This is a genomic window from Mycobacterium sp., assembly GCF_004298145.1.
Taxonomy (GTDB): domain Bacteria; phylum Actinomycetota; class Actinomycetes; order Mycobacteriales; family Mycobacteriaceae; genus Mycobacterium.
Window position 1 is genome coordinate 1 of the sequence record NZ_SCRH01000055.1, and the last position, 115,343, is coordinate 115,343.

Annotated in this window: 88 protein-coding genes, 2 tRNA genes and 1 pseudogene (1 of these 91 running past the window's edge); 25 read left to right on the forward strand and 66 right to left on the reverse strand. The window is 66.8% G+C overall.

Going from position 1 to position 115,343, the window contains the following annotated elements; all coding sequences use genetic code 11:
• Nucleotides 1-210 precede the first annotated feature (210 nt).
• From EPN51_RS29075 to EPN51_RS23855, 3 genes are all read left to right on the forward strand, one after another.
• A complete protein-coding gene (locus EPN51_RS29075; RefSeq protein WP_350494663.1) occupies nucleotides 211-267 on the forward strand; it encodes an Ms4527A family Cys-rich leader peptide in 57 nt (18 codons plus the stop codon).
• Between the two features lie 113 nt (nucleotides 268-380).
• Nucleotides 381-2,048: a nitrite/sulfite reductase gene (locus tag EPN51_RS23850; protein ID WP_293047598.1), complete on the forward strand. Its 1,668-nt coding sequence runs from the start codon at nucleotides 381-383 to the stop codon at nucleotides 2,046-2,048.
• The gene (locus EPN51_RS23855) at nucleotides 2,045-2,788 is read left to right on the forward strand and encodes a phosphoadenylyl-sulfate reductase (protein WP_293047599.1); all 744 of its coding nucleotides are present in this window, start codon (nucleotides 2,045-2,047) and stop codon (nucleotides 2,786-2,788) included. The genes EPN51_RS23850 and EPN51_RS23855 overlap by 4 nt, the downstream gene beginning before the upstream one ends.
• A gap of 220 nt (nucleotides 2,789-3,008) precedes the next feature.
• On the opposite strand, the gene EPN51_RS23860 is transcribed toward EPN51_RS23855, so the two are convergent.
• From EPN51_RS23860 to EPN51_RS23880, 5 genes are all read right to left on the reverse strand, one after another.
• The gene (locus EPN51_RS23860) at nucleotides 3,009-4,100 is read right to left on the reverse strand and encodes a sulfate ABC transporter ATP-binding protein (protein WP_293047601.1); all 1,092 of its coding nucleotides are present in this window, start codon (nucleotides 4,098-4,100) and stop codon (nucleotides 3,009-3,011) included.
• A gap of 1 nt (nucleotide 4,101) precedes the next feature.
• Nucleotides 4,102-4,932, reverse strand: a complete 831-nt coding sequence (cysW, locus tag EPN51_RS23865; protein ID WP_293047603.1) for a sulfate ABC transporter permease subunit CysW — start codon at nucleotides 4,930-4,932, stop codon at nucleotides 4,102-4,104.
• Nucleotides 4,929-5,801 carry a sulfate ABC transporter permease subunit CysT gene (cysT, locus tag EPN51_RS23870; RefSeq protein ID WP_293047605.1) on the reverse strand — a complete coding sequence of 291 codons (873 nt, stop codon included), beginning with the start codon at nucleotides 5,799-5,801 and terminating at the stop codon, nucleotides 4,929-4,931. The genes cysW and cysT overlap by 4 nt, the downstream gene beginning before the upstream one ends.
• Nucleotides 5,798-6,829: a sulfate ABC transporter substrate-binding protein gene (locus EPN51_RS23875; RefSeq protein WP_293047607.1), complete on the reverse strand. Its 1,032-nt coding sequence runs from the start codon at nucleotides 6,827-6,829 to the stop codon at nucleotides 5,798-5,800. Before EPN51_RS23875 ends, cysT begins: the two co-directional genes overlap by 4 nt.
• 336 nt (nucleotides 6,830-7,165) lie before the next feature.
• Nucleotides 7,166-7,369 carry a hypothetical protein gene (locus EPN51_RS23880; RefSeq protein ID WP_293047609.1) on the reverse strand — a complete coding sequence of 68 codons (204 nt, stop codon included), beginning with the start codon at nucleotides 7,367-7,369 and terminating at the stop codon, nucleotides 7,166-7,168.
• 124 nt (nucleotides 7,370-7,493) lie between these two features.
• Here EPN51_RS23880 and EPN51_RS23885 point away from each other — a divergent pair, with 124 nt between their 5' ends.
• Nucleotides 7,494-9,542: a glycoside hydrolase family 15 protein gene (locus EPN51_RS23885; RefSeq protein WP_293047611.1), complete on the forward strand. Its 2,049-nt coding sequence runs from the start codon at nucleotides 7,494-7,496 to the stop codon at nucleotides 9,540-9,542.
• A gap of 152 nt (nucleotides 9,543-9,694) precedes the next feature.
• On the opposite strand, the gene EPN51_RS23890 is transcribed toward EPN51_RS23885, so the two are convergent.
• A complete protein-coding gene (locus tag EPN51_RS23890) occupies nucleotides 9,695-10,453 on the reverse strand; it encodes a sensor domain-containing protein (protein WP_293047612.1) in 759 nt (252 codons plus the stop codon).
• A 2-nt stretch (nucleotides 10,454-10,455) separates the two neighbouring features.
• The gene (gene lepA, locus EPN51_RS23895; protein WP_293047774.1) at nucleotides 10,456-12,342 is read right to left on the reverse strand and encodes a translation elongation factor 4; all 1,887 of its coding nucleotides are present in this window, start codon (nucleotides 12,340-12,342) and stop codon (nucleotides 10,456-10,458) included.
• Between the two features lie 118 nt (nucleotides 12,343-12,460).
• On the opposite strand from lepA, the gene EPN51_RS23900 reads away from it, so the two are divergent.
• Entirely contained in the window at nucleotides 12,461-13,063 is a 603-nt protein-coding gene (locus tag EPN51_RS23900) for a type II toxin-antitoxin system PemK/MazF family toxin (protein WP_293047614.1), read from the forward strand.
• 171 nt (nucleotides 13,064-13,234) lie between these two features.
• Here the strand turns inward: EPN51_RS23900 and EPN51_RS23905 are convergent, their stop codons facing one another.
• Nucleotides 13,235-13,663, reverse strand: coding sequence for a CBS domain-containing protein (locus EPN51_RS23905; protein WP_293047616.1), 429 nt, complete (start codon nucleotides 13,661-13,663; stop codon nucleotides 13,235-13,237).
• Nucleotides 13,664-13,829: 166 nt separating this feature from the next.
• Here EPN51_RS23905 and EPN51_RS23910 point away from each other — a divergent pair, with 166 nt between their 5' ends.
• Nucleotides 13,830-14,672 carry a ribonuclease Z gene (locus EPN51_RS23910; protein ID WP_293047618.1) on the forward strand — a complete coding sequence of 281 codons (843 nt, stop codon included), beginning with the start codon at nucleotides 13,830-13,832 and terminating at the stop codon, nucleotides 14,670-14,672.
• A gap of 12 nt (nucleotides 14,673-14,684) precedes the next feature.
• Here EPN51_RS23910 and EPN51_RS23915 read toward each other — a convergent pair whose 3' ends face one another.
• The 4 genes from EPN51_RS23915 to EPN51_RS23930 are packed head-to-tail and all read right to left on the reverse strand — an operon-like array spanning nucleotide 14,685 to nucleotide 18,904.
• Entirely contained in the window at nucleotides 14,685-15,392 is a 708-nt protein-coding gene (locus tag EPN51_RS23915) for a hypothetical protein (RefSeq protein WP_293047620.1), read from the reverse strand.
• Nucleotides 15,393-15,411: 19 nt separating this feature from the next.
• Nucleotides 15,412-16,251, reverse strand: coding sequence for a transglutaminase family protein (locus tag EPN51_RS23920; protein ID WP_293047622.1), 840 nt, complete (start codon nucleotides 16,249-16,251; stop codon nucleotides 15,412-15,414).
• A complete protein-coding gene (locus tag EPN51_RS23925) occupies nucleotides 16,251-17,228 on the reverse strand; it encodes an alpha-E domain-containing protein (protein ID WP_293047624.1) in 978 nt (325 codons plus the stop codon). Before EPN51_RS23925 ends, EPN51_RS23920 begins: the two co-directional genes overlap by 1 nt.
• Entirely contained in the window at nucleotides 17,228-18,904 is a 1,677-nt protein-coding gene (locus EPN51_RS23930; protein ID WP_293047626.1) for a circularly permuted type 2 ATP-grasp protein, read from the reverse strand. Before EPN51_RS23930 ends, EPN51_RS23925 begins: the two co-directional genes overlap by 1 nt.
• A 144-nt stretch (nucleotides 18,905-19,048) precedes the next feature.
• Between EPN51_RS23930 and rpsT the strand changes: the two genes are divergently transcribed.
• A complete protein-coding gene (gene rpsT / locus EPN51_RS23935) occupies nucleotides 19,049-19,309 on the forward strand; it encodes a 30S ribosomal protein S20 (protein ID WP_293047628.1) in 261 nt (86 codons plus the stop codon).
• Between the two features lie 7 nt (nucleotides 19,310-19,316).
• On the opposite strand, the gene holA is transcribed toward rpsT, so the two are convergent.
• From holA to EPN51_RS23950, 3 genes are read right to left on the reverse strand one after another with little or no spacing between them, the layout of a single operon-like run.
• Nucleotides 19,317-20,267, reverse strand: a complete 951-nt coding sequence (gene holA / locus EPN51_RS23940; RefSeq protein ID WP_293047776.1) for a DNA polymerase III subunit delta — start codon at nucleotides 20,265-20,267, stop codon at nucleotides 19,317-19,319.
• A gap of 30 nt (nucleotides 20,268-20,297) precedes the next feature.
• Nucleotides 20,298-21,803, reverse strand: a complete 1,506-nt coding sequence (locus EPN51_RS23945) for a ComEC/Rec2 family competence protein (protein WP_293047630.1) — start codon at nucleotides 21,801-21,803, stop codon at nucleotides 20,298-20,300.
• Between the two features lie 50 nt (nucleotides 21,804-21,853).
• Nucleotides 21,854-22,711 carry a ComEA family DNA-binding protein gene (locus EPN51_RS23950; RefSeq protein WP_293047632.1) on the reverse strand — a complete coding sequence of 286 codons (858 nt, stop codon included), beginning with the start codon at nucleotides 22,709-22,711 and terminating at the stop codon, nucleotides 21,854-21,856.
• Between the two features lie 201 nt (nucleotides 22,712-22,912).
• Here EPN51_RS23950 and EPN51_RS23955 point away from each other — a divergent pair, with 201 nt between their 5' ends.
• Both EPN51_RS23955 and EPN51_RS23960 read left to right on the forward strand, forming a co-directional pair.
• Nucleotides 22,913-24,073: an acyl-CoA dehydrogenase family protein gene (locus EPN51_RS23955; RefSeq protein WP_293047634.1), complete on the forward strand. Its 1,161-nt coding sequence runs from the start codon at nucleotides 22,913-22,915 to the stop codon at nucleotides 24,071-24,073.
• Nucleotides 24,074-24,080: 7 nt separating this feature from the next.
• Complete coding sequence (locus EPN51_RS23960; protein ID WP_293047636.1) at nucleotides 24,081-25,187, forward strand: acyl-CoA dehydrogenase; 1,107 nt, start codon at nucleotides 24,081-24,083, stop codon at nucleotides 25,185-25,187.
• A gap of 234 nt (nucleotides 25,188-25,421) precedes the next feature.
• On the opposite strand, the gene EPN51_RS23965 is transcribed toward EPN51_RS23960, so the two are convergent.
• On the reverse strand, nucleotides 25,422-36,500 hold the full coding sequence (locus EPN51_RS23965; protein ID WP_293047638.1) for a type I polyketide synthase: 11,079 nt from the start codon (nucleotides 36,498-36,500) through the stop codon (nucleotides 25,422-25,424).
• A 332-nt stretch (nucleotides 36,501-36,832) separates the two neighbouring features.
• Here EPN51_RS23965 and EPN51_RS23970 point away from each other — a divergent pair, with 332 nt between their 5' ends.
• Together EPN51_RS23970 and EPN51_RS23975 are read left to right on the forward strand one after the other, a co-directional pair.
• The gene (locus EPN51_RS23970; protein ID WP_293047639.1) at nucleotides 36,833-38,239 is read left to right on the forward strand and encodes a condensation domain-containing protein; all 1,407 of its coding nucleotides are present in this window, start codon (nucleotides 36,833-36,835) and stop codon (nucleotides 38,237-38,239) included.
• A gap of 123 nt (nucleotides 38,240-38,362) precedes the next feature.
• Complete coding sequence (locus EPN51_RS23975; RefSeq protein ID WP_293047641.1) at nucleotides 38,363-39,436, forward strand: PE-PPE domain-containing protein; 1,074 nt, start codon at nucleotides 38,363-38,365, stop codon at nucleotides 39,434-39,436.
• Nucleotides 39,437-39,473: 37 nt separating this feature from the next.
• Here EPN51_RS23975 and EPN51_RS29080 read toward each other — a convergent pair whose 3' ends face one another.
• Nucleotides 39,474-40,394 carry a ParB/RepB/Spo0J family partition protein gene (locus EPN51_RS29080; protein WP_366509472.1) on the reverse strand — a complete coding sequence of 307 codons (921 nt, stop codon included), beginning with the start codon at nucleotides 40,392-40,394 and terminating at the stop codon, nucleotides 39,474-39,476.
• 280 nt (nucleotides 40,395-40,674) lie between these two features.
• Nucleotides 40,675-40,929 carry a hypothetical protein gene (locus EPN51_RS23980; protein WP_293047643.1) on the reverse strand — a complete coding sequence of 85 codons (255 nt, stop codon included), beginning with the start codon at nucleotides 40,927-40,929 and terminating at the stop codon, nucleotides 40,675-40,677.
• A gap of 265 nt (nucleotides 40,930-41,194) precedes the next feature.
• Between EPN51_RS23980 and EPN51_RS23985 the strand changes: the two genes are divergently transcribed.
• The 3 genes from EPN51_RS23985 to EPN51_RS23995 all read left to right on the forward strand — a co-directional run bounded on the left by EPN51_RS23985 (nucleotide 41,195) and on the right by EPN51_RS23995 (nucleotide 45,763).
• Nucleotides 41,195-42,253: a dihydrodipicolinate reductase gene (locus tag EPN51_RS23985; protein WP_293047645.1), complete on the forward strand. Its 1,059-nt coding sequence runs from the start codon at nucleotides 41,195-41,197 to the stop codon at nucleotides 42,251-42,253.
• 169 nt (nucleotides 42,254-42,422) lie between these two features.
• Nucleotides 42,423-42,887, forward strand: coding sequence for an MmpS family transport accessory protein (locus EPN51_RS23990; RefSeq protein WP_293047647.1), 465 nt, complete (start codon nucleotides 42,423-42,425; stop codon nucleotides 42,885-42,887).
• Nucleotides 42,884-45,763: an MMPL family transporter gene (locus tag EPN51_RS23995; RefSeq protein ID WP_293047649.1), complete on the forward strand. Its 2,880-nt coding sequence runs from the start codon at nucleotides 42,884-42,886 to the stop codon at nucleotides 45,761-45,763. Before EPN51_RS23990 ends, EPN51_RS23995 begins: the two co-directional genes overlap by 4 nt.
• A 24-nt stretch (nucleotides 45,764-45,787) precedes the next feature.
• Here the strand turns inward: EPN51_RS23995 and EPN51_RS24000 are convergent, their stop codons facing one another.
• From EPN51_RS24000 to EPN51_RS24045, 10 genes are all read right to left on the reverse strand, one after another.
• Nucleotides 45,788-46,621: a DegV family protein gene (locus tag EPN51_RS24000; protein ID WP_293047651.1), complete on the reverse strand. Its 834-nt coding sequence runs from the start codon at nucleotides 46,619-46,621 to the stop codon at nucleotides 45,788-45,790.
• 49 nt (nucleotides 46,622-46,670) lie between these two features.
• The gene (gene octT / locus EPN51_RS24005; protein ID WP_293047653.1) at nucleotides 46,671-47,414 is read right to left on the reverse strand and encodes a diglucosylglycerate octanoyltransferase; all 744 of its coding nucleotides are present in this window, start codon (nucleotides 47,412-47,414) and stop codon (nucleotides 46,671-46,673) included.
• Nucleotides 47,404-48,078, reverse strand: a complete 675-nt coding sequence (gene gpgP, locus EPN51_RS24010; RefSeq protein WP_293047654.1) for a glucosyl-3-phosphoglycerate phosphatase — start codon at nucleotides 48,076-48,078, stop codon at nucleotides 47,404-47,406. The genes octT and gpgP overlap by 11 nt, the downstream gene beginning before the upstream one ends.
• Nucleotides 48,075-48,470, reverse strand: coding sequence for a ribosome silencing factor (gene rsfS / locus EPN51_RS24015; RefSeq protein WP_293047656.1), 396 nt, complete (start codon nucleotides 48,468-48,470; stop codon nucleotides 48,075-48,077). Before rsfS ends, gpgP begins: the two co-directional genes overlap by 4 nt.
• Nucleotides 48,467-49,135, reverse strand: a complete 669-nt coding sequence (gene nadD, locus EPN51_RS24020) for a nicotinate-nucleotide adenylyltransferase (protein WP_293047658.1) — start codon at nucleotides 49,133-49,135, stop codon at nucleotides 48,467-48,469. The genes rsfS and nadD overlap by 4 nt, the downstream gene beginning before the upstream one ends.
• 137 nt (nucleotides 49,136-49,272) lie before the next feature.
• A complete protein-coding gene (locus EPN51_RS24025) occupies nucleotides 49,273-50,721 on the reverse strand; it encodes a VWA domain-containing protein (RefSeq protein ID WP_293047660.1) in 1,449 nt (482 codons plus the stop codon).
• 10 nt (nucleotides 50,722-50,731) lie between these two features.
• Nucleotides 50,732-51,607, reverse strand: coding sequence for a MoxR family ATPase (locus EPN51_RS24030; RefSeq protein ID WP_067256418.1), 876 nt, complete (start codon nucleotides 51,605-51,607; stop codon nucleotides 50,732-50,734).
• 34 nt (nucleotides 51,608-51,641) lie between these two features.
• Nucleotides 51,642-52,925, reverse strand: a complete 1,284-nt coding sequence (locus EPN51_RS24035) for a glutamate-5-semialdehyde dehydrogenase (protein ID WP_293047664.1) — start codon at nucleotides 52,923-52,925, stop codon at nucleotides 51,642-51,644.
• Between the two features lie 213 nt (nucleotides 52,926-53,138).
• On the reverse strand, nucleotides 53,139-54,542 hold the full coding sequence (locus EPN51_RS24040; protein ID WP_293047666.1) for a mechanosensitive ion channel family protein: 1,404 nt from the start codon (nucleotides 54,540-54,542) through the stop codon (nucleotides 53,139-53,141).
• The gene (locus EPN51_RS24045) at nucleotides 54,542-56,731 is read right to left on the reverse strand and encodes an adenylate/guanylate cyclase domain-containing protein (RefSeq protein ID WP_293047668.1); all 2,190 of its coding nucleotides are present in this window, start codon (nucleotides 56,729-56,731) and stop codon (nucleotides 54,542-54,544) included. The genes EPN51_RS24040 and EPN51_RS24045 overlap by 1 nt, the downstream gene beginning before the upstream one ends.
• Before the next feature lie 155 nt (nucleotides 56,732-56,886).
• Here EPN51_RS24045 and EPN51_RS24050 point away from each other — a divergent pair, with 155 nt between their 5' ends.
• Nucleotides 56,887-57,765, forward strand: coding sequence for a ribokinase (locus tag EPN51_RS24050; protein WP_293047670.1), 879 nt, complete (start codon nucleotides 56,887-56,889; stop codon nucleotides 57,763-57,765).
• 16 nt (nucleotides 57,766-57,781) lie between these two features.
• On the opposite strand, the gene EPN51_RS24055 is transcribed toward EPN51_RS24050, so the two are convergent.
• Entirely contained in the window at nucleotides 57,782-59,830 is a 2,049-nt protein-coding gene (locus EPN51_RS24055) for an NAD(+) synthase (protein WP_293047672.1), read from the reverse strand.
• A 58-nt stretch (nucleotides 59,831-59,888) separates the two neighbouring features.
• On the opposite strand from EPN51_RS24055, the gene EPN51_RS24060 reads away from it, so the two are divergent.
• Both EPN51_RS24060 and EPN51_RS24065 read left to right on the forward strand, forming a co-directional pair.
• The gene (locus EPN51_RS24060) at nucleotides 59,889-60,434 is read left to right on the forward strand and encodes an isochorismatase family cysteine hydrolase (protein WP_293047674.1); all 546 of its coding nucleotides are present in this window, start codon (nucleotides 59,889-59,891) and stop codon (nucleotides 60,432-60,434) included.
• A 66-nt stretch (nucleotides 60,435-60,500) separates the two neighbouring features.
• Nucleotides 60,501-61,334 carry an NAD-dependent protein deacetylase gene (locus EPN51_RS24065; RefSeq protein ID WP_293047676.1) on the forward strand — a complete coding sequence of 278 codons (834 nt, stop codon included), beginning with the start codon at nucleotides 60,501-60,503 and terminating at the stop codon, nucleotides 61,332-61,334.
• On the opposite strand, the gene EPN51_RS24070 is transcribed toward EPN51_RS24065, so the two are convergent.
• Nucleotides 61,331-62,608 carry a cytochrome P450 gene (locus EPN51_RS24070; protein WP_293047678.1) on the reverse strand — a complete coding sequence of 426 codons (1,278 nt, stop codon included), beginning with the start codon at nucleotides 62,606-62,608 and terminating at the stop codon, nucleotides 61,331-61,333. The two genes, EPN51_RS24065 and EPN51_RS24070, sit on opposite strands and share 4 nt — an antisense overlap.
• Nucleotides 62,609-62,713: 105 nt before the next feature.
• Between EPN51_RS24070 and EPN51_RS24075 the strand changes: the two genes are divergently transcribed.
• A complete protein-coding gene (locus EPN51_RS24075) occupies nucleotides 62,714-63,370 on the forward strand; it encodes a TetR/AcrR family transcriptional regulator (protein WP_293047680.1) in 657 nt (218 codons plus the stop codon).
• Between the two features lie 8 nt (nucleotides 63,371-63,378).
• Here EPN51_RS24075 and proB read toward each other — a convergent pair whose 3' ends face one another.
• The 16 genes from proB to clpX form a co-directional block, all read right to left on the reverse strand.
• Entirely contained in the window at nucleotides 63,379-64,482 is a 1,104-nt protein-coding gene (gene proB, locus EPN51_RS24080) for a glutamate 5-kinase (protein WP_293047683.1), read from the reverse strand.
• Entirely contained in the window at nucleotides 64,479-65,954 is a 1,476-nt protein-coding gene (gene obgE, locus EPN51_RS24085; protein WP_293047686.1) for a GTPase ObgE, read from the reverse strand. The genes proB and obgE overlap by 4 nt, the downstream gene beginning before the upstream one ends.
• Before the next feature lie 88 nt (nucleotides 65,955-66,042).
• The gene (rpmA, locus tag EPN51_RS24090; protein ID WP_064943816.1) at nucleotides 66,043-66,309 is read right to left on the reverse strand and encodes a 50S ribosomal protein L27; all 267 of its coding nucleotides are present in this window, start codon (nucleotides 66,307-66,309) and stop codon (nucleotides 66,043-66,045) included.
• A 13-nt stretch (nucleotides 66,310-66,322) separates the two neighbouring features.
• Complete coding sequence (rplU, locus tag EPN51_RS24095) at nucleotides 66,323-66,634, reverse strand: 50S ribosomal protein L21 (RefSeq protein WP_293047689.1); 312 nt, start codon at nucleotides 66,632-66,634, stop codon at nucleotides 66,323-66,325.
• 215 nt (nucleotides 66,635-66,849) lie between these two features.
• Nucleotides 66,850-69,792, reverse strand: a complete 2,943-nt coding sequence (locus tag EPN51_RS24100) for an Rne/Rng family ribonuclease (protein ID WP_293047690.1) — start codon at nucleotides 69,790-69,792, stop codon at nucleotides 66,850-66,852.
• Nucleotides 69,793-70,135: 343 nt separating this feature from the next.
• Complete coding sequence (gene ndk, locus EPN51_RS24105; RefSeq protein WP_293047693.1) at nucleotides 70,136-70,546, reverse strand: nucleoside-diphosphate kinase; 411 nt, start codon at nucleotides 70,544-70,546, stop codon at nucleotides 70,136-70,138.
• A gap of 52 nt (nucleotides 70,547-70,598) precedes the next feature.
• Complete coding sequence (locus EPN51_RS24110) at nucleotides 70,599-70,985, reverse strand: DUF4233 domain-containing protein (protein WP_293047695.1); 387 nt, start codon at nucleotides 70,983-70,985, stop codon at nucleotides 70,599-70,601.
• The gene (locus EPN51_RS24115) at nucleotides 70,982-72,427 is read right to left on the reverse strand and encodes a folylpolyglutamate synthase/dihydrofolate synthase family protein (RefSeq protein WP_293047697.1); all 1,446 of its coding nucleotides are present in this window, start codon (nucleotides 72,425-72,427) and stop codon (nucleotides 70,982-70,984) included. The genes EPN51_RS24110 and EPN51_RS24115 overlap by 4 nt, the downstream gene beginning before the upstream one ends.
• A complete protein-coding gene (locus EPN51_RS24120) occupies nucleotides 72,424-75,084 on the reverse strand; it encodes a valine--tRNA ligase (RefSeq protein ID WP_293047700.1) in 2,661 nt (886 codons plus the stop codon). The genes EPN51_RS24115 and EPN51_RS24120 overlap by 4 nt, the downstream gene beginning before the upstream one ends.
• A 58-nt stretch (nucleotides 75,085-75,142) precedes the next feature.
• Nucleotides 75,143-76,402: a trans-acting enoyl reductase family protein gene (locus EPN51_RS24125; RefSeq protein ID WP_293047703.1), complete on the reverse strand. Its 1,260-nt coding sequence runs from the start codon at nucleotides 76,400-76,402 to the stop codon at nucleotides 75,143-75,145.
• A gap of 111 nt (nucleotides 76,403-76,513) precedes the next feature.
• Nucleotides 76,514-77,056 (reverse strand): transglycosylase family protein, encoded by a 543-nt coding sequence (locus EPN51_RS24130; RefSeq protein WP_293047705.1) that lies wholly within the window; start codon nucleotides 77,054-77,056, stop codon nucleotides 76,514-76,516.
• A 600-nt stretch (nucleotides 77,057-77,656) separates the two neighbouring features.
• Nucleotides 77,657-77,833, reverse strand: coding sequence for a hypothetical protein (locus tag EPN51_RS24135; protein WP_293047708.1), 177 nt, complete (start codon nucleotides 77,831-77,833; stop codon nucleotides 77,657-77,659).
• A 232-nt stretch (nucleotides 77,834-78,065) separates the two neighbouring features.
• A complete protein-coding gene (gene mobA, locus EPN51_RS24140) occupies nucleotides 78,066-78,659 on the reverse strand; it encodes a molybdenum cofactor guanylyltransferase (protein ID WP_293047779.1) in 594 nt (197 codons plus the stop codon).
• 25 nt (nucleotides 78,660-78,684) lie between these two features.
• Nucleotides 78,685-79,785 (reverse strand): 2-oxoacid:ferredoxin oxidoreductase subunit beta, encoded by a 1,101-nt coding sequence (locus EPN51_RS24145; RefSeq protein WP_293047711.1) that lies wholly within the window; start codon nucleotides 79,783-79,785, stop codon nucleotides 78,685-78,687.
• A 49-nt stretch (nucleotides 79,786-79,834) separates the two neighbouring features.
• A complete protein-coding gene (locus EPN51_RS24150) occupies nucleotides 79,835-81,790 on the reverse strand; it encodes a 2-oxoacid:acceptor oxidoreductase subunit alpha (RefSeq protein ID WP_293047781.1) in 1,956 nt (651 codons plus the stop codon).
• A gap of 357 nt (nucleotides 81,791-82,147) precedes the next feature.
• Complete coding sequence (gene clpX, locus EPN51_RS24155) at nucleotides 82,148-83,428, reverse strand: ATP-dependent Clp protease ATP-binding subunit ClpX (protein WP_293047714.1); 1,281 nt, start codon at nucleotides 83,426-83,428, stop codon at nucleotides 82,148-82,150.
• A 379-nt stretch (nucleotides 83,429-83,807) separates the two neighbouring features.
• Between clpX and mmuM the strand changes: the two genes are divergently transcribed.
• A complete protein-coding gene (gene mmuM, locus EPN51_RS24160) occupies nucleotides 83,808-84,722 on the forward strand; it encodes a homocysteine S-methyltransferase (protein ID WP_293047783.1) in 915 nt (304 codons plus the stop codon).
• Between the two features lie 28 nt (nucleotides 84,723-84,750).
• Here the strand turns inward: mmuM and clpP2 are convergent, their stop codons facing one another.
• The 4 genes from clpP2 to EPN51_RS24180 form a co-directional block, all read right to left on the reverse strand.
• The gene (clpP2, locus tag EPN51_RS24165; protein ID WP_293047717.1) at nucleotides 84,751-85,386 is read right to left on the reverse strand and encodes an ATP-dependent CLP protease proteolytic subunit ClpP2; all 636 of its coding nucleotides are present in this window, start codon (nucleotides 85,384-85,386) and stop codon (nucleotides 84,751-84,753) included.
• A complete protein-coding gene (gene clpP1, locus EPN51_RS24170; RefSeq protein WP_293047785.1) occupies nucleotides 85,383-85,973 on the reverse strand; it encodes an ATP-dependent CLP protease proteolytic subunit ClpP1 in 591 nt (196 codons plus the stop codon). The genes clpP2 and clpP1 overlap by 4 nt, the downstream gene beginning before the upstream one ends.
• Nucleotides 85,974-86,099: 126 nt before the next feature.
• The gene (tig, locus tag EPN51_RS24175) at nucleotides 86,100-87,536 is read right to left on the reverse strand and encodes a trigger factor (protein WP_293047720.1); all 1,437 of its coding nucleotides are present in this window, start codon (nucleotides 87,534-87,536) and stop codon (nucleotides 86,100-86,102) included.
• 68 nt (nucleotides 87,537-87,604) lie between these two features.
• Nucleotides 87,605-87,681: transfer RNA gene (locus EPN51_RS24180), tRNA-Pro, on the reverse strand.
• Nucleotides 87,682-87,828: 147 nt separating this feature from the next.
• On the opposite strand from EPN51_RS24180, the gene EPN51_RS24185 reads away from it, so the two are divergent.
• Together EPN51_RS24185 and EPN51_RS24190 are read left to right on the forward strand one after the other, a co-directional pair.
• Nucleotides 87,829-87,899 (forward strand) — tRNA-Gly (locus EPN51_RS24185).
• Nucleotides 87,900-87,931: 32 nt separating this feature from the next.
• Complete coding sequence (locus EPN51_RS24190; RefSeq protein WP_293047723.1) at nucleotides 87,932-89,122, forward strand: serine hydrolase domain-containing protein; 1,191 nt, start codon at nucleotides 87,932-87,934, stop codon at nucleotides 89,120-89,122.
• A gap of 375 nt (nucleotides 89,123-89,497) precedes the next feature.
• Here EPN51_RS24190 and EPN51_RS24195 read toward each other — a convergent pair whose 3' ends face one another.
• The 3 genes from EPN51_RS24195 to EPN51_RS24205 are packed head-to-tail and all read right to left on the reverse strand — an operon-like array spanning nucleotide 89,498 to nucleotide 91,486.
• Nucleotides 89,498-90,304, reverse strand: a complete 807-nt coding sequence (locus EPN51_RS24195; protein ID WP_293047724.1) for a zinc finger domain-containing protein — start codon at nucleotides 90,302-90,304, stop codon at nucleotides 89,498-89,500.
• Between the two features lie 18 nt (nucleotides 90,305-90,322).
• Nucleotides 90,323-90,802: a ribose-5-phosphate isomerase gene (locus tag EPN51_RS24200; protein ID WP_293047727.1), complete on the reverse strand. Its 480-nt coding sequence runs from the start codon at nucleotides 90,800-90,802 to the stop codon at nucleotides 90,323-90,325.
• A gap of 60 nt (nucleotides 90,803-90,862) precedes the next feature.
• Nucleotides 90,863-91,486: a DsbA family protein gene (locus EPN51_RS24205; protein ID WP_293047728.1), complete on the reverse strand. Its 624-nt coding sequence runs from the start codon at nucleotides 91,484-91,486 to the stop codon at nucleotides 90,863-90,865.
• A 91-nt stretch (nucleotides 91,487-91,577) separates the two neighbouring features.
• On the opposite strand from EPN51_RS24205, the gene pepN reads away from it, so the two are divergent.
• Complete coding sequence (gene pepN / locus EPN51_RS24210; RefSeq protein WP_293047731.1) at nucleotides 91,578-94,172, forward strand: aminopeptidase N; 2,595 nt, start codon at nucleotides 91,578-91,580, stop codon at nucleotides 94,170-94,172.
• A 78-nt stretch (nucleotides 94,173-94,250) separates the two neighbouring features.
• Here pepN and EPN51_RS24215 read toward each other — a convergent pair whose 3' ends face one another.
• From EPN51_RS24215 to EPN51_RS24225, 3 genes are all read right to left on the reverse strand, one after another.
• The gene (locus tag EPN51_RS24215; protein ID WP_293047732.1) at nucleotides 94,251-94,718 is read right to left on the reverse strand and encodes a DUF5130 domain-containing protein; all 468 of its coding nucleotides are present in this window, start codon (nucleotides 94,716-94,718) and stop codon (nucleotides 94,251-94,253) included.
• The gene (locus EPN51_RS24220; RefSeq protein WP_293047787.1) at nucleotides 94,705-94,932 is read right to left on the reverse strand and encodes a hypothetical protein; all 228 of its coding nucleotides are present in this window, start codon (nucleotides 94,930-94,932) and stop codon (nucleotides 94,705-94,707) included. The genes EPN51_RS24215 and EPN51_RS24220 overlap by 14 nt, the downstream gene beginning before the upstream one ends.
• 67 nt (nucleotides 94,933-94,999) lie before the next feature.
• Nucleotides 95,000-95,647 carry an HNH endonuclease gene (locus tag EPN51_RS24225; protein WP_293047734.1) on the reverse strand — a complete coding sequence of 216 codons (648 nt, stop codon included), beginning with the start codon at nucleotides 95,645-95,647 and terminating at the stop codon, nucleotides 95,000-95,002.
• Nucleotides 95,648-95,791: 144 nt separating this feature from the next.
• Between EPN51_RS24225 and EPN51_RS24230 the strand changes: the two genes are divergently transcribed.
• The 3 genes from EPN51_RS24230 (at nucleotide 95,792) to EPN51_RS24240 (ending at nucleotide 98,894) form a co-directional block, all read left to right on the forward strand.
• Entirely contained in the window at nucleotides 95,792-96,187 is a 396-nt protein-coding gene (locus EPN51_RS24230; protein ID WP_293047735.1) for a globin, read from the forward strand.
• 37 nt (nucleotides 96,188-96,224) lie between these two features.
• Nucleotides 96,225-97,790 carry an alpha-amylase family glycosyl hydrolase gene (locus tag EPN51_RS24235; RefSeq protein ID WP_293047737.1) on the forward strand — a complete coding sequence of 522 codons (1,566 nt, stop codon included), beginning with the start codon at nucleotides 96,225-96,227 and terminating at the stop codon, nucleotides 97,788-97,790.
• An 87-nt stretch (nucleotides 97,791-97,877) separates the two neighbouring features.
• Nucleotides 97,878-98,894 carry a pyridine nucleotide-disulfide oxidoreductase gene (locus tag EPN51_RS24240; protein WP_293047789.1) on the forward strand — a complete coding sequence of 339 codons (1,017 nt, stop codon included), beginning with the start codon at nucleotides 97,878-97,880 and terminating at the stop codon, nucleotides 98,892-98,894.
• A 23-nt stretch (nucleotides 98,895-98,917) separates the two neighbouring features.
• On the opposite strand, the gene EPN51_RS24245 is transcribed toward EPN51_RS24240, so the two are convergent.
• The 10 genes and pseudogenes from EPN51_RS24245 to EPN51_RS24290 all read right to left on the reverse strand — a co-directional run.
• Nucleotides 98,918-99,589 carry a hypothetical protein gene (locus EPN51_RS24245; RefSeq protein WP_293047738.1) on the reverse strand — a complete coding sequence of 224 codons (672 nt, stop codon included), beginning with the start codon at nucleotides 99,587-99,589 and terminating at the stop codon, nucleotides 98,918-98,920.
• A complete protein-coding gene (locus EPN51_RS24250) occupies nucleotides 99,577-99,990 on the reverse strand; it encodes a thioesterase family protein (RefSeq protein WP_293047740.1) in 414 nt (137 codons plus the stop codon). Before EPN51_RS24250 ends, EPN51_RS24245 begins: the two co-directional genes overlap by 13 nt.
• Nucleotides 99,987-104,831, reverse strand: coding sequence for an NAD-glutamate dehydrogenase (locus EPN51_RS24255; protein WP_293047742.1), 4,845 nt, complete (start codon nucleotides 104,829-104,831; stop codon nucleotides 99,987-99,989). The genes EPN51_RS24250 and EPN51_RS24255 overlap by 4 nt, the downstream gene beginning before the upstream one ends.
• Nucleotides 104,832-104,909: 78 nt before the next feature.
• Entirely contained in the window at nucleotides 104,910-106,586 is a 1,677-nt protein-coding gene (gene ettA, locus EPN51_RS24260; protein WP_293047743.1) for an energy-dependent translational throttle protein EttA, read from the reverse strand.
• 104 nt (nucleotides 106,587-106,690) lie between these two features.
• A pseudogene (locus tag EPN51_RS24265) lies at nucleotides 106,691-107,146 on the reverse strand (single-stranded DNA-binding protein); the annotation flags it as partial.
• A 240-nt stretch (nucleotides 107,147-107,386) separates the two neighbouring features.
• On the reverse strand, nucleotides 107,387-109,429 hold the full coding sequence (locus tag EPN51_RS24270; RefSeq protein ID WP_293047746.1) for a cytochrome c oxidase assembly protein: 2,043 nt from the start codon (nucleotides 109,427-109,429) through the stop codon (nucleotides 107,387-107,389).
• A gap of 28 nt (nucleotides 109,430-109,457) precedes the next feature.
• Nucleotides 109,458-111,812: a glycerol-3-phosphate 1-O-acyltransferase gene (locus EPN51_RS24275; RefSeq protein ID WP_293047747.1), complete on the reverse strand. Its 2,355-nt coding sequence runs from the start codon at nucleotides 111,810-111,812 to the stop codon at nucleotides 109,458-109,460.
• The gene (locus EPN51_RS24280; RefSeq protein WP_293047749.1) at nucleotides 111,809-113,581 is read right to left on the reverse strand and encodes an HAD-IB family hydrolase/lysophospholipid acyltransferase family protein; all 1,773 of its coding nucleotides are present in this window, start codon (nucleotides 113,579-113,581) and stop codon (nucleotides 111,809-111,811) included. Before EPN51_RS24280 ends, EPN51_RS24275 begins: the two co-directional genes overlap by 4 nt.
• On the reverse strand, nucleotides 113,578-115,047 hold the full coding sequence (locus tag EPN51_RS24285) for a wax ester/triacylglycerol synthase family O-acyltransferase (RefSeq protein ID WP_293047750.1): 1,470 nt from the start codon (nucleotides 115,045-115,047) through the stop codon (nucleotides 113,578-113,580). The genes EPN51_RS24280 and EPN51_RS24285 overlap by 4 nt, the downstream gene beginning before the upstream one ends.
• A gap of 164 nt (nucleotides 115,048-115,211) precedes the next feature.
• Nucleotides 115,212-115,343, reverse strand: partial view of an alpha/beta hydrolase gene (locus EPN51_RS24290; RefSeq protein WP_293047752.1) — the final stretch only. 1,116 nt of this gene lie beyond the right edge of the window; the window shows 132 of its 1,248 coding nt (coding positions 1,117-1,248); its start codon lies off the right edge, out of view; the stop codon is at nucleotides 115,212-115,214.

The window sequence follows — 115,343 nt, forward strand, 5'->3', positions numbered from 1 at the left end:
GGCAACGGAAGACCCCGCGGCCAACGCCCCAACCCCGGGAAACCGTCACCGAAGTCCTGACACACAAACCGTCACCGATGTCCTGATACAGAACTGTCACCCATGTCCTGAGACATCACAACCGAGATTTGACCTGCTCGCGCGGCCCCTCAGCATCCGTGGCACAATGGTGGCGTGACTGTCGACCGGCCCAGCCCGCACATTGTGCTCGTGGCGCGACGGCACATCGATCTCAAGCGCGTCTGCAGCTGTATCTGTCTGCCTTGACTTGGTAGACCCAGTCCCCCTGTGTCTCCAGCTGGCTGACGGTTCCGTGCCGCCCATAAGTGCCGGTGAACTGTGCTGGCCGCGCTGGCGATCTTTTTGAAGGAGAACTTCCGATGACCACCGCCCGCCCCGCAAAGGCCCGTAACGAGGGCCAATGGGCACTGGGGAATCGTGAGCCGCTGAACCCGAACGAAGAAATGAAGCAGGCCGGCGCCCCGCTGGATGTGCGCGAGCGCATCGAGACCATCTACGCCAAGAACGGCTTCGACAGCATCGACAAGAGCGATCTGCGCGGCCGCTTCCGCTGGTGGGGCCTGTACACCCAACGTGAGCAGGGCTACGACGGCAGCTTCACCGGCGACGACAACGCCGAGTTGCTCGAAGCCAGATACTTCATGATGCGGGTGCGTTGCGACGGCGGTGCGCTCTCGGCGGCCGCGCTGCGCACCGTAGGCCAGATCTCCACCGAATTCGCCCGCGACACCGCCGATATCACCGACCGAGAAAACGTGCAGTACCACTGGGTCGAGGTGGAGAACGTCCCCGAAATCTGGCGGCGGCTGGCCGAGGTCGGACTGCAGACCGCCGAGGCCTGCGGCGACTGCCCCCGCGTGATCCTGGGCTCACCGCTGGCCGGTGAGTCGCTCGACGAGGTGCTCGACCCGAGCTGGGCGATCGACGAGATCGCCCGCCGCTACATCGGCCAGCCCGACTTCGCCGACCTGCCGCGTAAGTACAAGACGGCCATCTCGGGTCTGCAAGACGTGGTGCACGAGGTCAATGACATCGCCTTCATCGGCGTCAACCACCCCGAGCATGGTCCCGGGCTGGACCTGTGGGTGGGTGGCGGACTGTCGACCAACCCGATGCTGGCCCAACGGGTCGGCGCCTGGGTGCCGCTCGAAGAAGTGCCCGAGGTGTGGCACGCGGTGACCTCGATCTTCCGCGACTACGGCTACCGACGGCTGCGCTCCAAGGCGCGGATGAAGTTCCTGATCAAGGACTGGGGCATAGACAAGTTCCGCGAGATTCTCGAAACCGAGTACCTCAAGCGTCCGCTGATCGACGGCCCGGCGCCAAAGCCGGTCACGCATCCGATCGACCACGTCGGAGTGCAGCGCCTCAAGAACGGGCTCAACGCGGTGGGCGTCGCCTCGATCGCGGGACGGGTGTCGGGCACCATCCTCACCGCGGTGGCCGACCTCGCCGAGCGGGTCGGCTCGGACCGGATCCGGATGACCCCCTACCAAAAGCTGGTGATCCTCGACGTACCCGACGACAAGCTCGACGAGCTGATCGCCAATCTGGAGGCACTCGGCCTACCGTCACAGCCGTCGCACTGGCGCCGGAATGTGATGGCGTGCACGGGGATTGAATTCTGCAAATTGTCATTCGCCGAAACACGGGTCAAGGCGCAGAGTTTGGTGCCGGAGCTGGAAAGCCGGCTCGCGGATATCAACCTGCAGCTCGATGTTCCGATCACCGTCAACATCAACGGCTGCCCCAATTCGTGCGCACGCATTCAGGTCGCCGATATCGGCTTGAAAGGCCAGATGATCGACGACGGAGAAGGCGGCTCGGTCGAGGGTTTCCAGGTGCACCTGGGCGGCAGCTTGGGCCAAGACAGCGGCTTCGGCCGAAAACTGCGTCAGCACAAGGTCACCAGCGACGAACTCGCTGACTATATCGAACGGCTCGCACGCAACTTCCTGAAATATCGTGGCGAGGGTGAACGTTTCGCACAGTGGGCAATGAGGGCAGACGAGGACGATTTGCGATGAGCGAACGAACAACCAAATTTTCAGAAGCCGAACTGCGTGAGCTTGCCGCCCGTGGCGCGGCCGAGCTCGGGGGCGCCAGCGCCAGCGACGTATTGCGTTGGACCGACGAGACGTTCGGCGGCATCAACGGGCCGCGCGGATGGGCCACCTGCAACTACGTGGTGGCCTCCAGCATGCAGGAGGCCGTGTTGATCGATCTGGCCGCCAAGGTGCGGCCGGGCGTGCCGGTGGTGTTCTTGGACACCGGCTACCACTTCGCGGAGACCCTCGGTACGCGGGACGCGATCGAGTCCGTTTACGACATCCGGGTGCTCAACGTCACTCCCGAGCAGACCGTCGCCGAACAGGACAAACTGTTGGGCAAGGATCTGTTCGCGCGTGATCCCGGCGAGTGCTGCCGGCTGCGCAAGGTCGCTCCGCTGGGCAAGGCGTTGCGTGGATATTCGGCGTGGGTGACCGGGCTGCGCCGGGGTGAAACCGCCGCGCGCGCCAACGCCCCGGTGGTCGGCTTCGACGAGGGCTTCAAGCTGGTGAAGGTCAACCCGATGGTGGCGTGGACCGACGAGGACGTGCAGGACTACATCGAAGAGCACAGCGTGCTGGTCAATCCGCTTATCTACGAAGGCTATTCGTCGATCGGTTGCGCCCCGTGCACGGCCAAGCCGCTGGCGGGCGCCGACCCGCGCAGCGGGCGCTGGCAGGGGCTGTCCAAAACGGAATGCGGGCTGCACGCTTCGTGATGAGTTCAGCACCACCGCCTTTCGCCGTGGTGTCACCCCGCGACACAGCGGCCCCGGACCGATAAACGACTGCCAGAAGCGCTACCGCATTCGTGAACCGTGTCATGGTAGGCACACCGTTACTCATGGGGGCGACGAAGGCCCTCTGTGTTTGGCCTACCCGTCAGAGCGCCAACATGTCTCGCATAGAGTTCGAACGCCGATCACGCTCCCTGAGAAGTCACGCCGACGTCAGCGCGTTCTCATCCTCGTCGGCCTCATCTCCGCCGCGATCAGGGTCCGTCGCATCGGGGGCGATCGGTGGCACCCTGGTGGCACGCACATAGACGGTGTCACCGTCGCGTAACGCCAGCGCCTCGGCGTCGCCTCGGGTGATCTGCGCCGTGAAGAAGCCGCCGGTGGCGGCGCTGGTCAACTCGACCCGCACCTCGAAACCCAGTGCTACCACCCGGTCGACCGTGGCCCGCACCACCCCGATGGACTCCGCAGTACCGTCGCCGCCGGCGATCGCCATGTCGGGGTTGCGACCCACCCGGATGTCGTGCGGTCGCACCAGGGCGCCGTTCAATGTGGACACCGCGCCGAGGAACGACATCACGAACGCGTTCGCCGGGGCGTCATAGACGTCGGTCGGGGATCCGATCTGCTCGATCCGGCCTTGGTTGAGCACCGCGATCCGATCGGCCACATCCAATGCCTCGGCCTGATCGTGGGTGACCAGCACCGTGGTCACGTGCACCTCGTCGTGCAGGCGCCGCAACCACGCCCGTAGATCCTCACGCACCTTGGCGTCCAGCGCGCCGAACGGCTCATCGAGCAGCAGCACCTGCGGGTCGACCGCCAGCGCTCGCGCCAGCGCCATCCGCTGCCGCTGACCACCGGACAGCTGATTGGGATAGCGACCCTGAAAACCGCTCAGCCCCACCACTTCAAGCAGGTTGTCGACCTTGGCTTTGATCTCGGCTTTGGGCCGCTTGCGGACCTTGAGCCCGAAAGCGACGTTGTCGCGGACGGTCAAGTGCTTGAACGCCGCGTAGTGCTGGAAGACGAACCCGATACCGCGGCGCTGCGGTGGCACCCGGGTGACGTCACGACCGTAGATCGTGACGGTTCCGGTGTCGGGTTGATCGAGGCCGGCGATGGCACGCAACAGGGTCGATTTGCCCGAACCACTGGGACCCAACAACGCCGTCAGCGACCCGGTGGGCACGACGAAGTCCACATTGTCCAGTGCGACGAAATCGCCGTAGCATTTATTGGCTTCGCGCACGATGATGGCGAGGTCGCCGCGGCCGGTACCCGCGTCTGTCACGTCATCCTCCTCGTCCGGTCTGTCTCGCCGCTCGTGCGCGGCGGGCGTCGAGAACCACCTGGAAAATCAGCACCAGCACCGCAACCCCCATCAGCAAGGTCGACAGCGCGTAGGCGCCGTACTCGACACCGCGGTTATACCGGTCCGAAACAAGCAATGTCAGTGTTTGCGACTTCCCCGGCAGGTTCGACGACACCACGAGCACCGCACCGTATTCCCCCAGCGTACGTGCGATGGTCAACACGATGCCGTAGGTCAGGCCCCACCGGATGGACGGCAGCGTGATCCGCCAAAACGTCTGCCACCAGCCCGAACCCAGCGTTGCCGCCGCCTCCTCCTGGTCGGTTCCCAGCTCATGCAGCACCGGCTCCACTTCACGCACGACGAACGGCAGGGTGACGAAGATGCTGGCGAGGACGATGCCGGGCAGGCCGAAGATGATCTTGAACCCGAGGTCTTTTTCGACGAACCCCAGCGCACCGCCCGAGCCCCACAACACGACCAACGCCACGCCCACGATGACGGGCGAGACCGCGAACGGCAGATCGATGATCGCCTGGAGCACTCCCTTACCGCGAAACCTGTTGCGCGCGAGCACCAGTGCCGTGGGAATACCGAAAACCACGTTGAGGGGCACCACGATGGCCACCACCAGCAGCGTCAAGTTCAGTGCCGATATCGCCGCCGGGGTGCTCACCCAGGCGTAGAACTCGCCGAACCCGGGCCGAAACGTTCGCCACAGGATCAACGTCACCGGCACGACCAGCAACACGAAGACGTATCCGAGGGCGATGAACCGCAGCGAATAGCGGACCCCCGTGGACGACGTCATTCGGCCAGCTCCTGACGTTTGGCCGCGCGCCCGCCCACGATCCGCAGGATGAGCAGGACCACGAACGAAATCGCCAACAGCACAATGGATATTGCGGCGGCGCCGGTGCGGTCGTCGTTCTCGATCAAGGTTCGTATCCACTGCGACGACACTTCGGTCTTGCCGGGCACAGCGCCACCGATCAGCACCACCGACCCGAACTCGCCGATCGCGCGTGAGAACGCCAGGCCCGCACCGGACAACAACGCGGGCAGCAGCGCCGGCAGCACCACGGAGGTGAAGATCTTCAGGCCGCTGGCGCCCAGCGACGCCGCCGCCTCCTCGGCTTCGCGGTCCACCTCCAGTAACACCGGCTGAACCGCGCGGACCACGAACGGCAGCGTGACGAAGGCCAACGCCACCGCCACACCCCATGCGGTGTGCTGCAGATGAAGACCCACCGGGCTGTTGTTGCCGTATAGCGCCAGCATGACCAGGCTGGCGACGATGGTGGGCAGCGCGAACGGCAGATCGATGATCGCGTCGACGAGTCGCTTCCCGACGAAGTCGTCGCGCACCAGGACCCACGCGATCACCAGACCAAAAATCAGGTTGAGCACGGTCACACCGGCCGAGATCGTCAGGGTCACCCGGAACGACTCCAACGCGGCGTTCGAGGTGACCGCGAGCCAGAACGCGTGCCAGCCACCGCCGGCGGACTGCCAGGCGATCGCCGCCAGCGGCAGCAACACGATCACCGACAGCCACACCGTGGCCACCCCGACCCGCAGGGCGGTGCTCCCAGGGCCGAGCCCGGGGAGCGGCCCTTGTCCGGTGTCGCCGCTGAGCTCGGGCCGGATTGCCAGCGGGTCCGGCGTGATCGCCGTCATCCGGTGGCCTGAGTGTAGATCTTGGTGATGCTGCCGGTGTTCTTGTCGAACAGCTGCGGATCCGCCGCGCTCCAGCCGCCGAGGTCGGCGATGGTCCACAGTTTCGCCGGCACCGGATACTGGGTTCGGAAATCGGCGGCGACGGACGGGTCGACCGGCCGGAAACCGGCTTGCGCCCATACCTTTTGGGCCGCGGCCGTGTATTGGAAGTTCTTGAACGCGACGGCGGCCTGCAGGTGGGGGCTGGTGTTGACGACCGCGACCGGATTATCGATCTTGAAGGTCTGCGGCACGTTAATGTGTTCGACCGGTTTGCCCGCCCGCTCGGTGGCGATGGCCTCGTTTTCGTAGCTGATGAGCACGTCACCGCTGCCCTGGACGAAGACGTCGGTGGCTTCGCGTCCCGATCCGGGACGGAGTTTGACGTGCTCGGTCACCAGCTTCTTGATGAAATCCACTCCGGCCGCGCTGTCGGCGCCCCCTTCGCTCTTGACGGCGTAGGGCGCGAGGAGATTCCACTTGGCCGACCCCGAACTCAGCGGGCTGGGCGTGATGACCTCAATGCCGGGGCGCAGCAGGTCATCCCAATCCTTGATGTTTTTCGGATTGCCCTTCCGCACCACCAGCGTGACCACCGAGCCGAACGGGATTCCCTTGGTGGCGTCGCTGTTCCAGTCCTTGGAGACCTTGCCGGCCTTGACCAATCGAGCGATGTCGGGTTCGACGGAGAAGTTCACGACGTCGGCGGGCTTGCCGTCGACGACACCGCGAGATTGGTCACCGGAAGCCCCGTAGGAGGTCACCACCTGCACGCCCTTGCCCTCATCGGCGGCATTGAACACCGGAATTATCTTGCTCCACCCGGGTTCTGGGACTGAGTAGGCGACCAGCGTGATACTGGTATGCGCATCGGCCAGACCACCGCCGCCGACGGCATCGCTGGCACCGCCGTCGCACCCGGCGAGGATGCCGGCTATCGAAACCAGGGCGAGAACAGGCCGCCGACGCAACGCGGTCCTGATGTCCATTGATGGCCTTCCGCTGCGGAACTTATCGGATCTCGGTCCCGTCTCTGCGGAAAGGCAACTAGAACTTCAGGAGAATTCGAGAACTCCAGAACCAGACCGCGCACGGGTTGGGGAGTCAGCGACAACAATGCACGACGGCATAGCACGCCGGAATGCCAAATGCCACACGCATGGCGGGAAGCCTAACAGGAATCGATGGTGCCGCCACCGCGGCCGGGGCGGAGCGGAGCCGCCCGGCGCCTTACCGGTGCATCGCATGGGTGACCAGCCACGTGCCGATCACCAGCGCCAGCAAGATGAGAAGAACCAGCGTCACGTGCGACCGAGGCATGCGCGTTACCCGGGTGTCTCACCGGCACGGCGGGTACGGCGCATCGACTCGATGCCCTTGCCGAGCAGGCTGTCGAGCACGGCCGCCGTCCCGTAGGCCACCGCCAGCACGATGGGCATCACCACCGTGGCCTGCAGCACGAAAGGCAACCCCGAAAGCCACAGCTCATTGCCGTCCCACCAATTGAGGAACGCGTTCACGGAGCTCACCCTATTCGGCCCCGCCACCGAAAACCAATGCGTGAACTCGGCGCGCACCTCGCGGGTGGTTGCGCGGCACGCCGCCGCGGCGAAACGTTGGACGCAGGGCCGCCGCGCAGTCGATGATGTCCAGATGGTTCTGCATGTTCAGCCCGACGACCAACCGGCCCGACCGGTCGAAGACATGCCCGAGGAAGCGTTTCCATCGGCGGCCGCGACGGCGATGTCTTCGTCCATCGACCTGCGCACACTCGGGCCCCTTGCTCCCAGTGCAGCCCTGCGTAATCCGTTTCCACCGATCGCCGATTACGCGTTCTTGTCGGACTGGGAAACGACCTGCCTGATATCGCCGGCCGGGTCGGTGGAGTGGCTGTGTGTGCCGCGGCCGGACTCGCCGAGCGTGTTCGGGGCGATCCTGGACCGCAGTGCCGGCCATTTCCGGTTGGGCCCCTACGGTGTCTCGGTGCCGTCGGCCCGCCGGTATCTGCCGGGCAGCCTCATCATGGAGACCACCTGGCAGACCCACACCGGGTGGCTGATCGTGCGTGACGCGCTGGTGATGGGCCCCTGGCACGACCTCGACCGACGGTCGCGGACGCATCGCCGCACCCCGATGGACTGGGATGCCGAGCACATCCTGCTGCGCACCGTGCGCTGCGTCAGCGGCACCGTCGAACTGATGATGAGCTGCGAGCCGGCGTTCGACTACCACCGGGTCGGGGCCAGCTGGGAATACTCCGCCACCGCGTACGGCGAGGCCATCGCGCGCGCCACCAAGCAACCCGACGCCCACCCGACGCTGCGACTCACCACCAACCTGCGGATCGGGCTGGAAGGCCGGGAAGCGCGCGCACGCACCCGGATGAAAGAGGGCGACGACGTGTTCGTCGCGCTGAGCTGGACCAAACACCCGGCGCCGCAGACCTACGAAGAGGCCGCCGACAAGATGTGGCAGACCACCGAATGCTGGCGACAGTGGATCAACATCGGTAACTTCCCCGACCACCCGTGGCGGGCATACCTGCAGCGCAGCGCGCTCACACTGAAGGGCTTGACCTACTCGCCCAGCGGCGCGCTGCTGGCGGCCAGCACCACGTCGCTGCCGGAAACACCGCAGGGCGAACGCAACTGGGATTACCGCTACGCCTGGGTGCGCGACTCCACGTTCGCGTTGTGGGGTCTGTACACGCTCGGGCTCGACCGCGAGGCCGACGACTTCTTCGCCTTCATCGCCGATGTCTCGGGGGCCAACAACAACGAGCGGCACCCGCTGCAGGTCATGTACGGGGTGGGCGGCGAACGCAGTCTGGTCGAAGAAGAGCTGCATCACCTGTCCGGCTACGACCAGGCCCGGCCGGTGCGAATCGGCAACGGGGCCTTCGACCAGGTCCAGCACGACATCTGGGGCTCCATCCTCGACTCCTTCTACCTGCACGCCAAGTCGCGCGAGCAGGTCCCGGAGACGTTGTGGCCGGTGCTGAAGAAGCAGGTGGAAGAGGCGATCAAGCACTGGCGTGAGCCCGACCGCGGAATCTGGGAGGTTCGCGGGGAACCGCAGCACTTCACGTCGTCGAAGGTGATGTGCTGGGTGGCGCTCGATCGCGGGGCGAAGCTGGCCGAGCGGCAGGGCGAGAAGAGCTATGCCCAGCAGTGGCGGACCATCGCCGAGGAGATCAAGGCCGACATCCTGCACCACGGCGTGGATTCGCGCGGGGTGTTCACCCAGCGCTACGGCAGCGACGCGCTGGACGCCTCGCTGCTGTTGGTGGTGCTGACGCGGTTCCTACCGCCGGACGATCCGCGGGTGCGCAACACCGTGCTGGCGATCGCCGAGGAACTCACCCAGGAAGGCCTGGTGCTGCGCTACCGGGTCGAGGAGACCGACGACGGGCTGTCCGGTGAGGAGGGCACCTTCACGATCTGCTCGTTCTGGCTGGTGTCGGCGCTGGTCGAGATCGGGGAGGTGCGGCGCGCCAAGCGCCTGTGCGAGCGGTTGCTGTCCTACGCCAGCCCGCTGCACCTTTACGCCGAGGAGATCGAGCCGCGCACCGGCCGGCAGCTGGGCAACTTCCCGCAGGCGTTCACCCACCTGGCGCTGATCAACGCGGTGGTGCACGTGATCCGGGCCGAGGAGGAAGCCGACGGCTCCGGGATGTTCCAGCCCGCCAACGCGCCGATGTAGCCGGCACCGGCGATCGCAAGCGCGGCTGTGGCGATCGCGAGCGCGGCGCAGCCGGGCGAAGCGGGTCGCCACATCAGGTTGAGCCGGGCGAAGCGGGTCGCCACATCAGCACGAGCCGGGCGAAGCGGGTCGCCGCCATCAGGCCCTCGCGGTCAGCTCAGGGCGTTGACCCTGTCCATCACGGCGTGCGCGATGTCGAGTGCGCTGGTGTTGAGGTCGGCTGATCCCGGGTCGGTGGATCGCCGCCCGCCGAAGAAGACCACCTCGACTTCGACCAGGCAGTTCGACCGGATACCGATGGCACGCGCCTGCGGGGTGGGCCGCAGGGCCGGCATATTGGGCAGCACCGAGGTCGCGGTTTTGGTCGCCGCGATGGTGGTAGCGGTGCCACGCACATCGCTGATGACGTTCGTGGTGCTGATCGGGCCGGTCTGTTCCGATGTCGTCATGCCGTTGCACTGTTGCCACTGCTGGGTGAATTGCGCAAACAGCGCCTGTGCCTGCGAGGCCGACGGCAGCGTGACGATGCCCTCCATCACGGTGATCACCTGGGCCGGTTCGCCGTTGTTCCACCACGACTCCGACGCAACGTCTTTGACTTGGGCAGACCGGTACACGCTCTTCTGCAGCATCGCCGTCACGCCCAGGCAACCGGCCTGCGATATCGACCGCCTGATCTGGTAGAGCTTCTCGGGACCGCCGACTTGGGGCGGATCGCGGGACACCAAGGTCTGGCCGAGCATCCGCGAGAGCGTCGCGCCGTCGAGAAGCACGTTGCTCACCGTCGCACCGCTGAGCGGTCGCAGCTTCAGGTTCGGCGCCGGCTTCGCCGTGCCGCCCACGACCGTGCCGCAGCCCGTCACCACCGCGGCGACCGCCGCGAGCATCGCCGCCGCTTTGCATATCCGCATGGCTACTTCTTGCCCTTGTCCCCCGCCGCGTCCGCGGACAACGCCGCGACGAACGCTTCCTGCGGCACGTCGACCCGCCCGATGGTCTTCATCCGCTTCTTGCCTTCCTTCTGTTTTTCCAGAAGTTTGCGCTTGCGGGTGATGTCACCGCCGTAACACTTGGACAGCACGTCCTTCCGGATGGCGCGGATGTTCTCGCGCGCAATGATTTTCGATCCGATCGCCGCCTGGATCGGCACCTCGAACTGCTGGCGCGGGATCAGCTCTTTGAGCTTGGTGGTCATCTTGTTGCCGTAGGCGGAGGCACCGTCCTTGTGCACGATGGCGCTGAACGCGTCGACCGCCTCGCCCTGCAACAAGATGTCGACCTTGACCAGCTGGGCCTCTTGCTCGCCGGCCTCCTCGTAGTCGAGGCTGGCGTAGCCGCGGGTGCGTGACTTCAGGGAGTCGAAGAAGTCGAAGATGATCTCGCCCAACGGCATCGTGTAGCGCAGCTCGACGCGTTCGGGCGACAGGTAGTCCATCCCCCCGAGCTCGCCCCGGCGCGACTGGCACAGTTCCATGATGGTGCCGATGAACTCGCTGGGCGCGATGATGGTGGTCTTCACCACCGGCTCGTACACCGTGCGGACCTTGCCCTCCGGCCAGTCCGATGGGTTGGTCACGACGATTTCGGTGTCGTCCTCTTTGATCACGCGATAGACCACGTTGGGTGAGGTCGAAATCAGATCCAGGTCGAACTCTCGCTCCAGGCGCTCGCGGGTGATCTCCATGTGCAGCAAACCCAGGAAGCCACAACGGAATCCGAAGCCCAGCGCCACCGACGTCTCCGGCTCATAAGTCAGGGCCGCGTCGTTGAGTTGCAGCCTGTCCAAAGCGTCGCGCAGGTCCGGGTAGTCCGAACCGTCCACGGGATACAGACCCGAGTAGACCATCGGCTTGGGTTCGCGGTATCCGGTCAGCGCTTCGGCGGCGCCGCGCCGGGCCGTCGTCACGGTGTCACCCACCTTGGATTGGCGGACGTCCTTGACTCCGGTGATCAGGTAGCCCACCTCGCCCACGCCCAGGCCCTCGCTGGCCTTCGGCTCGGGCGAGACGATGCCGACCTCGAGCAGTTCGTGCGTGGCGCCGGTGGACATCATCGCGATCCGCTCGCGCGGGGTGATTTTTCCGTCCACCACCCGGACGTACGTCACCACGCCGCGGTAGATGTCATAGACCGAGTCGAAGATCATCGCCCGCAGCGGCGCGTCGGCCTTGCCCTGCGGGGGCGGTACCTGGCGCACCACCTCGTCGAGCAGGTCCGCCACGCCCTCACCGGTTTTGCCGGACACCCGCAGCACCTCGTCCGGCTCGCAGCCGATGATGTGGGCGAGCTCACCGGCGTAGCGGTCCGGGTCGGCGGCCGGCAGGTCGATCTTGTTGAGCACCGGGATGACCGTCAGATCGCGGTCCAGCGCCAGGTACAGGTTGGCCAGGGTCTGGGCCTCGATGCCCTGCGCGGCGTCGACCAGCAGCACCGCGCCCTCGCAGGCCTCGAGCGCGCGCGACACCTCGTAGGTGAAGTCGACGTGGCCCGGGGTGTCGATTAGATGCAGGACATAGTCCATTTCGGCGGCTTCGTCTCCCGATACTTTCCAGGGCAGCCGCACGTTCTGCGCCTTGATGGTGATCCCGCGCTCGCGCTCGATGTCCATCCGGTCCAGGTATTGGGCGCGCATCGAGCGCTCATCGACGACACCGGTGAGCTGCAGCATCCGGTCGGCCAGCGTCGACTTGCCGTGATCGATGTGGGCGATGATGCAGAAGTTCCGAATCTGTGCCGGCGCGGTGAAGGTCTTGTCGGCGAAACTGCTGATGGGGATCTCCTGGTCTACTTCAAGCGTGATGGGCGCTGCGCGGCCGCTTTCCGGGCCGGTTCGCGGGCATGTCCAGCGTATCTACGCAGGGTCGTGGAGACCTACTTGGACACAGTCGCGCCCGGTTGCTCGCGTCTATGCTGCGAATATGGCCTCTGCCCGGAAATCGCAGTGGAAGATGTTCCAGCGGTTTGCCGAGAATCTGGTGTTCAACGGGGCCCCACGGCTGGTCCGGCACGTGCAGAATTCCCAGACCGTCCTGCGCGAGCTGCAGCAGGCCGTGCGGATCACCGCGAACGTCATCGCCGCCGCGGCGCCGCCACCGTCCGACGCGACGGCCACCGGACGGCCGGTGACCAGCAGCAGCCTGCCCACCGCGCAGCGGGCCCGCAGGTTGGTGTACGCGCCGAGCCTGGACGGCCGCGCCGACCCCGGCGAGATCGTCTGGACGTGGGTGGTCTACGAGGACGATCCCACCCGGGGCAAGGACCGGCCGGTGCTGGTCGTCGGACGTGACCGCGGCGTCCTGCTGGGGTTGATGGTCTCCAGCCAGGAACGCCATGCTGCGGATCCCGAGTGGGTTGGAATCGGTTCTGGCAGTTGGGATTACGAGGGAAGATCCAGCTGGGTTCGGCTGGACCGCGTGCTCGACGTGCCCGAAGGGGGCATTCGCCGCGAGGGCGCCATTCTGGATCGCGAGATCTTCGATGTGGTGGCGGCCCGACTGCGCGCCGACTACTCCTGGCGCTGATCTCCGCCGCGCGTGTCGGGCAATCCGCCGAGCGTGTAACGACGCCGAGAAGACGGCCTTGAATCCTCGCCCTGAGTGCACTCTCGGCGAGCGGCTTGAGCAGGCCCGCCCAGAGCTAGCCCCGCCCGGCGGCGATGCAGGCCGCACGCGGCCCGAGGAGGAGCCGGGCAGTCAGCCCTGAGTGATGTAGGACTGCAACTGCTGCTGCTCGGCCTCGAGCTCTTCCATCCGGGTCTTCACCACGTCTCCGATGCTGACGATGCCGATCAGCTTTTTCCCGTCCAGCACCGGCACGTGGCGCACCCGGTTCTTGGTCATCAGGACACTGATGGCGTCGACCTCGTCGGTCTTCGTGCACGTGGCCAGCATGCTGGTCATGATCTTGGCCACCGGGCGGGACAGCACGCTGGCCCCGTGGGTGTGCAGCTGGCGTACGATGTCGCGCTCCGACACGATGCCGACGACACCCTCGGCGCCGACCACCACCATGGCGCCGATGTTCTGCTCGGTCAGGCCCGCGAGCAGCTCACGAACCGTCGCGTCCGGGTTGATGGTCACCACCGCCGCGCCCTTGTTCCGCAAGACGTCCGCAATCCGCATGAAGGCCTCCAGCCGGGTTTGTGATCCGCTTCACACCAGGCTACGGCTAACTCGCGCGGCGCAAAAGCCACCAACAGAACCTGCAAACAGATTGTCCACGCGCCGAAGACCGGCCGGATCGGTCGATCGGTCCCCTGGTCACGGGCGGGCCCGGCAAGATAGGGCCATGATCGAGGTCACCCTGCTGGGCACCGGAAGTCCGATCCCAGACCCGAACCGCGCCGGGCCGTCGACCCTGGTGCGGGCCGGCGGTCAGGTGTTCCTGGTGGACTGCGGGCGTGGGGTGCTCCAGCGCGCGGCGGCCATCGGGGTGGGCGCGGCCGGGTTGTCGGCGTTGCTGCTCACCCACCTGCACAGCGATCACGTCGGCGACCTCGGCGACGTCCTCATCACGCGGTGGATCAGCACCTTCACCCCCGATCCCGCGCCGCTGGCCATCATCGGGCCGCCCGGCACCGGCGAACTGGTGGAGGCGACGCTGAAGGCATTCCACCACGACATCGGCTACCGGATCGCCCATCACGCCGATCTGAATGCGCCGCCGGCCGTCGAGGTCCACGAACACACCGAGGGTCCCGTGTGGGACCGCGACGGCGTCTCGATCCGGGTGGCCCCTACCGATCACCGGCCGGTGGCCCCGACCATCGGATTCCGCATCGAATACGAGGCAGCGGCGGTGGTGCTCGCCGGCGACACCGTGCCGTGCGCGAGCCTGGACGAGCTGGCGGCCGGTGCCGGCGCGCTGGTGCACACCGTGATCCGCAAGGACATCGTCGCCACCATCCCCCAGCAGCGGTTCGTCGATATCTGCGACTACCACTCGTCGGTGGAAGAGGCGGCGGCAACCGCGGCCCGCGCGGGCGTGGACACCCTGGTCATGACGCACTACGTGCCGGCCCTGGTGCCCGGCCAGGAAGAACAGTGGCGCGCGTTGGCGGCCCGGGAATTCGATGGGCGCATCGAGCTCGGTGACGACCTGCACCGGGTTCAGGTCGACGCACCCCGCTAACACTGCCGGCGCTCACCCGGCCGACGAATCCCGTTGTGCCGCACGGGTGATGGCGACACCGGCCGCTACCAACCAGGTCAACATCGAGACCCGCGCGATCGGCAATATGACACCCAGCGCGGGCCAGATCAACACCGCCACCGCCGATTCGGCGAGGACGGCCGTCGCCAGGCCGATCCGGGCGACCGGCCCGGGCAGCACTCCCCGGGCCGCCCCGGGTGCCGCCATCGCGGCCACCAGCAGGCCCAACGCCACGATGTGGCCCGGGCCGCCGGTGAGAAAGACCAGCAGGTAGAGCGCTCTGACCAACGCAGTGTCGGCATTGACTTCCGGCCACGACATCGTCCAGCCCAGCAATCCGGCGAGAGCGAGCGCCCCGGCGGCCAAAATGCCGCCGGTGAGCGCGATCGTGGCGGCGGCACTGGCTCCGAGTTGCCTCAACCGCGCGCCGGCCGTCGCCGCGTAGATCGCCAACGGGACCGACGACGCGAATGTCGCGACGGCGATGACGCGCACGGCCGCCGGCTGGGTACGCACGTACGCCGCGACCGCACTCGCCGGGCCGTACGGCAACGGCATGACGCCGCCCATCCCGACTCCGATCGCGATCCCGCCGAACAGCAGCCCGATGCAGAGCAGGGCAAGCGACGTCAGGGGCGGCCCGCCGCGGCCGGGCTGGTTCACCTCGAGCCGAGTCGCGCCGTCGGGTGCATCGTTCATCACGCAACGGTATTCCCCGCTAGGCGAGCCGGGTGACCTCCACGATCACGTCCAGGTCGGTGGCGCCCTCCCCGGAGTAGATGCCTTTCAACGGGGGAACGTCGGCGTAGTCGCGGCCCGCCCCGACGCCGACGTACTGTTCGGTGATCTCGGCGTCGTTGGTGGGGTCATAGCTCCACCACGCGCCCGTCCAGGCCTCGATCCAGGCGTGACTTCGCCCGTCCACGGTGTCCCCGACGACGGCGTCGGGTTTGGGATGTAAGTAGCCCGAGACATAGTGCGCGGGAATTCCCATGCCGCGCAACAACATCAACGACAGGTGCACGAAGTCCTGGCAGACGCCCTTGCCCTCTTTCAGCGCGTCCAGCCCGGACGAGTGCACGCTGGTGGTTCCCGGAAGGTAGTCCAGCTCGTCGCGCACCCAATTTGCCGTGGCGACAACGGCTTCGGCCGGCCCGTGGGTTTTGCTGAGCTTTTTGCCCACCGATGCGACCCGCTTACTGGCCGGGGTGTGCTCGGTCGGGCGGAGCAGGTCGTCGAAGCGATCGATCACCGCATCCGAGTGCAGGTCGCTCCAGCCCACCTCGGTGGTCGGCGCCTCGGCGCGCTCGGTCTCGACGACCGAGGAGGACATCACCGTGAGATCGGTATGCGGCGCGTGCAGGTCGAACGCCGTCACCGCGGTGCCCCAATAGTCGATGTAGCGGTAGGACCGGGTGGCCGGGATGGTTTCGACGCGGTTGAGGATGACGTTCTGCCGGTTGTTCGACCGCGGCGTCAGCCGGGCTTCGTTGTAGGAGGCGGTCACCGGCGACTGGTAGGCGTATCCCGTGGTGTGGACCACCCGCAGCCGCCACATCAGCCGTCCCCTTTCCTGCCGATCAGTCGGGCGTGCTGACCGGCATCCGACCACGCCACCCAGGGGGTGACGTGAAAGTACTGCAGCACCAAGGCTTCTCCGACATCGCGGCAGGTGCGCTGCAGGCCCGCCAACCGGCTTTCCAACGTCTCCAGCAGCACACCGGGCTGGACGAACTCCAATTCGCTGCGGGCCTGCCCGAGCAACCGCTGGGCCTCCGCGGTGGCCCCGATCCGGCTCTGCCGATTGTGGACCAGTTCGTCGAGGTTGTGTTCGGCCAACCGCAGCGAATAGAACACCGAACGCGGAAACAGCCGGTCGAGCAACATGAACTCGACCACTCGGCCCGCATCGAGCACACCGCGGTAGGTGCGCAGGTAGGTGTCGTGCGCACCCGCCGAGCGCAGCAGCGTCACCCACGCCGGGGACGAGGCGCTGTCCCCGACCCGCGACAGCAACAGCCGCACGGTCATGTCGACCCGCTCGATCGCGCGGCCCAACACCATGAAGCGATATCCGTCGTCGCGCGACAGCGTCGAGTCGGCCAGGCCGGCGAACATCGCCGCCCGCCGCTCGATGAACGACAGGAAATCGTGTGGCCCAAGGCGTTTGGCGGCGCGTTCACGTTCGGGTAGGGCGTGGTAGGTGGTGTTGAGGCACTCCCATATCTCGCTGGACGTCACCTCCCGCGCCGACTTCGCGTTTTCCCGTGCCGCGGTGACGGCGTCGACGATCGAGCAGCCACCTGCGGCGTTGGTGCTATAGGCCACCAAGTCGGTCAACGACCACACGTCCAGGTCGTGGTCCGGCGGGTCGATGCCGAGCACCCGCAGCAGCAGGCGCGAAGCCTGATCCGGGTCGACGCTGGAATCCTCGAGCAATTGGTGCAGCGCCACGTCCAGAATTCGCGCGGTGTCGTCGGCGCGCTCGACGTAGCGGCCGATCCAGTAGAGCGACTCGGCGTTACGTGCCAGCATCAGCGCACCGCCCGGTGTTGCTGCTGTTGCTTGAGCTGCTCGCGCCGAGGCTGTTCGGTGGGTTGCGGCTGTTGCGGCGTCAGCCGCGCAGGGTCGTCCAACATGGGGTCGGGCATGGAGGTCGGCAACGAGCGCACCACCTCTGCCGCCTCGAGCTCGTGGTCGCCGGCCGATGCCCGCGACGCCAACACCCAGGTGTCCTTCGAGCCACCGCCCTGGCTGGAGTTGACCACCCGTGACCCCTCGACCAGGGCCACCCGGGTGAGCCCGCCGGGCAACACCCACACGTCGTTGCCGTCGTTGACCGCGAACGGCCGCAGGTCGACGTAGCGGGGCGCGAGGGCACTGCCGACCTGCGTCGGCACGGTCGACAGCTCCATCATCGGCTGGGCGATCCAGCTCCGCGGATCGTCGCGGATCTTCTTGGCGGCGACGGCCAACTCCTTCGGGGAGGCCTCCGGGCCGAACACGATCCCGTAGCCGCCGGATCCCTCGACCGGCTTGAGGACCAGCTCGTCGATCCGGTCGAGCACCTCGTCGCGTTCGTCGTCGAGCCAGCAGCGCAGCGTCTCCACGTTGGCCAGCAGCGGCTTCTCGCCCAGGTAGTACTCGATCATGGTGGGCACGTACGTGTAGACGAGTTTGTCGTCGCCGACGCCGTTGCCGATCGCGCTGGAGATGACGACGTTCCCTGCGCGGGCGGCGTTGACCAAACCCGCCACCCCCAGCACCGAGTGGGCGCGGAACTGCAGCGGGTCCAGGAACGCGTCGTCGATGCGCCGATAGATGACGTCGACCTGGCGCTCCCCCGCGGTGGTGCGCATGTACACCTGGTTGTCGCGGCAGAACAGGTCGCGCCCTTCGACCAGCTCGACCCCCATCTGACGGGCCAGCAGCGAATGCTCGAAATACGCCGAGTTGTAGACGCCCGGGGTCAGCACCACCACCGTGGGGTCGGCCTCGTTGGTGGCCGCGGAGCTGCGCAGCGCCCGCAGCAGGTGGGCGGCGTAATCGTCCACCGAGCGCACGCGATGCGTGGCGAACAGGTTCGGGAAGACGCGCGCCATGGTGCGCCGGTTCTCCATCACGTAGGAGACGCCCGACGGCGAGCGCAGGTTGTCCTCGAGGACCCGGAAATTTCCCTTTTCGTCCCGAATCAAATCGATGCCGGCCACATGGATCCGTACACCGTTGGGCGGGACGATGCCCATCGCCTGGCGGTGAAAATGCTCGCAGGAGGTGACCAAGCGGCGCGGGATCACCCCGTCGTTGAGGATTTCCTGATCGCCGTAGATGTCGTCGAGGTACATCTCGAGCGCCTTGACCCGCTGGGTGATGCCGCGCTCCAGGCGGGTCCACTCGGCCGCGGAGATGACCCGCGGCACCAAGTCCAGCGGAAAGGGCCGCTCCTGCCCCGACAACGAGAAGGTGATGCCCTGGTCGAGGAAGGCGCGGGACAGTGCCTCGGCGCGAGCTTTCAGCTCCGACGCGTCCGACGGCGCGAGCTCGGCATAGATGCCCTTGTAGGGGCCGCGAACGGCGCCCTGGGCGTCGAACATCTCATCGAAGGCCATCTCGTAGGCGTCCGAGGACGTGTTGTATCCGCCGAAAATGCGCTCCGAGCGCGCGGGGCGAAAACCCCGCCTGGTCTCCTCGAGCTGGTTCGTCAGACTCACTGTTCAGATGCTGCCTCAGATCGACGTTCTGGCAGCCCACGTGTTCCCGTTTTGGGAGAAAACGTAACTCACTGATAACCTGGGCAATCGCTGTGGTGATATCCGGCGCCCAACCAAACGTCTGATCGAAGAAGGAACTCGAGCGTGGCCAACATCAAGTCGCAGCAGAAGCGCAACAAGACGAACGAGCGCGCTCGCCTGCGCAACAAGTCGGTGAAGTCGTCGCTGCGCACCGCTGTCCGCGCCTTCCGCGAGGCCGCCGGCGCCGGGGACAAAGACAAGGCCACCGAGTTGCTGGTGTCGACCAACCGCAAGCTGGACAAGGCCGCCAGCAAGGGTGTGATCCACAAGAACCAGGCGGCCAACAAGAAGTCCGCGCTGGCGCAGGCCCTCAACAAGCTCTGAGGCCCCCTCAGTGGCCGCGCTGGGCGGCTAGCTCGGCAACCTTTCTGACCGCGGATTCCAGGGCGTAGTCGGCGTCCACCACCGCCCCCTTGACATTCGCGTTGAGCGTGGCGACAACCTTCATCGCCGTCGCGACCGTGTCGCGCGACCAATGCCGGGCCTGTTTCTGGGCCTTCTGCACCCGCCAGGGCGGCATCCCCAGCTGTGACGCCAGGCGGTACGGATCCCCCGACAGCGGGCCGACGCGGCCGATGGTGTGAATCGCCTCGGCCAGCGCGTCCGCCAGCACCACCAGGGGCTCGCCCCGCATCATCGCCCACCGCAGCGCCTCGGCGGCTCCTTCGATGTCGCCGGCCACCGCCTTGTCGGCGATGTCGAAGCCCTTCACCTCGGCCTTGCCGCTGTGATAGCGGCGCACCGCGGCGGCGTCGATCGCTCCGCCGGTGTCAGCCACCAATTGGGAGCAGGCGGCCGCCAGCTCCCGCAGATCGGAGCCGACCGCGTCCAGCATCGCGGTCACCGTCCCCTCGTCGGCCTTGACCCGCAGCCCGCGGAACTCCTTGCGGACGAAATCGATGCGTTCGCTGAGCTTGGTGACCCGCGCGCACGGGTGCACCTCGGCGCCGAGCGACTGCAGCTCGGTGGCCAGCGCCTTGGCCCGCCCGCCGCCCGAGTGCACGACCACCAGCACGACGCCCGACGGCATATCGGTTGCGGCCGAAACAATCACTGCCACAGCGTCTTTGCCGGCTTCGCCGGCGGCCTCCAGCACAACGATGCGTTCGTCGGCGAACAGCGAGGGGCTCAGCAGCTCGGCGAGCTCGAAGGTACTGACGTCGCCCGCCCGCATCCGGTTGACCGGAACGTCGTCGGTGCCGGCCCGTTTCCGCGCCGACCGCAGCACGTCGGCCACCGCCCGCTCGACCAGCAGTTCCTCGTCTCCCAGGACCAGGTGCAACGGCGAAACCTCGTTCACCCCACGATGGTGTCACGACCGACCGACGAGCCCCGACAGCGACCACGCCATCACCCCCAGCACGGCCGCTGCCGACAGGACGCGGAATCGTCGCCACCGCCACAGCACGACCACCAGCACCGTGGCAGCGCCGACGATCAGCGTGCCGGGCATACCGTCGGGAACCGGCACCGTCGCGCCGGGCATGCCGGCCGCCCAGCGCGCCACACCGCCCACCCACCACAACTCGGGGCCGGTGAAACGAATCAGCAGCCGGGCGGCGGCCGGCCACAGTGTGCAGAGCGCGGCCGCCGCGGTGCCCAGCACCGTGATCGGCGCGATCACGGTCGCCACCACGAGGTTGGCGGCGGCGGCAACCAGGCTGAACCGGCCGGAAATCGCGGCCACCAGAGGGGCGGTGACGATCTGTGCGGCCCAGGCAACGGCAAGCGCGTCGGCCAGCGGCTTGGGACAGCCCCTTCCCGTCAGCCGCCGCGACCAGACGGGAGCGATGACGATCAACGCGGCCGTGGCGAGCACCGACAGCGCGAACCCCACATCGACGGCCAGCTGCGGGGCGGCGGCCAACAACACCAGCACCGTCGCGGCAAGGGCCGGAATGGCTTGCCGCCGACGCGAAGACAGCATTCCCGCCAGCGCGATGGCGCCCGTCACGGCCGCCCGCAACACGCTTGCCGTCGGCTGCACGACGATGACGAAGGCCACCAGGGTCAGGGCGGCAAGCACGACGGCCGTCCGGGGACCGACCAATCGGGCGGCGAACAGCACGGCGGCGCACACGATCGTCACGTTGGCGCCCGACACGGCCATCAGGTGCGTCATGCCGGCCGCGCGAAAGTCGCGGCCCGTTTCGCCTGGCACCGCCGAGGTGTCGCCGAGCACCAGCGCGGGCAGCAGCGCCCCCTGCTCGCCGGGCAATGTGTCACGGACCGCCGCGGAGAATCGACTGCGCACGACGTGCGCGGCCCGTTGCACGGCACCCGCGGCACCCATGGTCGGCCGGCCCGACGCGTTGAGCACCGCGACCGTCAGGTCGCGCCGCGTCGGGCGATTGATGCGCGCGGTGAAGCGCAGCGGCTGGCCCACCATCAGCCCACCGAAATCTGCGGCGCGCGCGAAAACGACGACTCGGCCGGAGATTTGCGCGCCCCGCACGCGTTGCAGGGTGGCCCGAAACATCAATCGGCCGCTGCCCAACGACTGCGCGCTTTCGCTCGGCATGACCGTGACCGGGGCGCTCGTCCCGAATGCCGCGGTGATCGGGTGGCGACCGACCGCATCGGCACGCAGCGCAACGGCGAACCCGTATCCCGCCCCCACCACACCGATCGCCGCGAGCCCGGCGCTGATCGCCCGCAACCGCGCACCTCGGTCGGGACGGTGCAGCGCGTGCCACGCGAGCGCTCCGGAAGCACCGATCAGCACGACGCAGCACCAGGCGAGCGTCCGGCCGATCGGCCACCAGATCCCGCCCGCGGTCACCGCCCAGCAGGTCAGCGCGGCGGGTACCAGGCGCACATCGACGCGCCCCGAGGGCGTTGCACCCAACCCGGAGTGAGGCACCCGGGTCAGACACGGACCAGGGCGCGTAACTTCTCCAGCCGCGCCGGCCCGATGCCCTCGACATCGGCGAGCTGGTCGACGCTGGTGAACTTGCCGTTGGCTTGCCGCCACGCCACGATCGCGGCGGCGGTTACCGGCCCGACACCGGGCAACGCGTCGAGTTCCTGCACCGTCGCGGCGTTGAGATCGACCGCCTCGCCGGGCTTGGGCTTGACCGTCCCGGGCCGCGGCGGCGGCGCTTTCGACGTCGGTGCCGATCCGGAAGCCACCGAACTGCCCAGCGCCGTCGGCTGTCCCACCACCGGAGCCAGACCGACCACGATCTGCTCGCCGTCGCCGAGCGGTCGGGCCATGTTCAGTCCGATGGTGTCCGCTCCGTTCACCGCGCCGCCGGCGGCCTGCAGCGCGTCGGCGATGCGCGCCCCCGGTGCGAGCGTCACGAGGCCAGGGGTGTGCACCAGGCCGACCACGCTCACCACCACCGGGTGGTCCGGTTCGGCGGTCGGGCTGGCCGACGAGCGGGGGCTCGCCGTCGACACCTTCTCCACCGGTGGCAGCTTGGCCGACATCACCGGCGCCGGACGGTCGCGCAGCAACGTGAAAACCGTGACCAGTACCGCCAGCGCCGCCACGATCGCCAACCCGATGGCGCCGGCGCGTCCCGGGTCGGCACGCACTTTCGCCACCCAGCCGCCGTTCTGGGACGAGTCGGGAAGCCACCGGGGCAGCAGCGAATTCTGGTCGTCGTCCGGGGAGTCCTCGTTCGAGGCCGCCCCGGTGCCCTCGGGCTCGGCGAGCGCATCGCTGTCCGGTTCGGCCCGGAGCCGTCGCTGCAGGCGCTCGGCCGAAAATTCTGTTCGCATGGGCCGACCGTAGGTCCGCCAACCGTCGCAACCGCCCCGGCCAACGACGCTTCCGTGCCGATCTGTGGATTAACCCGAGGCTGTGCACAGCGACCGCACGGGATGGGTCAAGATGGAGGTCGAGCGAACGACCAGCATCGCCAGAAATCAGCTCTGGGCGAGGGGGCCGCCACGTTCACCCCGAAACGACAGGAGGCCGCCATGCAACTGGCGCTCACACCGGAGGAAGCCGCGTTCCGCGACGAACTCCGCAACATCTATACGACCAAGATTCCGCAGGAGATGCGCGACCGGGTGCGAGAGGGTTCGGCGGAGGCGAACCGCGACGACATCGTCGCCAGTCACAAGATCCTGCACGAGCACGGTCTGGCGGTACCGAATTGGCCGGTCGAGTGGGGCGGCAAGGACTGGACACCCACCCAGCACCAGATCTGGGCCGACGAGATGCAGCTGGCGTGCGTCCCGGAGCCGCTGAACTTCAACACCAAGATGGTGGGCCCGGTGATCGCCGAGTTCGGTTCCCAGGAGGTCAAACAGCGCTTCCTGCCGCCGACGGCCAGCCTCGACATCTGGTGGTGCCAGGGGTTCTCCGAGCCGGAGGCCGGTTCGGACCTGGCGTCGCTGCGCACCACCGCGGTCCGCGACGGCGACAGCTATGTCGTCAACGGCCAGAAGACCTGGACGACGCTCGGCCAGTATGCGGACTGGATCTTCTGCCTGGTGCGCACCGACCCGCAGGCGCCCAAGCGTCAGGCCGGCATCTCTTTTCTGCTGTTCGACATGCAGACCCCGGGCATCACCCTGCGGCCCATCAAGACGATCGACGGCGGCCACGAGGTCAACGAGGTTTTCTTCGAGGACGTCCGCGTGCCCGCCAACCAGCTTGTCGGAGAAGAAAATAAGGGCTGGACCTACGCGAAATTCCTGCTGGGCAACGAGCGCACCGGCATCGCCGGCGTGGGCCGGACCAAGGTGCGCCTCGCCGAGGTGAAGAAGCACGCCGCGGCAACCGGGATGCTCGAAGATCCGTTGTTCGCGGCGCGGCTGGCCGAGGCCGAAAACGAACTGCTCGCACTGGAACTCACGCAGTCTCGGGTGGTCACCGACTCCGCGAACGGACAGCCCAACCCCGCGTCGTCGGTGCTCAAGCTACGCGGCAGCCAATTGCAGCAGGCGGCCACCGAACTGCTCGTCGAGGTCGCCGGGCCGGATGCGCTGCCGGCCAACGGCGAAGACATCTCGTCGCCGTCATGGGCGCAACACAGCGCGCCGCACTACCTCAACTACCGCAAGACATCGATCTATGGCGGCAGCAGCGAAGTGCAGCGCAACATCATCGCGTCCACCATTCTGGGATTGTGAGGCAGCCATGGACTTTCAGTTGAGCGACGAGCAGTCCCTGCTCCGCGACACCACCCGCGACCTGCTGGCTCGCACCTATGACCCGGAGACCCGCAACAAGGTCATCGGCTCCGATCTCGGCTGGAGCCGCGACGTCTGGAGCCGGCTCGCCGACACCGGGATTCTCGGCCTCGGCTTTGAGCCCGACGAGTCCGGCCAGATCGAGATCGCGGTGGTGCTCACCGAGATCGGACGTCGGCTGGCCCCGGAACCCGTCCTGCACGCCGCGCTGGGGCCCGGCGCGCTGATCGCCGAGCTGGGCAGCCAGGAGCAGAAACAGCTGCTCGACGAGGTCGCGTCCGGGCAGCGGCTGCTGGCGTTCGCCCACCTCGAGCCGGGCCAACGCAAACCGTCTGCCGATGTGGCCACCAAGGCTGTGCAGCAAGGTGATTCGTGGGCAGTGAGCGGCCGGAAGAACCCGGTGCTCGCCGGGGACTGCGCCGACACGTTGGTCGTCAGCGCCGCCTTGCCGAACGGTGGCAGCGGCCTGTTCTTGGTCGATGCGGGCGCGGCCGGCCGGCGCCCGTACCGGACCTTCGACGGAGGGCGCGGCGCCCAGATCGATCTGGACTCCACCCCGGCCGAACCCCTGGGTGAGGCGACCGACGCGTCGGGCGCCATCCGCGACGCCGTCGTCCGCATCCAGTCGGCGTTGTGCGCCGAAGCACTCGGGGCGATGGAGGAATCGCTGCGCCTGACCGCCGATTATCTCAAGACCCGCAAGCAGTTCGGTGTCACGCTCAACAAGTTCCAGGCGCTCACGCAGCGCGCCGCCGACATGTACGTCTCGCTGGAATTGGCCCGCAGCATGAGCCTGTACGCGGCGATGTCGATCGCCGACGGCAACCTCGATCCGCTGATCGCCTCGCGGGCCAAGCTGCAGATCGGCCGTTCGGGCCGGCACATCGCGCAGGAGTCGATCCAAATGCACGGCGGCATCGGGGTGACGGCGGAATACCCGATCAGCCACTACGCGGCCCGGCTCACCGCGATCGAACACACCCTGGGTACCTCGGGTGAGCACCTGCACAACCTGATCGAGCACCTCGGCGACTACGACCTGGCTCGCCTCTGACGCCTGGCCGGGCGCGCGAAGCTCTCCGACGGGGTTGTCTGGTTTCTGTCAGTGCCTTCCGGGGCTACGCGCTCGACGACCCGCACCCGCCGTATTCGGCGCCCGCTGCATGGGCGCCGAGCGTACCGACGAATCCGGCTGTCGCAACACCGTTCCCGCCGAATTGGTGATGCGGGTGCGACCGCCCAAGATCAACGCCGGATTCGATATCAGCGACTGACTCGCCGCCGACGATCAGGTGTTGAGGGGCTCGACGGATTCCACCTCGTCCGACCCCGCGTCCGACGGCGAATCGAGCTCGGGCACCTGATCGGCCAGGTACTCGGCGAGCGACCTGATCGTCGGATAATCGAACACCGCGGTAGCGCTGATCGTAAACGCGCCACCGAACTGGGCGTACAACCGGTTGCGGAGCTCGACCGCCATCAGTGAATCCGTGCCCAGGTCCAGGAACCGGCTGGTTGCAACCGGCGGTTGCGCGAGCCTCAGGAAACTCTGAACTTCGCGCTGCAGGAATTCGGTGAGGAAATCGGCCCGTTGCGCGTCGGGTACTTCGTGCAGTTGCCGGAGCAACTCGCTGTCACCCTGTGCCGCCTCCACGGCGCTTGGCAGTACGTGGTCGAGAAGCGGTGGGCGAGAACCGCCGAGCACTTTCGCGGCACGCTGCCAATTCGCTTTGATGACGATCGCCTGCCCGGTTCCGTGGCCGAAAATCTCGCTGAGTGCGTTCAGCGCGGCCGTGGGCTCCAGCGGAATCATCCCTTGCGCACCGAGATTGGCGCGTGCGGCGTGCGAAGTGGCCATGCCGCCCTTTGCCCAGGGGCCGAAGTTGACGGCGACCGCCGGAAGGCCTCGGGCCTTGCGTTCTGCGACGAGCCCGTCGAGGAACGCGTTGGCGGTCGCGTAGTTGGCCTGCCCGGGTGAACCGAGCACGCTAGAGGCCGACGAGTACATGATGAAGAAATCAAGACCGTCGTCTTTCGTCAACCGATGCAGGTTCCAGGCACCAAACGCCTTGGGCACCAACGTAGTCCGGAAACGATCCAGGCTCTGCTGGGGTAACAGCCCATCGTCAAGCACGCCGGCCAGGTGCGCCACCCCCGCAAGCGGCGGCAATTCCGCACGGATTCGCTCCAGCAGCTCCGCGGCCTGGAACTCGTCGCCGACGTCGGCCGCGAAGGTGTGGACCCGACACCGGTAGCGCTCCATGATGTTGGCGATCGATGCTTGTGCGTCCGCATCGGGCATGTGCCGACTGGTCAACACGATGTCACCCGCCCCGAGTTGGGCCAGATACGACGCCGTGTGCAGGCCGAGCGCACCGAGGCCACCGGTGATCAGATAGCTTCGATCGCCGCGCGGCTGCAACGGGTTCGGCATCTGCACCACGATCTTGCCGATGTGCCGGGCCTGTTGCATACGGCGGAACGCGGTCTTCGCCTCCGTCAGTGGGTAGATCTCGGCGGGCACCGGCGTGATCTCGCCGCTGGCCAACGCGTCCGACACCTCGGCCAACAGTCCCCGAATGCGCTCGGGATCGGCCACGATGGTTCCGTCCAGCGCGACGATCTCGTAGTCGATATCGGGACGGGCCTCCGCCATCTGCTCGCGCGTCCAGATGTCCCGCTTGGCAATTTCGGCGAACCGGCCGCCCTGCGCGGTCGCCCGCACGGTCGCCGCGACGAAGCCCTCATTGGTCAGGCTGTTGAGCACCACGTCGACGCCGGCACCCCCGGTGTCGGCGAGGATCTGGTCCGCGAAATCCGTGCTGCGCGAGTCGTAGACGTATTCCACACCCATGTTGCGCAACATCGCCCGTTTGTAAGTGCTGGCGGTGGCGAAGACCGTCGCACCGCACTGCCGTGCCACCTGGACCGCGGCCAGCCCGACGCCGCCGCTGGCGGCGTGCACCAGCACCCGGTCACCGGGGCGCAGCGCGGCCCAGTCGAATGCGAGCCGGGCCGTAAGCGCCGCGGCGGGTATGGTCGCCGCGTCCACCGCACCCACCCCGTCCGGCACCGGGGCCAGCAGCTGGGCCGGCACATTGACCCGGCTGGCGAAGGCTCCCGGCATGAAGCCCATGACGCGTTGGCCCACCTCGAATTCGCTGACACCATCACCCAACTCGGTGACGATGCCGGACAGGTCGCCACCGATCGGCCCCGGATCGCCCGGGTAAAGACCGAGCACATTGAGCACGTCCCGGAAGTTGAGGCCGGCGGCCTCCACCCGAACCTGCACCTCGCCCTCGACGGGCGGCGCCACTTCCGTCTCGGTCAGACGAAGATTGTCGATCGCGCCGCGTTCGGTCGGCGCCAGGACGTAGTCGGTCGCGCGCGGCATCGGAAGATGACCGCTACGCGCCCACGGCAGTAGTCGCGGCACCAGGAACTTCCCTTGCCGCAAAGCGAGTTCGGGTTCCTCAAGGGCCGTGCCGGATGCGGCGCACAGCTTGGCCAACAAGTGCACGGTGTCGTCCGCCCCGTCGTGGTCGACGAGACGGCAGCGCAGGGTCGGCTGCTCGGCGATGATCGTTCGCCCGAGCCCCCAGAGCGCCGCCTGCACCGGGTCGACCGGTTCGCCGGATTCGGTCGCCACCGCGCGTTCGGTGATGATCCACAGTCCCCCGGTCAGTTTCACCGCCTCGTCCGCCAGCGCAGTGTGCACGGCACTGAGCAGATTCGCGATCTCGGTCTCCAGCCGCTCGGTGAATTCGGCGCTCGACTCCGCCGCGTGCGGTGGTCTGGTACTGCGCCAAACGATCCCGGCAACCGGCGCGCGCTCGGAGACCTGCGCGAACAGCCGCTGCCAGTGCCCCGAATCGGCGGTCGGGTCAAACCGGATGCAAGCGGGCAAATGGGTTGCCAGTTCGTCGTATCCGGCAATCAGCCAGGTGCCGTTCGTGTTCCCGGCAGCGTCACCCGGCGCCAGGGGCGCCATCTCCTGCCAGCCCAACGTGTACAGCAACCGAGTGGTATCCCCGCCGAGCCCGCGCAGCAACGCCTCCCGCGGCGCACGTTTCACCGTGAACTCGCGAATTCCACCCAGGTGCCGACCATCCCGACTGATGAAATCGAGATCGAAGACCTGCGTTTCGCTGTCCAGACCACCGTTCTGCCACCGCGCGCGGCAATAGAACCGCCGCGGCATCCGTTCGCTCAGCATTACCCGCCCATAGCGCAGCGGCAGGAACAGGTCCGGGACCGCACCCTGCTCGGTCGCCGCCAGAAGCGCCGGGAACGCCGGGAACGCGACTCCGGTGCACAGGTCCAACAGCACCGGATGGACGGGCTCACTGCCGAGCTGTTCGGCGAGTTCGTCGCCGACGGCGACGTCACCGATCGCCTCACCGTCACCGACCCACAGCGATTTCAGCGAGGTCGACCAGGTGGGCCCCCAGGCCAGTTCCATGTCGGTAAAGGTGTCGAACAACTGCTGCGGACGCGTGCGGCTCAGCCGCTCGATCGCCACCTCGATCGAATCCGGCGGATCAAGTGTCGGCTCTTCGTCGACACCGTCGACGACGGTGCCATCGGCGTTCAACGACCACTCGGCGTCGCGAACACCGTACGGGCGGCTGTGCACCCGGAAGGTCCAGCCACCGCCGTCTTCGAACGGATGCAGAGCCAGTTGTACTTCTCGGGAATTCTTGTCGCTCAGTATTATTGGTTCGTAGAAGAAGACATCCTGCACCCGCGCCGGCGCCCCAACCGCGGCAAGGGCCATCGCCGCGTAGGTCGCACCCGGAACGACGACCGTGCCATAGATGACGTGATCTGACAGCCACGGCTGCGACTTGACCGACAGTCGGCTGGTGTAGACGGCGTCGCCGGAGGCGAGATCCTTTGCGCTACCCAAGATTCCGGATACCGCAGCACCCCCGACGTCGACCCCGGCGATCCCGGAAGCCTTGGGCCAGTAGCGACGGCGTTGGAACGGATAAGTGGGCAGTTCGACCCTGCGGCGTGGCAGATGTTGCCGCGCAGCGAAGTCGGGCCGGTGCCCGGCGATATAGGCCGTGGCGAAGGCTTCTGCGATCTGCCGCCGAGCATCGACGCCCTTGCGCAGGGAAACGATCGCCCGCGGCGCGGCCGAGGATTCCGGCCACGCCTGCAGCGCAGCGGCGGTCAGAACAGGTTGCGGACCGATCTCCATCACCACCGAGCAGCCCAGCGCCGCTGCGGTGCGCACGCTTTCGGCGAATTGCACCGGCTGGCGCGAATGCCGCCGCCAATATTGAGCGTTCAGCGGGGTTTCCGATGTGAGTACCGTCCCGGTCCGGTTGCAGATCAGCGGGCGGGTCGGCACGGCGAACTGCACCCGCGCCGCGCACGACTCGAATTCGTCGAGCACGGGTTCCAGCAGTTCCGAGTGGAAGGCGTGGCTGGTTTCCAGCCAGGTGCAGCGGATTCCGTCGTCGCTGAATGTGGCGACAATGCGTTCCAGATCCTCCCCCGGGCCCGACAACACCGTGTTGCGGCCGTTGTAGGCGGCGACCGAAACCCGCGCGAATTCGTCGGCGGCGTCCTCCACCTGCTGGGCGTCGGCGAATACCGCCACCATTCGGCCGCCCTCGGGCAGACTGCCGAACAGCCGGCCACGTTCGGCGATCAACCGTGCGCCGTCCTCGAGGCTGAACACTTCGGCCACACACGCCGCGGCGTATTGACCCACGCTGTGCCCCAGAACCAGGTCGGGCTCGATGCCCCATGACTGCCACAACCGGGCCAGGCCCATCTCGACGGCGAAGAGCGCGGGCTGCGCGAAAGAGGTGTGCCGCAGCGTTTCTGCGCTATCGGTGCCCAACAGCACCTCCAGCAGGGGACGCGGCAGTATCGGATCGACGGCTTGGGCACACCGCATCACGGTGTCGGCGAACACCGGCTCGGTGTCGAACAACTCACGCGCCATCCCGACGTACTGGCTGCCCTGCCCGGTGAACAACCATGCCGTCGTCGGCGGATCCGCGCACTCGCCACGCAGCACGCCCGGCCGCAGCCGGTTCTCGGCCAACTCGGCGAGAAGCTCGCGCGCTCCCGCAACCGAATTCACGACCAACGCGCCCCGGTGTTCGAAATGAGAACGCCCTACGCCGGCAGTGAAGCACACATCGGCGATGTCGATGTCCGGGCGCGCATCCAGCCACGCGCCGTATCGCTGCGCCAACGCCACCAGCCCGTCGGCTGACCGCGCGGACAAGGGCAACACGCTGACCGATTCCTGTTGGGCGTCCGACTCCGGTGCCACGGTGACATCGGGTGAGACCCGGTCTGCCGGGTTCTCGTTCGCGGTCGCCGATTGCCGGGGCGCCTCCTCGAGGAGCACATGCGCGTTCGTGCCGGTGAACCCGAACGAACTGATGCCGGCACGGCGTGGCCTGCCGTTGGTCCGCCACGGAGTGGCCTTGTCCACAACCTGCACCGGCAGGGAGTCCCACGGAATATGCGGCGACGGTTTCTCAAAGTGCAGATTCTGTGGGAGCACTTCGTTTTGCAGAGACAACACGACCTTCACCAGACCAGCGACCCCCGCCGCCGACTCGAGGTGTCCGATGTTGGTCTTCACCGATCCCATCAGCAGCGGCCGGTTCGGGTCACGATCGGCGCCGTACACGGCGGCGGCCGCCTGCACCTCGATCGGGTCACCCAGCGCGGTGCCGGTCCCGTGCGCCTCGAGGTAATCGATGTCCGCGCCACCGATCCCGGCACGGGCCAGCGCCGCGGTGATAAGCCGTTGCTGCGCACCGCCGTTGGGCACCGTCAAACCGCTGGAAGCGCCGTCCTGATTGACCGCGCTGCCGCGGATGACCGCGCAGATCCGGTCGCCGTCGCGCTGTGCGTCGCTCAGCCGCTTGAGCACCAGAACGCCGCAACCTTCGCTGCGCACATAGCCATCGGCGGCGGCGTCGAAGGTCTTGCAACGACCATCGGGTGACAGCATCCTGGCGCGCGAGGCGGCAACGATGGACGCTGGGCTCAACAAGACGTTCACGCCACCGGCCAGCGCCAGATCGCAGTCACCGGAGTGCAGCGCCTGGCAGGCCTGATGGACGGCCACCAGCGATGAACTGCACGCGGTGTCGACCGCGACCGCCGGCCCTTCCAGTCCGAGCGCGAAGGCAACCCGACCCGAGATGGCATTGAGCGCGTTGCCGGTGATGAAGTGGGCTTCGATGGACTCGACCGAGTTGCTGGACAACAGATGCGAATACTCGTTGGCGGCCACACCGACGAACACGCCACTTCGACTGCCGCGCAACGACGCAGGCGAATACCCGGCACGTTCCAGGCCCTCCCACGCAATTTCGAGCATCAGCCGCTGCTGTGGATCGATCCACACGGCCTCGCGTGGGGAGATGCCGAAGAATTCCGGATCGAAGCCGTCGATCCCGTCGAGGTACCCGCCGCAGCGGGTGTAGATCTTGCCCGGCGTCTCTTGATCCGGGTCGTAAAACTCGTCGATGTCGAAGCGGTCCTCGGGGATCTCCCGCACTGCGTCGACACCGCCGGACAGGATGTCCCAAAAGGCGTCGGGATCCGGCGCGCCCGGAAAACGGCAGGCCACCGCGACGATGGCGATCGGGTCGTCGGTGAACCTCGTTTTTGGTGACGTCGTCACCGCGGCCGGCCGGGCCCCTGAATCGGCGCCCGGCTTGGCGGAAGCCTGTGCGTTGAGGCCGAGCACGTCGCCGAGTAGGTAGTCCGCCACGTCGACCAGGCGCGGGTAGTCCATCGCGAGGGTCGCCGGCAGCTCCGTGCCCACGGCGTGCTCGACCCGGCGGCGCAGTTCGACGGCCATCAGCGAATCCATGCCCAGATCAAAGAATCCGGCGTCCTCGCGGATGTCCGCAACGTCGATCCGTGTCACCTCCGCGACGACGTCGCGCAGATGTTCCAGCACCAGCCTTCTCCGCTGCTGCACCGGTGCGACGGTGAGCCGCTCGACCAATCGGGTAGTACCGGACGGTGCCGCTGCGGGCGCCGACGAGGGCGCCTCCCGGTCCAACTCCGCCAGGAATGAACGCTTCCCCGAAAGCTGGTAGAGCGGCAGGAAACGGGACCAGTCGATCCGGGCCACCACCCCTTGGGCCGGCCCCTGCGCCGCCCCCGATGAGGCGGCGGCCACCATGAGATCAGCCATTCCGGCCAGTGCGTCGGCGGGCGGCAAGGTCGCGACCCCGCGCTGATTCAGTCGCGCACGGGCGTCCTCATCGGCCATACCGGCCGACCACGGACCGAAGTTGACGCTGATGTACCCCCGCTCACGCAGCCGGGAGGACAACCCGTCGAGGAAGGCGTTCGCCGCGCTGTAAGCGGTCTGACCGAAGCTGCCCCACACCGAGGCGATCGAGGAGGTGCTCAGGAAGAAGTCCAGTCGCTTGTCCGCGGTAGCTTCGCTCAAATGCCAAGCGCCCCAGACCTTCCCGGCGAACACTCGATCGACTTCGGCGTCGTCCAGAGCGCTCAGCGGTGTGGTGCCTATCTCGCCGGCCGCATGGACGATCCCGGCCAGCGGCGGTAGTTCGGCCTGCACGGTGGCCAACAGACGGGCGACATCGTGCGGATCGGCGACATCGGCGGCGATGACCCGGAATTCGCAGCCGTACTGTTCGCTCAGCGCCTCGATGCGCCGTTGTGCGGCCTCGCCGGGTGCGCGCCGGCTGGTCAGCACCAGACGCCGGGCGCCATGCCCGGCCAGATACCCGGCGATTTCCAGTCCGACGGACCCCAGCCCTCCGGTCACCAGATATGTTGCGTCATCACGCAATACCAGCGGTGTTGCGAGCGGTTGCCCGACGCGTCGAGTCAGCCGGGGAACATAGACGGCTTGATCCCGCAGCGCGACCTGGTCTTCCCCACCGGCCCGGCCGCGCTCCGCCACAACTTGGTTGAACAACCGGGACCACTCGTCGGCGCTACCGTCATGTAGATCTGCGAGTCCACCCCACGCTTGCGGATGCTCCAGGGAGGCGGCGCGACCGAAGCCCCACAGGCAGCTCTGCGCCGGGGACACGGTGTCCGAGCCGGTGACTTGCTGCGCGCCGCGGGTGACCAACCAGATGGGCGTGCGGAGTTCGGCGGCGGCCGCGGCACGGAAGAGTCGCCGTGTTCCACCCAGGACGCGGTGTTGCATGCGCAGGAGCGAGCGCATCGACGGTGCCGGGTCCGACTCGAGGGCTGCGAAATGCACGATGCGCAGCGTCGGTTCTTCCGCTGCCGCGGCCCGTAACGCGGCCTCGAGCCGTTCCTCGTCCGCGTCGGACACCGGCAACCCGAGAATGCGGTGCCGGTGCCCGTGCGCGGTCAGCGCGTCGACCAAAGGCTGAACCGCATCGGCATCATCGCCGATGAGAAGCCAGCCGGTGCCCTCGCCGGCCTCCGCAGTTGCGGCCCCGGTAACCGCGGCAGCGGATTTTTCCCAGCGTATCTCGTAGCGCGCATCCGCCACGGACTGGGCATTGCGCTGCCGATTATGTTGTACGGCAAGCCTCTTGAGCACATCGGCGGTATGTTGATTGCCGCTTCCGCCGTCGAGCAACACGGCCAATTCCTCGATCCGGCCGTCCTCGAGGAGCCGCACGGCTTCGGTGCGCGCGGCTGCGGTCTGGCCCGAGGCCTGGGTGGGCCGGACCCGCTTATCACGGAACCAGTACTGGCGACGCTGGAATGGGTAGGTGGGCAGGTCGAGCTTGCGCGCCGGTTCCTGCTGAATGGCGCTGAACTTCGGCAGATGGCCGGCGACGTAAGCGCTGGCAACGGCTTCGGTGATCTGGCGATGGTCAGTGCCGTTTCGGCGCAACGACGCGATAGCCCGTGGCGCGGTCGCCGGGTCGGGCCATGCCCGCAGGGCTGATGCGGTGAGCACCGGTTGTGGGCCGACCTCGAGCAGTGCCGCGCAACCAAGATCGGCCAGAGTTGCGACACTCTTGGCGAATTCGATCGGCTGGCGCGCGTGGCGGCGCCAGTACGGGCCGTCCAGTTTCGCGTTTCTGCCGAGGGCGGCTCCGGTACGGTTGCACACCAAAGTCCGTTGCGGCGGACCGGAATCGAACCGGCTGGCGTAGGACTCGAATTCATCGAGGGCCGGGTCCAACAGCGCCGAATGGAAGGCGTGGCTGGTCTCTAGCCAGTCGCAGCGAACACCGTCGGCAATCAGCACGGCCACCGCCCGGTCCAGATCCTCCGCGGGTCCCGACAGCACGGTGTTGGCGCCGTTGTAGGCGGCCACCGAGAGCCGCGGGTACTCGTCGGTGAAGCGCTCGACCCGTTCGGCGGCGGCGAACACCGCCACCATCCGGCCGCCCGTGGGCAAACGGCCGAAAAGGCGGCCGCGCTCCGCGAGCAACAATGCGCCGTCCTCGAGGCTGAACACGCCTGCGACGCAGGCAGCCGAATACTGTCCGACGCTGTGACCCAGCACCACATCGGGTTGCAGTCCCCACGACTGCCAGAGCCGGGCCAGACCCATCTCCACCGCGAACAGGGCGGGCTGGGCATAGCCCGTCTGCCGCAAGGCGTCTTCGCCATCGGCATCGAAAATGACGTCCAGCAAAGGCCTTTCGAGCACATCGGCGACCGCGGCCGAGCACCGGTTCATGGTCTCGGCGAACACCGGCTCGGTCTCGTACAACTCCCGGGCCATGCCGGCGAACTGGCTCCCCTGACCGGGAAACAGCCACGCCGTCTTCGGCGTGTCAGCGCATACTCCCCGCACCAAACCCGGTGCCGGGCGGTCGTCGGCAAGCGCACCGAGCAACTCGCGGGCCGAGTCGGTCGAATTCACCACCAGGGCGGCCCGGTGCTCGAGGTGGGATCGCCCCACCCCGGCGGTCAAGCACACGTCCGACAACGTGGCCTCCGGATGCGCGGCCAGCCAGCTGCGGTATTCGTCAGCGAGCTGCACCAGGGCCTCCGGGGTGCGCGCCGATAGCGGCAACACGCTGAAGCGTCTGGCGTCGGAAGGCCCGAGCGGCGCCACGGCAGCCCGCTCCACTGCGGGGGCTTCCTCGACGATGATGTGCGCGTTGGTCCCAGAGAACCCGAACGAACTGACCCCGGCGATGCGGCGCCGACCGTTACGTTCCCAGGCGAGGGCCTCGTCCACGACCCGCACCGGCAGCCGGTCCCAGGGAATGTGCGGGGATGGATCGCGGAAGTTCAGGTGCTTGGGCAATTCCTCATGCTCGAGCGAGAGGATGACCTTGATCAGACCGGCGATCCCCGCCGCCGCTTCCAGATGCCCGATGTTCGTCTTCACCGATCCGATCAGCAGCGGCTGGCTGGCGTCGCGCCCGTCGCCGAGCGCCGCGGCCGCGGCCTGGACCTCGATCGGATCGCCCAGCGATGTCCCGGTTCCGTGCGCCTCCAGGTATCCGACGTCGCTGGCCGCGACACCGGCACACTGCAGTGCTTCGGTGATAACCCGTTGCTGGGCAACGCCGTTCGGTACCGTCAAGCCGCCCGATGCACCATCCTGGTTGATCGCACTGCCCCGGATCACGGCCCGAATCCGGTCCCCGTCGCGGATCGCGTCATCAAGCCGCTTCACCACGATGACCCCGCAACCCTCGCCGCGCACGTAGCCGTCGGCGGCCGCGTCGAACGTCTTGCAGCGGCCGTCCGGAGCCAACATCCGCGCCTGGGAAAACGTGATCATGGTTCCCGGGCTGATCAGAACGTTCGCGCCGCCCGCGAGCGCGAGATCACACTCGCCCAGGCGCAGCGCCTGGCACGCCTGATGGATTGCCACCAGCGAGGAACTGCACGCTGTATCGACCGTCACCGCCGGGCCCTGCAACCCTAGCCGGTAACTGATCCGGCCCGCTCCCGCCGCACCCGACGTCCCGATTGCCGTATAGGCTTCGATCTCAGCGTAATCCAGCTCATCCGAGATCATTCCAAAGTAGTCATGGGTGGACAGACCCATGTACACACCGGTCTTGGTGTTCGCCAAAGCCAGCGGTGCGGTACCCGCATGCTCCAGCGCCTGCCATGCCGTCTCGAGTAGCAGTCGGTGCTGTGGGTCGATCATCTTGACCTCGCGCGCCGACACCCCGAAAAACGCCGCGTCGAAGCCCGCTACGTCATCGATGAAGCCGGCCCGGCGGGTGACGATCTTCCCCGGCGCCCCGGGGTCCGGGTCGAAGAATTCCTCGACGTCCCACCGGTCCGAGGGCACCTCCGATACGGCATCCCGCCCGTGCCGCAAGACATCCCAGAATTCGTCCGCATCGCCGGCACCCGGTACCCGTACCGAGTAACCGACTATCGCAAAACCCGATGCCTGCGCCATCGGATCTTCGACGGATGCCATACGGATGTCCTCTCTGCCATGGCCGGCAAAGGTGGATCCCCCCGGGCCAGCCTGCTGCTACCTGGACCGTGTTAGCTCAAGCCCAGGAATTGACCGTTCATTTCATGATGCGCAAACCCGGCGTACAGCAGAATCATCTCTCGACGGCAAGTGGTGTCGCCGGATTCCGGACTGCGTCCCGCGCCGGGCCGCCCATCACCATAACCGGCTGCCGTGCCCGTGGCTATCGCTTCTGAAGCCCGGCATGTCGGCGATGGTGCTTGTCGAAGAGGCTATCTTGATCTCGCCGCCGCGGGACCGGAATCGCAGTCATCCAAGCCAAGGAGAAAACATTGCGCATCGGGAAGATCACGATCGGTTCGATTGACGACTGGGAGCTGAGCCCCGGCGCGGTCACCTCCTGGCACCCGACGGCCGCGGCCCTTGAAACGGCCCGGGAAGCACCGGTCAGTTCGGTACCGGTCACCTACATGCAGTCCCAACACCTTCGCGGTTACTACGAACGAACGGCCGCGGGCCTCGATTACTCGCGGCTCCTCGTCGCCACTTGTGAGATCCCGGGTCAGTGCGACGTTGAGGTCATGAATTACGCGCTCAACGCGTATCTGCGGCGCCACGACACGTATCGGAGTTGGTTCGAGTACCGCGGTGCCGGAGATATCGTCAGGCACCTTATCGGCGATCCCGCTGATATCGAATTTGCGCCGACGGATCAGGGCGAAATGGCGATCGAAGAATTCTACGATCATGTGGTGGCCACACCGGATCCGTTGCAGTGGGGCTGTTTTAGCTTTGGGATTGTCCAAGGCGAGGACCACTTCACGTTCTATGCGAGTATTGATCATGTCCATGGCGACGCGTCGTTGATCGGCATCACGATGCTGGAGTCTTATGCCATGTATACCTCGTTGGCGGCAGGCAATGGGCCCCTTGCGTTACCCGATGCCGGCAGTTATCACGATCACTGCCTGCAAGAGCGCGAGTACACGTCCACTTTGAATGTCGATTCGCCAGAGGTTCGCGCATGGATTGACTTCGCCGAGAACAACAATGGGAGCCTTCCCGATTTCCCATTGCCGTTGGGTAACCCGTTGGAGCCCAATGACAGTGCCATGGTCACCGAAATCCTGCTGGACACGGAACAGACGGAGAGATTCGAATCAGCCTGCACCGCGGCCGGTGCCCGCTTCATCGGCGGTTTGTTCGCCTGCATCGCCCAGGTGGAACACGAGTTCACCGGTGCGGTCACCTATTACGGACTCACTCCCAGGGATACCCGCCGCACGTCGGAGAACTTCATGACGCAGGGCTGGTTCACCGGCATGGTTCCGATCATCGTTCCAATAGCGGCAGCATCGTTCGGCGAAGCCGCTTGGGCGGCGCAGACGTCTTTTGATTCCGGTCTGAGTTTGGCGAAGGTGCCCTATTACCGCGTGTTGGAATTGGCGCCGTGGTTGGACTGGCCTCGACCAAACTTTCCGGTGACGAATTTCTTGCACGGCGGCGCGGCTCCACTCAACGCGGTGCTCACCGCCGAGTTGGGCGGTGCGAAGAATATCGGGATCTACTCCGACGGCAGGTATTCATATCAGCTGACCATCTACGTATTCCGGTATGGCGAGGGCACAGTGATGGCGGTGATGCTTCCCGACAACCCGGTAGCCCAAAAGTCAGTCGCCCGTTATGTGGAAGCGATGAAATCCGCATGTACGCGGGTCGCCGACCACGGGAATTGGTGATGCCCTGTTAACCGGGGTGCACGGTGCCCTCATGGTGGTCGACATCGCGAGTCTTCAAGGGGCCTAAACGAATTAACAGCCGTGTAGTGTGACGGCGAGTACAAGCTATCCGGGGGTGGACGGGTGAAAAGACTAGTCGCAGCGGCACTCGCGGCATGGCTGGCGGGTTCGGGAGGTGGATTCGAACCCTGGGTGGCGGGCGGTGACCCCGGGTTTCCCTGGACACCGTCGATCCCGTCTCCGGTGGGCGACGCGGCGACTGCCAGAGTCGTCTATGGGGTTGGCGGTGCGCGCCCACCGGGGATTCCCTGGTACGAGTACACCAACCGGGCCGGGTCCGGGTATTTTCCGAACGCCAAGCGCGACGTCATCGAGTATCCCGCCGGGGCCCTCTACGGCTGGCTGCCGCAAGAGCTGTTCCCCGGGCCTCGAGACAAAATGGCCGTCGGCCAGGCGATCGAACAAGCCACGAACGGTCTCGATCAGGCCATCCGGAGCGGAACAGAGCCGGCCGCCGCCGTCGGGTTGTCGCAAGGAAACCTCGCACTCGACCAGGAACAGGTACGGCTGGCCAACGACCCGAAGGCACCACCACCAGACAGACTGCAGTTCACGACCATTGGTGACCCGGTGGGAACGCACGCGTTCGGGGCGAGTTTCGCGTCCGGCATCTTCAAACCCGGTGACCGCATTCCGATCGTTGGCTACACCATGCCTGCCCAGGTCGAGAGCCAGTACGACACCAACAGGATCGTCGCCGCATACGATGGTTTCGGGGATTTCCCCGATAGGCCGGACAACCTGCTGGCCGACGTCAACGCGATCTTTGCCTCGACGATCGTGCACACCCCGGCGGCGTTCACCAACCCGGGCGACGTGCCACCACAGAACATCAAGACGACGGTCAATTCGCGAGGCGCGAAGACGACGACGTATCTCGTTCCGGTGAACCATCTTCCGCTGACTTTGCCGCTACGCTACCTCGGCTGGTCCGACGGCCTGGTAAACCAGATCGATGCGGCATTGCAGCCGCAGATCGACGCGGCCTATTCGCGCAACGATAATGTATTTTCCCGGCCCGTCTCCGTGGATCCGGTCAACGGCATGGACCCAGTGGGCATCCTGGGCCCCGCCGCACGCGATTCCGTCGAAAACTTCGCCGCCCAGGTTCGCGCGATCTTCCCCCCGCCCGGCTGACCTGGCCGGGTCACGGTTTCGCGAAACTAGTTGACGTCTAAACGGTTTCGAACTTCTCCGCGACTTCTTGCCAAGCGCACGCGTTTCTTCTGGCTATTTCGGCGACCGTGGCCGAGCAGTGGATCGGAATATTTTCGACGATCGCATTCACGACGCCTATTGCAGCCATGTTCGTCGACAGCAGTCGCAGGAGCCTGCGACCTCTGTCCGAGAACCTCACTGCGGGGTCGTTTCTGAGTCGTTGGAGAAGGTCGTGGACCTCAGGAGGCGCATCGCTCCGATCGCCGGCGGATGGATCCCGGGCCGGTTGCGGAGCGTCGCCCACCGGTTCAACGCACGGGCCCGCTGTCTTACCAAGGCTATCGGGCAGCGGATTTTCGCCTCTTTCGAAACGTGCCCGCACGTCACGCGCAGTGCTGACAGAGACGCCCGCATTGCGCGCTATCTCTCGTAATGACGCGTCGGGGTTTATCGATAGGAATTCGGCGGCGCGCCGCCGTCCGTTGATCGGACTGATGGGTCGCGTCTTTCCGTCCCGTCCAAGGCGAGCGTCTAATTGGGAATCTTCCTCAGTTGTACACCTGCGCAACGTGGCCACCGTTTTATGCGACACGCCCGTGAGCAGCCCGATCGAGCGATCTGAGCGATGGGGGTTCAACACGAGGATGCGTCGTGCCGCAGTCTTTCGTTCCGACAGGGTAAGCGGTAGGCCGTGCGTGACGTTCAGATGTACCGCGAGTGCGAATGCTTCGGCATCACTGCCTTCGAAAAACTTTGCTGATATCGACTTGTCCCCCCGCAGCTGGGTTGCGCGTAGCCTATGTACGCCATCGATCACTCGCATCGAGGTGCGCTGAATTACTATGGGAGGCAATGGCGCCGGCGATTGTGCCAAGATCTTGATATGGTCTTCGTTTGTTTTGTTCTCCCTGGGCGAGAGTGAATTGTGAATTAGCATTACGGAGACATTTTCAACCGGCAGAGAATTCTGTTGAGCTAGCCACTCCGCCACCGGACACGTTGGCACCCGGTCCCCCTATCGTATCCATGCACTAACCGCAGCGCGTATTTATGTCGTGGTCACTCTGAAGTTGCTCTCATTCATCTCAGGTATCGATCGGCGATCACCGTATTCGATTTGGCATGACCAGTCTGAAACCAGCGGCCTCTCATCCCACGCCGATCACGGCGAGTTTGCCCGCCCCGGCCGGAATGCAGCCGGGGACACATATTGCTGTTCACCGGTGCCGCATGACCATTCTGGGATGCGGTTGCTGATGGGCGCGATGATGCCCGGTCGCCGACTTCCCTGCACACAGGGCCGCGCGGTACACGCCGCGTGTCGGCGTCGGCAACACCGAGTAGCGTGCCAGTTTCGCCGACCAGGCCGCGAGCTGCCCGGTCGAGAAGGCGGTGGCATCGATGGCCATGAATGGCGCTTCCAGACGTGCTCGTCGTCGCGGCAGCGAGACCATCGCGGTCAGCTTGTTCACGATCCGCTACTCCGTTTCGGCAATCTCGATTGGCGAGAATCTACCTCTCACAGCTGAGTATCAAATTTCCACAGCAGCTCGCCTTCGTCAATCCGCTCTGCAGACACCCAGCCGGCCCATCGGCGCGGCAGCAAACAATAGCCCCCGCCGGCTCGCCGTCCCGCTCGCAGAATCGCGAATTCCGACTCCGGCATACACCCGCACCCGCGCGCAACTGCCCTTCCGGCGATAATTGCTCCCGTCATACCGAGACAAAGGAGTCCCGATGAGCAACGCAAGCACAGACCGTCCGCTGCGGGTGATCCAGTGGACGACCGGCAACATCGGGCGGCGGTCATTGCACGCCATCATCGGTCGAGGAGACATGGAGCTGGTCGGGGTTTACGCGCACGGCGACGAGAAGGTCGGCGTCGACGCCGCCGAACTGGCGGGCTGGCCCGAACCGACCGGGGTGCAGGCGACGAGCGACGTCGACGCGCTGCTGGCCCTGGGCGCCGACGCGTGTTGCTATAACCCGTTGTGGCCCAACATCGATGAGCTGGTGAGGCTGCTGGAATCGGGCGTCAACGTCTGCACCAGCGCGGCCTGGATCACCGGCGGCAAGCAGACGCCCCAGGACCGCAAACGCATCGAGGACGCCTGCCAAAAGGGCAATTCGACGATCTTCGGCAGCGGCGCGCACCCGGGCATGACCAACATGGTCGGCATGGTGCTGTCCGCCTCGTGCGAGCGCGTCGACGAGATTCGCATCACCGAGTCGGTGGACTGTTCGACCTACGAATCGGCGGAAACTCAAACCGCCATGGGGTTCTCCCAAGATCCCGACACACCGGGGCTGGCGGAGAACGTGCGGCGGGAAAGCGAAGTCTTCGCCGAATCGGCGGTGATGATGGCCGACGCGATCGGCGCCAAGCTGGACAAGATGACCTTCGACGTCACCTTCACCGCGGCCACCGGTGACTCCGATCTGGGCTTCATGAAGATCCCCGCCGGAACGGTCGGCGGCGTCTACGGCTTCCACCGCGGCTGGGTTGGCGACCGCAACGTCGTCAGCGTCGGATTCAACTGGACCATGGGTAACCACGTCGTCCCACCCAAGCCGCTCGAGCACGGGCACGTCATACAGGTCTTCGGGATGCCCAACATGCGGACCGTCCTGCATTGCCTGCCACCCAAGGACTGGACCGAGCCCGGGTTCATGGGATTGGGAATGATCTACACCGCGATGCCGGTTACCAATGCCGTCCCGGCGGTGGTGGCGGCCCGGCCGGGAATCATGACGCTGGCCGATTTGCCGCCGGTCACCGGCCGCCTGGCGCGCTAGCGGGCAATGCCGCTCGCGCCACCCGGCGGCGGCCCCCAGGAGGAACGCTTGCGTGCACTAAGGTTAAGATGCCTAGCTGAGCAAACGTTCCGTTGACATTGGTGTCGTCGGCGGTGGTTGGTGACCTTTGCGGCAAGGCCCGAAGCGGTGGGCGAAAGGCGGTCAGGTGATGGCTGGTCCTAATTCAGATCCTCGCGAAGGCGTCAGGAGCCGCATCCTCAAACGTGGGTGGCTACCGATCGTCCTGATCGTGGTGTTGGCCATGTCGGCGCTGGTCGTGTCCCGGCTGCACAAGATCTTCGGTTCGGAGGACCTCAACGCGAATTCCAACGCCGGGATCGAGATCGTGCAATTCAACCCCAAGGTTGTGCTCTACGAGATCACCGGAGCGCCGGGAAGCACCGCGAACATCAACTACTGGGACGCCGAAGCCAACACCCATCAGGTGAATGCGGCACCGCTGCCGTGGTCGTACACCATCTCGACGACCCTGCCCGCTGTCAGCGCCAACATCATGGCGCAGAGCGACGGCGATCGAATCCATTGTCGGATCACCGTGGATGGCGTTGTGCGCGAGGAGAAATCGTCTAACGGCGTAAACGCCCAGACCTTCTGCCTGGTGAAATCGGCATGAGTGACGTGGCAGACAAGCCCGCGCGCCGGTCCGCTATTCCCCACACGATCCGGGTGTTCGCGATCCCGATCATCGTGGGCTGGGTCTTGATCACGGTCCTGGTGAACGTCGTCGTCCCGAAACTCGAAGTGGTGGGCGAGGCGCACTCGGCACCAATGGCCCCCCTGGATGCGCCGTCGATGAAGTCGATGGAGCGTCTGGGCCATAACTTCAAGGAATTCGATTCCAACAGCACGGTGATGGTCGTCCTGGAGGGGGACCAAGCTCTCGGTGATGCCGCGCACCACTACTACAACGACATCGTCCGCCAGCTGCGCCAGGACCCCCAGCATGTGGAGCACATTCAGGACTTCTGGAGCGAGCGCTTAACGGCGGCCGGAGTTCAGAGCGCCGACGCCAAGGGCGCCTATGTGATGCTGAACCTCGCGGGCAACCAGGGCACCACGCGGGCGAACAATTCCGTGGAAGCCGTCCGCGAGATCGTCAAGCGGACACCGTCACCGCCCGGCGTGCAGGCCTATGTCACCGGGCCCGCGGCGCTCAGCTACGACTCGCACGTCATCGGGAATGCCAGCCTGGCGAAGATCACCCTGTTCACCCTCGGGGCGATCGCGATCATGCTGCTGCTCGTCTACCGCTCGATCGTCACGACGTTGATCCAGCTATTCATGACCTTCATCGCGCTCGCGTGTTCGCGGGGCGTGGTCGCGGTGCTGGCCTACAACGACGTATTCGGGTTGACCACATTCGCGGCGAATATCCTCACGATGCTGGCGATCGCCGCCGGCACCGATTATGGGATTTTCATCATCGGGCGCTACCAAGAGGCGCGTCGCGCCGGTGAAGACCGTGAAACGGCCTACTACACGACCTTTAAAGGGGTAGCCCCGGTCATTTTGGGTTCGGGCCTGACCATCGCCGGTGCGGTGTACTGCCTCAGCCTGGCGCGGCTGCCCTGGTTCAACACGATGGGCCCCCCGGCCGGAATCGGGATGATCGTCGTGGTGGCCGCCGGGTTGACGCTCGGCCCCGCCGTCCTGTTCGTCGGCAGTCGTTTCGGCCTGTTCGAGCCGAAGGGCGCGGCCACTGGCCGACTGTGGCGGCGCGTCGGTACCGCGGTGGTGCGTTGGCCGGCGCCGATCCTCGCGATGAGCGGGGCGGTGGTGCTGATCGGCATGTTGGGCTTGCCCAGCTACACGACCAGTTATAACGATCGCTACTACCTGCCGGCCTCGGCGCCGGCCAATCTCGGCTATGCGGCCGCGGACCGGCATTTCTCCCAGGCCAGGATGAATCCCGACATGTTGATGGTCGAGGCCGACCACGACATGCGTAATCCGGCCGACATGCTGGTGCTGGATCGGGTCGCCAAAAACGTGTTACGGGTACACGGCATCGTGATGGTTCAGGACATCACCAGGCCGCTGGGCATCCCGATCCAGCACAGCTCGATACCGTTTCAGACCAGCATGCAGAGCCAAACGACGATGCAGAACATGGACTTCCTCAAGGAGCGCATAGCCGACATCCTTAAGCTGGCCGATGACCTGCAGACCCAGATCAACACCACGCAGCGCCAGTACGAGGTGTCGCTAGATCTGGCCAATGCCGCCGACGACAGCGCAAAGACCACCGCGGTGACCTCGCAGATCACCGATAGCTTGCGCGACCATATCGCGGATTTCGACGACACCTTCCGGCCGGTGCGCACGTACTTCTATTGGGAGAAGCACTGTTACGACATTCCGGTGTGCTACGGGTTACGGTCCCTCTGGGACACGGTGGACGGCTTCGACCAGCTCGCCGAGCAGTTCCACTTCCTGACCGCGGACATCAAACACACCGCCGACGCCACACACGACCTCAATGCGCTGTTTCCCCCGCTGATCACCACGCTGAAGGCCACCAGGGGCATCACGCTGACGCTCTACCAGACGTTCAAGGCGATGATCAACCAGATGGAGGCGATGAGCGACACCGGCGTCGTCATGGGGCAGAGCTTCGACAACTCCCACAACGACGACTTCTTCTACCTGCCTCCGGAGGCCTTCAGTAACCCCGACTTCCAGATCGGCCTGAAACAGTTCATGTCTCCGGACGGCAAGTCCGCCCGCTTCTTCGTCACCCATCAAGGCGATCCGATGACACCCGAAGGAATCTCGCGGGTCGATTCGGAACGAACGGCGGCCCAGGAGGGCCTCAAGCAATCGTCTCTCACGGACGCCAAGATTTATCTGGGCGGCACGGCGGCAACATTCAAGGACATGCACGACGGCGCCAAATACGACTTGATGATTGCGGTGGTGGCCTCGCTCACTCTGATCTTCATGATCATGCTGCTGCTCACCCGAAGCATTGTTGCCGCGCTGGTGATCGTCGGTACCGCGGCAAGCTCGATCGCCGCGTCCTTCGGCCTCTCGGTGCTCATCTGGCAGGACCTGCTCGGCATCAAGGTCCACTGGATCGTGATGGCGCTGTCGGTCATCATCCTGCTGGCCGTCGGATCTGACTACAATCTGCTGCTCGTTTCCCGGTTCAAGGAGGAGATTCACGCCGGGCTCAAGACCGGGATCATCCGGTCGATGGCCGGCACCGGCGGGGTGGTGACCGCCGCCGGGTTGGTCTTCGCCTTCACCATGGCGTCCATGCTGGGCAGCGATCTGCGGGTGATCGGCCAGATGGGCTCGACTATCTGCATCGGTCTGTTGCTCGACACCCTGATCGTGCGCACGTTGCTGATGCCGTCGATCGCCACGTTGCTCGGGCGTTGGTTCTGGTGGCCTCAGGTCGTGCACCCACGCGGTGACTACGGTCGGCGGCCACGCCAACCGGTGACCGAGGACACCGCACCGATACCGGTGGCGACGCACAGCTGACCCGTCGGTCAGACCGGTGAGCGCCTAGGTTTCGGCGAGCTCCACGCTCACCGCGACCGCGCCCGCGCCGACGTGAAGCGCGAGCACCGGCCCCAGCTCGGTGACGATCGCCGGCTCGCACGCCGGCAGCCGCTTGCCCAGCGCCGCGGCCACCTCGGTGGCACCGTCCGGGTTGTTGACGTGCTGTACGGCCAGGGCGGCCGTGCCGTCGCCGACAGTCTGGCAGACCCGATCGATCATCGCCTCCGTCGCGTGACTGACGGTGCGCACCCGTTGGGCCAGAACAAGTTTCCCGTCGTCGATACGCAATAACGGTTTGAGCGCCAGCGCGGTGCCAAGCCACCCCGCCGCCCCACCGATGCGTCCGCTGCGGCGCAGGTTGTCCAGACGATGCACCACGACGAACGCGTGTCCGCGTGCCACGGCCGAGCGCGCAGCGTCCGTGACGGCGTCCAGGTCGCCGCCCGCGGCCGCTGCCCGCGCGGCGGCCAGAGCCACGAATCCGGTGCCCATCGCGGCCGATTTGGAGTCGACGACCCGCACGTTGGGATCCAGGTCGGCCGCGGTGCGTTCGGCGGCCCGGCAGGTTCCCGACAGCGCCGACGAGATGTGCACCGCCACCACACCGTCGGCGTCGCTGTCGGCCAACGCCTGCTGGTATGCGTCGGCGAGTTCGGCCGGGGTGGCCGCCGCGGTGGTGGCCGCAAGCTTGTGGATGTCGTCCGGAATGTCGTCCACACCGTCGCGCAGATCGGTGCCGTCGAGCAAGATGTGCAGCGGAACGACGCGTATCCCCCACTTTTCGAGCAGGTCGGCCGGCAGACGGGCCGATGAATCGGTCACCACCACGACGGTCACGCGCGCCGCTCCTCCTCATCGCTTCGCTCTGCATCGTCGACGTCGCGGGTCACGAGACGGGCTTACCGGTCGGCACGCCCGCTTCGGCGAGCGCCTTGAGCATCAGCTCCGCGACCGCCTGGTGGGCCTCGAAATTCCAGTGAATCCCGTCGGGGTTTCCCCGGCCGTTCATGATGTGTTCTGCGACAGCGGCTTTGAGATCAACCAGGGGTACATCGTGGCCTTGCGCCCATTCGGTGATCGCGGCCACGGTCCCCGCCCGGCCGTGGTGGGCGCGGGCGTAGGTGTCGGCGATGTGCACCGACGGCAGCGACGCCACGATCGGGATGCCGGGACGGTTGAAATCGATTGCGCCACGGGTCTGTTCGAGATAGTCCACACTCAGGTGCGGAGGCAGGGCTGGCCTGGCCACCGGGGAGAGCCTGGGCTGCAGCCATCCGTAGCCGTCGCGGACCCAGCGCCGCAACCGAGGCGGCCGCACGTAACGGATCAGCTCGCGCAGCGCGGTGGGCAGCACCGACGGCAGTGAATCCATGCCGCCGGTTGCGAAGATGACGGCGCCCGCCCGCGGTAGCGCCGCCCAGGCCCGCGGGTCCTGGGTCGCCGCCCACCAGACGTCGCGGCACGTCCATCCGATGCGGCCGATCAGCTCCACATCCCAATCTAGCTGGGCAGCAACGATGTTCGGCCAGATTCGGGGATCGTCGGCGGGCAGTCCCCCGGTTGGCCCGTAGTAGGCCAGCGAGTCGGCAAAAATCAGCAGTGTGGACCTGGGCCGCCGCTCAGAGGACATCGTTGGACACCTGTGCCGAGGCGTTCCACACATCCAGCCGCCAGCGGATGCTCTCGAATTCGTCGCCGTCATCGCCGGAATGGCCGGAGAGCTGTACCCAGCTGGCGTTGCCCATGCCGCCCAAAATCGGCCAGTTGCCGACCGGGAGCTTCAGCAACGCGGCCGAGAGCGCGGCGATCAGGCCCCCGTGGGCCACCAGCACCACCGGACGATCCGGCCCGTGGGGATCACCCCATTCCCGCTCGCCGGACACCAATTCGGCAACCAACGGCACGCTGCGGGCCGCGACGTCCACCCTGCTTTCGCCGCCGTGCGGGGCCCAGGTGGCGTCTTCGCGCCAGGCCAGCCGCGCGCCGGGGGCCTGCGCGTCGACCTCGGTGTGGGTCAATCCCTGCCAGTCGCCGAGATGGGTCTCCCGCAGCCGCTGATCCACCCGGACCGCCAGGCCGGTCCGCTCCCCCAGCCTGAGCGCCGTGTCGTAGGCGCGATGCAGATCCGACGACACGATCAGCAAGGGCTGCACCTTGCCCAGCACCTCGGCGGCCGCGATCGCCTGTGCCCGCCCGAGTTCGCTGAGCTCGGAATCGAGCTGGCCCTGCATCCGGCTGCCGGCATTGAACTCGGTTTGCCCGTGCCGCAACATGATCAGGCGACGAATCTTCATTGCGTGCTCGAGTCTTCAGAGTGCACGCCGTCCTCGTCAAGGTCCACCGGCACCACCGGGCAGTCACTCCACAGCCGGTCCAGGGCATAGAAGTCGCGGTCATCCTGGTGCTGAATGTGAACGACGATGTCGCGGTAGTCCAGCAGCGTCCAGCGCCCTTCGCGGGTGCCCTCGCGGCGCGCGGGTTTGTAGCCTGCCTTGCGCATTTTCTCCTCGACCTCGTCGACGATGGCATTGACCTGTCGCTCGTTGGACGCCGAGGCGATCACGAAGCAGTCGGTGATGGCGAGCTGGGCGGAGACGTCGATGACGACGACGTCGTCGGCGAGCTTGGAGGCGGCGGCGCCGGCGGCCACCGTCGCCATGTCGACGGCTTCCGGTGTGGCGCTCACGGGTGATCCCCTGGGGTCAGGCTTGTTTCGTTCACGGCCACCGCCGGTCCCGCGTCGCCGCGGTAGAGCCGGCGCTTGGAGACATACTGCACGACGCCGTCGGGCATCAGGTACCACAGCGGCCGGCGCCCCGCCGCGCGCCGGCGACAATCGGTCGACGAGATCGCCAGTGCCGGTATCTCGACGAGGGTCAGCGCGTCGTCGGGCAGCTCACCGAGCAGGCCGGTGATGTGTTCGCGCCGCAGCTCGTAGCCGGGCCGGCTGACCCCGATAAAGTGCGCCAGCTCGAACAGCGTCTCCCAGCCCTGCCACGACAGGATGGAGGCCAGCGCGTCCGCACCGGTGATGAAGTACAGCTCGGAATCCGGGTTGAGGGCGTGCAGGTCGCGCAGCGTGTCCTTGGTGTAGGTGGGGCCGGCGCGGTCGATGTCGACCCGGCTGACCGAGAAACGGGGATTGGACGCCGTGGCGATCACCGTCATCAGATACCGGTCCTCGGCGGCGGAGACGTGCCGATCCTTCTGCCAGGGCTGACCGCTGGGTACGAACACGACTTGGTCGAGGTCGAACAGGTCGGCGACCTCACTGGCGGCAACCAGGTGGCCGTAATGGATGGGGTCGAACGTCCCGCCCATCACCCCTAACCTGCGAAGCTGCGTTTGCACGATGTGCCAGCTTACTTGAGGCGGCGATCAGGGCCGATTACCCAGGTCGCGCCGGCGTGCGTCCGCGCGAGCGTGCGTAGTCGCACGGTCAGTGCCGCGTGTCGGCGGACCAACACGCACGCTCGCGGGAACCGGTGTCACACCGGCAGCAGCTGGTCGATCACCGCGGCCAACTGCTTGGCGGACCGGCATTCGTGCATCGCGATGACATCTTGATAGCGCGGCACCGCCGAGTCGCCGCTGCCCCACAGATGCTTGGGCTCGGGATTCAGCCAGTGCGCGTGCCGGCTGGCGGTCACCATGTGGGACAGCAGCTCGATCTCCGGATTGCGGTAGTTGGTGCGACCATCCCCCAGCACCAGCAGTGAGGTGCGCGGGGAGAGCACGTTGGGGAACGCCTGCACGAACGACGCAAACGCGTTGCCGTAGTCGGAATGGCCATCGCGACTGTAGACGCCCGACTCCCGGGTGATCCGCTGGATGGCCACGGCGAGGTCAGCTTCCGGGCCGAACATGTGAGTCACTTCGTCGGTGGTGTCGATGAACGCGAACACACGAACGCGCGAGAACTGTTGGCGCAGAGCATGTACCAACAGCAGGGTGAAATGACTGAACCCGGCGACCGAGCCGGAGACGTCGCACAGCACCACCAGTTCCGGCCGCGCCGGGCGCGGCTTGGCCAGCACCACGTCGATCGGCACGCCGCCGGTGGACATCGACTTGCGCAGCGTCTTGCGGAGATCGATCGTCCCGGCCCGGGTGCGTCGTCGGCGGGCGGCCAGCCGGGTCGCCAGTGTTCGGGCCAGCGGCGCCACCACTCGGCGCATCTGGCGCAGCTGCTCACCGGAGGCGCGCAGGAATTCAACGTTCTCGGAAAGCTGTGGAATGCCGTACATCTGGACGTGATCGCGGCCCAGCTGCTCCGCGGTGCGCCGCTTGGTCTCGGCGTCGACCATCTTGCGTAACTGGGTGATCCGCTGTGCGGCAAGCGCTTTGGCGATCTCCTCCTGGGTGGGAGTGGGCTCGTCACCGTACGTGGCGAGCAGCCCCGCCAGCAGTTTGCCCTCGAGTTCGTCCAGCGCCATCGCCTTGAGCGCCTGATAGGACGAGAAGGACGGGCCACGGCTGGAACTGTATTTTCCGTAGGCCTCGACGATCCTGGCGATCATCGCGACCAGGCGCTCGTCCATGTCGGCGAGATCAGGGTTTTCGGCCAGCAGATCCAGCAGCATCTGGCGCATCGCCTCGACGTCGTCGGGCGGCAACGCGTTGTCGTCTTGCGGGCCGTCGGCCTCGTCGCCGGTGACCACCGCGCGGGCGCCCAGCGCCGCCGGGAACCACAGGTCGAACATGGCGTCATACGTCTCACGGTGATCCGACCGGCGCAGCACCGCGCAGGCGACGCCCTCGCGCAGTACCTCGCGGTCACTCAGGCCGAGGGTGGCCATCACCCGGCCGGCATCCACCGTCTCCGACGGGCCGACCGAAATCCCCGCCCCGCGAAGCGCTTCCACAAAGCCGACCAGGTGACCGGGCAGCCCGTGCGGGGCGAGCGGCCGGGAGGGTCGGATGCGGCGGGCGGCCATGGCGGTCTTCCTAGTTCAGCCGGAGCTCGCCGGTTGCGCGCTGCTGGTCGGATTGATGTTTGAGGACCACGCCCAGCGTGGCGGCGACGACGGCGTCGTCGATGGTGTCCAGGCCCAGCGCGAGCAGCGTGCGGCCCCAGTCGATGGTCTCGGCGATGGACGGGACTTTCTTGAGTTGCATGCCGCGCAGCACGCCGATGATGCGCACGAGCTCCTCGGCCAGATGTGCGGGCAGCTCGGGGACCCGCGACAACAGGATGCGGCGTTCCAGGTCGGGACTGGGAAAGTCGATGTGCAGGAACAGGCAGCGACGCTTGAGCGCCTCGGACAGTTCGCGGGTGGCGTTGGAGGTCAGCACCACCAGCGGTGTGCGCTCGGCGGTGATCGTGCCCAGTTCGGGGACCGTCACCGCGAAGTCCGACAACACCTCCAGCAGCAGGCCCTCGATCTCGATGTCGGCCTTGTCGGTTTCGTCGATGAGCAGCACCGTGGGCTCGGTGCGCCGGATGGCGGTCAGCAGCGGACGCTGCAGCAGGAATTCCTCACTGAACACGTCATCTTTGGTCTGATCCCAGTCCCCCGATCCGGCCTGGATGCGCAAGATCTGCTTGGCGTGGTTCCACTCGTAGAGCGCGCGAGCCTCGTCCACCCCCTCGTAGCACTGCAGGCGGACCAGGCCCGACCCGGTCGCCTGGGCGACGGCACGCGCCAATTCGGTCTTGCCCACCCCGGCAGGGCCTTCCACCAACAACGGCTTGCCCAGCCGGTCGGCCAGGAACACGGCCGTCGCGGTGGCGGTGTCGGGCAGGTAGCCGGTCTCGGCCAACCGCCGCGAGACGTCGTCGATGTCCTCGAACAGCGGCTTTGACCGGGCGGGCACACTCACAATCGGTTCTCCTAAAACACTTTTGAACGGGGTATCAGGCCGGACGTGTCTGTCCGTCGCCCCACGCAATCCATTTGGTCGAGGTCAATTCGGGTAGTCCCATGGGACCGCGGGCATGCAACTTCTGGGTGGAGATGCCGATTTCGGCGCCGAAACCGAACTGCTCCCCGTCGGTGAAGGCCGTGGACGCGTTCACCATCACCGCGGCCGCGTCGACACCGTCGGTAAACCGTTGCGCCGCAGCCATATTGGTTGTCACGATGGCCTCGGTGTGGCCGGTGCCGTATTCGTTGATGTGGGCGATCGCGGCGTCGATACCGTCGACCACCGCCACCGCGATGTCCATCGACAAGTACTCGCGCCGCAAGTCGTCCTCGCGCGCGTCCTGGGAAAAACCACCGTGCACCGTCACGCCGGCGTTTTCCAGGGCGCTCACCAACCGCGGCAGTGCCACGTCGGCGATCGTGGCGTCGACGAGCAGGGTCTCGGCGGCGTTGCAGACGCTGGGCCGACGCGTCTTGGAATTCAGCAGGACCCGCTCCGCCACGTCCAAATCGGCACCGTCGTGCACGTACACGTGACAGTTGCCGACCCCGGTCTCGATGGTGGGCACCCGCGCATCGCGGACGACCGCGTTGATCAGGTTGGCCCCACCGCGCGGAATCACCACGTCGACCAGGCCGCGGGCCTGGACCAGATGCGTCACCGTGGCGCGGTCGTCCGCGGAAAGCAGCTGAACCGCGTCGGCGGGCAGGTCCTCGCTGACCAGCGAGGCCCGCAACACCTGGACCAGCGCCTGGTTGGACCGCGTCGCCGATGAGCTGCCGCGCAACAGCACGGCGTTGCCGGACTTGAGCGCCAAACCGAACGCGTCGACGGTCACGTTGGGCCGGCCCTCGTAGATCATTCCCACGACGCCGAGCGGAACGCGCTGCTGCCGCAGCTGCAGTCCGTTCGGCAACGTGTAGCCGCGCAACACCTCCCCGACCGGGTCGGGGAGCCCGGCGACCTGGCGCAGGCCGGCGGCGATACCCTCAATGCGCTTGGTGTCCAACGCCAATCGGTCAAGCATCGCCGTCGGAGTGCCGGCGGCCCGGGCGGCCTCGACGTCTTCGGCGTTGGCCGACAGGATCAATTCGCCGTGGGCGGCAATCGCTTCGGCCGCCGACCGAAGCGCCTGGTCTTTGGCGACTGTCGGCAACAACGCCAGCACACGGGATGCGACCCGGGCGCGGCGGGCGGCGTCGTGCACCTCCCGGCGCAAGTCAGGCTCCCCCTGTTGGGCCGCTCCGCTGCGGAATGGTGCCTGCAGACTCATTGAACCAGGGTATCCGGCCGGAAAAGCCCGGGTGACGCGGCCCGTTCCAAGCCACGCTGGCGGCGACCCGCTTCACCCGGCTCCGCCGCGCTCGCGATCGCCCTAGCCCCGCTGGCGGCGACCCGCTTCACCCGGCTCCGCCGCGCTCGCGATCGCCCTAGCCCCGCTGGCGGCGACCCGCTTCACCCGGCTCCGCCGCGCTCGCGATCGCCGCTAGCCGACCCGCTCGCCGCGCCGGGCATTGCGCACCTTGCTGCGCCGCTCTTCGAGTATGTGGCCGAAGTTCTGCAGCAGCATCGGTGCACGCATCACCAGATGCTCGATGTGTTCTCGATCGATCTCCAGGGCGGTGACCTCTTCCAGCGCATACGCGCTGGCCAGGTTGGGTTGGCGAGTCAGCGCCGTCAGCCCCAGAAATGCACCCTCGGCCAGGGTGCTGATCGGCACGATCGTCCCGTCGACGGCGGTCGCGGTGAGTTGCACCCGGCCGGCGACCAAGAACGTCATCGCCGCGGGCACCTGCCCGACGTCCTCCACGATTTCGTCGGCGCCGTACCGGACGATCCGCGCCGAGGAGCGCAACGACCGCTGCTCTTCGGTGCTGAGCCGCAGGGCCGGTGCCACCACCGTGTGCAACGCATGCTCCACGCGTCCGACCGTCGAGAAGTCGTCGTCGGCGTCGTCGAGGTGCAAACCCTCCCGTCGCGCCGCGTACCAGGCCCACCGCAGGAACGTGGCCGTCGCGGCGCCGGCGTCAGCGGGCGAGTCCAGCCCGATCGCCGTGCGGTAGTCGCCGGCGCCCACGGGCACCGAACGGGGCACGCTGCCGGGCTTGAGCTGCGGCAGCGCACGCGCCACCCGTGACAACATCGCGCACACCCGGTCGGGCGCGTCGGCAGTCGAGAAGGTCGTCGTTATCGCCACTTTGTGCGGCCCGGGGGGCCGGCTGAGATTGGTGAACGAGGTGGTGGCCAGCGCCGCGTTCGGCATGATCCGGATTCCGCTGCCGGTGTCGATGTGCACGGCACGCCAGTTCACCTCGACGACCCGTCCGCGCGCGGTGCCGGTGTCCAGCCAATCGTCGATCCGGAACGGCTGCTCGAACAGCATGAACAGGCCCGAGACGATCTGGCCGACGGAGTTCTGCAGCATCAGACCGATGACGACCGATGTGACACCCAACGCGGTGAACACACCGCCGATCCGCACACCCCAGATGTACGACGACATCACCGCTAGGCCGACGCAGATCAGCGCTATCCGGGTGACATCGATGAAGATAGTGGGAAGCCTTTTGCGCCAGCTCTTTTCGGGTGCGCCTTCGAACACGGTCGCGTTGAGCCCGGACAGCAGCAGCACCACCACCAGCAGGCCGAACACGGTGGTGAGGATTCGCACCGGTATGTCGCCGGCCGGAATCCCCGAGGCCTGGACCAGGAGCAGCAACAGCGCACCGAGCGGCAGCAGGTAATTGCGCAGCAGCGCGACCTGCCTGGCCAGTGGGCTTTGCCGGCGCAGCAACGCGTCGTGCAGTTCGGTGAGCAGGATCATCCCGATCGGTAATCCGATCGCGATACCAACCGCCCAGTAGAACCACGGCGAGCCGAAGACGTTCATCAGCGCTCCAGCAACCGGTAGATCGCCTGATCGGTCCCGCCGACCGAAATCGTGCCCGCCGCAGTGAACTGCCGAACGTCGCGCATCGCCTCATACACCTGCGAGCTGACATAGATGCCGGGCTGCGGCGAGCCGCTGTGCATTTGGTAGGCGAGACTCACTGCGCCGCCCCACATGTCATAGACAAGGCTGGAGCGGCCCACCAGGCCGCTGACGACGTTGCCGGTGTTGACGCCGACGCGCAGGCCCAGCTGATGGCTGCCCTGGCTGTTGAACCGATCGATGATGCGGCCGATTTCGAGGGCGAAGTCAACGGCGCGGTGAATGCTGTCCAGTCGGGGGGTGACGACCCCGCAGCTGGCGAGATACCCGTTGTGGAACGTGCGGATCCGTTCGACGCCAAGGGATTCGGCGGCCGAATCAAACTGCCGGAACAGTTCGTCGACGGTGCCGACCAATTCGGCTTCCGGCATCTGGGTGGAGAGTTCGTCGAGGCCGACGATGTCGGCGTAGACGATGGCGACATCCTGATGTTTCTGGGCGATGGTTTCTTCGCCCTCGCGATAACGTTGCAGCACCGACTCGGGCATCAACGCCAGCATCAGGCGGTCGTTCTCGCGGCGCTGCTCGTTGAGTAGCTCCTCCTTGATCGCCAGGTTTCGGCTCATCTCATTGAAAGCGGCCGTGAGATCGCTGATTTCGTCGCGCGACCCCACCGGGATGTTGATGTCGTAGTCGCCGGAGCTGATCTTGCGGGTGCCCTCCTCGAGGCGCCGGACCGGGCGTACCGCCGCCTGAGCGACGAACATCGAGGCCACGCAGATGGCGAAAATCATTGCCGTGACCGCAATGACGAGGTTCTTACTGAAGCGGCCCAGCCGCGCAAAAGCATCGGAGTTGTCGCGAGTGGCCAGGATCGACCAGTGCAGATCGGAGTTGGGTATGTTCAACGGCGCGTAGGCTTCCAATTCTCTGTTGCCCGTGTAATCGGTGGCGCTGATGACGCCGCTCTCCCCACGTTGGGCAGCGCGCAGACCGGCCGTCGGAACCGGCTGCACCAACGTGGTGCCACCCAGGCGAAGCGCCCGGTCCACAACGTCGGGCGGGGTGCCGGCCTCGATGGCCTCGTGCCGGTATCGCTTCGGGTCTTCGATGAATACCCTTGAATCGGAACGCATCAAGTCGTCCGGGCCCGCCAGGTAGGTCTCAGTGGCCGGTCCCATCCCCGCAGCGTCCCAATGTTTGTTGGCGGTCATGATCGCGTTGATCTTCCCGACCGGCACCGGCAGGGCCATGACCCCTTCGAATTTGCCGTTCATGCCGACCGGCGATACCACCCACGCCGTGGGGGTGTCGAGTTGCGGCTGATACTGCTGGAAGTCGGTGATCCAGACGAAGTCGACATCGTTGGACGCCATGGCTTTTTCGTAGGCACCGCGCAGGTTGGATCCGCGATACGGACCGGTGAGAATGTTGGTCCCCAGATCTGGGCCCTTCATGACGCTGTAAACCACATTGCCCTGCATGTCCAGCAGGAGCGCATCACGGTAATCGAAGCGGGTGACGATGCCGCGCATGAAAAAGTCGAAGCGGGCATTGGCGGCCGACCAGGCGCTGCCGTCGCCGGCGTCCTCGGCGGGCGGCGAGTCAGGGCTCGGCCTGGGCGCCGCGGTGTAGTACGCCTGAAGGTATTTCTGCGCGTTGGAACTCGGCATGACGGCCTTGAGATCGATCGCGCTGCCGGTGACCTGTTTGATCGGTTTGATCATGTCGTTCTCGTAGTAATTGACCAGAGACCGCTCTTGGGCGGGAGTGATGTTCGCGTTGGCCAATTGGGCAAAGCCGGCGGTGAGGTTCGCCGTTGCTTCGTTGATGCCGAAACCGTCGCTCAGCACGATCAGCGAATTCGTCATCTCCCTGAACAGTGCCTGCACCGCCCGCTTCTGGGACTCGCGCATCTCGACCAACCGCTCGGATTCGACTTGCCGCAACGCGGTGCGGCCGGACACGGCTCCGATGAGACCGATCACCGCGACGCCCAAGATGCTCGACAGCAGCATGGTGATCAGGATCTTGGATTGGATGCCGAACCGGAAACGGCTGCGCAGCGGGCGCGTACGCTTTGCGGACTGGTGAGCCGGGGCGGGATCGATGTGGGGTGCGGCATCGGTTAGCTCGCTCGTCGTCAATTGCCTGCCCCTCTTCCGGGATCCAGCACCCCTAACGCAGCAGACTAGCGCGCGGACACCGAGATATTGAGCGTTTGCCGTGATGCGATTGGACATCGAAAACGCTGGTGGCCCGCGTGTGCATTGCCATCCCGGCGCGACTACCGTCGGGCGGCATGGCCGGGGTCTGTGTAGTGGGTAGCGTGAACATCGATCTGTCGCTGGGCGTGGACGCCCTGCCGCGGCCCGGCGAAACGGTGTTGGCGTCGTCATTGACACAGACCCCCGGCGGCAAGGGCGGCAATCAGGCGGTGGCGGCGGCGCGTGCGGGTGCGCGCGTGCAGTTCGTCGGGGCGGTCGGCGACGACGCCGCCGCCGGACAGTTGCGTGCCCACCTGCTGGCCAACGGCGTCGGGCTCGACGGGGCCGTCGAAATCCCCGGGCCGAGCGGCACCGCCATCGTCGTCGTCGATGCCAACGCCGAGAACACCATCGTGGTCGCGCCGGGAGCCAATGGGCGTTTCACGCTGGCCGACGACCGCGCGCGCGGTGTGGTCGCCAACTGCGATGTGATGTTGACCCAGCTAGAGATTCCGGTCGACACCGCGATCGCAGCGGCGCAACAGGCTCGTTCGGTCGGAGCGGTCGTCGTCGTGAACGCCTCACCGGCCGGTCAGGATCCCCGCTCATTGGGCGAGCTGGCGGCCACCGCCGACGTGGTGATCACCAACGAGGAGGAAGCCAATGAATGGCTTTGGCGTCCAATGCATTTGGTGGTTACCCTGGGTCCGCTCGGGGCCCGCTACGTTGGCGTCGACGGCGAGTATTCCGTGCCCTCCCCCGCGGTCGACGCGGTGGACACCACCGGGGCCGGTGACGTGTTCGCCGGCGTGCTGGCGGCGAACTGGCCACCCAATCCCGGCTCGCCGGATCAGCGTCGACTCGCGCTGCACCGCGCCTGCGCGGCGGGCGCGCTGGCGACGCTGGTTCCGGGCGCCGGTGATTGCGCACCGGACGCCGCGGCGATCGAAAAGGCGCGCCGGAGCGAGTCCTAGCCGCGCGGCCCGAACGCTAGTCTTCGGGGATTTCGCGTTCGATCTCGTCGAGCCAGATGCGCGCGGACATATCGGACGGGGCGCGCCAGTCCCCCCGCGGCGACAGCGCACCCCCGTGCGACACCTTGGGGCCATTGGGCAAGGCCGAGCGTTTGAACTGGCTGAACGAATAGAATCGCTGCACGAACACCTGCAACCAGTGCCGAATTTCCTTGAGCGAGTATGACGGTCGCTTGCCTTCCGGAAAGCCCGGCGGCCAGTTGCCCTGCTCGGGATCGCTCCACGCATGCCACGCAAGGAACGCGATCTTCGACGGCCGGAATCCAAAGCGCAACACGTGGAACAGGGAAAAGTCCTGCAGCGCGAACGGGCCCACTTTCGCCTCGCTGCTCTGCAGCTCTTCCTCTTCGCCGCTGGGGACCAGCTCCGGCGTGATCTCGGTGTCGAGCACCGACTGCAGCACGTCGCTGACCTCCGGCTCGAACTGCTCCGATGAGATCACCCAGCGGATCAAATGCTGAATCAGCGTCTTGGGCACGCCGCCATTGACGTTGTAGTGCGACATCTGGTCGCCGACACCGTATGTCGACCAGCCCAGGCCCAGTTCGGAAAGGTCGCCGGTGCCCAGCACGATGCCGCCGCGCTGGTTGGCCAGCCGGAACAGGTAGTCGGTGCGCAAACCGGCCTGGACGTTTTCGAAGGTGACGTCATAGACCTTCTCGCCGCGCGCGAAGGGGTGATCGATCTCCTTGAGCATCAGCGCCGCGGTCTCACGGATATCGATCTCGGAGAACGTCACACCCAGGGCTCGGCACAGCTCGATCGCGTTGCGCTTAGTGCGCTCCCCGGTCGCGAAGCCGGGCAGCGTGAACGCCAGAATGTCGCCGCGCGGCCGTTGTTCGCGGTCCATCGCGCGGGCGGCGACGATCAATGCGTGCGTCGAGTCCAGTCCGCCGGAGATCCCGATGACGACCTTCGGATAATCCAAAGCGCGCAAACGCTGTTCGAGGCCGGCGACCTGGATGTTGTAACCCTCGAAGCAATCCTGCTCCAGCCGTTGCGGGTCCGCGGGAACGAAGGGGAAGCGCTCGATCTCACGCCGCAGTCCGATGTCGCCGTCCGGTGGATCCAGCCGGAACTCGATGCGCCGGAAAGATTCCGCCGTCGTCCGGTGGTGGCGCCGGTTGTCGTCGAAGGTGCCCATCCGGAGTCGTTCCGCGCGAAGTAATTCGATGTCGATGTCGGCGATGCTGCGTCGCTCCCCTTTGGGGAAGCGCTCGGACTGCGCCAGCAGCACACCGTTCTCGAACACCATGGTCTGACCGTCCCAGGCCAGGTCGGTCGTCGACTCGCCTTCGCCGGCAGCGGAATAGACGTAGGCGGCCAGGCAGCGCGACGACGCCGAACGGGCCAGCAGGCAGCGGTCCTCGGCGCGGCCGATCGTGATCGGGCTACCGGACAGGTTGGCCAGCACCGTCGCACCCGCCAACGCGGCTTCCGAGCTGGGTGGAATCGGCACGAACATGTCCTCGCAGATCTCCACGTGCAGCACGAAGCCGGGCAGGTCGGAGGCGGCGAACAGCAGATCGGGGCCGAAAGGCACCTCGACGTCGACGCCCCTGAGGCGGATGGTGCCGCGCTCGTCGTCTCCCGGCGCGATTTGGCGGCGCTCGTAGAACTCGCGATAGGTGGGCAGGTACGACTTTGGCGCCACCCCGAGTACCACGCCGCGATGGATGACCACGGCGGCGTTGTAGATGCGGTGCCGGTGGCGGACCGGGGCGCCGACCACCAAAACCGGCAACAACTCGGCCGAGGACGCGACGATGTCCGCGATGGCCCTCTCGACGTCGTCGAGCAACACGTCTTGCAAGACGATGTCTTCGATGGAATACCCGGACAACGTCAGTTCCGGGAACACGGCCAGCGCTACGCCGTCGTCGTGGCACGCGCGGGCCAGCCGCAAGACCGACTCGGCATTCGCGGCCGGGTCACCGATGACGGTGTGGTGCGTGCACGCGGCGACGCGGGCAAAGCCCTGGCTGTAAGCGTTGTAAAAGTCCATCGCCCTTCCATTGTCGCCTCGATGGTGTCAACTCCTCACCGCCGGGTATCCCCGACCGATGAGCGACACTGCTGTCCTGGTGGTCGACATGATGAATGCATATCAACATCCCGATGCTCAAGATCTAATACCCAATGTCGAGAAGATGATCGAGCCTTTGACCGATTTGGTCCGGCGGGCACGTGAATCCGGCGACGTCGACCTGGTGTACGTCAACGACAACTACGGCGATTTCACCGCCGAGTTCTCCGGAATCGTCCGCTCGGCGCTCGACGGCGCGCGGCCCGATCTGGTGAAGCCGATCGTGCCCCGGGAAGGCGGCCGCATGATGACCAAGGTCCGCCACAGTGCCTTCTATTCGACGGCGCTGGCGTACCTGCTCGGCCGGCTGGACACCAAGCGGTTGGTCATCACCGGCCAGGTCACCGAGCAGTGCATCCTCTACACGGCCCTGGACGCTTACGTGCGGCACTTTCCCGTCGTGATCCCGACGGATGCGGTCGCCCACATCGACCCCGACCTGGGCGCGGCGGCGTGCACGATGATGCAGCAGAACATGTCCGCCGAACTCACGACCGCGGCGGCCTGCCTCGGCTCGGCTTGATCGTCCTCCTCCTCAGGGCCCGCGCGCGGGCCGCGTCGCCGCGGGACGGATCCCTACCCTGAGAGGGTGACCGTCGCCCGCGCAGAATCCCCGGAACTGGTCACGCTGCTCGCGGGGCGCAGGATCGCGGTGCTGACGGGCGCGGGCATCTCCACCGATTCCGGCATCCCCGACTACCGTGGGCCCGATTCGCCGCCGAGCAATCCCATGACCATCCGCCAGTTCACCGGCGACGCGGCGTTTCGGCAGCGGTACTGGGCGCGCAACCACGTCGGTTGGCGGCACATGGACGACACGCTGCCCAACGCGGGGCATCGGGCGCTGGCCGCGCTCGAGGACGCGGCGGTGGTCACCGGGGTGATCACCCAGAACGTCGATCTGCTGCACACCAAGGCGGGCAGCCGAAACGTCATCAACCTGCACGGCACCTACGCGCGGGTGGTCTGCCTGACCTGCGGCCACACCATGAGCCGCGTCGCGCTGGCCGAGCGGCTGGAGGCGCTCAACCCCGGATTCACCGAGCGCGCCGAAGCGATCGGCGGGCTGGCGGTGGCTCCCGACGCCGACGCCGTCGTCGCCGATACCGCGTCGTTCCGCTATCTCGACTGTGTGCGCTGCGCCGGCATAGTCAAACCCGACATTGTCTATTTCGGCGAAAACGTTCCCAAAGACGTTGTGGCAGGGGCGTATAGGATGGTCGATCAGGCCGACGCGCTGCTGGTCGCCGGGTCGTCGCTGACCGTGTTCTCCGGCTATCGATTCGTGCGGCACGCCGCCGCGCTGGGCATCCCGGTCGCCATCGTCAACCGCGGCGCGACGCGCGGCGACGAGCTAGCCACCGTCAAGGTCGACGGCGGGTGCTCCGAACTGCTGGCGCTGTTGGTTGGCGAGCTGGCCTAGAAGGTACAGGGCATGGCGCGGATGCCGTGGATGAAGTTGCCCGCCAGGTACTCCGGATTGCCGGCCTCGAAATCGGGCAGCTGTCGCAGCAACTCACCGAAGATGGCGCGCAGCTGCGCCCGGGCCACATGTGTCCCCAGACAGTAATGCTGTCCGCCGCCACCGAAACCGACGTGCGGGCTGGGGTCTCGGCTCAGGTCGAATCGATCCGGTTGGTCGAACACCGCTTCGTCCCAGTTGCCGGATGCATAGAACATCGCCACCTTCTCCCCCGCGCCGATGGTCTGGCCGCCCAACTCGAAATCCGTTGCGGCGGTTCGACGGAAGGTCATCACCGGGGTGGCGTAGCGGATGAATTCCTCGACCGCCGTACCGATGCGGCTATCGAAATCTTCGGCCAGCCATGCTCGTTGCTCCGGAAAGTCGGTGAGGGCCTTGAGCGCGTGGCTGGTGGTTTGGCGGGTGGTGTCGTTGCCGGCCACGGAGAGCAGCACGAAAAATGCGGCCACGTCGGCGTCGGTCAGTCGATCGCCGTCGACGTTGGCGTTCACCAGGCTGCTGAACAGGTCGTCGCCGGGGTGGTCGCGTCGCTGGGCGGCCAGCGCGCCCGCAACTTGATGCAGATACATCACGTTTTCGAACATGACTTCCATCGGGTCGCGGCCGGCGAGATAGACCGGGTCGTTTGTCGACACCAGGGCGTCGGCGGCGTGTGCGACCGACTCGCGCTCGGAGTCCGGAATCCCCATCATGTCCGACAGCGTGCGCAGCGGCAGTTCCTTGGCGCAGTGCTCGACGAAATCGGCTCCGCTGCCAGCGGCCCTCAGCTCCTCGACGATGGTCTTGGCGTTCGCCTTGATGGAGTCTTCGATGCGGCGCACCTGTCGCGGGGTGAACGCGGCGGTCGCCAGCTTGCGCAGCTTGGTGTGCCGCGGCGCGTCCATCGCCAGGAAGGACTGCGTCGATTCGAGCACCTCCTCGGGATAGCTCTCGAACATCACTCCCTTGCCGGACAGGAACACCTCGTGGGTGCGGCTGACCGTGACGATGTCGGCGTGCCGGGTGATCGCCCAGAAGCCCGGATCGTCGGGATCCGTCAGCGCGGCTTCTTCCACCGGCGGATGCCAGCTCACGGGGCGCTCGGCGCGCAGCACGGCGAACGAGCGTTCCCGATCCGCCGCGGTCGTGGACCAAAACGCCCGCGAGGACAGGTCGATCTCGTCGTAGGCGCGGCCGGACGCCTCGGCCCCGGGTGTTCCCGTCATCACAGCCATGGTGGGCGATCCTCTCTTGTATGACCCCGGTCACAAACTGTAAGCGACACTATGCCTAGACAGTACGTCTAGTCAAGGTGTCAAAACCTCGGCTATGCTCGCCACATGCCGTCGCTCACCCGTAAGCCGCCGGGCCACCGAAGCGTGGGCCGCGAGCAGCGGCGCGAGCAGATGGAGCGCCGGCTGTTGGACGCCACCGAGCGGCTGATGCGTGACGGCGCGAGCTTCACCGAGCTGAGCGTGGATCGGCTCTCGGGCGAAGCGGGCATCTCCCGCGCCAGCTTCTACATCTACTTCGAGGACAAAGGCCATCTGCTTCGCCGTCTCGCGGGCCAGGTGTTCGGCGATCTGACCGACGGCGCGCGGCGCTGGTGGACCGTGGCCGGGCGCCACGACCCCGACGATGTGCGAACGGCGATGAGCAGCATCATCGCCACCTATCGACGCCATCAAGCTGTGCTGGTCGCGCTCAACGAGATGGCCGCCTACGACCCGGCGACGGGGGAAACGTATCGCGATCTGCTGACCGGCATCTCCGAGCAGCTCACCCGCGTCATCGAAGAGGGCCAGGCCGACGGCTCGATCCGCCCAGAGTTGGCTGCGCTAACGACCGCCAGCGCGCTGACCTGGATGGTCGAGCGCGCCTGCCAGCAGAACTTACCGGCACAGCCGCCCGACTACGACACCGAGATGGCCGCCACCCTCGCCGAGATTGTTTGGGGCGCACTGTATCTCACGCCACTTTCGGCGAGTCGACAGTAGCGCGAGCCCTATACCGCCACCAGGTCGTCGGCGTGCACGGCGGGTCTGCGCAGCTCGCCGGGCAGCTCGCTCGTTGAGCGTCCCATCATCGTGACGAGTTCCGTCGCGTCGTAGGCGACGACGCCGCGGGCCACCATCGCCGCGTCCGGCCCGCACAGTTCGACGACGTCGCCGCCGTAGAACCGGCCCGTCACCGCGGTGATCCCCGCGGGCAACAGCGAGCGGCGCTGCCCCACCACGGCGCGTACCGCCCCCTCGTCCAGGATCAGCGCGCCCGCCGCCTCGGCGGCGTAACGCACCCAGAACCGCCGCGCCGACATCCGAACGCGCCGCGCGGCGAACACCGTGCCGACCGACGCGTCGGTAAGCGCGGTCGCGGCGTCACCCGCGGCGGCCAGCAGCACCGGCACACCGGCGTCGGCGGCCAGCAGCGCAGACGACATCTTCGAGGTCATACCGCCGGTGCCCAAATCACTGCCCGGCCCGGCGATCACGCCGACCAGATCCGCCGAGTCCGCTACCTCCGGGATGAACCGCGCGCCTTCGGTTTTGCGCGGATCGGAGTCGTAGAGCCCATCGATATCCGACAACAACACCAGGGCCTCGGCGCCGACCAGGTGGGCCACCAGCGCCGAAAGCCGGTCGTTGTCGCCGAACCGGATCTCGTTGGTGGCCACCGTGTCGTTTTCGTTGACGATCGCGACCGCGTGCAGGGCACGCAGCCGATCCAGCGTGCGCTGAGCGTTGGTGTGCTGGGCCCGCATCGAGATGTCGTGGGCGCTCAGCAGCACCTGCCCGACCGTGCGGCCGTAGTGGGCGAACGCGGCGCTCCACGAATTCACCAGCGCGACCTGACCGACGCTGGCCGCGGCCTGCTTCGTCGCCAAATCCCTAGGGCGACGGGACAATCCAAGCGGCTCGATGCCGGCGGCGATGGCACCGGAGGACACGATGACGACGTCGGTCCCCGCTTTCATCCGCGCCTCGATCGCGTCGGCGAGCCCCGCCAGCCGGCCGGCGTCGAACATCCCGGCCGGCGTCGTCAACGCGTTCGTACCCACCTTGACCACCAGGCTGCGAGCGTTCCGGATGGCGTCGCGGTGCTCAGTCACGGGCGCCGCTCCTCCGCATCGCTGCGCTCTGCATCGTCGCCGGCGCGGCGCTGGCGCCGGGCGGCCTTACGCTCCGCGGCGCCGATGCGATCGGTGCGCTCGAGCCGCGCGTCGGTTCCCCGGCCCGATAGCGCAACCTGTTGTCCTGCAGGCGTTTGCGGCTCCCAATCGAACGTCATGTCGCCGATGGTCACTTCGCATCCGGGTCGCGCACCCAGCCGCAGCAGTTCCTCTTCGACCCCGAGGCGCGCCAGCCGGTCGGCGAGATATCCCACGGCCTCGTCGTTGTCGAAGTTGGTCTGGCGCACCCAGCGCTCGGGTCGCGCACCGCTGACCACGAAGCCGCCCGGCTGCTGGGGATCCGGCTCAACGCGAAAGCCGCTGTCGTCGACGGGGACCGGGCGAATCACCGGACGTCGCGCCACGATCTGCGGCCGCGCTGCGTTGTAGTCCGCAATCATCTTCCACAGCCCAAAGATCAATGGCTGCAGCCCTTCTCGTGCGACCGTCGACACCAGGAATACCGGCCAGCCGCGCTCGGCGATATCGTCAAGGACGAATTCGGCGAGCTCGCGCGCCTCGGGAACGTCGATCTTGTTGAGCACCACCGCGCGGGGCCGCTCGGCGAGATCACCCAACGTCGCATCCCCTTGCAGGGTGGGCGTATACGCGGCGAGTTCGGCCTCCAACGCGTCGATATCGGAGATCGGGTCCCGGCCCGGTTCCGCGGTGGCACAGTCGACGACATGCACCAGCACGGCGCATCGCTCGATGTGCCGGAGGAACTCCAGGCCCAGGCCGCGGCCCTGCGAGGCACCGGGGATCAGGCCGGGAACATCGGCGACCGTAAAGGTGTGCTCGCCCGCCGACACGACGCCGAGATTGGGCACCAGCGTGGTGAACGGGTAGTCGGCGATCTTGGGTTTGGCCGCCGAGATGGCCGACACCAACGACGATTTGCCGGCGGAGGGGAAACCGATCAGGCCGGCATCGGCGACGGTCTTGAGTTCCAGCGTCAGGTCCCGGGTTTCGCCCTGCTCGCCCAGCAGCGCAAAGCCGGGGGCCTTGCGTGCGCGCGAGGCGAGCGCGGCGTTGCCCAGGCCGCCGCGACCACCCGCGGCGGCTTCGAAGCGGGTGCCCGCGCCGACCAGGTCGGCCAGCAGCCGGCCGGCTCCGTCCAGGACGACGGTTCCGTCGGGCACTTTGACTTCCAGGTCGGCGCCCGCGGCACCGTCGCGGTTGTTGCCCATCCCCTGTTTGCCCGACGGCGCGGTGACATGCGGATGGAAATGGAAGTCCAGCAGGGTGTGGACCTGCGGATCGACGACGAAGACGATGCTGCCGCCGCGGCCGCCATTGCCGCCGTCGGGGCCGCCCAGCGGCTTGAACTTTTCGCGATGGACCGAGGCGCAGCCGTTACCCCCGGAACCGGCGCGCGCATGGATGACGACGCGGTCGACGAACCGAGGCATCGTGGTCCTCTCACCCGTCTCGCTCGCCGAACGTGCGGCTACTGCGAGAATTGCCTCGAATTATCGCAGTGGGCGCACGCTCGCGCGCTCAGTCGGTGGTTTGCCCGGCCGCGACGATGTTGACCGTCTTGCGGCCGCGCTTGATCCCGAACTCGACGGCGCCGGCTTCCTTGGCGAACAACGTGTCGTCGCCGCCGCGCCCGACACCGACGCCCGGGTGGAACTTGGTGCCGCGCTGCCGGACGATGATCTCGCCGGCCTTGACGACCTGGCCGCCGAATCGCTTCACACCCAGCCGCTGCGCGGCGGAATCGCGACCGTTGCGCGAGCTGGAAGCGCCCTTCTTGTGTGCCATGTCTTCGCCTTCGCTACTTGATACCGGTGACCTTCAGGACCGTCAGCTGCTGACGGTGTCCCTGACGCTTGTGGTAACCGGTCTTGTTCTTGAACTTGTGGATACGGATCTTGGGGCCCTTGGTGTGCTCGAGCACCTCGCCGGTGACCGCGACCTTGGCCAGCGCTGCCACATCGGTGGTCACCTTGGCACCGTCCACCACCAGGGCGACGGGCAGCGACACGTTCGAACCCGGCTCAGAGTCGAGCTTCTCGACCTTGACCACGTCCCCAACGGCGACCTTGTACTGCTTGCCGCCCGTCTTGACGATTGCGTAGGTCGCCATCGTTGCTCTGCTCCTTCTCCTAGCCGCCGCTCGGCGCGTCGCGCGCGAACCAGCCGCGGTGCACGTGGTGGGTCTGGGTTGCGGGCCTGTGCCGATTCCCCGGGAGTCCCGCTGCCGCCGGCCGAAGTTTTCCTCGCCCGGCCTGACGACAACTGTCCAAGGGTACGTGACCAGCGGCTACAGGGTCAAACCGGACGCGGCCGGGTTTTCAGCGCTCAGTCCGCGTGGATCGGCGGGCCGGCCGGCCGGCCCGCCGCGCGTCTGCGCCTGGGGCGACCGGAGACCGAGCCGCCCTGGCCCGCCCCGGCAGAGCCCTGCCCAGCGTCGCCGTCGTCGGAATCGTCGGAGTCCTCGCTGTCCAGGTCGTCGTCGTCTAGTTCGAGATCCTCGTCATCGTCGCCCAGGTCTTCCTCGTCGTCGAGGTCGTCGTCGTCGTCATCCTCGTCGTCGTCGTCCGAGTCGTCGTCGTCATCATCCTCGTCGTCATCCTCGTCGTCGTCGTCCGAGTCGTCGTCGTCATCCTCGTCGTCGTCATCGTCCGAGTCGTCGTCATCGTCCGAGTCCTCGTCGTCCGAGTCCTCGTCGTCATCGTCCGAGTCCTCGTCGTCCGAGTCCTCGTCGTCGGTGTCGTCGAAGTCCTCCTGGTCGGTGTCCGCGATGTCCTCGTCGCGGGCCGCCTTCTTCTGGTCGAACTCGTCGGTGACGTCCTCGGTGGCCTCGTCGGACTCGTCGTCGTCGGATACCGCCTGCGTGGACGAACCGGCCGCCATCGCCTTGAACATCGGGTGCTCGCCGGGCGAGTGGGCCGGCACCTTGGCCACCACCGGCTCCTCAACCTTGCTCTTCTTGCGCCGGCCGCGGCGGCCCCCCGACTCGGACTTGCGACCGTTCGACGAGGCCGAATCCACCGGGTCGGTGTGCAGCAAGATCCCGCGGCCGCCACAGTTCGGGCAGGACGTCGAGAAGGCCTCGACCAGCCCGGTGCCCAACCGCTTGCGGGTCAGCTGGACCAAACCGAGCGAGGTCACCTCGGACACCTGATGGCGGGTGCGGTCACGGGCCAGCGCCTCGGTGAGCCGGCGCAGCACCAAATCACGGTTCGACTCCAGCACCATGTCGATGAAGTCGATGACCACGATGCCGCCGATGTCGCGCAGCCGCAGTTGGCGCACGATCTCCTCGGCCGCCTCGAGGTTGTTCTTGGTGACCGTCTGCTCGAGGTTGCCCCCGGACCCGGTGAACTTGCCGGTGTTGACGTCGACCACGGTCATCGCCTCGGTCCGGTCGATCACCAGCGTGCCGCCCGAGGGCAACCAGACCTTCCGGTCCATCGCCTTGGCCAGCTGCTCGTCGATCCGGTGCACCGCGAACACATCCGGTCCGCCCGAACCGTCCGGCCCGGTCGCGGGCTCGTACTTGTTCAGCTTCGAAACCAGGTCGGGCGCAACGGAATTCACGTATTCGTTGATGGTGTTCCAGGCCTCGTCACCGGACACCACCAGGCCGGCGAAGTCTTCGTTGAACAGGTCGCGGATGACCTTGACGAGCACGTCGGGCTCTTCGTAGAGGGCTACCGCGGCGCCGGCGGCCTTCTCCTTGATCTCGATCGCCTTGGCCTCGATTTCATGCCAGCGCTCCTGCAGGCGGGTGACATCGTTGCGGATGTCGTCTTCTTTGACACCCTCGGACGCGGTCCGGATGATCACCCCCGCGTCGGACGGCACCACCTCGCGCAGGATCTCTTTGAGACGCTGGCGTTCGGTGTCGGGCAGCTTGCGGCTGATCCCGGTCGACGAGGCGCCCGGCACGTAAACCAGGTAGCGGCCGGCCAGCGACACCTGCGTGGTGAGCCGCGCGCCCTTATGCCCCACCGGGTCCTTGCTGACCTGGACGACGACATAGTCGCCGGGTTTGAGCGCTTGTTCGATCTTGCGGTCAGATCCGCCCAGTCCGGCGGCTTCCCAGTTGACCTCGCCGGCGTAGAGCACGCCGTTGCGGCCGCGGCCGATGTCGACGAAGGCCGCCTCCATCGAGGGCAGCACGTTCTGCACGATCCCGAGGTAGACGTTGCCCACCAGGGAGGCCGACGCGGCCGAGGTGACGAAGTGCTCGACGACGATGCCGTCCTCGAGTACCGCGATCTGGGTGTACCGCGAACCTTGGTGCGGCGGCTCACTGCGGACCCGGTCGCGGACGACCATGACACGTTCGACGGCCTCGCGGCGGGCCAAGAATTCGGCCTCGGTCAGCACCGGGGGGCGTCGCCGCCCGGCGTCGCGGCCGTCTCGGCGCCGTTGCCGCTTGGCCTCCAGCCGAGTCGAGCCGTCGATGCCCTTGATCTCGCTGCTCGAACTACTGCCGGAGCCGTCGCCGCCGTTCTTGCCGCTGCGGGGCGGCCGCTCGTGCACCACCGTGTTGGGCGGGTCGTCGGGCGATGGCCCCTCGTCGTTGTCGTCGCCCGATGCGGATTTCCGGCGCCGGCGCCTGCGGCGGCGGCGATTGCCACCATCCGACGAACCGTCGTCACCGCCGTCGGAGTCGTCACCGTCGTCGGAATCTTCGTCGTCGGTGTCGTCGGAATCGGAGTCGGACTGGGCGCCCCTCCTGCCCCGGCCCTGCGGTTCGTCGTCGTCACCGCCGTCGTTTTGGCCCTCGGGTCCGCCCTGCTCGCCGCGTCCGCGACCGCGGCCACGGCGGCCGCGTCGGCGCCGTCGGTTCGACGGCCGATCGGCCTGCTCGTCGTCGTCGCTGTCGGAATCGTCGGAGTCGGCGCCCTCGTCGGTGCCGCTCTCATCGTCGCTGTCGAGCGGCTGCGGTGCGACGAAGAGCGGCATGTAATGCGGTCGCTCGGCGGCGTTGTCGGGGGTCTCCAGCATCAGCCGCGATTCGGGCTCATCGGCGTCCTCGCCGCCGCCGGTGCTCTCGGGGCTTTCCCGGGGTAGGGCGGCCAGCAGGTCACGCACCCGCACCGCGTCGGCGCGGTCCACGGTGGAATGTGCGCTGCGAATCCGCCCATCCAGCGCGCTGAGCGCGTCCAGCACCCGCTTGCTGGTGGTTCCCAGCGTTCGAGCCAGCGAATGAACCCTCAACCGGTCGGGAAGGTCCTCGGGCCGGGTCGATTCTTCTGATGGGTCTGCAGTTGGTGCACCGTCTACCACGTATTCTCCTCAAGCCCCCGGGCGCGTCTTTGCGACGCGGCCACGCGAGGGCTTCGCTATGGGCCCGGGTCACTTCTCCCGGGCTTGTGATGGTCTCGCCCCGAGCGGCTCAGGTGAGAACCCACTCGGCGCCGTGCTGAATGACGGCCTGACATGCAGCAAACCAAGGCGACGGGGCTATGGTCGCGCTTGTTCAAGTCTTCATTCGGGTGTCTGACGCCGGTCCGGCGACGTTCACCCGAGATCAGTATCCCACATCACGCAGCGGCCCAACCCACACCTGATGCAGCCCGATTGGGCGAACACCGGTCAGCACGGCGCCGTGGGACCGATCGTCGCAGCTCTAGGCGTCGGGAAACCAGAGCGCGATTTCTCGCTTCGCGGACTCGATCGAATCCGAGCCGTGCACCAGATTGAACTGGGTCTCCAGCCCGAAATCGCCCCGGATCGTGCCGGGGACCGCCTTCTCGACCGGGTCGGTACCACCCGCGAGCTGCCGAAACGCCGCGATCGCCCGCGGCCCCTCCACGATGGCCGCCACCACCGGCCCCGAGGTGATGAACTCCAGCAACGGCTCGAAGAATGGCTTGCCCTCGTGTTCGGCGTAATGCTGGGCGGCGAGGTCCTGGCTGACGTGCCGGAGTTCCAGCGCGGCGATGGTGAGGCCTTTTCGCTCGACCCGGCCGATGATCTCCCCCACCAGCTGTCGCTGGACGCCGTCCGGCTTGATCAGTACCAATGTCCGTTCGGTCACGGCGGACAGCGTACATAACCAGGTGGCGACGCGGCGGGTCAGCACCGCGGGCCTACCCCTGTCTGCGCCGAACCTCGGCCCGGAAGTAGGCAATCAGGGCCCACAGCCCGGTGAAGAGCACGCCGATGAACCCCACCCCGGGGTACACGGCGAAGCCGGCGAGCAGGATCACCTGCACGCCCAGGTTGGCCCAGATGGCCCAGGGTTTGCGCTGCACCCCGGCCAGCAGGATCAGCAGTACGGCCAGGCCGACCAGATAGGTCAGCGACGCCGTCGTCAGGCCGCCGCCGACCGCGCCCACCACCGGTATCGCCAGCAGCACCACGATGGCCTCGAGGATCAGCGTCAAAGCCATCACCGCGCCGAAGCTGCGCCAGGGGTCGGCGGGTGGCGTCGGGCCCGGCTGCTCGGGGTTCTGGGGTGGGTCCGGTTGGGTCATTGCGGATCACGCCCGAACAGAGTGCGCGCCGCACCGGCGGTGACGACCGAGCCGGTGATGACGATGCCGGTTCCGGAGAAGTCTTCAGCGTGCCCACCGAGTGCGGCGTCGTCGACCAGCGCGGTCGCGACGTCGATGGCGTCGCGCAGGTTCTCGGCGGTGCTCACCCGGTCGGGTCCGAACCGCTCGCGCGCCGCCAAGGCCAGCGACTCGACGTCGAGCGCGCGCGGGGACCCGTTGTGGGTCACGACGACGGTGTCGAACACCGGCTGCAGGGCGGCGAGGATGCCGTCGACGTCCTTCTCGGCGAGCACGCTGAGCACCCCGACGAGATAGCGGAAGTCGAACTCGCCGGCCAGCGTCTGCGCCAGCGCGGCCGCGCCGGCGGGATTGTGCGCGGCGTCGATGAACACCGTGGGCGCGCTGCGCATCCGCTCCAGCCGGCCGGGGCTGGCGACCGCGGCGAAACCGGCCCGGACGGCCTCGACGTCGAGTTGACGCTGCGCGCCGGCGCCGAAGAAGGCCTCGACCGCCGCCAGCGCCAGCGCGGCGTTGTGCGCCTGGTGTTCGCCGTGCAGCGGCAGGTAGACGTCGGAATACACGCCCCCGAGTCCCTGCAGCACCAGCACCTGTCCGCCGATAGCGACCTGGCGGTCCACGACGGCGAACTCCGAATCCTCGCGGGCCACCGCGGCATCGGCTTGCACGGTTTGGGCCAACAACACTTCCATCACTTCGGGCGCCTGGCGCGCGATGACCGCGACGGTGTCCGGTGCGCCCTCCGGCGCCCTGGTGATGATGCCGGCCTTCTCCCCGGCGATGCCGGCGAGGTCGTCGCCCAGGTATTCGACGTGGTCGATGGCGATCGGGGTGATGACCGCTACCGGCGCGTTGACGACATTGGTGGCATCCCAACGCCCACCCATCCCCACCTCGACCACGGCGACGTCGACGGGGGCGTCGGCGAACGCGGCGAACGCCATCGCGGTCAACACCTCGAACTTGCTCATCGCCGGTCCACCGGCGGCTTGCGATTGCGCGTCGACCATCTGCACGAACGGCTCGATCTCGCGGTAGGTCGCCACGTACTGGGCCGGGCTGATCGGCGTGGCATCGATCGAGATGCGTTCGACCGCCGACTGCAGGTGGGGGCTGGTGGTGCGCCCGGTGCGCCCGTGCAGCGCGGTGATCAGCGCGTCAACCATGCGGGCCACCGAGGTCTTGCCGTTGGTGCCCGCGACGTGGATCGACGGGTAGGCGAGTTGCGGTGTACCCAACAGGTCCATCAGCGCGCTGATGCGGGTCAGGCTCGGCTCGATTTTGGTCTCGGGCCAGCGTTGGTCCAGCAGATGCTCGACCTGCAACAAGGATGCGATCTCGTCCGGGGTGGGAACCGCGCCGGGAACTTCGGGGTCCTCAGCCCACTCGGGCGGCTTGGTCATCGCATCCCGGCTAGCCGCGCGTTGATCCGCTCGGTTTCCTCCTGGGCCAGGCGTTGACGGTCCCGGATCTTGTCGACAACGTTTTGCGGGGCCTTGCCCAAGAAGTCCTCGTTGGCCAATTTGGCGGTGGTCGACGCCAGCTCCTTGTGCGCCGCGGCCAGATCCTTTTCCAGCCGGCGACGCTCGGCGGCGACGTCGATGGTGCCGGAGGTGTCCAGTTCGACGACGACGGTGCCACCGCTGAGCCTGACTTCCACGGATGCCGACGGGTGGAATTCCGGCCCGGCGGCGGTGAGCCACGCCAGCGACGTCACCGCGCTCACCTGGGTGCGCAGATCGGATTCCTCCACACCGGTCATCCGGGCCGGCACCTTCTGACGGTCCGCCAGGCCTTGATCGCTGCGGAACCGGCGAACCTCGGTGACCAATTTCTGCATATCGGTAACCCGCTGTGCGGCAACCTGATCGAGGCTCATCCCGGACGACTGGGGCCAGTCGGCGATTACCAGCGACTCTTGTCGGGTCTCATCGTTGGTCAGCGCCTGCCAGAGGGCCTCGGTGATGAACGGGATCACCGGGTGCAGCAACCGCAGCAGGGTGTCCAGCGCCACCGCCAACACGGCCGTCGTGTGCGCGACCCCCTCGGCGAGTTGCGTCTTGGCCAGTTCGACGTACCAGTCGCAGAATTCGTCCCACGCGAAGTGGTAGAGCGCCTCGCAGGCGCGGCTGAACTCGTAGTTGTCAAACGCCGAATCGACTTCCGCGCGAACCTCTTCCAGTCGCCCGAGGATCCATCGGTCGGCATCGGTGAGCTCGGCCGGCGGGGGCACGGGCGCCAGCTGAGCGCCGTTGAGGAGCGCGTAACGGGTGGCGTTGAACAGCTTGGTGCAGAAATTGCGCGACGCCCGGACGTGGTCCTCGCCGATCGCCAGGTCGCCACCGGGGCTGGCGCCGCGGGCCAGCGTGAACCGCAGGGCATCGGCGCCGAAGATTTCCACCCAGTCCAGCGGGTCGATGACGTTGCCTTTGGACTTGCTCATCTTGCGGCCGGACTCGTCGCGGATCAGCCCGTGCAAAAAGACATCGGTGAACGGCACCTGCGGGCCGCGGCGGCCGTCCAGGGTGATGGCGTCGTCGTCGCCAACGAAGGTCCCGAACATCATCATCCTGGCCACCCAGAAGAACAAGATGTCGTAACCGGTGACCAGAACGCTTGTCGGATAGAACTTTTCGAGCTCCGGGGTCTTCTTCGGCCAGCCCAAGGTGGAAAACGGCCACAGCGCAGAGGAGAACCAGGTGTCCAGGACGTCGGGGTCCTGCTCCCAGCCTTCCGGCGGCGTTTCGTCGGGGCCCACGCAGCGCTGTTCGCCGTCCGGCCCGTACCAGATCGGGATGCGATGGCCCCACCACAGCTGCCGCGAGATGCACCAGTCGTGCATGTCGTCGACCCAGGCGAACCACCGCGGTTCCAGGGTGGCCGGGTGAATCACGGTGTCGCCATTGCGCACCGCGTCACCGGCGGCCTTGGCCAGCGATTCCACCCGGACCCACCACTGCAGCGACAGCCGCGGCTCGATCGGCTCGCCACTGCGCTCGGAGTGTCCGACGCTGTGCAGGTAGGGTCGCTTCTCCTCGACGACCCGGCCTTCGGTCGCCAGGGCTTCGCGCACCGCGACCCGGGCCTGGAAGCGGTCCATGCCGTCGAATTGCGTTCCGGTGTCGGTGATCCGCCCGCGGGTATCCATGATCGAGATCATCGGCAACTGATGGCGCAGGCCGATCTCGAAGTCATTGGGGTCATGCGCGGGTGTGACTTTGACTGCGCCGGTGCCGAATTCGGGATCCACATGCTCGTCGGCGACCACGATGAGCTGACGGTCCACAAACGGGTGCGGCAGGCTGGTGCCGACCAGGTGGCGGTAGCGATCGTCGTCGGGGTGTACCGCGATCGCGGTGTCGCCGAGCATCGTCTCCATCCGGGTGGTGGCGACCACGATGTGCGGTTGCGAGTCGTCCATCGAGCCGTACCGGAACGACACCAGTTCGCCCTCGACGTCTAGGTAATTGACCTCGAGATCCGAGATCGCCGTCTCGAGAATCGGCGACCAGTTGACCAGCCGCTCCGCTTGATAGATCAACCCGGCGTCGTAGAGCCGCTTGAAGATCGTGCGGACCGCCCGGGACAGGCCCTCGTCCATGGTGAACCGGTCGCGGCTCCAGTCCACCCCGTCGCCGAGCCGGCGCATCTGGCCGCCGATGGCACCGCCGGACTCACGCTTCCAGTCCCACACCTTCTCGACGAACAGCTCCCGGCCGAAGTCCTCTTTGCTCTTGCCGTCGACCGCAAGCTGCTTTTCCACCACGCTCTGCGTGGCGATACCGGCGTGGTCCGTGCCCGGCTGCCACAACACCTCATATCCCTGCATCCGCTTGCGGCGGGTCAGGGCGTCCATCATGGTGTGCTCGAGCGCATGACCCATGTGCAGGCTGCCGGTCACGTTCGGCGGCGGCAGCACGATCGAGTAGCCGGGCTTGCCGCTGGCCGGGTCCGCCGTGAAGTACCCCGCGTCCACCCACTTCTGGTAGATCGCGCTCTCGGCCGCAGCGGGATCCCACGACTTGGGCAGGTCGGTGGCGGGGCTGCGGCTGGCGGTCACCCGTCAATTCTAGGGAGCGCTGTTCACCCCCATGTAAGTGCCCGAACCGTGAGCCGGGTCACTGCGCCAGCCGGTCAACCTGCAAGGACACACCCGCGGCGGGGAATCGGTCCAGCAGTGCGTCGCCCATCGCCGCCGCGGGCGTGAGGACGCCATGCAGGTCCGGGAGCTTGTCACGGTCGAATGCCAGCGCCAGGCCGCACTCCCCCAACAACACCGACGTCGCCTTGTAGCCGGGGTCGCCGCGCTGCTCCATGCGTGCCACATACCGGGCGCCGGTGGTTGTGGTGGTGTAGGTCTCGATCCGGTAGTAGCCGCGTTCCCGCGCGGCCGGGCTGGGACCGGTTCCGGGTTTGGGCACGATGCGCTCCACCAGCCGGCGCGGCAGCAGCCGGAAAAAGCGGCTGCCCAACCCGAACGTCGCGGCGGCAACCCCGCCCACCACAGCGGAGGCCACCGGTGCAATCGGCGACGACCCCAGGCTCATGCTTTCGCTGTAGCGCAACCGGCGCCCGTACGCCCAGTCCAGCAATGCATTGCTGCGCCGCACGATCCGGGTGTTGTAGGGCGCCATGACGAAGCCCGCGGTCCACAGCCCGCCCAGTTCCGGCGCGATCCGACGACCTCGACGCCACGGCAAATCGGGCTGCGGTCCGATTTCGGGTTCGGCGCCGCGGTCGCCGCTCAGCGTGTACGGGTCGGCGAGTTGGCGCCGGACCTCGGGATCACGCGACGCGGTATCCAGCACCTCCAGCATCGACGCGACGGTGCCACCGGAAACCCCGCCGGAGAAGGAACGGACCACGAGGTCGGTGTCGACGAGCTCGCCGGCGCCGTCGTCGCGCGCCGCACGGTAGAGCCCATACACACTGAGATCCGAAGGGACGGAATCGAATCCGCATGCATGCACGATGCGGGCGCCGGTGTCCGCGGCCTGCTTGTGGAATTGGTCGATGCTGTCGCGGACGAACATCGCCTCGCCGGTCAGGTCGGCGTAGTCGGTTCCCGCCGCGGCGCAGGCGGCCACCAGCGGCAACCCGTAGCGGGTGTAGGGGCCGACCGTGGTGATGACGACCTGGGTGCGCACCGCCATCTCGTCCAGCGTCGAGGGCGACGACGCATCTGCGGTCAGGATGGGCCAGGACTGCGCGGGTTCGCCCAGCGTGTCGCGGACGGCACGCAACCGGTCGGGCGACCTGCCGGCCAGCGCGATCCGTTTGTCCGGTGCCGAGCCGGCCAGGTATTCGGCGGTGAGCTTCCCGACGAAGCCGGTCGCCCCGTACAGCACAATGTCGAATTCGCGCGGCGTTGCGGTCACGAGCCCGACGCTACCCGACGGTGGGGGCGGTGACGGCTGGAGTGAAGGAGTGCCGGGCACGGGGCCCGGCACTCCTTACATGTATGGCTTATATGTCTGCGAAGCCGTCGATCAGCCGCGGCGTCCGCACACCGGCCAAGCGCCGATGCCCTGCGAATGCAGCACGTTCTCGGCGACGCGGATCTGCTCCTCGCGGCTCGCGCCGGCCGGGGAGCCACTGCCGCCGTTGGAATGCCAGGTGCTCGGGGTGAACTGCAGACCACCGGAGAAGCCGTTACCGGTGCTGATCCCCCAGTTGCCACCCGACTCGCACTGCGCGATGGCATCCCAGTTCACGCTGTATGCCCTCGTGACCGGAGCCGGCGCAACGTCCGGGCCCGGAGGCGGCGGAACGTTGGGGTCAAAGCCCACGGGCGCCGGCGGCGGAGCGTCCGGGGCCGGAGGCGGAGGCGCGTCCGGAGCCGGGGCATCCGGGGCCGGAGGCGCGTCCGGCGCAGGAGGCGCGTCCGGAGCCGGGGCGTCCGGGAAGGGCCCGGCAGCCGGCAGGTTCGGGTCGAAGGCCACCGCTTCATCTGCGTGGGCGGTGGCCGACGGGATGGTCACGAGCGTGCCCGTGACCGCGGCAAGAATGAGCGCCTTGCGGACGTTCTTCAATATCTTTCCTTTCGCGGTGCGCGCGCGCCAAAGCAAGCCCACGCAGGTGGGCTGAAGGCGTTGGGTTGAAATGCCTACTTTGGAACGTGCCGTCTGGGTCAGGCACGACAGCGACGGGCGAAGTCTGCCCGGCGGGTTTTCACCCACCGTCCACGGTCGGGCTCTCGCCGTCCGTGGCGCCGCTCACACGCGGGTCCGTGGATTCAATTTTGTTGATTACTGTTCCGTAACCCGTTGCGGGCTAACAGGGACCGTAGAAGACGCCAGGCCATTCGTCATCTTCGGAAATCGCGTATCTCGTTTCGATAACGAGCCGATCACGCCGCGGTAGCGACCCCCTTCTTGCAGGTCACCGCAGACTTTCCGGCGCCGGCACCCCGATCGCACGCGCAAACAAATGGTGAGCCTAATCACGCGTATTTTGTGAGCTGGCGCACGTTTATTCGCGCGTTATTGCGGATTCGCCGCAGCTACAACGGATCCGCGCCCTCCCCCGACCGGGCCGGCGCAGCATACCGCAAGTAGGGTCGTTTCTCAGGTCGCCACGCCAGGTAGGCGAATGTCAATCAGTGATGCACCGGGTTATATTGTCCTACAACACTATTCGTGATCCACCAGCTCGCCTGACCTGAAGTCGGCGGATTCGATAGTGCGTATTACCTTTTCCAGCAATGTGTTTGCTGAATTACAAACAGCGACAACATCTTTCATGATCAACTGACTAGCACCGATATCCATCGGCGCCGACACGAAACCCTTCGAATGGGCGGCGCTCATCCGACACCTCGGGTTTCACACCGTCAAAAAATGCCACAAAGGCCACGACCCCTTAGCGGCCGGCTCACGCGTAAAGCCCCAGGGTGGCTCTTCAACAAGCCTCAAATCGCCGCCGCCCCAACAGATCACGATGCCCTGCCAGTTCGCGCAGTCAATTTTTGCGAAATCGTTCACCAGATCGCCATGCGCAACGCGGGCCCGATCAGGGACCCGATCGGCGCAGCGTCGGGCCTCAGGCTTGGAGCTGCGCCAGAGCGCGCAGGTCACTCTCCGAGTTGACGTTGGCCAGGAAACGCGATTCCGGCAACACGATCTGCTGGGCGTCGGAGGCGTCGATCAAGGCGCGCATCGAGCGGGCGCCGGCCGCGACCAGGCCATCGATCCGCTCGGCCAGGTCGGTGCGGTAGACCGCGGCGAGATAGTGGCTGCGACCGTCCCACGGCAGCACGATCTCGGCGTTGGTCTCGCCGGCCAGCTGCACCAGGTCATCGATCAATCCTGTTGACAGAAGCGGCATGTCGACGGCGCAGACGAAGGCGAACCGGGCGCCGGCCTCCGCGGCGGCGCGCAGGCCGCGTCCGGTCGCCGGCAGCGGCCCCTGGCCGCGCACCTCGTCGCGAATCACGCGCGCCTGCACCTCGGGGAGCGGTTGCCCCGGTGCGGCCATCACGAAGACCGGGTCGCAGCGTTGCGCGACGACGCCGGCGACGTACTCGAGAAGCGTGGCCGCCCCGCCGGGCCCCGGCAGGGTCGCCTTGTCGCGGCCCATCCGCCGCGATTCGCCGCCGGCCAGCACTATCCCCGCTAGCAACCCGGCCTGTTTCACTGTGTCGGGCACCTGCTTATCCACGTCAGTCGACGGTCCAGGTGTCGCGGCCACGCAACAGCGATTGCAGCGCCGCGGAGTCGGACGCCTTCGCCGACTGAGCGGCCTGGACCTGCGAGCGTGCCGCGTCGTCGTAGGTGGGCCGGCTGATATCGCGGAAGATGCCCATCACGGTGTGCTCGAGGTTCTGATCCGACAACCGCGACAGGGCGAAGGCGTAGGCCGAGTTGTCGCTGTGCGCGTCGTGCACCACGATCTCGTCGACCGACACGTCAGCGGTCTTGGCCACGTCCAGGCCGAAGCCGGACTTCACCACGCAGTATTCACCGCTGGCACCGAACGTGATCGGCTCGCCGTGATGGACGCCGATGACCCGCTCCTCGGAACCTTCCTTGCGCAGCGCGTCGAACGAACCGTCGTTGAAGATGGGGCAGTCCTGCAGGATTTCGACCACGGCGGCGCCTCGGTGTCCCGCGGCGCCGCGCAGCACCTCGGTCAGGCCCTTGCGGTCGGAGTCCAGCGCGCGGCCGACGAAGGTCGCCTCGGCGCCCAGGGCCAACGACACCGGGTTGAACGGGTGGTCGAGCGACCCCATCGGGGTCGACTTCGTGATCTTGCCGACCTCCGAGGTCGGCGAGTACTGCCCCTTGGTCAGCCCATAGATCCGGTTGTTGAACAGCAGGATGGTGATGTTGACGTTGCGGCGCAGCGCATGGATCAGGTGGTTGCCTCCGATGGACAAAGCATCACCGTCACCCGTGACCACCCACACCGACAGGTCCTCGCGGGCCAGCGCCAGGCCGGTGGCGATGGCGGGCGCGCGGCCGTGGATCGAGTGAAACCCGTAGGTCTCGAGGTAGTACGGGAACCGGCTCGAGCAGCCGATACCGCTGATGAACACGATGTTCTCGCGGCGCAAGCCGAGGTCCGGCAGGAAGTTGCGCATGGTGTTGAGGATGACGTAGTCCCCGCAACCGGGGCACCAACGCACCTCCTGGTCACTGGTGAAGTCCTTGGACTTCTGGGGCTGGTCCTCAGAAGACAACGTGGGGACCCCGTCGTTCTTGGTCAGCTTCGCGGTCACACCGAGGTCTTTGCCCGCCAAATTGCCGATCAGATCAGTCACGAGCGCCGCTCCTCCTCATCGCTTCGCTCTACGTCGGCGCCGGCGCGAATCATGCGCTGGCTCCCACCGTTGCCGCCGCCATCCTGGCGACCATCGTCTTGTCGTTCTCGACTTCGGCCAATGTCCCGCCCAGCGCGGCGCGGATGACGCGGCCGATCTCGTCGGCCAGGAATGCGACACCCTGCACCTTGCTGACCGATTGCACGTCCACCAGGAACTTGCCGCGCAGCACGAACGCCAGTTGGCCCAAGTTCATTTCGGGCGCCACCACTTGCGGGTAGCGCCGCAGCACCTCGCCCAGGTTCGCCGGGAAGGGATTGAGGTAGCGCAAGTGGGCGTGCGCCACCTTGATGCCTTTGCGCCGCGCGCGCCGACAGGCTTCGCCGATCGGACCGTAGGAGCTGCCCCACCCGATCAGCAGCAGCTCCGCATCGCCGGTCGGATCGTCGACCTCCAGATCGGGAACGGAGATGCCGTCGATCTTGGCCTGGCGCAACCGCACCATGAGGTCGTGGTTGACCGGCTCGTAGGAGATGTCGCCCGAGCCGTTCGCCGCCTCCAGACCGCCGATGCGGTGCTCGAGTCCCGGGGTGCCGGGGACGGCGAATTGCCGGGCCAGCGTCTCCGGGTCGCGGGCATAAGGCTGGAACGGCTCGTCCGGCTTGGCGAAGGTGTGTGTGATGGGCTGCAGTGTGCTGACGTCCGGAATGCGCCACGGCTCAGACCCGTTGGCGATTGCGCCGTCGGACAACACGATCACCGGGGTGTGGTAGGAGACCGCGATGCGCGCCGCCTCGAGCGCCGTTTCGAAGCAGTCGGACGGTGACCGCGGCGCGACCACCGCAACCGGCGACTCGCCGTTGCGGCCGTACAACGCCTGCAGCAGGTCGGCCTGTTCGGTCTTGGTGGGCAGCCCGGTCGACGGACCGCCGCGCTGCACGTCGACGACGAGCAACGGCAGTTCGGTCATGACGGCCAGGCCGAGCGCCTCGGACTTGAGCGAAATGCCCGGCCCGGAGGTCGTGGTGACTCCCAGCGCGCCGCCGTACGAGGCGCCGATCGCCGCGCAGATGCCGCCGATTTCGTCCTCGGCCTGAAAGGTGATGACGTTGAAGTTCTTGTGCTTGGACAGCTCGTGCAGGATGTCGGAGGCCGGGGTGATCGGGTAGCTGCCGAGCAGGACCGGGATGTCCGCCAGCTGACCGGCGGCGACGATGCCGTACGCCAGTGCGGTGTTGCCCGAGATCTGGCGGTATTCGCCCGCCGGCAGGGTCGCCCGGGACACCTCGTAGGTGGTGCCGAACGCCTCGGTCGTCTCGCCGTAGTTCCAGCCGGCCTTGAGGGCCAGCACGTTGGTCTCGGCGACCTCGGGCTTGCGGGCGAACTTCTCCCGGATGAACTTTTCGCTGGTTTCGATCGGCCGCCCGTACATCCACGACAGCAGCCCCAGCGCGAACATGTTCTTGGCGCGCTGGCCGTCCTTCTTCGACGCGCCGATCGTCTCGACAGCCCCGAGTGTCAGCGTGGTCATCGCGACGGAATGCACGACGTAGTCGGACAATTCGTCGGTCTCGAGTGGGTTGGTTACGTAACCCACCTTCGTCAGGTTGCGCTTGGTGAACTCGTCGGAGTTCGCGATCACCATGCCGCCGCGGGGCAAGTCACCGATATTGGACTTGAGCGCAGCCGGATTCATCGCGACGAGAACGTCTGGCCGGTCGCCGGCGGTCAAGATGTCGTAGTCGGCAATCTGAATTTGGAAGGACGAAACGCCGGGCAGAGTGCCTGCGGGGGCGCGGATCTCGGCCGGGTAGTTCGGCTGGGTCGCCAGGTCGTTTCCGAAAAGTGCTGCCTCGGAAGTGAAACGGTCACCGGTGAGCTGCATGCCGTCACCGGAGTCACCGGCGAAACGAATGACGACTTGTTCCAGGCGCTGACGGGTAGATCCGTTCGCGGAAGTCCCGTGCTGTGAGTCTGATCCGGCTCCGCTGCCGTTCGGATCCACGTCTTTGCCCTCCATTTGTTCACCGGACAGACAGTTCACGCAGCTTCAGGTTACGCGTCGGCGAAGGGAGCCTCCGGCCATCACGGGTTTATGTCACTGGCGGTATCAATTATGGCACTGATTTTGGGTGGGCATCGCCATCCCATACCCGACACACGCGGGCGAAAAATTGCTAAAAGCCCAAGTCAGCCAGGTGACAGGCGTTCGTACCATACGAAACTGTGTTGTTGGTCACGTCTTCGGCGTCAACCAGTGTCGCCGATACCGAGTCGGCCTCCGAGTGTCACCTTTTCGGTATCCATCCGAACCCGTCCAATCACGTCACCCTGTCACAGGCGTGCGCGCTGCAGGATCCCGTTAGGCGCTCTTGTCGCGACGCTCGGTGCGCGACGGCTTGCGCGGCACGATCGTCGGCAACACGTTGTCCTGCACGGTCTCCTTGGTCACCACCACCTTGGCGACGTCGTCGCGGCTCGGGATGTCATACATCACGGGCAGCAGGACTTCTTCCATGATGGCGCGCAGGCCACGAGCCCCGGTGCCGCGGTGGATCGCCTGATCGGCGATCGCTTCCAGGGCGTCGTCGGTGAACTCGAGCTCCACACCGTCCATCTCGAAGAGCCGCAGGTACTGCTTGACCAGGGCGTTCTTCGGCTCGGACAGGATCTTGACCAGCGACTCGCGGTCCAGATTGGTGACCGAGGCGACCACCGGCAGTCGGCCGATGAACTCGGGGATCAGGCCGAACTTGATCAAGTCTTCGGGCATGACGTCGGCGAATTGATCGGTGGTGTCGATCTCGGCCTTGGAGTGGACCTCGGCGCCGAATCCCAGGCCCCGCTTGCCGACGCGCTCGTAGATGATCTTCTCCAGGCCGGCGAACGCCCCGGCGACGATGAACAGCACGTTGGTGGTGTCGATCTGGATGAACTCTTGGTGCGGGTGCTTGCGGCCGCCCTGCGGGGGAACCGACGCCTGGGTGCCTTCCAGGATCTTCAGCAGGGCCTGCTGCACGCCCTCCCCGGAAACGTCGCGGGTGATCGACGGGTTCTCGCTCTTGCGGGCGATCTTGTCGACCTCGTCGATGTAGATGATGCCCGTCTCGGCGCGCTTGACGTCGTAGTCGGCGGCCTGGATGAGCTTGAGCAGGATATTCTCGACGTCCTCACCCACATAGCCGGCTTCGGTCAGCGCGGTGGCATCGGCGATGGCGAACGGGACGTTGAGCATCTTGGCGAGCGTCTGGGCGAGGTAGGTCTTGCCGCATCCGGTGGGTCCGAGCATCAAGATGTTGGACTTGGTCAGCTCGACCGGCTCGTGCCGGGAGTCCCGGCCCTTTTCGCCGGCCTGAATCCGCTTGTAGTGGTTGTAGACCGCGACGGCCAGTGTCCGCTTGGCGGTGTCCTGCCCGATGACGTAGCCCTCGAGGAACTCCCGGATCTCCACCGGTTTGGGGAGCTCATCGAGTTTCACGTCGTCGGCGTCGGCGAGCTCCTCTTCGATGATCTCGTTACAGAGATCGATGCACTCATCGCAGATGTACACACCGGGGCCAGCAATGAGCTTCTTCACCTGCTTCTGGCTCTTCCCGCAGAATGAGCACTTCAGCAGGTCCCCGCCGTCTCCGATGCGCGCCATGGTGCTGAGGGCCTACTTCCTATTCGCCGTTGGTGTTCCCTGTCCCCGCATGTATTCACCGACGCTACCCGCTTGATCGGGCCCGCCGCGACCATAAACGCCGAATCGCGCCGATGGTATTTGCGGGAGCTCATGCCTCTATCCCTATGGAGGAAAGATATAGCCCGACGGTGCCCGTCACTCGCGAACGACGCGCTTTGCGTGTCTTTGGCGTGTCGCGCTTGTAATGCGATCGAGTCTGGCGGCCGTCCGACGCTGCCTTCGGTGGAGGCGCCGACCCGACGCCGACGATCACACCAGGCCTGGGCCAACCCTCAAGAAATCACCCTACAGTGGCCAGGTGGGTTCGGCCGTGGGCTTTACCTGGCCCAGTGAAACCGTGCTGCTCGATGGCGGCCTGGCCACCGAGCTCGAAGCGCGCGGTCATGACCTGTCCGACCCGTTGTGGTCGGCCGCGCTGCTCGCGGATGCCCCGCACGAGATCGTCGCGGTCCACGCCGGGTACTTCCGCGCCGGGGCCACGATCGCGACGACGGCCAGCTACCAGGCGTCATTCGAGGGGTTCGCGGCGCGCGGACTGGATCGACACGAGGTCGCCGGCCTGCTGCGCCGCAGCGTCGAGCTCGCCAGGGCCGCGCGGGAGGAGGCCGGCCCTGGCGAGCTTGAGGGGCGCCAGGGGCTCCTCGTCGCCGCCTCGGTCGGACCGTACGGGGCGGCGCTGGCGGACGGGTCGGAGTATCGCGGACGCTACGGCCTGACGGTCGCGGAGCTGGCGCGATGGCATCGGCCCCGGCTGGAGACCTTGGCGGCCGCCGGGGCCGACGTGCTCGCGTGCGAAACCGTGCCCGACATCGACGAAGCGGAAGCGTTGGTCGACCTGGTGCATTCGGTCGGGATGCCGGCGTGGCTGAGCTACACCATCGACGGGGCCCGTACCCGCGCCGGGCAACCACTGGCCGACGCGTTCGCGGTGGCCGCCGGCGTCGAGGAGATCGTGGCCATCGGGGTCAACTGCTGCGCGCCCGACGACGTGTTGCCCGCGATCGCGAGCGCATCGGCCGTCGGCAAGCCCGTCGTGGTCTACCCGAACAGCGGGGAACGCTGGGATGCCTTGCGGCACAGGTGGATCGGCCGGTCACGGTTCGGAGCGGACCTCGCCTCAGCGTGGCTTGCGGCCGGAGCCCGCATCGTCGGGGGATGCTGCCGCGTGGGCCCCGCCGACATCGCGGCCATCGCCGATGTCCGCCGGGCGTGCAGCCAGCGCGAAAAATCAGGAGGCAGAGATTCGCCGTGAGTGCACGTTCGGCGAACGACCGGTACGGCTAGGCGGATTGCGCCGACAGCTTGCGGTACTCCAGCACGGTGTCGATGATCCCGTAGTCCTTGGCCTCGCCGGCGGTCAGGATCTTGTCCCGGTCGGTGTCCTTGCGGACCGTCGCGGCGTCCTTGCCGGTGTGGCGGGCCAGCGTGGTCTCCATCAGGGTGCGCATCCGCTCGATCTCGGCGGCCTGGATTTCCAGATCGGAGAACTGTCCCTGGATCACGCCTTGCAGCGAAGGCTGGTGGATCAACACCCGAGCGTTGGGCAGCGCCATCCGCTTGCCGGGGGTCCCGGCGGCCAGCAACACCGCGGCCGCCGAGGCCGCCTGACCCAGGCACACTGTCTGAATGTCGGCCCGCACGTACTGCATGGTGTCGTAAATCGCCATCAGCGAGGTGAATCCGCCACCGGGCGAGTTGATGTACATGGTGATGTCGCGGTCGGGGTCCAACGACTCGAGGACCAACAGCTGCGCCATGATGTCGTTCGCCGACGCGTCGTCCACCTGGACGCCGAGGAAGATGATGCGTTCCTCGAACAGCTTGTTGTAGGGATTGGACTCCTTGATCCCAAAGCTGGAGTGCTCGATGAACGACGGCAGGATGTAGCGCGCCTGAGGCTGGGTTTCGGGGTTCACTGGGCTTCTCCATTGGTGATGTGGGCGGCGCGGGTGATGATGTGGTCGACGAAGCCGTATTCCAGGGCTTCCGGCGCGGTGAACCAGCGGTCGCGGTCGGAATCCGCCTCGATGCGTTCGATCGACTGGCCGGTGAATTCGGCGTTCAGCCTGAACATCTCCTTCTTGATGACCGTGAACTGCTCGGCCTGGATGGCGATGTCGGCGGCGCTGCCGGTCACCCCGCCGAGCGGCTGGTGCATCAGGATGCGGGCGTGCGGCAGCGCGTAACGCTTGCCCTTGGTGCCCGCCGCCAACAAGAACTCACCCATCGAGGCGGCCATACCCATCGCGTAGGTGGCGATGTCACACGGCGCCAAGACCATGGTGTCGTAGATCGCCATTCCGGCGCTGATCGATCCACCGGGCGAGTTGATGTACAGCGAAATGTCCTTGGTGGCGTCCTCGGCGGCGAGCAGCAGAATCTGCGCGCACAGCCGATTGGCGATTTCGTCGCTCACCTCCGAACCCAGGAAGATGATGCGCTCGGACAGCAAGCGCTCATAGACGGAGTCCGTGAGGTTGAGACCCTGCGAGTTCGAACGCATGTCAGTCACGACCGGGTTACCTGCTTTCTCGAGATCTGTCTTCACCGACACTAACCAACCGGGCTTGCCGTTTCGCGGCCACGCACCCCTGAAACGGGCGCGTTCGCTCACAGCGTCATAGCGCGGTCACTCCTCGGCGTCGGCCTCTGGCGTCGATTTGTCGGCCTTCGCCGCCTCGCCGGCCGGCTCGGCCGCGTCAGCCTCCGTGGATTCTTCGACTTCACCGGAGGCGTCAGCCTCTGCGCGCTTACCGAAGAATGCGTCGGTGTCGACGGTGTTTCCGGCGGTGTCGGTGACCGTCGCCGCTCGGATCACCTCGGCGATGGCCAGCGCCCGGCGCACATCGGCGAACATGGCCGGCAGCTGGTTGTTCTCCTGAAGGTAGGCCAACAGCTGCTGGGGCTCGATGCCGTACTGGCGGGACGTCGCCACCAGCCGCTCGGTCAGATCGTCCTGGCCGACCTGGACCTGCAGCTCGTCGGCCAGCGCGTCGAGCAGCAGCTGCCTTTTGACGTCCGTCTCGGCGGCGGTGCGCGTCTCGGTCTCGAACTCCTCGCGAGACTTTCCCTGCCCGGCAAGCACTTCCTCGAGCTTGGATTCGTCGTGGTTGAGGCTGTGCAGGGCGTTATGGATGGCGCTGTCGACCTGAGCCTTGACGATCGCTTCGGGCAGCGGGATGTCGACCTGCTCGAGCAACGTGTCGATCGCCGCGTCGCGGACGCTTTCGGCTTGCTGCGCGCGCTTGGTCTGGCCGACCTGGTCGCGCAGGCTCGACCGCAGCTCCTCGATGGTGTCGAACTCGCTGGCCAATTGGGCGAACTCGTCGTCGGGCTCGGGCAGCTCGCGCTGCTTGACCGACTTGACCGTGACCGTCACCTGCGCGTCTTGCCCCGTGTGCTCGCCCGTCGCCAACTGCGCGGTGAACTCTCGGGATTCATCAACCGACAGACCGACCAGCGCGTCGTCGAGGCCCGCGATGAGCCGGCCCGAGCCGACCTCGTGGGACAACCCCTGCGCGGCGGCGCCCGGAACCTCCTCACCGTTGATGGTGGCCGACAAGTCGATGGAGACGAAGTCGCCATCGGCGACCGGGCGCTCCACCCCGGTCAGGGTGCCGAATCGGGTGCGCAGAGACTGCAGTTCGGCGTCGACGTCGTCGTCGCTGACCTCGATCGGATCCACCGAGATGGTCAGGGAACCCGGGTCGGGCAGGGTGAGTTTGGGGCGGATGTCGACCTCGGCGGTGAACGCCAGCTCCTCGCCGTACTCCTTCTTGGTGACCTCGATCTCGGGCTGGCCCAGCGGATGCACCTCCGACTCGGCGACCGCCTGTCCGTACCGCGCGGGCAGCGCCTCGTTGACGACCTGATCGAGCATGGCCTCCCGGCCGAAACGGGCCTCCAGCAACTTCGCCGGCGCCTTGCCCGGCCGGAACCCGGGCAGGCGCACCTGCGTGGCCAACTCCTTGTAGGCCCGCTGGAAGTCGGGCTCGAGTTCTGAGAAGGGGACCTCCACATTGATGCGCACCCGGGTGGGGCTCAACTGCTCGACGGTGCTCTTCACGGGGTGCGCTCCTCGGTGCTCGTTCCTGGCGGTCGGTGACCCGCGCGCAGCGCACGGGCCGGTCGTACTGGTCGGGGTGACAGGATTTGAACCTGCGGCCTTCCGCTCCCAAAGCGGATGCGCTACCAAGCTGCGCTACACCCCGCGCTGACCTCGATGATCCTAAGGCCCCGCAAAGCCAGGTCCGCCACAGGCTTGGCAGCGACCTCGCGGACCTCACGGAGTGATCACAAAGCCGCTTCGATTAGATTTGACCTTCGTCGCCAGCTACAGTCACGCTCGACTAATACATGCGGGCGTAGCTCAATGGTAGAGCCCTAGTCTTCCAAACTAGCTACGCGGGTTCGATTCCCGTCGCCCGCTCGGGCTAACTATCTGCTCGATAGAGAGGCGCCATGAGCGACCTGACGACGGACGCGTCGATCCGCGGCTCATGCGCATCGGACTTCGTCGGCGTTCGCGACGCGTTCGAGCGCAATTTCACGCTGGGCGACGAAGTCGGCGCGGCCGTCGCGGTGTGGGTGGACGGGTCTCTCGTCGTCAATCTGTGGGGTGGCTGGGCCGACGCCGCCCACACCCGACCCTGGCAGCAGAACACCCTGACCACGGTGTTGTCGGGCACGAAGGGCCTGTCGGCCACCTGCGTGCATCAGCTGGCCGACCGTGGCGAGCTGGACCTGCAGGCTCCGGTGGCCCACTACTGGCCCGAGTTCGCCCAGGCGGGCAAACAAGACATCACGCTGGCGATGGTGATGAGCCACCGCTCCGGCGTGATCGGCCCGCGCACCCGGATGCGTTGGGAACAGGTCGCGGATTGGGACTACGTCTGCGAACAACTGGCCGCGGCCGAGCCGTGGTGGGAGCCGGGGACCGCCCAGGGCTACCACATGACCACCTTCGGATTCATCATGGGCGAGGTGTTCCGCCGGGTCACGGGCCGCACGATCGGCCAGTACCTGCGCACCGAGATCGCCGAACCGTTCGGCGCCGACGTCCACATCGGGTTGCCGCTGGCCGATCAACACCGTTGCGCCGAGCGGATCCACAAGCCGCACGCCCGGGACCTGCTGGCCGACGCGAAGGCCCCCGGCTACCCGACCAGCCTGGCCGAGCACCCGAAGGCGGGGCTGTCCATCTCGATGGGGTTCGCCCCCGACGACGAACTCGGCTCACACGATCTGAGCCTGTGGCGCGAACTCGAGTTCCCCGGCACCAACGGACAGGTGTCGGCGCTGGGGTTGGCGACGTTCTACAACGCGCTCGCCCAGGAGAAGGTGCTCAGCCGCGAGCATATGGACCTGGTGCGGGTCTGTCAGGGCGGGCTGGACACCGATCTGGTGCTGGGGCCGAGGGTCGCCGACCACGGCTGGGGTCTCGGGTACATGCTCAACCAGCGCTGCGTCAACGGACCCAACCCGCGGATCTTCGGCCACGGCGGGCTGGGCGGCTCGTTCGGGTTCGTCGATCTGGAGCACCGCATCGGCTACGCGTATGTGGCAAATCACTTCGACGCCACCAAGGCCAACGCGGACCCCCGCAGCCTGGTCCTGTCCAACGAGGTCTACTCCGTGCTGGGTGTCACCTAGCGGCGCCGTCAGTGGCCGCCACCGCCCCCGCCGTGTCCGCCACCGCCAGGTCCACCGAGACCGCCGGGGCCACCCAGTCCATCGTGAGCGCCGCGTCCATCCGGGCCGTTGTACCAATTAGCTCCGGGTCCGCGCCAGTTATCGTGGCAGTGCCCGGCATCCCAGTTCTCGCCCCAGCCGGGGTCCCAGAAATCCCCAGGGCACCATTGCGGGAACGGGCCGGGCTGCGCCTGCGCGTCCGACGCGATGCCCAGCCCTGCCAGACCGAGACCTGCTATCGCGGAAATCGTTGCAGCTGATCGAGCGAGAGTCTTCATGCAGACAGCAATTCCCGCGCCGATTAAATTCAAACCGGAGAAGCCGACACTTTCGCTGTCATTTCTGGCACGTCGGGCACCAGAACACGTTGCGGCCCTCCAGCACGGTCGTGCGGATCGGGTCTCCGCACACGCGGCAGGGTTCGCCGGTACGTCGGTAGGCGTAGGTGCGGGGCCGATCGGGACGATACGGCGGCGCGCCGTGATCGTGTTCGGCTCGCACCACGACGATCTGGCCGCGGCGCAAGCCCACCTTCATCAGCGCGACCAGATCGGTCCACGCCGCCTCGAACTCGGCCTCGCCGACGTCGCGGCCCGGGCGGAACGGGTCGATGCCGTGACGGAACAGCAATTCGCTGCGGTACACGTTGCCCACGCCGGCCATGACGGTCTGATCCATCAACAGCGCGCCAATAGGCCTGCGAGACTTGGCAATCCGTTTCCACGCCCACGACGGATCGGCGTCGTCGCGCAACGGGTCGGGACCCAGCCGGGCCAGAACGTCGCTGACCTGTCCTTCGTCGATGACTTCGCACACCGTCGGGCCGCGCAAATCCGTGCCGTAGTCGGTGCCGATCATGCGCATCCGCACTTGCCCGACCGCATCGGGAAACGACCCGTCGTCGGGACGTTCCCATTCGGTGAAGGCGCCGTACAGGCCGAGATGCACGTGCACGATCGGGCCGCCGGCGTAGTGATGGAATAGGTGTTTGCCCCAGGCACTGGTGCGCTGCAGCAGCCGGCCATCGACCGCCACGGCGGAATCGGCGAAGCGGCCCTGCGGGCTGGACACCGCTACGGGCGCGCCGGCATAGCGGCGCTGGTGCAGCCGGGCCAGCCGGTGCAGGGTATGCCCTTCGGGCATGCGCAGACCCTTCCGGCCTCAGCCCGCCGCCCCGGGTACCGGCGGGGCTTGGTGGGTGCGTTCGTATTCGGCGAGGATGTCGATACGCCGTTGGTGGCGTTCGGCTTTCGACCACGGCGTGGTCACGAAGGCATCGACGATCGCCAGCGCCTCCGCCACGGTGTGCATGCGACCGCCGATGCCGATCAGCTGGGCGTTGTTGTGTTCACGGGCCAGCGTCGCGGTTTCGACGCTCCACGCCAGCGCGCACCGGGCGCCGGGAACCTTGTTCGCGGCGATCTGCTCGCCGTTACCCGACCCGCCCAGCACGATGCCCAAGCTGTCCGGGTCGGCCACCGTGCGCGTCGCGGCGGCGATGCAGAACGCCGGATAGTCGTCGTCGGCGTCGTAGCTGAAGGCGCCGCAGTCGATCGGCTCGTGGCCGGACTTTTCAAGATGCTCGATGATCTGCTGCTTGAGCTCGAATCCGGCGTGGTCAGAGCCGAGGTAGACGCGCATGCCCGCAATCCTTACACAGGCCCGCGGGGCAGCCGGGTGGGGCGGGTCACCCCCAACCGCTCAGTCGAATTCGGGCTTCTCGGTGCGGCTGCGCTTGAGCTCGAAGAAGTGCGGGTAGGACGCGAAGGCCACCGAGGCGTCCCACAGCTTGCCCGCTTCCTCGCCCCGCGGAATCTTGGAGAGCACCGGCCCGAAAAACGCCACATCGTTGACGTGGATGGTCGGTGTGCCGACGTCATCACCGACCGCGTCCATCCCGGCGTGGTGGCTCTTGCGCACCGCTGCGTCGTAGGCATCGCTTTCCGCCGCCGCGGCCAGGTCCGCCGGCAGTCCGGCATCGTCCAGCGCCAGCTTGATCACGTCGTCGAGCTCTTTGTTGCCCTCGTTGTGGATTCGAGTCCCCATCGCGGTGTACAGCGGCCCCAGCACCTTTGCGCCGTGGGCCTGCTCGGCCGCGATCGCCACCCGCACCGGACCCCAGGCCCGCTTCATGTTCTCGCGGTAGTTCTCCGGCAGGTCTTCGCGGTTTTCGTTGAGCACCGCCAGGCTCATCACGTGGAAGTTCACCTCGATGTCGCGCACCTTTTCCACCTCGAGGATCCAGCGCGAGGTGATCCACGCCCACGGGCACAGCGGATCGAACCAGAAATCGGCCTTGTTCTTCGCGGGCGCCTTGTCAGCCATGGCCGGTCCTCTCGTCGGTGGAAAGTCTGATCTGCACAACCGTAGGCCTCTCGCCCCTGTTCCCGGTTTGCCCGACCCGTAAGTTGGACCCGTGGCACTCCCCAACCTCACCCGTGAACAAGCTGTCGAGCGCGCCTCCCTGATCACCGTCGCCAGCTACCAGATCGACCTCGATCTCACCGACTCCCACGGCAGTCCCGGTGAACGGACCTTCCGTTCGGTCACCACGGTGGTGTTCGACGCGCTCGCGGGCGCCGACACGGTCATCGACATCGCCGCCGAAACGGTGCGCGGCGCCACGCTCAACGGGCGCGACCTGGACGTCTCCGGATACGACGAATCCACCGGCATCGCCTTGCGCGGGCTGGCCGACCGCAACGTCGTCGTGGTCGACGCGGACTGCCGCTACTCCAACACCGGCGAGGGTCTGCATCGGTTCGTCGACCCGGTCGACAACGAGACCTACCTGTACTCGCAATTCGAAACCGCCGACGCCAAGCGCATGTTCGCCTGCTTCGACCAGCCCGACCTCAAGGCGACCTTCGACGTGCGGGTGACGGCACCCACGCATTGGAAGGTGATCTCCAACGGCGCGACGGTGTCGGTGAAGGACGGCCTGCACACCTTCGCCACCACTCCGCGGATGAGCACCTACCTGGTCGCGTTGATCGCCGGTCCGTACGCCGAGTGGAAGGACGCCTACACCGACGAGCACGGGGAAATCCCGCTCGGCATCTACTGCCGGGCGTCGCTGGCGCAACACATGGACGCCGAGCGGCTTTTCACCCAGACCAAACAGGGATTTGGCTTCTACCACAAGAACTTTGGCTTACCCTACGCGTTCGGAAAATACGATCAGCTGTTCGTCCCCGAGTTCAACGCCGGCGCAATGGAAAACGCGGGCGCGGTGACCTTCCTGGAGGACTACGTCTTCCGCAGCAAGGTCACCCGGGCGTCCTACGAGCGCCGCGCGGAGACCGTGCTGCATGAGATGGCGCACATGTGGTTCGGGGATCTGGTCACGATGGCCTGGTGGGACGACCTGTGGCTGAACGAGTCCTTCGCGACCTTCGCCTCGGTGCTGTGCCAAAGCGAGGCAACCGAATTCACGGAGGCCTGGACGACGTTCGCCACCGTCGAAAAGTCGTGGGCCTACCGCCAAGACCAGTTGCCCTCGACCCATCCGATCGCCGCCGATATTCCGGACCTGGCCGCCGTCGAGGTGAACTTCGACGGCATCACCTACGCCAAGGGCGCGTCGGTGCTCAAGCAGCTCGTCGCCTACGTCGGGCTGGAGCACTTCCTGGCCGGGCTGCGCGACTACTTCCGCACCCACGCGTTCGGCAACGCCACGTTTGACGATCTGGTCGCCGCGCTGGAGAAGGCGTCGGGACGCGACCTGTCCGACTGGGGTCAGCAGTGGCTGAAAACGACCGGGCTGAACACGCTGCGGCCCGACTTCGACGTCGACGGCCCGGGCCCCGAGGGCAAGTTCACCCGGTTCGCGGTGACCCAGAGCGGCGCCGCCCCGGGCGCCGGCGAGACTCGGGTGCACCGGCTGGCCATCGGCATCTACGACCTGGATGCTTCCGACGGATCGGGAAAGCTGGTCCGGGTACGCCGCGAGGAACTCGACGTCGAGGGCCCGGTGACGGAAGTTCCTGCGTTGGTTGGTGTTTCGCGGGGCCAGCTGGTTCTGGTCAATGACGACGACCTGACCTACTGCTCGTTGCGGCTGGACGCCGAGTCGCTGCGCACCGCGCTACAGCGCATCGCCGACATCGCCGAGCCGTTGCCGCGCTCGCTGGTCTGGTCGGCGGCCTGGGAGATGACCCGCGAGGCCGAACTGCGGGCCCGCGATTTCGTGGCCCTGGTGGCGGGCGGCGTGCACGCCGAGACCGAGGTGGGGGTGGCGCAGCGGCTGCTGCTGCAGGCGCAGACCGCGCTGACGTCCTACGCCGAACCCGGCTGGGCGCATGAGCACGGCTGGCCGCAGTTCGCCGACCGGTTGCTGGAATTGGCGCGCGCCGCGCAGCCGGGATCGGATCACCAGCTCGCCTTCGTCAACACGCTGTGCTCATCGGTCCTGTCGACTCGCCACGTCGTGACTCTGGCGGACCTGCTCGACCGCGACCCGGCGGACCTGGGATTGCCCGGCCTCGAGATCGACACCGACCTGCGGTGGCGGATCGTGACGGCGCTGGCCACCGCCGGCGACGTCGACGCCGACGGACCCGCCACACCGTTCATCGACGCCGAAATCCAGCGCGACCCGACCGCCGCCGGCAAACGGCACGGCGCCCAGGCCGCGACGGCGCGGCCTCAGCTGCAGGTCAAGGAGAACGCCTGGACGACGGTGGTCGAGGACGACACCCTGGCCAACATCACGGCCCGCGCGATCATCGCGGGCATCGCCCCGCCGGCCCAGCATCAACTGCTCAGGCCGTTCACCGCGCGGTACTTCGAGGCGATCTCGGGCGTCTGGGCGCGCCGATCCAGCGAAGTGGCCCAGACGGTCGTGATCGGCCTGTACCCGCACTGGGATATCAGCGACGACGGCGTCGCCGCGGCCGACAAGTTTCTGTCCGACCCCGAGGTGCCGGCAGCGCTGCGGCGCCTGGTGCTGGAAGGCCAGGCCGGTGTGAAGCGTTCGTTGCGGGCGCGCCACTTCGACGCGGCTGGGTAGCCCGCGCGACGCGGGCGTGCGTGTTTGAGCAACGACACCCCGCAGCCGACGTGCAACCATGCACGCTCGGGGAACAGGTCAGGCCGGGGAAATCCCGGCGCTCAGCACCCGGATCGCGCTGACCAGACCGTCCACCAGATCGCCCCGCTCGAACGCGGAGGAGGCGGCGGCGACACCCAGCGGTGCGGCCGACTCGGCGCCGCGGCCGCGGACCGCGGAACCGTAGACCACCTCGATGACCTTCTGGTCGGGCGAGACCGCGAGCAGCACCGCGTTGTCCGGCGTCGGCACGTCGGCCAGAATTTCGCGGGCCCGCGCGGCGGTGTCGGCGCCCAGGTCGCCCAGGTAGATCGCGAAACGCGTCCTGGAGGACCGCGACCCGTATTTCAGCGCGTCGTCCACGGCGACAAGGTCTTTGGTGGGAAACGGGAAATGCACCGACAATTCGCCGGGCTCGGTCACCCCGGAGATCCGTCCGCTGGTGGTGATCGCCGAGCCGTACGGCAGCTCGGCGGGCTCCCTCGTCGCTACCTCACCACGTGCCACTGGCGCCACCTCCAACTGAGAATTCCGACGTGCCGTGTCCACCATGGGTGTGGCCGACGTCTTCACCGACGGCGCCCCACAGGATCGGCGGATGGGTCCACTTCTCGCCCAACTTGTAGGTCGCCGGGTGCGGCCCCTTGTGGGACCAGATCAGCACCGACAGCCCGACCACCAGCAACAGGGGAATTCCGAGAAAGTACAAGTGGATCTGCAGAAGGCTCACGACGCAAACCGTATCCCACCAACCGCCCCAGCGCCGCGACCGGACACCAGATAGGTGTTCAGGCCGCGCCTTCGCCGAGATACCGGGCCCAGGCCGGGTCCAGCTCCTTGACCGTCGACAACAGCCGCCAGTGCTGCCCCGTCGGGGGCATCGGCGGCCGGCGCAGTGCCCAGCCGAGCTCGCTGAGCAGCTTGTCGCCCTTGTGGTGGTTGCAGGTCGAGCAGCAGGCGACGCAGTTCTCCCAGGAATGATCGCCACCGCGGCTGCGGGGCACCACGTGGTCGACGGTGTCCGCCTTCGCCCCGCAATAGGCGCAGCAGAACCGGTCGCGGTGCATCAGTGCGGCGCGGGTCATCGGGACGCGCGCCCGGTAGGGAACACGGACGTAAGACCGCAACTGAATCACCGAGGGAACGACGATCGAGCTGGTCGCCGAGTGGATGACCGGGCCGGCCGGGTCGTGATGCACCACGTCGGCCTTGCCGCAGATCACCATGACGATCGCGCGCCGCATCGGCAGCGCGGTCAGCGGCTCGTAGGTGGAATTCAGCAGCAGCACCCGCCGGCGACTCCAGATGGAAGCGCTCTCCGGGCGGGCGGGCGGATGGATGTCAACACTGCGCAGCGATGACGCGGTTGTGGGCCCGGTTAGCCCTGCCGCGACCACCTGACTGCGGTGGCTGCGGCGTCTTTTGCCCTGCGCCATGAATCCTCCGCGAACAGTCCACCATGATTCGTCGTCAATCGCACCCCTATTGCAGGTGAAGCGCCGTGTCGAACCGATGAACAGCGGGAGCGGGATCGGGCCGCCTCCGCTTGTCGCCGCGACGATGCCCCACAATGGACCGCGATGGATGAGGTAGGACAGTCCTTTTATGACGCTGTCGGCGGTGCCGGGACTTTCCATGCGATCGTGTCGCGCTTTTACGCTCAGGTTCCCGAGGACGAGATTCTGAGCGACCTGTATCCGCTGGACGATCTCGAGGGCGCCGAAGAACGCCTGCGGATGTTCCTCGAGCAGTATTGGGGCGGCCCGCGCACCTACTCTGACCGGCGCGGAGATCCCCGACTGCGGATGCGTCACGTCCCGTTCCGGATCACTCCGCTGGCGCGCGATGCGTGGCTGCGGTGCATGCACACGGCCGTTGGCTCCATCGATTCGAGGACACTCGACGACGAGCACCGTCGCGAGCTGCTCACCTATCTGGAGATGGCCGCGGACTCACTGGTGAACGCCCCTCTTTGACCTCTGGCCTTAACGCCCTGCAAGTGAACGGAGCAGTATGAGCCCCGCAGTGTGGTGGTCGAACGCGGTGTTCTATCAGGTGTATCCGCGGTCCTTCGCCGACAGTGACGGCGACGGCGTCGGCGATCTGGACGGACTGACGGCCCGCCTGGAACACCTCGAGCAACTCGGCGTGGACGCGATCTGGCTCAATCCGGTCACGGTCTCCCCGATGGCCGACCACGGCTACGACGTCGCCGATCCGCGCGACATCGACCCGCTGTTCGGCGGGATGGCCGCGATCGAACGGCTGATCGGCGCGGCGCACCAGCGGGGCATGAAGATCACCATGGACGTGGTGCCCAACCACACCAGTTCGGCGCATCCGTGGTTTGCGCTGGCGCTGGCCGCCGGTCCGGGCACCGACGCGCGGGAGCGGTATTTCTTCCGCGACGGCCGCGGCACGGACGGGGCGCTGCCGCCCAACAACTGGACCTCGATATTCGGCGGACCGGCGTGGACCCGGGTGGTCGAACCCGACGGCCACCCCGGCCAGTGGTATCTGCATCTGTTCGACACCGAGCAACCGGACCTCAACTGGGAGCACCCGGACGTCTTCGACGACTTCGAAAAGACGCTGCGCTTCTGGCTGGAACGCGGCGTGGACGGCTTCCGCATCGACGTGGCGCACGGCATGGCCAAGCCGGCCGGCCTGCCGGATTCGCCCGACACCGAATCGAAGGTGTTGCACCACACCGACGACGACCCGCGCTTCAACAACCCGAACGTGCACGACATCCACCGCGACATCCGCAGGGTGGTCAACGACTATCCCGGTGCGGTGACCGTCGGCGAGGTCTGGGTGACCGACAACGCTCGTTGGGCGGAGTATCTGCGTCCCGACGAACTCCACCTCGGATTCAATTTCCGGCTGACCAGGATCGACTTCGACGCCGCCGACATCCATGACGCGATCCAGAACTCGCTGGCCGCCACCGCCCTGCAGGACGCGATCCCGACCTGGACGCTGTCCAATCATGACGTCGGCCGGGAGGTCACCCGCTACGGCGGCGGTGACCCCGGGCTGCGCCGCGCCCGCGCGATGGCGATGGTGATGCTCGCCCTGCCGGGCGCAGTGTTCATCTACAACGGCGAGGAACTGGGTCTGCCCGACGTGGAGCTGCCCGACGAGGTGCTGCAGGACCCGACGTGGGAACGCTCGGAGCACACCGAACGCGGCCGCGACAAATGCCGGGTACCGATCCCCTGGTCGGGCTCCGATCCCCCGTTCGGGTTCTCGTCCTCGCCCGACACGTGGTTGCCGATGCCGAAGGAATGGGCGGCGCTGACGGTCGAAAAGCAGAGCGGCGATCCCGACTCGACGCTGTCGTTCTTCCGGCGCGCGCTCGAATTACGGAGGCGCCGTGTGGAGTTCGACGGCAACGGTGTCGAGTGGCTGGAGGCGTCCGGCGATACGATGATCTTCCGGCGTCCCGGCGGGCTGGTGTGCGCGCTCAACAGCGGCGAACAACCCGTGCCCCTGCCGCCGGGAGAACTCATCCTGGCGAGCGCGCCGCTGGTCGACGGGAAACTCCCGCCGGATTCCGCGGCCTGGCTGGCGTAGCCGGGTCGCGCGCCACCGCCTGAATCCCGGTGGGCGTTTCGCCGCTGACTGCTCTATATGTTGTGCATGGCTTCCTACGAGTGGGCAGTGATCGGGGCCGGGCCGGCGGGCGTCGCCGCGGTGGGGAGGCTGCTGGATCACGGAGTTGCGCCCGCAAGCATCGCCTGGATCGATCCTGCCTTCGCCGGCGGAGACATCGGCCACAAGTGGCGGTCGGTGCCGAGCAATACCCACGTGGGGCTCTTCCTCGAATATTTCAACGGCTCCAAGTCATTTCGGTTCTCCGAGGCGCCACCCATGCCGCTGCGGGAAGTCGACCCCCAGGAGACCTGCGCACTGGGCCTGGTAGCCGAACCGTTGGTGTGGATCACCGGGCGTCTACGTGAGCAGGTCGCCACGTTCACGACGACCGCAACCGCGCTGTACCTGGAAAACCGGCGGTGGCGGATCCAGACGGAGCAGGACGACATTCTCTCCGAAAACGTGATCCTGGCCGTCGGGGCGGCCGCCAAGAAGCTTTGCCACCCCGAGCTGGAGGAGATTCCCGTGGAGGTCGCTCTCGATCCCGAGAAGCTCGCGTCCGAGCGGCTGCACGGCGCGACGATCGCCGTCTTCGGCTCATCGCACTCGTCGATGATCGTGCTGCCGAATTTGCTGCGCCATCCGGTCAAAAGAGTGATCAACTTTTACCGTAGTCCACTGAGATATGCTGTGTACTTTGATGATTGGATTCTCTTTGACGATACCGGCCTGAAAGGTCAAGCGGCGGTGTGGGCGCGGGAGAACATCGACGGGGTGCTTCCGGAACGACTGGAGAGGTGCTGGGCATCGAGCCCGGAGTTCTCCGAGCAACTGGCGCGGTGCGACCGGGCGGTTTATACCGTCGGCTTCGAACGCAGAAGCTTGCCCGAGACACCGCAGTGGGGCCAGCTGGAGTACAACCGCACCAACGGAATCCTTGCTCCCGGCCTGTTCGGGGTGGGCATCGCGTTTCCTCAGTATGGGCGAGACCCCTACGGGTACGGGGAATTCCGGGTGGGGCTGAAGAAATTCATGGACCATCTGGATACCGTTCTCCCGCTGTGGCTGCGCTACGGCCCCTGATCAACCGGGCGCACCGGCCCGCATCAGGCCAGTAACAGTGCCGGATCGCCCCGGCGGCGATACACCGAACCGAACCGGGCGTCCAGACGCAGCCACGTCGGCAGGATGCGGACCCGGATCAATTCGTCGGCATCGACAGCATCGGGTGACTGCGGCAGGAAACCCATCGCGGTCAGCGCGAACACGCAGCGCATGGGCAACCCCACCTGCATATCGGCGGCGCTCACCTGAATGACCTCCTGGTCGAGCAGCGAAACCGGTGGGCCCTGAGAACTGCTGTGCTCCTTGGCGAGTCGCGCACCCCGTTGCGCCAGGTCGAGCACCACCCGGGCCGGCAAGTCCTCGAGATGGGTGAAGCCGGAATCCGGCGGCAACGCGCCCCGCCACGCCGAGTCCATCGCGAACCCGGGATCGACGTAGCCCGAGTCGTCCATCGCGGACAGGGCGCGCGCCAGCGCGTCCGCACCCACAGACAGATCCCCGGGCCGGACCTGGCCCGCCACCACCCTACTGGCCAGCACGTCGAAACCCGTTGCGACCCAGGCTGTCAGAAGCCCATCGGATCGCGTCCGCAAGCGGACGATCGCCGCCTCATCGAGTCGCAGCGCGCGGTCGAGGAACGCGGCCAGATCCCTGCGGTGCTCGGCCCCCGACGGTGCGCCCAGCCACAGGCCGCGGTCGGCTACCTGATCCACTGTTGCAGATACTCCCGATGCTGCGGCGAGAGCCGCACCAGCCGCTCCTCCTCGATATGGACGGCGGCCAGCTGCGACTCGGCGATGACGGCGGGCTTCGACTCCGGATCCGCATTGACCGAGCGCACTTCGTAGCCCAGCGTGAAGTCGACCGCCCGCAACCGTTTGGTCCAGATCGTCACCTGCAGCGGTGAGTCCGTCAGCCGCAGTTGGCCCTTGTAGGTGACCGTGACTTCGGCGATGAGCAACCCGATGGTTCTGATGTCGACCTCGAATGCCTCGCGCAGGAACTGGACCCGCGCCTCTTCGAGGATCGTGACCATGGTGGCGTGGTTGATGTGCTGATACATGTCGATGTCCGACCAGCGCACCAGCACGGGCGCGACGAAGCCGATGCTCAACTCGATGAACCTCTTCCGCTCGTGCGGGTCATACGACGGATTTGTCGCGCGGCGACGGACAGCGTCGCGAGATCCTTCTCCCCGCTTTCCTGAATCTCGATCAATGTTCGGCGGGCCCGCTCGACCCTGGACGCGGACAGATGTTCCCACTCGGCGATCTTCTCTTCACCGCTTTCGTCGGGCTCCCCCACCGCGAGCACATCGAAGCACAGCGACCGCAGCGAGGCGTAGATATCGTCACGGATCGCCAAGCGCGACAACGAGTGCCACCGGTCCCTTCGGGGCAGTTCGGATACCGCCGTCAGCAGGCCGTCGGTGCCGAGCCGATCCATCAGGGCGAAATAGGTGTCCGCGACCTCGGCGGCGTCGATGTCGTTGATGTCGCCGATGTCGATGATGTCGAGCAGGCTGAAGTGGTACAGGCCGGCGGCCACCATGTAGGCCAGGTTCTCGGGTGCGCCCTGGGAGGCGAATTCCGCGGCTTCCTTTTCGACGATCGCCTTGTCGTCACCGCGCAGCCATTCCGACATGCGCGGCGTCAGGGCCTTGACCTTGGCGGCGAACCGGTTGATCTCGGCGCCGACGGCCAACGGCTGCGGACGGTAGTTGAGCAGCCAGCGTCCGGCGCGGTCCATCAACCGCCGGGTGTCCAGCGTGAGCCGATCCGACAGCGGGACCGGCAGATTCGCCGCGCGGATGCGCCGCCAGATCTCCCCCACCCCGAAGATGGCGTCGGTGGCGACATAGGTGCGCACCGCGTCGACCGACCCGACTCCGACGTCTTCGGCGATCCGGAAGGCGTAGCTGATACCGGCGGCGTCCACCAGATCGTTGATCAGCATGGTGGTGACGATCTCGCGGCGCAGCTGGTGCGTGCGGATCTCCGGAGTGAACCTTTCCCGCAACGGTTTCGGGAAGTACAGGGGCAACCGGGATGCGAACACATCCTGTTCGGTCAGTTCGGTCTCGAGCATCTCCTCTTTGAGGCCCAGCTTCACGTGCGCCATCAGGGTGCACATCTCCGGTGAGGTGAGCCCGATGCCTACATCGGCCCGCCGCTGGATCTCCTTTTCCGAGGGCAGCGCTTCCAGCTCCCGGTTCAGGCCGCGCTCGTCCACCAGGTACTGGATCAGCCGGGCGTGCACCGGCAGCATGCTGGCCGCGTTCGCGCGGCTGGTGCCGATCAGGTCGTTCTGGTCCTCGTTGTCGGTGAGCACCAAGTGGGCGACCTCGTCGGTCATCGACTCCAGCAACGGTTTGCGCTCCTCCGGCTTGACCTTGCCGGCGGTGACCAGGGGGTCGATCAAGATCTTGATGTTGACCTCGTGGTCCGAACAGTCCACACCGGCCGAGTTGTCCATCGCGTCGGTGTTGATCCGGCCGCCCGCGAGGTCGAACTCGACGCGGCCCAACGCGGTCACCCCGAGATTGCCGCCTTCGCCGATGACCCTGGCGCGCACCGCAGAACCGTTGACCCGCACCGGATCGTTGGCACGGTCGCCGACGTCGGCGTCGGACTCGGACTCGGCCTTGATGTAGGTGCCGATCCCGCCGTTGAACAGCAGATCCACCGGCGCCTGCAGGATCGCCTTGATCAGGTTGGGTGGGGTCATCTCGGTGACGTCACCGTCGACTCCCAACGCGTCGCGCACCTGGGGGCTGACCGGAATGGATTTGTGCTCGCGGCTGTACACCCCGCCGCCCTCGCTGATCAGCGACTTGTCGTAGTCGTCCCAGCTGGACCGCGGCAGGTCGAACATCCGTTGGCGTTCCTCCCACGAGGCCGCGGCGTCGGGGTCGGGGTCGAGGAAGATGTGCCGGTGGTCGAAGGCGGCGAGCAGCCGGATGTGCTTGCTCAGCAGCATGCCGTTGCCGAAGACGTCGCCGCTCATGTCACCGACTCCGACCACGGTGAAGTCCTCGGTCTGGGTGTCGACATCCATCTCCCGTAAGTGCCGTTTGACGGCCTCCCAGGCGCCCTTGGCGGTGATGCCCATGGCCTTGTGGTCGTAGCCGACGGACCCACCGGATGCGAACGCGTCGCCCAGCCAGAACCCGTAGGACTTGGCGACGTCGTTGGCGATGTCGGAGAAGGTGGCGGTGCCTTTGTCGGCCGCCACCACCAGGTACGCGTCATCGCCGTCGCGCCGTATCACCTCGGGCGGCGGGCTGACGTTTCCGGTGGAATGGTCGACGTTGTCGGTGATGTCGAGCAGGCCGGAGATGAACAACTGATAGCAGGCGACGCCCTCGGCGCGGGTGGCGTCGCGATCGGCGGCCGCGTCCCCGGTGGGTAGCGGTGGCCGCTTGAGGACGAACCCGCCCTTCGCACCGACCGGCACGATGACGGCGTTCTTGACCGCTTGCGCCTTGACCAGACCCAGGATTTCGGTGCGGAAGTCATCCCGGCGGTCCGACCAGCGCAGGCCACCGCGGGCCACCGGCCCGAACCTCAGGTGCACACCCTCGACCCGGGGCGAGTAGACGAAGATCTCATATTTGGGGCGCGGCAGTGGCAGCTCGCCGACCAGCTGAGCGTCCAGCTTGATGGCCAGCACGTTGCGGGCCCGGGCCGAGCCTTCGCGTGTCACAAAGTAATTGGTCCGCAACGTGGCCTGCACCAGCGACGCGAAGGCACGCAGAATGCGGTCGGTGTCCAGACCCACCAGTGCATCGATGTCGGTGGCGACCGCCGCGGCGGCGGCCTGCGCGTCACGACCCGTCGAGGAACTCGACGGGTTGGGGTCGAATAGCGCCTCGAAGAGCGCGACCAGGGATCGCGCGGTCGAGGGGTGCTCGTTGAGCACCGATTCGATGTAGGACTGACTGTAGGGGAAGTTGGCCTGCCGCAAGTACTTTGCGTAGGCGCGTAAGAGCACGACCTGTTGCCATCGCAGCCCCGCGCGCATCACCAGTTCGTTGAAGCGGTCGATCTCCAGGCGTCCCTGCCAGATCGCGGTGACGGCGTCGGCGAATCGCTCGGCCATCGCGTCGCGCTCGGCTTGGCTCGATGCCAACCGGATGGTCGGGTGCGGGGATATCTTGAACTGATAGATCCACACCGGCAGCCCGTCCGACCGGGTGACCGTGAACGGCCGCTCTTCGAGCACCACGACGCCCATGCTCTGCAGCATCGGCAGCAGCTGGCTCAGCGAGGCGGTGTGTCCGCCCAGGAACCACGTCAGCTGGGCGGAGCCGCCCTCGCCTTCAAGGAACACCAGCTTGACCGAGTTGTCATGCAGCGCTTTGATGATCGCGATGTGATCGATGGCATCGGCCGGTGTGACGGCCTGCTTGTAGGCCTCGGGCAAGGCGTCCGCGTAGTACTCCGCGTCGGCATGCCCGACGGAGCCTTCGGCGGCGGCGGCGATCAGCCGGTCGGCCCAGGTTCGCGCCGCTTCGCTCAGCAAGGCCTGGATGCGGACCCGGTTGCCCTCGGAGACATCGACCGGTGCGGCGCCGGGATCATCGGAAGGCAGTCGGACCATGAAATGCATGAGCGCCCAAGGTGATTCGCTGACCCGAGCGGTGAATTCCAGTCGTGTGCCGCCGAATTCGTGGACCAAGATGTCTTCGATCCGCAGCCGCACCGCCGTCGTGTAGCGGTCGCGGGGCAGATAAACCAGGCAGGAAACGAAGTACTGGAGGCTGTCGGCGCGCAGGAACAACAACGCGTTTCGTCGCGGCCCCAGATCCACCACCGCTTTGGCCATCGCCAACAACCGCTCGGCGCTCAACGTGAACAGTTCCGAGCGGGGAACGGTTTGGATGACGTCGAGCAGCAGCTGGCCGGGGTGGATCGGGTCGCTGTCGGCCATCGCCAGCGCCTCGCGGACCCGGCGCGAGATCATGGGGATCTCCAGCACGTCCGCGTTCATGGCGGCGACCGTGAACAGCCCAACAAAGCGGTGCTCGAGCACCGCGCCGTCGACGTATTCGCGAACCGCGATGGCGTACGGGTAGGCGCCGTACCGCAGATAACTGCCCACCACGGATTGCGCCAGGACCAACAACCTGTCGTCGTCGGTCAGCCGGGGGCGGGAGCCGGTGCGGGTGCGCAGCACGCCGAGACCGGGTGTCCCGTCACCGGAGACCCGGCCGTCGTGCACGTGGCAGCGCTGATAGCCGAGCAGTAAGAAGTTGCCGTTGCCCAGCCAGCGCAGCAGGGCCGCGACATCGTCGCGATCCGGTGCCGAAAAGCGGTTCTCGGGGTTGGCTTCCACCTGTGCGGCCAGATCGTTCAGGACGGCGATCAAGGCGGACGCGTCGCTGGCGACCTGTTGAACGTCGGCCAGAACCCTGGGCAGCAGCCGCTCGACCTCAGTGAGTCCCTTGCTGTCGACGGACGGGAGGAGCTGCACGTGTATCCACGCCTCGCCGGCGTATTGCGATGCGGTCTTGGACTTCGCCTCGACGCTGAGCAGATCTCCGGCGGGGTTGCGATGCACTTCGAACACCGGCGTCATGATGGCCGTGTACGGGACACCGAGCCGGTGCAGCAGCACGGTGACGGAGTCCATCAGCATGCCGCCGTGGTCGGTGACGACTTGCAGCGCCGGCCCGAACCCGGCGGGATCCTCCGCCGGGTAGACCGCGACACGGCTTTCGCCGTCGGGTCGGTGCGCGGCGAGCTGATAGTGCGCGCTCAGCATCGCCGGCGTGACGATCGCCGCCGGGACCGTCAGGTCGATGGGCCTGGTTTCCGCGCCCCCCGAATGGTCGCTCTCCGGACCGCGATAGCTCTCCACATAGGCTTTCGAGATCCACTCAGGAATGTCCCGCTGCTGGGTGAAGGTCGTCCACGGCTCGACATCCTGTTTGGCTCCGGGATCGATCGTCATGCCGAATGCTCCCAACTGGCGACGGTTGTCAACGCGCTCAAACGCCCCGTTCCTGCGCGGCGGGGGGCAGAGCCGACATTAGTCGCGCGTCAGCTTGCGGTGGGTCACCCTATGCGGCCGGGCCGCTTCGGCACCGAGCCGTTCAACCTTGTTTTCCTCGTACGCACCGAAGTTGCCCTCGAACCAGAACCACTTGGCCTCGTTGTCGTCGTCGCCCTCCCAGGCCAGGATGTGCGTGCAGGTGCGGTCCAGGAACCACCGGTCGTGCGAGATCACCACCGCGCAGCCCGGGAAATTCACCAGAGCGTTCTCCAGCGAGCTCAGGGTCTCGATATCCAGGTCGTTGGTCGGCTCGTCCAGCAGGATGAGGTTTCCGCCCTGCTTGAGCGTCAGTGCGAGGTTGAGCCTGTTGCGCTCGCCACCGGAGAGCACGCCGGCCGGCTTCTGCTGGTCGGGTCCCTTGAACCCGAACGCCGACACGTAGGCCCGCGACGGCACCTCGGTCTGGCCGACGACGATGTGGTCAAGCCCGTCGGAGACGACTTCCCAGACGTTCTTCTTGGGATCGATGCCGGAACGGGTCTGGTCGACGTAACTCAGCTTGACGGTCTCGCCGACCTTGACCGTGCCGCTGTCCGGCTGCTCGAGGCCGACGATGGTTTTGAACAGCGTGGTCTTGCCGACCCCGTTGGGGCCGATGACACCCACGATGCCGTTACGCGGCAGGGTGAACGAGAGGTCCTTGATCAGCGTTCGGCCGTCGTAGCCCTTGTCGAGGTGTTCGACCTCGACCACCACATTGCCCAGCCGCGGACCGACCGGGATCTGGATCTCCTCGAAGTCGAGCTTGCGCGTCTTCTCGGCCTCGGCGGCCATCTCCTCGTAGCGTTGCAGGCGCGCCTTGCTTTTGGCCTGTCGCGCCTTGGCCCCGGAACGCACCCACGCCAACTCCTCGGTCAGCCGCTTCTGCAGCTTGGCGTCCTTGCGACCCTGCACCGCCAGCCGGTCGGCCTTCTTCTCCAGATAGGTCGAGTAGTTGCCCTCGTACGGGTAGGCGCGGCCGCGATCCAATTCCAGGATCCATTCGGCGACGTTGTCCAGGAAGTACCGGTCGTGGGTAACCGCCAGGATCGCACCCGGATAAGAGGCGAGGTGCTGCTCGAGCCACTGCACGCTCTCGGCGTCCAGGTGGTTGGTCGGCTCGTCGAGGAGCAACAGGTCGGGCTTGGACAGCAGCAGCTTGCACAGCGCCACCCGGCGCCGCTCACCACCGGACAGGTTGGTCACCGGCTCGTCGGGCGGCGGGCAGCGCAGCGCGTCCATGGCCTGCTCGAGCTGCGAATCGAGGTCCCACGCGTCGGCGTGGTCGAGCTCCTCCTGCAGCCGGCCCATCTCGTCCATCAACTCATCGGAATAGTCGGTAGCCATCAGCTCGGCGACCTCGTTGAAGCGGTCGAGCTTGACCTTGATCTCGCCCAGGCCTTCTTCGACGTTGCCGCGAACGGTCTTCTCCTCGTTCAGCGGCGGCTCCTGTAGCAGGATGCCGACGGTCGCGTCGTTGGCCAGGAAGGCGTCACCGTTGTTCGGCTTGTCCAGGCCCGCCATGATCCGCAAGACGCTCGACTTGCCGGCGCCGTTGGGACCGACAACACCGATCTTGGCGCCTGGATAGAAACTCAACGTGACGTCGTCCAGGACTACCTTGTCGCCGTGCGCCTTGCGGACCTTTTTCATCGTGTAGATGAACTCAGCCATGCCGCGGTTGTGCCTTTCTGGTTTGCAGAGTGATCTAGCGGACCATCCTAGGCATCGGCCGGCGGCGGCTCAGCCGACGGTGGTCACGCCGCTGCCGTCTGTTCGACCTCGGTGGCGGGTGTGGTGGTTTCTGCGGGGCTGTCCGCGGCTTGCGCAGCTTCGCCGTGCGCGGCCCCGGACACCTCGTCCGGGCTGGGACCGGTGTATCCGGGCTTCTCGATGCGCACGATGGCGCGTGATACGTCGGGCCCCACCGACGTCGCACGCATCTCCAGTGACGACCGACGGTTGCCGTCGCGGTCCTCGTACTCGCTGGTGTACACGTGGCCGACCACGATCACCGGGGCGCCTTTGCCCAGCGCGGCACCCACTCCGGTGACCAACTTTCCCCAGCAATTCACGTTGATGAAAAGCGAGTTTCCCGGCTCCCAGCCCCCGTCGGCGGTCCGCCGCCGCGAGTTGCTGGCCACCCGGAACTTGATGACCTCCTGGATGCCGACCTGCCGGCGCTCGGGGTTGCTGACGATGTGGCCGACGACGGTAAGTGGGGTTTCGAACATGGACTGATCCCTTCTCGATTGCTTCTGGCTATGGCTGCCAGTAAGCGCGGCGGTACCGACGGCCCGACGGCGCAACGAGCGCCGGCCCACCAGCCCTGTGGAATGAACCGTGACTGTGGATCGATCCGAATGTTCACGTGATGCGAGAGCGCGACCACCGCCGACGAAAGATTCGCGAGCGTAACGCCAGGGCGAAAAATCGGGCCCGCAGATTCGCAGTGGCGTTACCTTCGCTGAAGCTCAGCGGTTGCCCGGTGTCTCGCCACGCGCCAGCTGGGTCAGCATCGCGTTGTAGGCCGCCAGCTCGGCGTCATCGTCGCGGTCGGCCGCGCGGTCCAATCGTTTGGCGGTGCGACGGTCACTGCGTGCCCACTGCACGATCAGCGCGAGCATCACGATCACCAGCGGGAATTCCCCCGCCGACCAGGCGATACCTCCGCCCAGTCGCTGATCGCCCAGCAGATCGGTGTGCCAGCTCAGGCCCAGCGAACGGTAGTAGTCGGCGCCGAGAACCTTCTTGGTGCCCATCAGCACCACCCCGAAGAACGCGTGCAGCGGCAAGGAGGCGAACACCACGGCCACCTTGGCCAGGGGCGGAATCGGTCGCGGCGTCGGGTCCACCCCGATCACCACCCAATAGAACAGGTAGCCGCTCAACAGGAAGTGCAGGTTCATCGCCAGATGCCCGGCGTGGCTGCTCGCGGTGATGTCGAAAAGGTTGGACAGGTACAACCCGTAGAACCCGGCGACGAACAGCACCGTGGCCACAACCGGGTTGGTGAAAAACCGCGAGAAGCGGCTGTGCAACGCGGCCAACAGCCACTCCCGCATGCCCGGCGGTTCGTCGCGCCCGGCCGCGGGCAGCGCCCGCAACGCCAGGGTGACCGGAGCGCCCAGCGCCAACAGGACGGGCACCAGCATCGACAGGCACATGTGGACCACCATGTGCATGCTGAACATCGCCGGCATGTAGCGGCCGACACCCGAGGACGTCACGAACAGCAACGCCAGGCAGCCGAGCAGCCAGGAAAGGGTCCGGCCCGGCGGCCACTTGTCGCCGCGGCGACGCAACCGCACCAGGCCCGCCACGTACAGCGCGGCCAAGACGATGGCCGCGGTGCCAAAGATCAGGTCGAAGCGCCAATCGAACAGGATGCGCGCCACGGTCGGCGGCCCGTCGAAGCCGTACCCGATCTCCGCTTCGGGAACCGACGGCAGCCGGGCCGGGGACGGTGGCGGCGGGGTGCGGCTCAGCCCGACGGCGATGCCGAAGGTGAGGCCGAACAGGGCGGCCTCGATCAGCGCCAGGCGGGTCAGCGCGCCACGTGCCCGCGCGGGGCTCGGATCTGCTTGCAGCGCAGCCACACTCACGCGCCGCTGGCGCCAGCCGACACCGCCCAGCAGGCACAGCGCGACGAACTTGGCGACCACCAGGCGTCCATAACCGGTGGTGAGCAGGTCGGTCGGCTGGACGCGCACCAGGGCATTGACCAGCCCGCTCAAAGCCATCGCGACCCAACACCACAGCGCGATCGACGAGAAACGCCGCGCCGCCAGGCCCGTGTGGTCACCGCCGCGCAGGGCGTGGGCGAGCAGGGCGAGCAGGCCGCCGGCCCACAGGCTGGCGGCGACCAGGTGGATCAGCAGGCCGTTGGTGGCCAGGTCGTGCGAACCGCCGGACGACGAATGCCCGGTCAGGCCGAGCGGAATCAGCGTCATCACCGACGCGGCGAACAGCACCGGCGTCCAGGACCAGCGCAGCACCGACAGGCTCGCCAGCGTGATCACCGCAGCCAGGATCGCGGTCCAGCGCCAGGCCGAGGCGGTGCTGATCAGACTCGCCAACGACCACATCCGCAGCGGGCTGATGTCGACGACGGGGTGACCGGACACGTCGGAGATGGTCAGCGGGACCAGCAGGGCGGCGCAGACCGCCCACACGCCCGACGCCGCCGTCCCCAGCCGCAGCGCGCGATAGCCGCCGGCGTCGAGGACGCCGCTGCGTTGCGGCGGCACCAGGAACGCGGCGAACAGGAATGACCCGACCGCGAGCACCGCGGCGATCTCCCCGGCCGCCCGAACGAACGGCAGCCCCAGGGTGGTCACCGGGCCCGGGTCGGGCAGGCCGGTCGCGGTCAACGCGCTTGCCAGCGAGAGCGTCCCGATTCCGGCGGCCGTGCAGCCGGCCAGCACCGCGACGCCGGCCAGCACCGGCCACACCAACGCGCGGCGCCGGGGCGAGGCCTCGGCCGGGGCCTTGCCGGCCGGCGGGGCGACGGTCATACATCCAGGGTATTGGCCGGCGCGCCGGCTACCGAGTTCGGCTGTCCAGACGGTCCCGACGCGCCTTGGACTCGCGGGCCGCGAACTGATCCCGCGCGATCCGTCCGACGTAGTTGAAGTCCTGCAGGATGTCGCGCAGTTCGTGCAGGAAGGCGGCTCGCCTGTCGGCCAGGTCCGGGGCGGGTGCGATCAGGTCCTGGTCGTCGATGACCTGGCGCGCGGTGGCGAACAGCAGCGTCGACACCGATTCGCTGCTGCGGATCCGGGTCTGCGCCACATATTGCCGACCGACGCCCAACGCCAAGTCGGTCAGATCCTTGTGCCCGATGGCCGCCGGGGCGCCGCGCAACACGTCGGCGACGAGCTCATAGGCCTCGAAGAACACCCGCAACATCGCTTCCGCCATCAGCGGCCGCTTGGCGAACAGCAGCGAGTCGATCTCCTCGCCGCCGGCGGCGACGTGGGCTTCCCAATTATGGTGCCACGCCATCTCTTCGGCGATGTTGTCCCGGAAGGTCGCCGAGTCCGCGAAGTAGAAATCGAACTTCAGCAGATCGCGCAGCCGCATCGCCTGGGCCCAGAACGCCTCCATGCGGTCGCCGCCGGCGTTCCGGGCGTGCGCCAGCGCGAGCTCGACGATCGAGGTCTCCAGAAAGGCGTGGATCACCGAGTTGCGGTAGAACGCCGCGGCGTGCTGCTCGTCTTGCGCGATCCGCCACACCGGCTCCCGGCCGCCGTCCACCCGGGTGATGGGGTGCCCGTTGGACAGCGCGTCCACCGCCGCGCGAACGCCGTCGTGCGAGCGCAGCCGCAGCGCACTGGTCGACATCGGATTCTGTTTGCGTTCCAGGTAATCCAGCGAGTCCTGCAACGTGTGATGCAGCTGGCCCAGCGTCAACGCCGCACCGCGCGTGGTCAGCAGCAAGGCGCACACCAGGCCCGTCGCCGTCACCGGTGTCGCCTGCAGTATCCGCCATGCGACTTCGAACGACATCTTCTGCAGCGCAAGCCGTTTGGCATCCGGATCCAGTGTCAGCGCGCCGTGCGGGGCACCGAGGTACTGGCGCATCGACACGGCCTCGGGAAATCGGACGTAGATCTTGCCGTAGTTGCGTTCGCCCTGCGCCCTGATGAAGTTGTACAACCAGCCGACGCCTTCGGGTGTCTTCTCTCCGCCGCGGGCGTAGGCGGCGTACTCGGCAGTCTCGTGCAGCTGGTCGAAGCTGATCGAAACCGGTTGCAGCAGAATGTCTTCACTGCGGCCATCCAGATAAGCGTCGACAACGTAGGTCAGCAGGCCGAGCTTGGGCGGCAGCATCTTTCCGGTGCGCGAGCGGGTGCCCTCGATGGACCAGCTCAGGTTGAACCGCTTCTCGACGATGTAGCCGACGTATTCGCGCAGCACGTACTTGTAGAGCTGATCGTTGCCGATGTTGCGGCGGATGAAGATGACACCGGAACGCCGCAGCAACGGGCCCATCGCCCCGAACGACAGGTTGATGCCGGCGAACACGTGCACCGGCGGTAACCGGTTCTCCTGCATCGCCACCGGCACCACCGCGCCGTCGATGTAGGACCGGTGTGAAAACAACAGCACCGCCGGGTGGGCTTCCAGACCGGTGCGCATCGCCGCGACCTGATACTCGTCATAGTCGATCTCGGGATCGAACCCACGGCTGATCATCCTGCCGAGCACCGAGACCAGGTCTACCGATGCCCTGCTCCACCCGGTGGAAAGTTCGTCGAGCATCTTTCCGGCCTCGTCGACGGTCGCGCCCGGGATTTTCGCCAGTCCGGCACGAAACCGGTTGGACGCCAAGATCTCCGGCTTCACCAGCCGTGGCGACTTGTACTGCGGCCCGAGGATTCGGTATTCGACGCGTTCCATCGCCAAGATCGCGCGGCGGATCACGAATTGGGCGAAATCGGTCTTGTCGTCGCCGACGGTGGTGTCGCGCCACTGCCGGCGGAGCTCGGAGACCGTGGCCGATTCGCCGGCCACCACCCGCGCCCGCTGGGGAGCGCCGCGCAGGATCCGCGTTTGCAGGCGGTGGTTGGGGTGGTAGGGATCCCGGCCGGGGAGCAGCCCGGCCAGCTTCGCGAGCCGCCCGCGATCCGGCGGGGGCAGCCAGAACACCTGCACCGGCATGATCGAACGGTCTTCTCCAGACGCGAGCTGCTCCGCCAGGGATGTGATCGCTTCCGGCGGCGCGTCGAGCGCGGGCAGTTTGACCAGGTCGAATTTCGCGCCCGGGTGGCCGGCACGCTGTTGATCCAGCCACGTCGTGACCAGTTCCATCTCGACCGGAGAGGCCATTGACGCCAATACCAGCGAGTCTGTTCCGGCAAGGAGGGCGCTGGTATCGGCCGCCGGTTCCGTCACGGACGCCCTCGGGGCGGCGATTCCGGTGATTCGGCGCCTATCGGTCCCGTGGCGCCGGACGGATTCACCTCGCCGTTGTGCGAAGCGGCCGTCTGCCGGTTCGTCGTGTCGACCGGCACCGCCGTCTGCGACTTTGGTTTGGACGCAGCCTTTTTCGCGCGGGTCTTGGTCACCGATTCGGCCGGAGCCTTTTTCGCCCCCGCTTTCTTGCCGGCGGTTTTGGTGGTCCGGCCGCGGGTTTTGGCGGCCGTTTTCTTTTCGGTGTAGAGGTCGACCTCCGGCAGCTCGCCGACGGGCCAGTTGGCGAGCGTGTCCAGATACAGCTGGCGCACCTCGGCGATGCGCTCGGGCAGCGTGTCAAGTGTCCAGTCCTGCACCGAGATCGGAGGAAAGACCGCGACATCGACGGTGCCCGGGTTGATGACGGTCGAGTTCCTGGCGGCAACGAGCTCGGCGTTGCGGATCACGATCGGGACGATCGGGATACCCGCGGCCATCGCGATCCTGAACGGCCCCTTCTTGAATGGGCCGACCTCGGTGGTGTCGACTCGGGTGCCCTCCGGGGCGATCACGATCGAAAGCCCCTTGCGTGCCCGGTCTTCGACCGCGTGCAGCGTCTCCACCGCGGCGGCTTGATCGTCGCGGTCGATGAACACGCCGTCCAGCAGCTTGCCGAGCGTGCCCATGATGGGGTCCTTCTCCAGCTCCTTCTTGCCCACACCAACCCAGTTGTCGCGCACCAGCGCACCGGCGATGACCGGGTCAACTTGGTTGCGGTGGTTGAAGATAAAGACCGCCGGGCGTTGCGCGGTCAGATTTTCCTGGCCGACCACGTTGAGTTGGACCCCGGCGATCGCCAGCGACAACTGCGAGAAGTTGGACGTGAAGAAGTTGACACCGCGCCTGCGGTTGCGGGTCAGCACACCGATGCCCACCGCGCCGGCCGCGACCGGGAACATCGACCCGAAGCCGGCGAGCGTGCGTAACTGGCGCCGCAGGCCCACCGGACCGCGGCTGCTGAATCGCAGAATCGGCCAGCCGCGGCGCTTGGCCACCGCGGCCATCTTGCCTTCGGGATTCGTCGGCCGCGGATTGCCGACCAGGTACATCAGGGCGACGTCCTCGTCACCGTCGGCGTAAAAGTAGCTGTCCTTGAGGTCGATGTCGCGGTCGGCGGCAAAGCGTTGCACCGCAGTGGCTTTGCCCGGACCCCACAGGATCGGCTTCTCGACGCCGCCGGTGAGCATGCCGTCTTCGTTGGTCTCGAATTTGTTGGTGAGCGTGTTGGGAATCCCGAGGAACCGCGCGACCGGGTTGACCTGGATGGTCAGCGCCGACGAGCTGAGCACCACGGTGTGGCCGCGGGCCATGTGAGCGCGCACCAGCTCGCGCATCTCCGGGTAGACCCGGGACTCGATCCGCTGGATGAACATCCGCTCACCGATCTCATCCAAGTCGTCGAGAAGCCGCCCGGTCAGCGCCGCGGCGGCCTTGCCGATGAGGTCCTCGAACTCGATACGCCCCAGGGTGTGACTCAGGCCGGCCTGAACCATACCGAGCAGCTCCCCTACGCCCATGTCGCGGCGCAGCAGCCGCTCCTGGGTCAGGATGACCGCGGTGAACCCGGCGACCAGGGTGCCGTCCAGGTCGAAAAACGCGCCGACCTTCGCCCCGGCGGGGCTGGCCATGATCTCGGCCACCGAGCCGGGCAGCCGCATGTCGGCCCCGCTTTCTCGGGTGCCGTCGGCCCGCTCTTTCGAGGCACTCATGAGCCCGACACCGATCGGGACGACACGGCCGGCTCGGTGAACGAGGCGGGCACCGCGCACGGCGGTGGATCCCCGGCCAGCGCCAGGATTTCGTCGAAACCATCCAGCAGGCACCGGGCGAACAACGCGTCGTTTCGCACCGCGGCCCTGTCGTAGCGCACGGTGATGGTGCACCACCCGCCCCGCGAGATCAGCACCACCATCATCGCCACGCCCGGTAGCGGGCCGATACCGTACTGCCGCAAGACTTTTGCGCCGGCGAGGTAGGTGTCTCCCGGAAAGACCGGGACGTTGCTGGCCTGCACGTCCGAGCCGATCACCGAGCCGGTGAGTCCTTCCAGGACCGCGGTGGGCAAGACACTGAGCACCGGCGCCATCGAACCGATGATGTTCATCGCGGGCTCGTCGCGGCGCTGGGTCATCTGCGCGCGGATCTTCTTCATCCTCGAGACCGGGTCGACGGTGCCTATCGGCGCGGAAAGGTTGACACCGGTGAACCGGTTGCCGCCGGCGTTATCCGCTTCGGCCCGCAGGTTGACCGGCACCGCCATCGGCAGCGTACTGACCGGCACGCCGAACGCCTCGTGGTAGCGGCGCAGGGCGCCGCACAGCCCGGCGAGGTAGGCGTCGTTGATCGATCCACCGCCGGCTTTGGCGGCCTTGTGCAGGTCGGCGAGCGGGATGTCGATCGCTTCGCTGCGGGTGGCCAGGCTGCGCCGGCGCAGCAGCGGCGACGGCTCGGCGGCCCGGTTGAGCACCCGCATGCCCGACATGGCGTACCCGACGATCCCCGAAACGGTGGTAGTCGGTTCCAGCACCACTCGCCCGGCCGCCGATACCGCCCCGGACAGCGCACCCAGGACGCCGCCGACCACCGCGAGGGGTAGGTGGTTAATGCCCTGGCGCATCAGGTCATTCGACGACAGGTCCTGCGGGATGGGCAGCGGCGGCGGTGGCTTGGCGGGCGGATCGCGCTCGAGGTCGTAGATCTCGGCGAACATCTGGACCCCGCCGACACCGTCGGTGACCGCGTGGCTGACATGCAGCAGGGTCGCCGCCTTCCCGTCGGCCAAACCCTCGACCAGAGTGGCCGTCCACAGCGGCCGGGAGATGTCCATCGGCGACTGCAGGATGACCTCGGCGAGGTCGAATACGTCACGCAGCGTGCCGGGTTCGGACACGCGCACCCGGCGCACATGGAAATCCAGGTTGAAATCGGGATCGACCACCCAGCGCGGCGCCGCCGTCGGCAAGGTCGGCACCACCACCTTTTGCCGGAGCCGCGCCACCCGCCGGGAAGCGTTTTCGAATCGGGCCCGGAACTGCTGCCAGTCCGGTGTGGTATCCAACAGCTCCAGCGCCATGATCCCCGACCGGGTACGGGGATTCGCTTCGCCCCGATGCATCAGGTAGTCGACCGGCCCAAGCTCGTCGGACAATCTGATCGCCTCGACGGACTCAGTCATGGTCATCAACTCGACGAACCAACCTTGTCACCGTCGATCACGCCTCCCGCCTTGGCCCCCACGCACCCTGATGGTCACCACAACGCTAGTCGGGTTACCCCGCTGGTGAAAGGAGCGGCGAGGACGGGAGCGCGCGCTCAGCTCAGCTGGCCCTCAACCGGCCCTCAACTGGCCGACGTGGCCGACAGCGGCAGCGAATCCAGGACCGAGCTGACACGCCGCCCGTAGACGACACCCAGGAAATCGGCGACGGCGTCAGCGGCCAGCCGCGATCGAACCGTCGGGGTGATGTCGAA

What these genes read in the sequence shown, in the direction of transcription:
- EPN51_RS23850 (WP_293047598.1), top strand. Translation starts at nt 381, where the DNA reads ATGACCACCGCCCGCCCCGCAAAGGCCCGTAACGAGGGCCAATGGGCA.
- EPN51_RS23855 (WP_293047599.1), top strand. Translation starts at nt 2,045, where the DNA reads ATGAGCGAACGAACAACCAAATTTTCAGAAGCCGAACTGCGTGAGCTT.
- cysW (WP_293047603.1), bottom strand. Translation starts at nt 4,932, where the DNA reads ATGACGTCGTCCACGGGGGTCCGCTATTCGCTGCGGTTCATCGCCCTC.
- cysT (WP_293047605.1), bottom strand. Translation starts at nt 5,801, where the DNA reads ATGACGGCGATCACGCCGGACCCGCTGGCAATCCGGCCCGAGCTCAGC.
- EPN51_RS23875 (WP_293047607.1), bottom strand. Translation starts at nt 6,829, where the DNA reads ATGGACATCAGGACCGCGTTGCGTCGGCGGCCTGTTCTCGCCCTGGTT.
- EPN51_RS23885 (WP_293047611.1), top strand. Translation starts at nt 7,494, where the DNA reads ATGGTTCTGCATGTTCAGCCCGACGACCAACCGGCCCGACCGGTCGAA.
- EPN51_RS23890 (WP_293047612.1), bottom strand. Translation starts at nt 10,453, where the DNA reads ATGCGGATATGCAAAGCGGCGGCGATGCTCGCGGCGGTCGCCGCGGTG.
- EPN51_RS23900 (WP_293047614.1), top strand. Translation starts at nt 12,461, where the DNA reads ATGGCCTCTGCCCGGAAATCGCAGTGGAAGATGTTCCAGCGGTTTGCC.
- EPN51_RS23905 (WP_293047616.1), bottom strand. Translation starts at nt 13,663, where the DNA reads ATGCGGATTGCGGACGTCTTGCGGAACAAGGGCGCGGCGGTGGTGACC.
- EPN51_RS23910 (WP_293047618.1), top strand. Translation starts at nt 13,830, where the DNA reads ATGATCGAGGTCACCCTGCTGGGCACCGGAAGTCCGATCCCAGACCCG.
- EPN51_RS23915 (WP_293047620.1), bottom strand. Translation starts at nt 15,392, where the DNA reads ATGAACGATGCACCCGACGGCGCGACTCGGCTCGAGGTGAACCAGCCC.
- EPN51_RS23920 (WP_293047622.1), bottom strand. Translation starts at nt 16,251, where the DNA reads ATGTGGCGGCTGCGGGTGGTCCACACCACGGGATACGCCTACCAGTCG.
- EPN51_RS23925 (WP_293047624.1), bottom strand. Translation starts at nt 17,228, where the DNA reads ATGCTGGCACGTAACGCCGAGTCGCTCTACTGGATCGGCCGCTACGTC.
- EPN51_RS23950 (WP_293047632.1), bottom strand. Translation starts at nt 22,711, where the DNA reads ATGCGAACAGAATTTTCGGCCGAGCGCCTGCAGCGACGGCTCCGGGCC.
- EPN51_RS23955 (WP_293047634.1), top strand. Translation starts at nt 22,913, where the DNA reads ATGCAACTGGCGCTCACACCGGAGGAAGCCGCGTTCCGCGACGAACTC.
- EPN51_RS23960 (WP_293047636.1), top strand. Translation starts at nt 24,081, where the DNA reads ATGGACTTTCAGTTGAGCGACGAGCAGTCCCTGCTCCGCGACACCACC.
- EPN51_RS23965 (WP_293047638.1), bottom strand. Translation starts at nt 36,500, where the DNA reads ATGGCATCCGTCGAAGATCCGATGGCGCAGGCATCGGGTTTTGCGATA.
- EPN51_RS29080 (WP_366509472.1), bottom strand. Translation starts at nt 40,394, where the DNA reads ATGCTAATTCACAATTCACTCTCGCCCAGGGAGAACAAAACAAACGAA.
- EPN51_RS23985 (WP_293047645.1), top strand. Translation starts at nt 41,195, where the DNA reads ATGAGCAACGCAAGCACAGACCGTCCGCTGCGGGTGATCCAGTGGACG.
- EPN51_RS23990 (WP_293047647.1), top strand. Translation starts at nt 42,423, where the DNA reads ATGGCTGGTCCTAATTCAGATCCTCGCGAAGGCGTCAGGAGCCGCATC.
- EPN51_RS23995 (WP_293047649.1), top strand. Translation starts at nt 42,884, where the DNA reads ATGAGTGACGTGGCAGACAAGCCCGCGCGCCGGTCCGCTATTCCCCAC.
- octT (WP_293047653.1), bottom strand. Translation starts at nt 47,414, where the DNA reads ATGTCCTCTGAGCGGCGGCCCAGGTCCACACTGCTGATTTTTGCCGAC.
- gpgP (WP_293047654.1), bottom strand. Translation starts at nt 48,078, where the DNA reads ATGAAGATTCGTCGCCTGATCATGTTGCGGCACGGGCAAACCGAGTTC.
- EPN51_RS24025 (WP_293047660.1), bottom strand. Translation starts at nt 50,721, where the DNA reads ATGGCCGCCCGCCGCATCCGACCCTCCCGGCCGCTCGCCCCGCACGGG.
- EPN51_RS24035 (WP_293047664.1), bottom strand. Translation starts at nt 52,925, where the DNA reads ATGAGTCTGCAGGCACCATTCCGCAGCGGAGCGGCCCAACAGGGGGAG.
- EPN51_RS24040 (WP_293047666.1), bottom strand. Translation starts at nt 54,542, where the DNA reads ATGAACGTCTTCGGCTCGCCGTGGTTCTACTGGGCGGTTGGTATCGCG.
- EPN51_RS24050 (WP_293047670.1), top strand. Translation starts at nt 56,887, where the DNA reads ATGGCCGGGGTCTGTGTAGTGGGTAGCGTGAACATCGATCTGTCGCTG.
- EPN51_RS24055 (WP_293047672.1), bottom strand. Translation starts at nt 59,830, where the DNA reads ATGGACTTTTACAACGCTTACAGCCAGGGCTTTGCCCGCGTCGCCGCG.
- EPN51_RS24060 (WP_293047674.1), top strand. Translation starts at nt 59,889, where the DNA reads ATGAGCGACACTGCTGTCCTGGTGGTCGACATGATGAATGCATATCAA.
- EPN51_RS24070 (WP_293047678.1), bottom strand. Translation starts at nt 62,608, where the DNA reads ATGGCTGTGATGACGGGAACACCCGGGGCCGAGGCGTCCGGCCGCGCC.
- EPN51_RS24075 (WP_293047680.1), top strand. Translation starts at nt 62,714, where the DNA reads ATGCCGTCGCTCACCCGTAAGCCGCCGGGCCACCGAAGCGTGGGCCGC.
- obgE (WP_293047686.1), bottom strand. Translation starts at nt 65,954, where the DNA reads ATGCCTCGGTTCGTCGACCGCGTCGTCATCCATGCGCGCGCCGGTTCC.
- rpmA (WP_064943816.1), bottom strand. Translation starts at nt 66,309, where the DNA reads ATGGCACACAAGAAGGGCGCTTCCAGCTCGCGCAACGGTCGCGATTCC.
- rplU (WP_293047689.1), bottom strand. Translation starts at nt 66,634, where the DNA reads ATGGCGACCTACGCAATCGTCAAGACGGGCGGCAAGCAGTACAAGGTC.
- EPN51_RS24110 (WP_293047695.1), bottom strand. Translation starts at nt 70,985, where the DNA reads ATGACCCAACCGGACCCACCCCAGAACCCCGAGCAGCCGGGCCCGACG.
- EPN51_RS24115 (WP_293047697.1), bottom strand. Translation starts at nt 72,427, where the DNA reads ATGACCAAGCCGCCCGAGTGGGCTGAGGACCCCGAAGTTCCCGGCGCG.
- EPN51_RS24135 (WP_293047708.1), bottom strand. Translation starts at nt 77,833, where the DNA reads ATGAGCGCCGCCCATTCGAAGGGTTTCGTGTCGGCGCCGATGGATATC.
- clpX (WP_293047714.1), bottom strand. Translation starts at nt 83,428, where the DNA reads ATGGCGCGCATCGGAGACGGCGGGGACCTGCTGAAGTGCTCATTCTGC.
- clpP1 (WP_293047785.1), bottom strand. Translation starts at nt 85,973, where the DNA reads ATGCGTTCGAACTCGCAGGGTCTCAACCTCACGGACTCCGTCTATGAG.
- EPN51_RS24190 (WP_293047723.1), top strand. Translation starts at nt 87,932, where the DNA reads ATGAGCGACCTGACGACGGACGCGTCGATCCGCGGCTCATGCGCATCG.
- EPN51_RS24195 (WP_293047724.1), bottom strand. Translation starts at nt 90,304, where the DNA reads ATGCCCGAAGGGCATACCCTGCACCGGCTGGCCCGGCTGCACCAGCGC.
- EPN51_RS24200 (WP_293047727.1), bottom strand. Translation starts at nt 90,802, where the DNA reads ATGCGCGTCTACCTCGGCTCTGACCACGCCGGATTCGAGCTCAAGCAG.
- EPN51_RS24205 (WP_293047728.1), bottom strand. Translation starts at nt 91,486, where the DNA reads ATGGCTGACAAGGCGCCCGCGAAGAACAAGGCCGATTTCTGGTTCGAT.
- EPN51_RS24225 (WP_293047734.1), bottom strand. Translation starts at nt 95,647, where the DNA reads ATGGCGCAGGGCAAAAGACGCCGCAGCCACCGCAGTCAGGTGGTCGCG.
- EPN51_RS24230 (WP_293047735.1), top strand. Translation starts at nt 95,792, where the DNA reads ATGGATGAGGTAGGACAGTCCTTTTATGACGCTGTCGGCGGTGCCGGG.
- EPN51_RS24235 (WP_293047737.1), top strand. Translation starts at nt 96,225, where the DNA reads ATGAGCCCCGCAGTGTGGTGGTCGAACGCGGTGTTCTATCAGGTGTAT.
- EPN51_RS24255 (WP_293047742.1), bottom strand. Translation starts at nt 104,831, where the DNA reads ATGACGATCGATCCCGGAGCCAAACAGGATGTCGAGCCGTGGACGACC.
- ettA (WP_293047743.1), bottom strand. Translation starts at nt 106,586, where the DNA reads ATGGCTGAGTTCATCTACACGATGAAAAAGGTCCGCAAGGCGCACGGC.
- EPN51_RS24270 (WP_293047746.1), bottom strand. Translation starts at nt 109,429, where the DNA reads ATGACCGTCGCCCCGCCGGCCGGCAAGGCCCCGGCCGAGGCCTCGCCC.
- EPN51_RS24280 (WP_293047749.1), bottom strand. Translation starts at nt 113,581, where the DNA reads ATGAGTGCCTCGAAAGAGCGGGCCGACGGCACCCGAGAAAGCGGGGCC.
- EPN51_RS24285 (WP_293047750.1), bottom strand. Translation starts at nt 115,047, where the DNA reads ATGACTGAGTCCGTCGAGGCGATCAGATTGTCCGACGAGCTTGGGCCG.